Consider the following 115,343-nt stretch of genomic DNA (forward strand, 5'->3'; position numbering starts at 1 on the left):
TCACTCATTTATTTTTCCTCCAATTGTAACCTTTAATCCACCGTAATCAGATCCCTGCAATGTGAAAATTGCCTTATCTCCGTACGCCAGCTTTAATCTGGCAAAAATATTCAAAAGTCCCATTCCATCAATCTGCGCCTCGGGAATATTTTTCTCGGGGAGGAAATCCGCCAGTTTCTGTTCCAACTCCATTATCTGCAATTCGTCCATTCCAGGGCCATTATCCTCTACTTCGATTTTCCAGGTATTTTCCGTGATGCTTCCCTGTATGTCAATGATCCCCTGGGAATAATTTTCTGATGCATACTTAATACTGTTTTCTACCAAGGGCTGGAGCACAAGTCTTGGAACTGCCACCGTATCCATTTCCTCCGGTATTTCAATTTCCCAGTAAAGTCTGTCTTCATAGCGGACTTTCATCAGATTTAAGTATTGAATCGTGTAATCTTTTTCATCTTTTATAGTAACCATGTTCATATCTGAATTCGACACATAGCGAAGCATTTTGGATAAATCTGTACTTATTTCTACAATCTGTTTGCTGCCTGCTTCTTTTCCCATTATCTTAATGATAGATAGTATATTATATAAGAAATGGGGATTCATCTGCGCCTGCATAGCAAGCAGTTTTGCCTGAACCTCATGAGCACGTATAGATACTATTGTATTCAGAGATTCCTGCAGTTTCTTGCACATCTTTACAAATACCTGATTCAGCTCCGATAATTCTAAAATATCTGTTTCAATCTCCGCCGGTTCATATGCGGCGATTTCTTCCAACTGCAGCTCCCTCATAAGTCCATTAAATTCCATTAGGGGACTGGACAGCTGTTTCGCCATCATATGAGTAATGAATCCCGTAATACCTATAACCACAATCCCAATAAGTAAAATTATATTCCTCAGATTTCGAACCGGTGCAAGAAATATATCCTTTTCACGAATAGCCAGAATTGTCCAATTATACTTTTTTGCATAAGCACTCACCAATACTTCATCCTTCTTCGTAAGCGGATTATTTAAAGTGTGAGATATCTTATCTGCCGTACTTTTCTTCATCTGCTCTATATAATAATTACCTGCACTCTCTGACTCACTTTCATGGTAAATCAACTCGTCCCGTTCATTATACACCACAACCTGACCACCACTATCCCCCATATCATCAAGCGCAGATACATATCTTCCAATAATCCTCTCAAGCTCCTGAAATGCAATCTGGGTCTCCATAATCGCCGTAGGAGTCATTACATTTTCTTCACATATGGCCCGGCACATGGAGATTACCTTAGTTTTCTGACTGCCCCAAACCGTCTCATATGGTCTGGTTAGAAATAATTTACCATTTAGTTCTAGTATTTCTTCCCTGTAAGGAATTGCCTCCACTTCTTCAGGTGACAATTTTCTGATAGATGGGTTATAACCCACGCCGGCAAAATTACCATTAAAATTCAAAAAGTTTAGCTGATAATTCCGGTAGTCATCCGGACCGCACACCAGATTGCTATAATCATTAAACTGACGCTGCAGCTCCACACTCTGTGCAGTAAACTTCTCTTCATCAGTAAAAATCAGATTTTTTATAATTTTTGAAAATAGTATTCTCTTTTGCAGGTTATTTGCCTTCTCCAGATCCTGTTCAACTTCGGTTGCTATGGCATTTGCAGTCTGATACAAGGATTCCTCTGCTTTTTTCATAAGTGTATTCTTATTAAAATAATATATCGTGAACAAAAATGTTAAAATCGTTACAGCACTGAGTATTAGGTATGAAAAAAAAAGTTTCTTTTGTATTGATTTTTTTCCGGGTTTTTTCCGCACAGATTTTTCCTCCTATTTCCTCCTGCCTAAGATGAATGATAATTCATAAACACCGGTATTCACTGGGCGTTATCCCTGTCTGCGCTTTAAAAACCCTGCTGAAATACCGGCAATCGTTATATCCGCACAATTCACACACCTCTTCCAGAACCATCTCCGGGTGCTCTCGTAGCATCTGTTTTGACAGAGTGATTTTCTTTTCCGTGATATACTTATTCATGGATACACCGGACATTTTTTTAAACAAACGGGACAGATAAGTGTAATTATATCCAAACACATCGGCTACCTGCTCCAGACCTTCCAGGGTCAGGAAATTACTGTCCACATATTCCAGTACCCTCGTCTCTACCTTCTTTTCATAGAGCTCCTCTACATATCTTCCTATTTTTTGAAAGCATCCCATAAGACTTTCGATCAGTTCATCTTCCGTTGCTGAGAGACCGATGCACCGCTGCTGCCTTATCTGTATATCTTCCTGAAATGCTGCCTCGCAGTCCTGACCGGATAGTTCCAGCAGCTTCAGAACGTATAAGCTTACCTTTTCTATGTTCTCCTGGGTCGATCTGTTTTGAATCATATATTTTAAAACTATCTGAATCTCGTCGGTAAAGTTCTTCAAATCGGTATGCAGAAAATAATTTTTGATATAGCTGCTTAATTTCATTTTAACGATATCCAGAATTCCCTGGTCATCCTCTTTTTCTTTTTCTACAAATAGAATCTGTGACTGCCCAATCACTAATTTTTGCTGCATTAAATGGCGTAACCGCTTGGTCAGGTTCCATACATCTTCATATTGCACAAGCTGTTCTGACAGGCAGATATGTATTGCAAGCCCTGTTCTTAGTTCTAATAAAGACATTAATCGTTTTGCCAGATTCTCTGTTTCTCCGTCCTCTTCTTCTCTGATCTGGATTCCGATTATCTTCTGATTAACAACCTGTTCGTCTGCCAGATACCAGTTCTGTCCGTCTCTGCAAAGCTCTTCCGCTAATTTTCTCCAGGGAATTTCCTGTATAATCCTGCTGTAGTACTCTGTGAGTACAACATCCTCAATATCGTAAAACAGATTTCCGATACATACGGAAAAAATTGCATACCGGACTCTGGCTGTCTGCTGAAACATATAGGCATCCGAATAGAGAACCTGCCGCTCCTGTTTCGTTTTCGAATAAGCCAGACTCTTCTTTATATCAAACAGCACATCTAATAGTTTTTCATCCTCAAGAGGTTTAAGAATATAATTAAAAATACCATATTTGATAGCCTTCTGGGCATAGGAAAAATCTGAGTATCCCGAGATAATGACCACGATCATGCCCGGATAAGTATTTTTAACAATTCTGGATAATTCCAGCCCGTCCATCACCGGCATAGAGATATCCGTAAATACTACCTGGGGCTGGTGTTCTTCAATTAGTGCCAGCGCCCGCTTCCCATTTTCCGCCAGGGCTGCCACGGTAATGGATGGGTCCAGATATTCTATTTTGTGCTTTATATAAGTCCCTATCTTAAGTTCATCCTCTACAACAATCGCTTTGATACTTCCCTTTTCATCTGCCTTCATAAAACCTTCCCTCCAATTACAATTCCTTCCTGATTTATCTCGTAGACTACTTCTTCCCGATAGAAAAGCTGAAGCCTTACATATACATTTACTAGTCCCATACCGTCTATCTTAGTGGAAAGGCTGTTAACTCCATCCATGCTTTCTTCACACTTTTTGAGGATTTCTTCCACCTTGCTGTCTGAAAAACCGGCGCCATTATCAGAGACCTTTATGCTCCAGCATCTTCCATCCTGCAATTCTCCTGCGATTTTAATATGAGGCTTGCTGCGGTTGCAGTATTTAAATGAATTTTCTACCAGGGGCTGGATGATCAGTTTGGGAACCCGGATATTCATCATCTCCAGCGGAATATCGCTATCAACCTGTGCATTTGGAAAACGTTCCTTCATAATATCCACATATCTGTTCACATGCTTCATCTCTTCAAACAGGCGTACACCTTCACTCTCTTCTGCCGATATATAGCGAAACATCTGTGTCAGATTCAAACACATTCTTGCAATATCCTGATTCTTCGTTTCCTCTGCCATAGATCCCATGGTGGTAAGAGTATTTACCAGAAAATGCGGCTGCATCTGCGCCTGCAATGCAAGAAGCTTTGAGTGTATTTCAAAATCCTTTAACGTTATAATGTGATGCATGGATTCTTCTAATTTTTCATTCAATTCTCCTATCGAGTTGGAAAGATAATCCAGTTCCAGAATATCCGTATCCACCCGCTGATACCGGATTCCCTGCGCCAGATCCACCTTTCTCAGCTCGTGGCAGACTTCATGAATCGGTTTGGAAATCTCTCTGGAGACACGATAGCTTACCGCAATCATAAGTGCCGTAATAATCAGAAAAAATATAATAGTAATCCCCAAAAATGTTAGTAATTTATTATAATAACTAAGTATTGATATGGTGTAGAGTACATAAATGTCAGAATTGAAAATCTTATAGACATAGGTGTAATAGCCATTTTTTCGAAAGCTTCCTGGCTTCCAGTCATTTTCTTCCAGAAATTTTTTGCTGTCTAATTCCGTCTCAGAAAATATCGTGTCCCCTGCGTCATTGAGAATATGGATCTGCAGCCCCGCTTCATTTTTGCTGGATGAAAGCCTGCGCATATCTTCTGTAAATTCATCTGCATCCATCTGTACTTCTAAAATCGCAGATCCATTATAAAAAAAGCTGCTGCCTCCAAAACTTCTGGACAATGTTATTTTTGAATTGTCTTTATCAGTAACGGATCTGTTTCCCATAGCCTCCAAAAGATATTCATTTTTTTCCAGATATTTTATGACCGCACTTCCATCCTTTACAAGATTCTGATATGTATCAGGTGCCTTTTTTGGGAGACGTTCAATAAAGTATTCATTCCCCATCCAGATATAGTAATTCTGATCCGTAATAATTCCAACATGGTATTTTTTTTGGATCATTTTATAAGCTTCCAGATAAAGATTGGAGAATAAATCTACCGTGTTGCGGCCTTCTTCATAGTATTCCGGCAGCCTGCCCAGAGCTGTCTCACGAAACATACTGGATTTTATAAGCTCCATGGAAAAATCATTCATATCCTGAAAATAATTTTCTATATTCTGATTGATACTCAGAGTAAGCTGCTTCTGAGTTTCCGTAATATTAGAATTAATTACATTTCCGGCATACAAAACCGTACTGCACAGTATCACAAAAATACATATTATAATCCAGAAAATATACGTTCGGAATAATTTTTTTACTATCGGTTCTTTTTCCATTCTGATACGATTCAAGGCCTGTGCAAAATACTTTGCATAGACCTTCCTCCTATTCTTTTCTGATATTGCAATCATATATTTATGACCGTTTCTATTATTCTATCATTTAGTTACGATTACTACAAGCATCACTCTTATTAATTTTGGGGGTGATATGTAAATATATAACTTTAAAATGCACTCTATATTCTTTCAGCTATTTTCTTCCGGTATTCGTCCATTTCTATAGTTTTTCCGGTTACTCTGGACTCTTCTGCTGCAAGAGCCACCAAATGACTTTCCACTGATACTTCCGCCCCTGACAAGGAATAAGCCCCATCTGTCTGCACCGTTTTCAGAAATCCCTCCATAAACTTATCATCGCTTCCGCTGTGTCCGGAGTTACCGGTCTTGACGGTAGTCTTAACAGAATTTCCGGTGAGAAAGTCCAGTACCTCAATGGTATTCTCTTCCATATCTCCAAGAATCTGTCCACGGGTTCCCATAATGTTCATTACACGGCTTCCTTTTCCTGTAAATGCACACATGGTAAAACTGGCTGTCACTCCATCTTCATATTCCAGATTGACCACCTGATGATCAACTACATCATTGTCACAGTCATATACACATCTTCCATAAGGACCTTCCTTAAGTGCAAGGCTGACTGCTTCATTGGTACCTTCCAGTGCTACTACCTTCCGTATGGTTTCCGAATACCATTCCTCCTGCTCCAGATATATTTTCACTGCATCGTATGGACATTGGCTTCTTGCTTTGCATCCTCCCATACAATACCTGGCCGCTCCTTTTGGGGCATTTTCCTTTTTGAAGTGGGTCAGTGCTCCGAAAGAAGAAACTTTCCGGCATTTTTTGCCGGTGAGCCATGCGAGAATGTCCATATCATGACAGGATTTCTGCAGTATCATAGGGCTGCTGCTTTTGGAATTTCTCCAATTCCCCCGGACAAAGCTGTGTGCCTGGTGCCAGTAACCTACACATTCCAGATGCTGGATATTGATAATATCTCCGATTACCTGGCTGTCTATAATATTTTTCAATGCACTGTAAAAAGGAGAATAGCGCAGAACATGACAGACAGTCAGAGTTTTTTTATACTGTTTTGCATACTCGCCCATTGCCACACATTCTTCCGGATTGGGGGACATAGGCTTTTCACACATCACATGGTATCCCTGGCGCAGCGATTCTCTGACTGGTTCCAGATGAAACCGGTCCTGGGTGCACACCATGGCACAATCTGCTATTTTCCCAAGTGCCAGCAGATCCCTCCAGTCTGTGAATGCCCTGTCCGGGCTGATCCCATGTGTCTGAATGCACTCTGTCCGCCTTTCTTCCAGTGGTTCCGCAACTGCCACCACTTTGAATTCTTCCGGATGCTTCTTAGCATATTCCCCGTAAACGAAAGCGCCTCTTTGTCCTGCTCCAATCAAAATTGCTGTTATCATTGTTACACTTCCTCCTAACCCTTCACTGCTCCGGCCACCATGCCTGAGATAATAAATTTTTGACCAACCAGATAAACCACCATGACTGGTAATATTGCAAACAATATGGTCACACTTACCAAATTCCAATTGGCTGTATACGTTCCATAGAAATTATATACCTGCTGGACAATGACTGCTTTGTCCGGATCCGGTAATACATAGAGCGGAACGGTAAAGTCGTTCCAGGTGTTCAGAAAGTTAATCATGAACACGGTTACAGCTGCCGGTTTCAGCAGTGGAAAAATGACCTGAAAGAACACCCGAAAAGCCCCTGCACCATCTATGACCGCTGCTTCATCCAATTCTTTTGGTATCCCGGATACAAATCCATAAAACAGGAAAATACTCATTGGTAGAATCAAAGCTATGAATAATATAATAACACCTGCTAAACTATTATATAAGTGCAATACCCGCAGCACCTTCACAATTGTTACCATGCTGACGGGAAACATTAATCCCATGGCAAAATATACATAAAGAATTTTATTCCATTTGGTTCTGCTCCTGCTTAATACAAAAGCACACAGAGAAGAAAATAAAACAGATACGGTTACGGAGGTGATACTGATAATAAAACTATTACAATAGGACCGCGGAATGTTTCCGGTCACCCACACTTCTTTGAAGTTTTCCCAATGAAGCTTTGCAGGAAGCGTTAATTCCATATTAATTGATTCTGGTTTTGTTTTAAATGCGTTAAAGATTACAATCAGGAATGGAACGATGACAATCAGTGCCAGTACCCAGAAGAATATTTCCTTTGCGATCAATAACATATTTGCTTTCTTCTTAGTATTCATTTGTTCCCTCCTAATCATCACTGCCGTCCTTAATCCTCAGGACCGCAATTCCAAAAATTGCTGTTATAATAAATACAATAACCCCATATGCTGCCGACATTCCATATAATCCTTTTCCAAACTCTTTGAATACCAATGTATTGATAAGTTCTGTGGATCCCGCAGGTCCACCGCCTGTCAGTACAAAGATAATATCAAAGGCTTTTAATCCCTGAGATAAGTTCAGCAACAGATTAATGATAAAAGATGGCATAATCCTTGGAATGGTGATATAAAGCATCTTCTGTAATCCATTGGCACCATCTACGGCAGCCGCTTCATAGTAACTTTTATCAATCAGCTGAAGTCCTGCAAGGTAAATTACCATGTTAAATCCGACCTGTCTCCAGATTTCTACAAACATCGTGGTACCAAGCGCCGTCTCCTTTGTAGTAAGCCAGGCCCTGCTTAAGTTGTCCAGCCCGATGGCACTCAGTAATTGATTGGCAAATCCTGCTTTCATAAATATAGATCCGAAAATCAAACCAATAATTAAGGGTGACAACATTGCCGGCAGAAAGAATACTGCTCTTAATACATTTTTTGTCTTCATTCCTTCATTAAATGCAAGTGCTAAAGCAAATCCAATTACATTTTTAAATATGGTCGTCACTGCCGCAAACAGTACAGTCCTGCCGATTACTGACAGCAGTTCCGGATTCTGGAAAATTTTCTGGAAATTTTTAAAACCGATGAATCTTGCAGTTTCTCCACTGATTTTTAATGCATTCCAATCCGTTAGTGAAAAGTAAAAATTCAGTACCACTGGAACCATGAAGAGCAGGGTGTAAACCACAACTGCAGGAACCGTGAAATAACTCTTATAAATTTTTTTATTATACACTGTTGATTCCTCTCTTTTTGTTTTCCTGATTTTTTAAGAATGGAGTGAAATTTTTCAATTTCACTCCATCATTATGTCCCTACTGAGCAGCTTCGCTGGCTGCCACTTCAAACATCTCCGCACGATAATTGTCACAGTTTTCAATAAACTGGTCTACCGTACATGTGCCTTCCGCAAACCCCTGTATGTACTGGTAAACATTGCTGTCAAAATATAATACATCTTTGATGAACATAACTTCCGGTGTCTTTTTGCTGCGTTCCAGCATATCTGTGGTAGCAGTTGTTGTGCTTACACTGTCAACATTTTTGAATGCAGCAGTTACCAGGTCTGTACGTGCTGCATAATACGCTTCCAGGTTTTCTTTTTCAGCCAGGAAATTCAGGAGCATTTTGCACTCTTCAATATTGTCACTGTTTTTATTGATAAATTTGGATACACCGCCGCCATTGGATACACCGGTCTGGTTATCCAGTAATGGAACCGGGAACATTCCCCATTCGTCTGTGCTGCCGTTTGCCGCAAGTTCTGCCGCATAAGCGGAATAAGTAAACATCATTGCTGTTTCACGGTTCTGTAGAGATGGATAACTTCCGAAGAAATCCTCTGACTGTCCATCATTGGTATAGTATTTAGGCTCCCCGCCGTCTTTTGCGGAAATTAACTGTTCAATCTGCTCCAGACCTTTTTTGAAGCATGCTATGTCTGCAAATTTATTGTCAGCGCTTTCGTTCAGGTAAGCCGGAAAATCTGGTTTTTCTTCATACATTGCCGGTGTCAGACCATATACCCAGCTCTGTGCATGCCATACACCATTGATACTTTCATAGAGCGGCATCACTCCCTTTTCCTTAATCTGATCACAAAGAGCCATAAAGCCATCCCATGTAGTAGGAACTTCCCATTTATTTTCTTCGAACAGGGTCTTGTTATATAAAATACCTTCATAATCTACGCCCCATGTACTAAATCCAATCACTTTATCCGAATAACTGTTAGCGGTTTTTGCCCAGTCTTCCATGTCTGCTGTCCAGGATTCTCCGGAAAGATCTACCGCTACATCCTGTATTCCCGCTGATACCATACTGGAACCTGCCGCATACATAAACATGTCCACTGCATTACTTCCTCCTGACAGTGAAGTGCCAAGCAGGGTATCATAACCGTTGTCCGGAGTCACAAGAACCTTTACTTCGATTCCTGTTTTATCCTGGAATTTTTTATACAGTTCTCTGTCAATATCCTTTACCCAGTTCTGGGATGCCATCAGGGTAATGGATTTTCCGGTGCTTTCAGCTGTCCCTTCGCTGCCTGCTTCACTGCCTGCATCCGCAGCCGCGGTATCTGATTCTGTATTTCCAGCCGTGCTTCCTTCGGTTTTTTCCGTGGATGCCTCTGCTGTTTCTTTTCCTGTTTCTCCTTTTGTTGCTACAGTTTCTCCGGAACCCCCGCATCCTGCCAGTAGGCCGACGCTCATACAGCTTGCTGCTAACAGTGCTGTTATTTTTCTTGTTCTTGCTTTCATAATTATATTTCCTCCTTCACCTTTTCGTGTTGTTTTGTTATGTCTTTATTCTATCAGCCAACCCGTGTTTAAGGAATACACAGACTTGACATGTATGGGTGGATTTTTTTTACATAGGCTCAGCGAGAAACCGTTTTTCTGCCCACCGCTGTATTCACAACATACAACGCAGAACAAGCTAGTACAGCATTGCGCAATGCTGTACTAGCTTGTTCTGCTGGATTTTATTTAATTTCTACGCTGCTCTTCTGTCCTCTGTTCTTAAATATTTTCTTATACTCTTTCACTTTTGAATTCGGAACATTAATCTTTGCCTTTGAAGAAATTCCCTTCAGTGACTTGCTGTATGCATTCTTCAGTACCTTTGATTTAACGGTAATAGATGTCAGTCTGCTGTCTCCATAGAATGCCTGTTGTCCAATCGCAGTCACATTTGCACCGATGGTAATCTGCTCCAGCTTCTTGTAACCCTTAAAGGATTTCTGCCCTATCTTGGTTACCTTGCATTTCACTCCTTTTAACGTTACCGTTGATGGAACAGTTACTTTCTTTACATTTCTGTTGGAAGCCCCGGCTGCTAATACAGTTGCTTTACCCGGTGTTGGGTTGGTCACTTTATACCGGAGTCCTTTATAAGTAAGTATCTGGCCTTTTTTCAGTGCAGGTGCTGCCGGTTTGGGAGGCTCTTCCGGTTTCACCGGTTTCAGTTCCAGTCCGGTTGCTGCTGCCATCAGCCCGGATGCCGCCTGATTAATCTGTTCCTGGGTTGCTTGTGCATTGTTTAATACAGCTCCCGCCCGGGCAACGGCATCTTTCAGTGCATTGGCACTGGCCTGGGTGTATTTCCCTGTGTCCAGTCCCGCATAGGCACTATAGAGCACTTTTAGAGTCGCTTTATCCGTTGTGATCTCTGGTGTTTCCGGCTCTATTGTTAATTCTGCTGCTGCTTTTGCCAGTGCTGCTGCCGCTTCATCCACTGCTGTCTGGTCTGCATCTGGGTTATTCAGTACTTCCTCTGCATGATGAAGTGCTGCAAGGAAAGCCTCTGCACTTTCTGTAGTATACTTTCCGGTATCCAGTCCGGCATATCCCTGGTAAAGTACATTCAGAATAGAGAAGTCTGTCTTAACTTCTGGTTCCGCAGGTTCTTCCGGTAAAACTTTCAATGCTGCGGCCGCAGCCAGAAGATCCGCTATGGAACTGTCCACTTCCTCCTGAGCTGCATTTTCTTTTTCAATGATCAGCTGTAATGCTTCCAGTGTGTCCGCAAATGCTGCCGCGCTTTCTTCTGTGTATCCAGACAGATCAAGTTTCCCATAAGCGCTGTACAATGCTTTTGCCAGTGATTTATCTGTTATCGGTTCCGGCTCTGTTTCTATCCTCTCCAGTCCCGCCATCGCTACCAGCAGCCGGGACTTTGCATCTGCGGCTTCTGACTTAGTGGGATTTTCTTTTTGAAGGACAGCGTATGCAATACCCATTGCTTCATTTAGGGCAGCTGCACTGTCTTCTGTATAGATATCCATATTCATCTGTAATACTGCGTCATATAATGACTGCAGCTGTATCAGGTCTGCCGGGATTTCATCCCCGCCTCTGATTGCATCCTTCACTGCCACAAGCTGCTGGTATTGATCAGGATCCAGATGTCCAAATATATTTACTTTGGTATCAAATCCCATGGCATAATCATTTCCCATTCCATTCTTGATTGCATTTATCATGAATTCTTCGGTACGTGAAGTGCCGCTGCAGCCCCAGCCTGCCGACCAGTTATCCCGGTTTCCAATCGGACCAAACATGAAATTCTGACAGTCTGTGCTGTCTTTTGCCCAGCGTCCTTTTACCGGAAACGTATCCAACCCCTGTGACTCTCCTGCCGTGTAATCCTGGTAAGGATTACTCTTGTTAAATGCCCAGCCAACATCCAGTCCCTGGTTAAAGGTAACAATGCTGTATGGATTGCCTGCTTTTGCAGCATTTGCCAAAGTAGAAAGATTGTACTCCAGGCTCATGTCCATCTGACTCTGAAGAATTCCCCATGGATAGCAGCCATCGAACCACCAGCCGGATATCTTCTCCCCATAATGAAGGGACCACCATTCAACCATTTCAGAAAGCACTTTCCTGGATCTCTGATTTGGAATACCATCTGTTCCCGGAGTATAGTCAAATACTTTTTTCGTTACCAGGTAATCAGAAAAATATCCATAGCCGTTTGGTGTACCTGTTTCATCCCAGCTGGCACTGTGAGGAGGATTAGAAGGCAGATACAGAATTAAATTAATATCATACTTCTCCAATGCATCCGCAATACGCATCGGAAGGTCATTCTCCATAGAAACTGTTTTTGGATTAGCCTCACCTTCGCCAAGCAGGCCTGCTTCACGCATATACTGATCGTATACCAGGTTTGGAGCACAGTAGCTGCCCGAGTTCTGCCCTACGGTAAGAATCACGAATTTCGCTCCGGTGTCGTGAATCTCTTTTGCATATGCCTCGGCATCAAACTGCCCTACAAACTCATCCCATGTCATGCTGTTCCTATCCCATTTTTCTTCCGGGCTGGAATAAACATGAGGAAGGTTAAAGTAATTGGATAAAAAGTGATGGGACACGCCATAACCCGATTCATACATCCAGTCTGTGAGAGGATTGCCTTTTGTTGCCTGAACCGGTGCTTCGGCTGGCTCACTCATCCTGGGCTCTCCCACATTGCCATAGCAGTCTGCAGGCGTAACCTCACATTTCAGATATTTTCCTACATACTGATCCAGAAGGATCACAGTACGTGTACGGATTCCTTCTATGGGTACATATTCACCGTCAATTGTATCGGATGCATACCACTGATATTTTGTATCTCCTTCCGAATCACCGTCCGGATCATTAAATTCATAATTCACCTCAAGCATTCCTTTTACATGGGGTTCATTTCCCAGTTTTGTGGAAAGGTTGATTACACCACCTGTTACTGCCTCTGGAACCTGATTATCCCCCGCCGGAGCTACGGTCAGTTGTTCGGTCAACATATCATCCTGGTAAGTAATACTTATGGAAAATATCTTATCTCCCTGTGTATGATTTTCTAATTCATCAAAAGTAAGTGTTACCTGCTGGGTATCATGGTCATAATCACAACTTTTCAGACTGTTCGGCAGATACTTGTCCCCTTCTTTAAATTCCACGGTGAAATCTGAAATATCCGGTGCCGACTGGGGTTCTTTATCCAGCTTTAACACCAGTCTTCCATTGCTGACTTCTTCCACAATAAAACCATTTCGGCATGCTTCATAAATTTCTGTTATCTCTTCCTGATCCAACGCAGTATCATACAGACGGAGATCATCCATTAATCCGCGATATGCGTGCTGTGTATACGGTGTTCCGGATTTATCGCAGTCTCTTCCCACATACATATTTTTACTGTTTTCGGCAAATGCCTCTTCCGACAGGCCCCCCTGTGACTGTGCCAAAGCACCATTAATATAAATGTTTACTTCCGGTCCTGAGCGAATCACTGCTATATGATTCCATCTTCCCGCAGGTGCATCCCCAGGACTGGTGATAGCCTGATAATCTGTATTGCCGCTTCCCTTCTTAAAAGACACCTCATGGATAACCGTACCGTTTTTTAACATTACTCCCAGCTGGTCATCTATAACACTGCTGTAACTGCGGGATACAAAAGCCTGCCCGTCTGCAGCCCCCGGGTCCTGTTTGATCCATCCCATCAGCGTGTAATCCTTTTCCGGCTGAAAACTGGTTCCTAAATCGATATAGGTATCCCCATCCAGACGCAGTGCATTTTCCCCTTCCTTCCCCTTTTCCAGCTTCGGATTTCCGGTAACCGCAACTGCCTCTCCATTAGCAAGGTTTGTCAGGCTGCTTCCATTCAGTACTTCCATATCAAACTGAATTAATGGTGTCTTCGGCACGGGATCTGCCTCTTTCGCATTGGCATATTCCACCGGCAGTGCCGAAAATGTCATTGCAGCTGCAAGGGTAAGTGCCATTATCTTTTTCGTATCTTTTTGTTTCATGATGTGCCTCCTTTTTCTCTCTGCTGCAATACCCTCCTCCCGGCTGCGGTTAAACCGTTTTCTGCCGGGAAAAGGGCATTGTTTCTGATTATGATGCTGCTGATACTGATTTTACTTAATTACTACGCTGCTCTTCTGTCCTCTGTTCTTAAATATTTTCTTATACTCTTTCACTTTTGAATTCGGGACATTAATCTTTGCTTTTGAAGAAATTCCCTTCAGTGACTTGCTGTATGCATTCTTCAGTACCTTTGATTTAACGGTAATAGATGTCAGTCTGCTGTCTCCATAGAATGCCTGTTGTCCAATCGCAGTCACATTTGCACCAATGGTAATCTGTTCCAGCTTCTTGTAACCCTTAAAGGATTTCTGCCCTATCTTGGTTACCTTGCATTTTACTCCTTTTAACGTTACCGTTGATGGAACAGTTACTTTCTTTACATTCCTGTTAGAAGCCCCGGCTACTAATACAGTTGCTTTGCCCGGTGTTGGGTTGGTCACTTTATACCGGATTCCTTTATAAGTAAGTATCTGGCCTTTTTTCAGTGCAGGTGCTGCCGGTTTGGGAGGCTCTTCCGGTTTCACCGGTTTCAGTTCCAGTCCGGTTGCTGCTGCCATCAGCCCGGATGCCGCCTGATTAATCTGTTCCTGGGTTGCTTGTGCATTGTTTAATACAGCTCCCGCCCGGGCAACGGCATCTTTCAGTGCATTGGCACTGGCCTGGGTGTATTTCGCTGTGTCCAGTCCCGCATAGGCACTATAGAGCACTTTTAAAGTCGCTTTATCTGTTGTGATCTCTGGTGTCTCCGGCTCTATTGTTAATTCTGCTGCTGCTTTTGCCAGTGCTGCTGCCGCTTCATCCACTGCTGTCTGGTCTGCATCTGGGTTATTCAGTACTACCTCTGCATGATGAAGTGCTGCAAGGAAAGCATCTGCACTTTCTTTTGTGTACTTTCCGGTATCCAGTCCGGCATATGCATAGTAAAGAACGTTCAGCATCGAGAAGTCTGTCTCGATTTCCGGTACCTCCGGATCTTCCGTCTGTACCTTAAGTGCTGTTGCTGCGGACAGAAGATCTGCTATAACTGCATCTACTTCTTCCTGCGCTGCGTCTTCTTTGTCAATCATTATCTGTAATGCCTCCAGTGCATCTGTGAATTCAGCTGCACTGTCATCTGTGTAACCGGACAGATCCAGTTCTTTGTATGCATTGTATAAAGCTTTCGCCAGTGATTTATCCGTTTCCGGTTCCGGCTCCGTTTCCACTTTATCCAGTCCTGCCAACGCTACCAGCAATCCGGATTCAGCCTCGGCTGCTTCTGCCTTTGTTGCATTTTCTTTTTTCAGAACTTCGGCTGCTCTATTCATTGCTTCTTTCAATGCTGCTGCACTTTCTTCTGTATAGATACTCGTATCCAGTTGTTCAATTGCATTGTATAAGGACTGTAACTGCGTCAGATCCGCCAATATACTTTCCAGCTGTGCAATTGCATCCTGAAGCTTTCCAATCTGTTCATCTACTGCGTCCTGATCCGCATATTCATTTTCATAAACCGCTTTTGCTTCTGCAATAGCAGCTTCCAGTACGGCAAAACTCACTTCTGTATAAGCATCCGGAATATAAGCTTCTGCTGTTTCCAGCACCTGCTGTAACTGGGTCTTATCCACAATCTTGTCCTCATCAGCATAGGTGCGCAGTGCATCTATTGTGATATTTCCGCCTTTATTTTCCAGTCGTATTGTATGCTCCCCATAAGACAGATCCGTTTTGCTGAATACACACATCTGGTTTGCCCGTTTAAAATATCTTTCATTTGGGATCAGGGTATTGACATCATTCTGTGCCTCTCCGTCTATGGTAATGCCCAGAAGACAGCCATCGGTATTAACCGTTGTAATAATATCAATTCCGGTTCCGGTAAAGGTATATTCTGCCGAATCACCTGTTAGATTTCCATAGTGGATGTCTCTGTTATACTCTGTAACGCCATCCGGATCACCGCCCCTGCCGCTGTAATAAGTAAAGCTTCCGTTATACACAATTGCTTCGTTATCATCATTTATAACAGCATCCGGCTCAAGACCTTCAACGGTTACGTGAATAACCTTTGTGATACTGCTGTCCTTTGGATGCGTTATTATAATATCCGTGTTCCCTTTTCCCACTCCGTTGATCTGCAGGCCATCCGCTTTACTCCAGTTTGCTGCTGCTATTTCTTCGTTTTGGGACTCAACGGTTAAATCGGCCAGGTTTGTATCCAGATCAGTGGTAACTTTTACAAATTCTCTGTCTCCCGCAACTTTCAGATTCACGTCATCAGCTGATACCTTGATCTCCGGTCTGGCTGCAGCCTTTGAGCCGTAAACCTCAAGCTCGGATACATTAACATATCCGGAATAGCTTCCGCTAAGTCCATAGAATCCGCTGTTTATCAGGCGTACATATCGTCCCGTTACCGGTTTATCAAGAATCAAATCATTGCCTAATTCAAAGCTATAGAAAGTCTGATCGGTACCTGCCCCATACCCCATACTGTTATCCGAATCGGTATTGAGGACTGTTGTTGTATTTTCAGGTGCAAAATCTTTGTCTGTGGATATCTGAATTACCACATCCCGATATCTTCTCAATTCTTCATTATTATAATTGCGGAAGAACTGTGTAAGGGAAACCGTATCAATGTCATACAAAGCCTCCAGATCAATCTGGTATTTCAGACCATCCGATGTACCATTGGAACGTGCCGTCCAGGGAGTATCCTTACTTGCATAATCCAATACTTTACCATCATTCAGCCTTTTTGGATCTGTCATTCCGTCACTGTTCAGTGTCTTATTCAGCGCAAGGTTTTCCCTCTCTGATTTCCGGAACGGAATTGCCTCTGCTGAAGCATTTATATCATCCTGTCCAAGCGCTGTACTATAGAAAGCAAATTCATCCACCAGGCCGTTGTACTGGAGTTCTCTGACCTTTTCATCATTTTCCTTCGCACCTATCATTAAGGATTTTCCTGTGTCAACACCTTGCTGGGAGACCTCTCCCATTTTATTTCCATTCAAGTAGAGGGTAAAGGTATCTTTGCTGCGGGTAATTGCAAAATGGTTCCATGCCTGACGGGATTCTCCGCCTGTTACCTGTTCCATTGCAAATTCATCTGCGGACTTCAGAGTTTGCGTCTGTGCGCCGTCTGAAACTTCCAGAACCAGTTTTCTCTGTTGAAGTGAAAGCACCATATTTCCGCCCTGATCTGACAGCAGTACCTGTTTTGGAGTTCCTCTGACATGGGTAAAATCATCTTCGGTATCCGTAACCTCATTGTCTAAAAATAACTGGGGCTTAAACCATCCCTGTACGCTAAACGTATCCAGCCCTGCAATGGGAGAATCCGGAATGGAGATATAGTTCTGATTTTTTTCATACATATAGGCACCACGTCCGAAAGGTGTAGCTATACGCATATACTGTCCATTTATGAACCCGGCATTATAACCCTGCACCGCATTGGAAATAACATCTCCCTTAGCCTCGTCCATATGGTAGAGTGCCGTTAACGACTTATTGCTGTCTTTTAGAGTTAAACCATTCATCGCTTCCTGCATACGTTTCATCAAATCAACAATCTCCGCCGGCATTATGCTTACCGGATCCATTTTGTCAATCTCCTGAATGATATCTCCAAGCGGTTTGTAGCTCTCCTCCGTGTAAAGGCGCTCATCCAATGACTTAGCTGAGTCCGCAGCTGCACTGAACGCAACGAATCCCGACTGCTCCAAAAGTGTTACGTCTGACTGTTGCAGAGATACATTATATAATGATATTTCGCTGATATCGCCGCTGAAATAGTTCACGCGGTCACCGCCTGCATTATTCCTCATGGCACCGGCCAGTAAAGCATTCTGGGTGTCATTTACACCAATGTCAGCTGTCTTCGTGTCCACAGCTTCCCCATTTAAATAAAGCGTAAACGTTTGTCCGTCTCTTACAACCACCGCCAGATTCCATTTTCCGGGGAGAACATTTCCGCCGCTGAGTGCAACTTCTTTACTGTCTGCATCACTGGCATGGAAGCTCAGGCTTCCCGTCTCCGCCGTAAGTGTCAGATCGTCTGCCGGAATTCCTTCCTGCCCCTGGCTCAGTAAAATCTGTTTTTTCTCTGAATCAGTCTTAAACCAAAGGCTCATAGAGTACTGGTCCATCCCCTTTAGCAGTCCGCTTCCCAGATTACCATAAGAAGTTTTTTCTTCTTTCAGTCTTGCTGCGGAGCCGTAGGTCTGCTCCAGTGTTTCCATATTATTGGCTTTTCCGGTATAATTGCCGAACGCATCCGTAATCAGCCCTTCACCTGCTTTTTCAAATCCAAACTTGGCAATGTAGCCGTAGATAATTTTCTGTTTGTGTACTTCCATCTGGTTCTTTGCCGCAGAAGCATCACAGACATTTTCTATCTTTATGGTGTACGGCTGCAGCATGGAAAGTGTATCTGTCGTCAGCGTAACCTTCGCTTCCTCAACCCGGGCCTCCTTCACACTGATGCCATCGGAGACACTGTAATTTCCGATATTTTCTGCGGTCTTAGTATCTACTGCCTCATTAAATAGAACTTCAATGACCGTATCACTTCTCGCTTCCACTTTTGTAACCTGGGGTGCATTGTTATCTGCTTTTGTATCTACGGAAACCGGATCACTTAAGCTGCCTTCTACACCTTTTGCGACTGCCTTTACCGTATAAACATAGTTCTTCTGCTCCGCCAGGGAAGTGTCTTCGTATGTATTTTCCATAGTCTGTGCGATCAGCTCGTCGTCCCTGTATACCATATAGCTGTCAACCGTAACTGTCGGCTTTTCAATTTCAATACCGTTTTCGATCATCTTAAAGGCAACATCTTTATCCCAGTCAAGCACTACCGAATTTTCGGTTGCCTCCTGAGCGGTCAGTCCGGTCACCTTTCCAACCTCCAGGCTGACTTTTGGCGCTTCCTCAGAATTATAAATACTATAATAAGTAAAACTCATAGGAGGCAAAGTCACTTCCAGCTGTGCATTTCCGTTAGAGTCAATGGACAATACTTTCTCCTGAACTCCTTCACGCATAAAGACTGCCTGCCCATAATCACCAGCCAGGGCATCCGGCTGTCTGTAATTCGGTTCAGACTGGGGAAGCCAGCTGTAGTTCGGCGGATAAGCGCCATATCTGTGGACATTTTTACCCATAGAATTTTTCAGCGGCACCGGCGGATAATTCAGTTCTTTTGCAAGCCCGGTATAATACATCGGTACACTGATTACTTCGGTTTTCTTCTCATCGGTCTGGTTATATACCCATAAGAGCCCCTTTTCCCCATCATTCATTGCATTGACATGGTATAAAGTATCCATTTTAACGCCACGCTGCCGGTTGGTACCTGCAGCATCATAGGCTGCCTGGGAAATATGAACCATATCGGAGTTTACAATCCCACGGTAACGTTTGTAAAATTCTACCCACTTGTTCAGAATATCCTGTGTTCCATCGTCAAATAATGCCGGTCCCCGGAAATCAGAATTGACTCCGTTCCCTATATTCTGGGCGATCACCCAGTTATAGTCCTCCTTCTTCTCTTTGAAAGGCTGGAACGCTGCGTCCCCGCCGCCGCCGTGATATTCTGCAAACGGTACATGAGACCAGCTCATGGACATTGTTCTGCCATAGGAAGCATTATGCATAAGCTGACGGCCATACAGCAGCTGCTCCTGTCTCGGCTGGCTCCAGGCTGCCTCTTCATATCCGATACCGCATTTGTTGGCGCCGTTTAAGTAATACCATGCAGGCACTTTTACAAATACACCCATATCACGGAATTCTGCACACATCATGCGGACTCCGTTTTCCCACTGCTTAACCTGGGAATCAAAGACACCGTTGTGGAATTTGTATTTTGATGCTTTTCCAGTATCTGCATCTAACGGATTCGCCGGATCCGTTTCCTTATCCTTGTTCACGTGCTGTTCCCCGCAGTTACAGTAGTTTCCAGGATAGGTACCGTCAATCTCCACACAGTCCAACCCCGTATACTGTACAAAATTTTTAAAATTATCCCAATAATCATCAAAGGCTGCGGATGCCAGACACATGGAGGCACCCCACTGTCCTTCTGCGTTTGTACCATACTCCTTATTCTGGCTGTACTGTCCTCTCGTGTACTGTGCCTGGTAGATTCCGATTGCAATTCCCTTGCTATGAGCATAATCCACCAGCTCTTTGTACTTATCCAGAGTTGCCTGATCCCGGGCAAGCATCTGTTTGGATTCATCCGGAGCACTGTAAGACTGTATGATCATTTCAAATTCAGCTTCTGCTGCATGATCAATGACTTCCTTTGTCAATCTCCCTGTATTATGGTGGGTCAGCGGGTTATCTGTGATCCACGGAAACAGTGTGCGGTAAATACCAAGACGTTCCCGCATTTTCAATTCAAACCAGTAGGTGCTGTGTACGAATTCATAGGTATCAAACCCGATCATGGATTCTCCCTTTGCCAGTTCGTAAGCCGGCCCGACTTCATAACAGCTGTGGGTGATATCCTGAAGTCCCAGAAATGGGCTTCCCTCTTTTTCCAGGTCACATTTGCAGGGAAGCGGGCGGTTAATGGGAAGTGTGCTCTGATCTCCGCAGGTGTATGTGGTTTCCATAGCCAGCAGATCATCCATATTTTGATTTCCATTGATTACTTCCGGTGCCAGCCGCCCAATCATAATCTGGCTGTCTCCTTCATTTACGATCTCCACACGCTTTTTCATTGCGGGGATATTGTCGTACATTTCGTAGATAATTTTTATTTTTATTCCCTGATAGGATTCCGGAAATGAGTCTGGTGCTGAAAAATTAAACTCCAGGTGTTTTCCTTTCGGCGGCCACTCCTTCGCCGCCGGATCTCCGAAGATTTCGCTAGAAGTCCATTCAAAGGGCTTTTCACAGCTTTCGCTGATTGTATATCCGTCAAACACAAAGGTGTTGTTATTTTGGGTTCCTCCTACATAGTAGTAATCCGGATCCACTTTGATACAGCTGTCCGGTATCTCTATCGTATTGTCCGCAGATGCAATTGAATCCCTATGTATTTTGATTCCTTCATCACTGTATACCTCCCGGTAAGGTTTATCATATAATCCGAGATAAATTTCCGGCATTACTGTTTCCCCATCCATCATCTCTTTATCGATATACAGATTTTTGTAGCTGTCTGTGTAAAATTCAGTTCCGCCTTCCCCGGGAAGCTGAAAGCGGCGTTCAACAATGCTGTTTCCAATTGTAATGCTACCACTATCCTCCGTCACTGTAACCGGCAGAGATTCATCCGTTTCCAGCCAATGGCGCTTTCCATTGACTGCATTTTCAAGCCCTTCTACCACTTCTCCTTTCTCATTAACATAAGGTGATGCAATCCAGGGTTCCTCTGCAGCCCCCTGTGTCACGGCTCCCTCCTCTGCATTGGGCCCGGAAGCAGCTGCCAGTGTGTCGATGTCCGGCACCAGGGTACAGATTAATGAGCTTGCCAGCGTCAATGCGAGCCAGCGTTTCAAACCATAAATCTTTTTCTTCATCCTTGTTCCTCCTTCTATAAGTTTCCATTTTTTAAGACTGATCTCTCAGGGTACTTCATACTTCTGATTCCGGAAACTTTATATAATCACATTATAGCAATCATTTGCTTCAAACTGTGAGGAGGTATTTTACTTGTTTAGGGGGATTTTTTTTACCGGGGGAATTTAAAATGCCAGGCTTCGAAAAGCCTGGCACACCATAGTTTTTATTTTTCCAAATATCTGATTTCAAACTGCTCTATAGATACCGGCTTCCCAATCAGGTACCCCTGTATATAATCGCAGCCAATTGATTTTATAAAGTGAAATTGTTCTTCCGTCTCCACACCCTCAGCACAGCAGCTGATGCCAAGATCATGCCCCATATCAACGATGTGTTTCATTAAAGTTTCGCATTTCTCTGTCTCTCCGTACCTTTGAACAATGCCTTTGTCTATCTTCAGAAGATTAAAATTTGCCATGAGCAAAAATTCATAAGAAGAATACTCGACCCCAAAATCATCTAAAGCAATACGAAATCCCCGATTACTAAGTTCATCCAGTAATCGTGCCATCAGCTTCTTATTCAAAGTTTCCTGGGTTTCCGTCACTTCCACCTCCAGTTGCCCCGGCCTTAAGCTATATCGTTCAAAGATATCCTGGAATTGTTTTAAAAAATGATGATCGAACAGGGTGATTCTGGAAAAGTTGATTGCTAATTTCATGTCTGATAAGTGCGCAGCCTTCCACTTAGTCAGCAGCCTGCACACTTCTTCCATCACAAAAAAGTCTATATTTGAGATTAATCCTTCACTTTCCAGCATTGGTATGAATTTAGCAGGGGAAGAGATCGTGCCATCCTTTTCCCGATAACGTACCAGGACTTCCGCACTGTCTATTTTCCCCGTTTGTACATTAAGCTTCGGCTGGAGATAAATCAGATATTCGTTATTCAGGATAGACTCCAACAGCCCCCGAAGTAAAGGGATCTTTGTAACTGAGATATCTTTTGTTTCCTTATAATAATCCTGTTTGTTAATATACATCAGCCGATCCGCTTTATTCACCAAATCAATCAGGTCGGCCTCCACATCACTCCAGGTTGTTCCTATAGCTATTGAACTGTGTCCATCTTCCGTCAGGCTTTCTGTCAAACCGGTTAATTGTTTTCGGAATTCATCATAAGACATGGATTGCGTAACAATTAAAAATTCATCCCCGCTAAGCCGAAAGCAACGCTCCTTTGGAAAAAATTCTTTCATCTTCTCTGCGATATGGTTAATCAGCATATTCCCGCAAAGATGTCCTTTTAAGTCATTCAGCTTTTTCAATCCGTTGATATCCATGAATGCCACACCTACCGGAGCGGGATGGCTTTCTAAAAAATCATCACAATATGTCATATAGCTATTTCGATTCTCCAGTCCCGTCATAGAATCCTGATAGCTCATTTTAACCAATTTCTTTTTCAGTGAATTTTTTGAAATCTCATTTTCAAGAAAATAGCTGAGTTCCTTCAGATAGTAAAAGTTTTCCTTGTGTATCTTCGGATCATCGATTCCTAAAAAGCCTTTCATCTCCCCCTTTACATAGAGGGGTATCGCCATAAGGCTATTGATTCCCTGCTCTTTTAATATCTCAAATTCCAGGTGGCGTTCATCTCCCAGTTCATCAACATTTTCTATGTTAATGTAATCTTTTAATTCAAACTGCTCCATCCAGAAAGTAATCGCCTCAAGGGGAACGTTCTGCAGCATATTAATCTGGGGCTCAACCCCTTCTGCACAAATCTCATAAGTATTGCTTACCACTCCCATTGATTCATCTATCTCAATAATGTATACCCTGTCCGACTGATAATAATCCTGTACAATTTCGAGAACGTATTCAATGGCATCTTCCAGATACTCGGAGGAAGTCAGACATTGGATACAATCCACGATACTTTTTTCCGCAGTAATATGATGTTCCATATCCTGCCGGGTATGGAGTAATGCTGCATTCGATTCAATTCGGAATGAAACAAGATATGCCTCCTTTCCAAACCATTTCGTGGAAGATGCATGTATTTTTGAATGTATACTGTCCTCTGCCATTTTACCTTCCCACACCCGGTCCTCAAGGAGCGGGCAGAACCCACAGGGTTCCTTTTTATCAAATAATACACTGTAACAGCATTCTCCCTGCCGGATACCCTGTCGAAACTCCTTTGCCTTTGAGTTTAAAAATAGGAGTGCAAAAGTATTCTTCTCTACGATATAAATGCAGGAGGACTGGGAATCGAGTATGGTACGCATCTGTAATTCCATTTCTGCATTCCGCTCCATTACCCTTTTTTTCTGCAGAAAGGTCGTCAGCATTTGGGAAACCATAGACAGTACATCAACTTCCTCCCGGGTCCACAGACGTAAACCTGTGCATTCATCAAACCCTACAAATCCGGCAAATTCCTTTTCTTTCCAGAATGCACATTGCAGCGTAGAATAAATACCCTGCTTTTCCAGCAGCTCCCTTTGTGTGGTGGGCAGCAAATGGGTGTCCCTGCAGTAGAAAATAGAATTATCGTCAAACATTGTCTTGTAATCTCCAGCCTCGCTGGCATCTATATTTTGAAGATTCTGCATTTCCGGATTAATTCCTTTATTGCACCATTCATAAGTATTCGAATGATATTTTCCATCCTCTGTAGATTCAAAAATATAGGCGCGGCTCACATCAAATCGCCTTCCAACAATCTCCAGGGTCAGATTAATTGCCTGTTCTGTATCCTCCGTTCTATAGAGTATTTTAAAGATATCAGATAAAACATTACTTTGCTGCCCTGATGACTTTATCTCAGAATCGATAGCAGTGACAAGGTTTGAATAACCTGCTTCCTCAATCTGATATGAGTGCTGATAGTCGTACATCACATATTGGTTCTTACCCTGGATTTTTGCCTGATATAATGCCTGATCAGCATGGCGGTATAATGTTTTGAACTCATTCCCATCTTCCGGGTATACAGCAATTCCAATACTGCAGGTAATCTGAACCGCCATCTTCTCATTTTTAAACAGATGGCTGAACCCTTGCAGTAATTCTTCCGTCTTTTTACTGGCAGCTTCCCTTGATGCGATATCTTTCATAAATATGATGAACTCATCTCCGCCGACTCTCCCTACGATATCGCTTTTTCTCATGCGGTTCTTCATCGAGGCTGCCAGCTCTGAGAGAACTACATCACCAAGCATATGTCCTTTCGTATCATTTATCTGTTTGAAATTATCGGTGTCTATCATCAACAGCGCACAAGAATTAGCCGGTTTTCCCTGCAAATGCCGTTTGATCCTCTCTTCCGTCTCTTCCCGGTTATAAAGCCCGGTCAGTACATCTCGTTCTGCCCTGGCGCGCAGCTGCTCTATTACCTGCATTTCCTCATTAATGCAGAACATCATCCCTACCGCCTTGGCAGGTTTTTCATCACTGTCATATTGTGTGATCGCATGAATCCGATACCAGATGTACTCATTTTTCTCGTTCCGGATACGAAATTCTGAAGTTGAATATAATTTCCCCTGCTTTACACTTTCGCGTAGATTCATCAATACCTTTTTATCATCGGGATGAATATAATGTGATGACACCAGATGACTGCTTATTTCACGGATTATATGTGCACTGTTTTGAAAATCACTGGAATATGCCATGGTATCCGTGACTACGTCCCACTCAAAAATCATGACTTCTGACTGTTCTGAAGCCACGTCTAAATCCTTAAGGAAAGGACCGACTCCACACTTGGTGTGAAGGAATCCTTTCGCTTCCTCTTGATCCATGATCCTCTCTGTGATCATTCCAAGTATGATCTCTTCCCCGCTTACATCTTTGATACTCTGTCCGAAATACTGTACCCACAGATAGGTTCTATCTTTACAGACCATACGGCAGCAGCAGACAATTCTATCTTTATTCTGATTTGATTCTTTAATGTTCAGCAGTAATTTTTGCCTGTCATCAGCATGAATGATGTTAACCAGCCCACTGCCAAAGCATTCTTCCAAATCCGCAACTTTATATCCGAATAGTCTGAGAAATCCCTTATTCACTTCTTTAATGGAAAGATACTCATCCTTCCTGCATTTTACAATACCAACCCGAAAATCATCTGTGATATTCTGAGATTTCATACTACTTTCTTCCATTGTTCTAATCATCTTTTGCCTCCGTAGATATAATTTATCTTATTATGTATACAAGAAAACCGCCTTTATCATATTATATCTAATTATCTGAAATAGTACAACCCCTGTATCGTCTGTGTTCTGCGTCAGAAAGCAAAGTAACACCATCTGCTGCCCTCATAGTCGTGAAAAGCTCCAGGAAGGTTAGAAACTGCCAGTTCTGCGGTAAGCCCTACATCTACAAAGCGTCATTCATCACCTAAACCCCAATACAACAGAAAAAGCATCCATGAACAAAAGCTGTTCATGGATGCTGGATAAATATAATAACAAGGCTATCAATTTCTTTCAATTATGGCACCTTATGGCACCGAAGCTCAGATTGTCTCAATGATGAGACCAGAACTCATAAACTCCCCCCGGAACATGGCAGACACCGTTTTGAACGTGGACATCCGGCTGGCTGCAGGTATAAACCATGTTGTCATATATTTGGGGTAGATGGATCACAGCATGTGTATTAACCGGAACCGTAACTGCCATATAACAGGTTTCTGCTCTTTTTTCACAACGAACCTGTATCTTTCCTGTTATTGCATGATATTCACAGTTTAACCATTTTAGATCTTTCACAAGCTGGGGCGCAATACGAATGCTGCCAAAACCATCTTTTGATGTAATGCCTGCCACTTCACTGTAAAACCATTCCACAATCTGTCCCATCATGTCGTGGTTCCTGCTTCTGGCATCATCCCGCCAGAATTCCGGCAGTGTTGTTTCTCCCTGTTGGATAAACCTGTAGTAACTGGGATGCTCCTCCTGCATTATCATATCCTGTATCAGATCATTCCTTCCAAGGCCGGCAAGAGTTCTGAATATAAAGCGCAGTCCGATTTCTCCTGAACAAAATCTGCCTTTCCCGGTAACCTGCAGTAAGCTTTTCTCCACCGGGGTTCTCTTATCTTCAGGCACCATGCCAAAATACAATGGGATTGCCTGATTTGCCTGAGTTATCTTTTTATCTTTGCAATCAAAAGCATCGTAGAACCATTGGTCACTGGCTTCATCGTATTTCAAAAGCGCTTTATTATAAGCATCCCTCACTTCGGAAGCTTTCATCTGATATTCCACTCCCGCTTCCCTGTCTCCGTTAATAAAGGAAAATTCGGAAAGCAGGCAGAGATCTTTAAATAAAAATGCTGTCTCCAGATTCTCCCGGCATTCTCCTTTGTTCTGCTGGATTCCCCAGTCCCCCAGTCCGTGACGTATAAAATGTTCACTGCCGGAATGATGATAAATAGAAGGATAATCCTGATATTTCTGATACTGGTAATCAACATATTTTTTAGCTGCCGCATAGTTTTCTCTGATCACTCTGCTATTTCCATAAAATTGATTCTGGATATCCGCCGCTAACAGAATACTGCTGCCCCAGGGAATAATATCCCAGAAGCTGCCTTCCCCGCAGTCCGTAATAAATTTCGCATATCTTGGCGCTATGGATGGAATAAGCCCGGCTGAGTATTCATGAGGAAAACAGCCGGTGTCCCGATCTCTCTCCCCATCCTCATATTGTGCCGCTCTCATGTCAGCGGAAATTTTTTCCCACAGGGTATCCACGTTTTTGAGATACATGATCGAAGGACCCATCAGATGGTTTGGTTCCAGCCACCCAAGTTTTTCTATGGAGGGGCAGTCTGTATGTATATGGTTCAGATTGCTTTCCACTGCCCTTTTTACCAGATCATGTATTTGTTCATACCGTCTGTCAGAGCAGGAAAAAAATCCCGTATCTTCAGCCGCTGACGTTACAAAATAACCTTTTACATCAATGATGCAGGGCAGAACGTCATTATCATGTTCTCTTGTTACCCCCTCAACCATAATCCATCTTCCGGCTGCATACGAAAACTTCGGACGCCAGATCTCTGTTTCTCCACCGCCGGACAGGATATAATTGCACCAGGTTTCTGTTGTTTTCTCACACTTTCCTTCTGCATTTATCTTCTCAACAGGCGTGATCTTTATTTTCTGACCTTTCTTTCCCTTTACATGAATTTCAAACTGACCGGACATATTCTGACCAAGATCAAATACATAACAATTTTTTCCCTGTTCTGTAATCTTCCGTGTTTCATAAATTTTTTTAACTATTACCGGGGGATATAACATTGGGGTGAGGTGTCCTCCTGGAAGATCTTCCTCCTTCATTTCCACTGATTTCTCTTTCCCAGTCCGATGATACAATTCACTGTATCCGCTCCATTTCCCCGCATCATAATCCTCTGAGCCATAAACATTTGCAAGCAATGCTGGACTTGGTGCTGTCCACCAGTTTCCATCTGAACATACATTCTTCTGACTTCCATCTGCAAAATAGATTGTCATCTGCACCATACAGGTAAGATATTTACCATATGGCTGATAGCGATGATTCAGGGTATAAAAATGTCTGTCTTCTGAGGTATCGGCAATATACCAGCCATTTCCCACCTCTATAGAAATGTTGTTTTCTCCGGAACATAAATGCTCTGTAACATCATAAGTCTGATAATGTACCTGCTTATGAAAATCTGTCCACGAGCCGTTCAGAACAGAACTGCCTGCCTTTTTTTCATTTATGACTGCTTCATACTGCCCCAAACCACAGACCGATAAGTAAGCCGCACTGACCTCCTTTCCCACATCGAACCTCGTCCCTGTGAAAAAAGGTTTCTTAGTCATATTAGATATCCATTTCCCGCGCCAGTCAGACTGACCACAGATTCCGCTTATAAAATACGCCGGGTCACTTTTTTCCTTATAACCAGTGTTATCTGTGATTTCAATAATGATTTGGTACTTTTTATGGGTATGCAGCGGGAAATCTGCCTCCAATCCATTTTGCCGGCTGCTATATACTGTTCCTGAATCATATACCTTTTTTGTACCTTCGCTGATTATCATACGATATGCCTTCTGCTCATACCCCGCATCTTTCTGGCTATATTCCCACTTTATTACAGGCATTCTTTCTATTCCTGCCTGAACTGCACAATTTTGCAGCTTCACCTGTACCGCCTTCATTTTTCTATCCTTTCGTATCACTTATTCTTAATGCAATTCAACCCTTTACTGCACCGGCCGTCATACCCGCTACGATATACTTCTGCGCAATCAGGTAAACAATCAAAATAGGGATTGCAGTAAGTACCATATCAGCAAACACATAATTCCAATTACTAAAATATTTTCCATAAAAATTATAAATTGTAAGTGGCATGGTATATTTTGACGGACTGTTTAAAAAATACAGCGGAAGCTGAAAATCATTCCACACATTCATTGCAAAAATAACACTGCTCGTGGCAATCACCGGTTTGAGCAATGGCATAATAATGGTGAAAAATAAACGCCAGATTCCACAGCCGTCTACATTTGCCGCCTCATCGATCTCTTTTGGTATTCCCGATATAAAACTGGTAAATAAAAATGTATTAAAAGGCAGATTAATTGACACGTATATGAGAATTATTCCTATAAAAGAACCTGATAAATGCAGAACATTCAGCATAAGATAAGTGGTTATAATCTGCATGGGGGCAATCATACCCAGAAAAAAATAATTATAGAGATTTTCTCCCCCTTTTGTCTTTTTTCTTGCAATTACAAAGGCTGCCATTGCTGCACAGCAAACACCGATTACAGTTGCACTTCCTGTAATAACCACACTGTTAAAAAATGATCCCAGAATTTTTCCTGTTTCAATTACAAATGCAAAGTTTTCAAAGTGCCACTCACTGGGCAGACTAATGGTAAACTGTGCTGCCTCCACCTGGTTCTTTACACTTCCGAAGAACATGATCAGAAGTGGAATTATAATGATCAGGCTAATTATGATTATCATAATTTCTAATATGGCTAATTTAAATTTTCCTTTTCTCTTTACCATTATGCTTCGATCTCCTTACTTCTTAAAAATTTGTTCAGCCCTATGGTGCACACGCAGACAATCACAGTTAATATCAGACTCATTGCACTTGATTTGCCCAGAAATCCCGCAGAATAGTTTTTGTAGACATATGTTGCCAGAACCTGCGTTGCAAATCCCGGTCCTCCATTTGTCAGAACATAGACATTGTCAAAAACTTTCAATCCGGCAATCAGACTGGATGTAATTACAACGGTAAAGGATGGAATCAGCAAGGGCAGCGTTACCCTGAAAAACTGCTTAAATCCGGTTGCTCCATCTATGGCTGCTGCTTCATAGTAGTCCGTCGGTATCCCCTGTAAACCTGCAATAAATATCATCATTGCAAATCCTGTGCCTTTCCAGATATCGGTCCAGATCACACACCACATAGCCGTTGCTTCATTTCCAAGCCATACAATATCGCCGCCATATCCAAAAAATCTCAGAATCTGATCAAACATACCATCGGCTTTAAAAAACGAAGTAAAGATAAGTCCCACTACCACACCGCTTAGTATACTTGGTATATAGAAAACGCTTCTTAACACGCTCCTTGTTTTAAGCGGCTTCACCAGCGCAACTGCCAAGAGCACAGCAAATATTACTTTTACAACTGTCGTGACAACTGCAAATAAAAAAGTATTTTTGATTGCCAGGAAGAAATACTTATCGTTAAAAATCTTTAAAAAATTATCGATACCATTAAAAGTAAAATTATATAAATCCCGGATGCTCCAATTGGTAAAGGCCGTAAACACCCCCAGTATAACCGGCACTGCAAACATCAAGGTATAGATTGCAATAGCCGGAAGAGCCAGCTTGAAACTGTAAATATCCATGGCTGCTTTCTTTTTTCTCTTCATTTTCATCCTCTTTTCCTGAAATCTCCTTAAATTTCCTGTTTTCCGGTATTAAAAAAAGTCCCTGATAGAAACAGAGACTTTTCTTATTGTAATCAACTATTGAAAAGCTTCTACACCTACATTTTTACCATATTCCTGCATTCCGCTGTCAAACTGTTCAATTGCTTCATCGATATCTCCGCCCTGGGCTACCTGGGTATATACCGGGAAGAATACATCGTTGTTTAAAGAACCGAATTTTCCGATCATATCAGCAATCTGCGGCAATACTTTATTAGAATCAAAATAATCTGCATAGACTTCTTTTAAGACAGAATTGATATTTACACTTTCCACATCTTTATAAGGAGAATTAAGCGGATTGGCACTCAGATAAATCTCCAGATATTCCGGTTGGGACAAGGTATTCAGCACCTCTAATGCAGTATCAATATTTTTGCTGTCTTTTGGAATTGCTTCACCAAATACATATTTAGAGGTCAAAAATTTATCTACATCATTGTAAGGAAGGGGAAACATCCCAATCTGGGCATCCGGCCATTTGGTCATGATGTCAGTAACTGCATATTCACCGGAGATAATCATTGCTGCCTCTTTATGCGCAACTTTTTCTTTGGAATCTTCAAAAGTTCCCACTGTATAATCTGTATTGGTATATCCATTGGTAAACCAATCCTGATAGCTTTGCAGCGCTTCTTTAAATTCCGGGATACCGGCAAATGACTGTTCATTGTTATATAACTTATCATAGGTTTCAGATGCTTTGTCATTCAGCGCATTTGCAAGAAAAATCATAGGTGCAATTTGAATAGTCCAGTTGTCATTGCCGGATATGTAGATCGGAGTCTGACCATTCGCCTTCAGCGTTTCACATACCTTTAAAAACTCATCATAAGTCTTCGGTACCTCAAGATTATTCTCTTTAAATATTTCCTTATTATAAATCACACCCATGACACCTGAAAATCCGGTTATGGGCATACCATAGATATGGCCATCTGTATAAGTGATCTCTGATTTATCAAATGCCAGCCGTTCTACCCAGGGCTGATCATCCATTGTGATAAAGTTTTTTTCGGCATCATAAATGTAGTAGTTTTCCGGAATGTTAAGCTGCATAATATCCGGTACTTCGCCCGATGCCAGCTTTGTCTGAGTTAAATTTGTCCCCTGGGAATCAGGCGTTACCTGAAATTCTATCTCAATTCCTTTCTCTTCTTTCATCTTCTCAGCAATTTTAGTAAATGCGGATTCGATATAAGTTGACTGTCCTACCATATAGGTAACTTTTCGCATCTCCCCGTCTTTAGCCGGCGAACTGTTACCCTCCCCAGCTTCCTTACCACTTTCTGCATTAGAAGAAGTACTGCTTTCCCCGGCGGTATTTTTTCCTTCACCGCCTGAAACACCGCATCCGGTAAGTCCGGTTATCATTGCTGCCGCCAAAATAATACTCAATCCTTTTTTAACTGCTCTGTTCTTCATCGTATTTCCTCCCTGAATTATAATTTCTCAAGTTCGTTTGTCCCTTGACTTAGTATTATTATAGCTGAAGCACCTTCTAAACGAAATGTAATATCCGAAACACCGGATGGAAAATAATAAACAGTTTCAGACCATCACCGTTATTTGTAATCGGAAGGCCACATATTTTCTTCTTTATAAAACACCTTTGAAAAATAATAGGGATCATTATAGCCCACTGCATCAGCAATATCTTTAATTAAGCGGTCCGGATTTTCCCGAATCAGGCTCTTGGCCTTATTGATACGCAGTTTGATCAGGTAATTTCCAGGAGTCATACGGAACTGGTTCTTAAAGATCTTGCTCAGATACGAAGACACAAAGCCGAATTCACGGGACAATATTTCATTTGTTACACTTTTCTCGAAATTCTCTTCCAGATAACTCTTTATCTTTAAAGCGAGGGGATGAACCGTCTGCGTCACATCCGGCAGCGTCAAAGATGTTCTGAGCATCTCCGTGATTTCCAGGTACAAATTCTCATAGCTCTCTGCATTAGACAGCATGAATTCAAAGTCAATATTCGTCATTTGCGCCAACGGAAACTTTTCACAATAATATGCCAGTATAATATTCAGATATTTCAAAATCCGCTTCTGGCTGAGGTTGTTCTGATCGCAGAATTCTAACAGTTCCTTCAAACTGGTGTTTATTCCCTTGGAATCATTTGCAGAAATCTTTTTGTATATCTTCTGCACAATAGCATTGATTTCATTATCCTTATAAACCACAACCTGACGCCTCTAAGAAGATCATTGCTGACTTTCCAAAAATAAATCTGCTGTATAAGGTAACCTTTAATTCATTATACATAGGTCCCACAGATGTAATATCTATTGTCCGCCTGTGGGTCATCAAAGTAACCGGAAGAATTGTCTGCTCCTTAAGACGGTTATAGACATTCTTCATTATCATATTTTGCAGTGCCGGATCCGCCGCTTCCAGAATTAAAATACGCTCAACGCTGCTGTTTCCATTAAAAACCCAGCTGGTAGCCTCTGTACAGTCCATTTGAACCAAATCCCGTTCCAGGTCTATCTCATTCCACACCTTAACTCCCGGCAGCATACTGTCGTCCGGTGACATCGGATAAGCTCCAATACAAATCAGTGCCAACATGCAGTCTCCGTCTATGATATCCTGACGCCCCTTATTTTCCAGCGTGCTCTTAATCAGATTATTCTTTGATTCCTGTTCTTTCTGCAAAGATATAATCCGTACCCTGTTCAGAATATCCGTGAGCATCTGCTTGGATATGGGTTTCAATAAATAGTCCAGTACCTGATAAGAAATAGCCTGCCGGGCATAATTGAAATCTTCAAATCCTGACAGTATAATGGTACATGGTTCGTATTGCCGGTCTTTCAATATCTGCAAAAATTCAAATCCATCCATAATGGGCATCTTAATATCAGTAAATACAACCTCCGGTAAATGCTTTTCATACAGATCTACAGCTTCCCTGCCATTTTCTGCTATGCCGGCCACCTCAAAATCCATGCCGCTATTTATAATCAGCTTTGCTAAAGCTTTCGCAATAAGCGGCTCATCCTCTGCGATTAATACCTTGATCAATTTAGATCCCCTCCAATTCTGATAACCAATCCACCCATATCATGATTTTGAATTCTGTAATAAACTTTCGGGTCAAGCATTTGAAACCTGACCATTGTATTCACAAGTCCCAGTCCTCCAATAGACAAACGTGACAGTTCAACCGGATTCTGGACCATCTGACTAATTCTGTCCTCAATCGCTGCGATCTCTTCCCTGGTCATCCCGCACCCATTGTCTTCGATCTCCACATACCATCCGCTCTCAGTGGCTGCCCCGCGAATTTTTATTTTCCAGGGAAATGGATTATTTGCAAATCCATGTTTAAAACAATTTTCCGCCAGCGGCTGTATGCTGATTTTAGGCACAAGAACATCTTCCAGCTGACCATCTGTCTCAATTTCATACTCCACTTTTCCATCATAACGCTCCCGCATCAGGCAGAGATAATCTTCCACATATTTAATCTCCCTGGGCAGCTTCGCCATACGTTCCTCATAAGAGGAGGAATATCTGAGCATAGTTGATAATTTTTCACACAATACCGGAATCCTCTCATTGTCATCCTCGATCCCAACCGCACTGATTATGGCAAGTGTATTATAGAGAAAGTGAGGATTCATCTGTGCCTGAAGTGCCAGAAAATTAGATTTAATTTCATTTTCGATAGAACTGTTCAGGCGCTCAAACATCGCACGAAATGCCTTATTAATATTCTCTACTTCATCTATCTGGCTTTCATTATCAATCTGCAGGAACAAATTATTCAGACTTACCTCATTTACCGATTTATTTAGCAATTTCAAGGGCATCAAAAGTTTCTTAATTACAACAAATAGAAAAATTACATTTGCAGCCGTCAAAAGCACAATAAATCCCCACATAAACTTCGTAAATAAGCCCAGGGAACTCAGCAGACTCTTTTCCGACTGCATCACCACTGCCCGCCACCCAAAGTTTTCTCCTGTATTCCAGGTGATCAACTGCTGTTCCTTTCCCTCTGCCTCTTTTTGTTTCTCACTGATTCCCGCCGTCTCCAGACTCAGATTCTTCAGTAGCTGCAGCTTTGTATCCGCTTTCGTCCCACTGGAATATATCAGTGCACCTTCACTGTCCAACAGGAACAGATTCATACTGCTGTTCTCCAATGCGAAAATCTTCTGTAATTCTTTTTTTGGTCTTTGTACTTCGATCAGTCCATAATTACGGCCATTTGTTGTACTTTTTAAGTTTCGGTATACAGAAACCGTCTCCTCTTCACTGTTTCTCCAGTAATCATCATGAATGGAAACCAGCCGCTTACTGTGTTTCGTCTGATCAATTTTTTCAATTATGCTATTTACCGGAATCTGTTTCAGACTCTCTTTCACCTTGTTATTATCTTCATTCAAGACTCCGTAGCTTAAATAATCCATATTATCATTATAAACGCAGATCTTCTCCACCACATCACCTGGTCCGTTTATCTTCATTAACACGGACTGCAGTTTTGCCTTTAAAACAGGGTTGGCATCAAAATAGTTATTCTGTGCATTTTTATCCGTATTCTGAAAGCTCTCAAGGATAATTGAGTTTCCCATAACCTGCAGTGCGATCTTGTCCATATTATCCAGAAAAGTATCTACCTGATCTGTGATCTGTCTGGTAACCTCTTTCTGGTTATCTATGGCATTTTCCCGCGTACTTTTTCTGACATACTGATATAAGACTACGATCATGACAGAGATCACAATAAGAATTGCCAGATACGTATAAATCACCGTTTTTTCCAATTTATTTTTTAGCACGTTTGAATTCCTCTTTCGTTGGTATATTGTACAAAAGCATAAGACCCGTTACTCGTCAGAGCATATATTTAGCAGTCTCACATTGCGACCAAAAAAGATGAAGAACAAATAAGCTCTTCATCTAATCATTTTCATTCAGCTGATATATCTTATTCCTCCCAATCTCTTTGATTGATTTGCAAATTCATATATGAATCCTGCTTTCCTGAAGAAAATTATAACATACAATACATATTGATACAAAAGGAAATCTTTATCTACAATGACATTATTTCTTTTGCTCACTTATTCGTTTATCATATTTGATAATCGATTTACTTTATGATATATTAATATAAGGATAGAAATTTCTTATTTTCTTTCTTAAATAATTAAAAGAGAGGTATGATTTATGTCTTCGACAATTCATGATGTTGCGACGTTAGCTGGCTTATCACTCGGCACAGTTTCTAAATATATTAATGGCGTTCCCGTTAAAGAGGCGAACCGGGTTCGCATAGAAAATGCAATAAAACAATTAAACTACCGTCCTAATAACATAGCTAAGGGCCTTAGAACCAGCAAATCTTTTGCCGTAGCTGTTCTATGTCCAATGCTCTCCAGCATTTATTGTGCAACAATTATCGCTTCTATTGAAAAATATCTCCTTCCCAGAGGTTATTGTGTAATTGTAAGTGAATGCCACGATGATGCTGATATGGAACTTAAAAAAACGGCCTTTCTCTTAGACCGCATGGTGGATGGCATAATACTGCTTCCATTCTCCACAGATGGTAAGCAAATTGATATGATTCAGCAAGATAAAATTCCACTTGTGTTAATTGACCAGCTCATACCAACTCATCCAACAGACTGCGTTGTATTAGATAACGAATTGTCTACGTTTAAACCTGTGGAAACTTTGATTAAAATGGGGCATACAGAAATTGCTATACTTACCGGTGATCCACATTTATATACAGCAATGGGACGTATTAACGGATATAAGAATGCAATGAATAAATATCATCTCCCGATTCATGACTACTATATCAAAAATGGACATTATACTATGTCAGGCGGCTATGAAGCCATCATGGATCTGTATCAGGGAAGCCATCTCCCATCAGCAATATTAATCAGTAACTATGATATGACTATCGGAGGATTTCTTGCCATCAATTATCTGAAATTAAAAGTCCCGGATGATGTATCTATTATTGGATATGACAATCTTCCTATCTCCCAGGTTGTTACACCTCCGTTATCCCTCATTGAACAACCTATGGATAAAATGGGCTATCACGCTGCCAAACTTCTATATGCCCGTATGAAAGGTGATTATACGGATTATCCTAAGGTACTTGTGCACAATGCAACATTTACCGTTAAAGAAAGTGTGAAAAATTTAAATGGGAACGTTGTCAGGTAATTCACTTAATTATGGCAACGCCCCATTGTAAATATAAAACGAAAAAGCAGATTCCGAAGAACCCGCCATTTAAAACATAACATATAGAGTATTATTTTCTCGTTATCGTGTATCTTGCTCCTTTTTTTGTAGGAAATTCGATTATACAGGAGGAAATATAAGTAACCTGAAGCTCATCTTCTGCTTCTGTCTCTGCCTTAATTGGTTCCCGATATCTGACCCTTGCCTTTTCTCCCAGATTAGAAACAATAAATGCTTCTGCTAAGTTTCCTTCTTTCCATCTTATCGAAACCTCAAATCCTCCTTCTGCCAATATTCCTTCCATGCTGCCCTCTGTCCAGTTTTTTGGTAAAGCGGGCAATAATTCAATTTCATCCAGATAACTCTGAACAAACATTGCAGCAACTCCGGCTGCGCTTCCTAAATTACCGTCGATTTGAAACACTTCTCTTTCTCCATCATTCTCTCCCAAAGGAGGATGCAAATCAAATAAATTATCATACGTTGATTTTTGTAATAAACATTTCAGATAGTAAAAAGCATGCTCTCCATCCTGAAGTCTGGCAAATAAATTAATGAGCCATGCACAGCTCCACCCAATATGTCCACCACCGGATTTTAATCTTCGCTCAATTAATTTTTGACATGCAATTACCAGCTCTTTGTTATCCCTTTTATTAATTACCCTACCCGGATGGAATCCCACCAGCGGCGAAAAGTGGCGATGACCAGAATCCTTTTCCTGGAATTCCGATATCCATTCCAGAAGCTGTCCATCTTTTCCTGTTTTGTATTCCGGAAGTTTTGCCAATTTAGTTTTTATTTCGTCATAAAAACTATCCCGTTCGCCTAAAACTTCGTATGTCTTTAATAAATTCATAAATAGTTCTTTCATTAATGAAATATCCATTGTAGTTGAATTGCTTACCGCACACTCTGTTCCATTTTTATCATAAAATGTGTTTTCCGGAGAAGTGGACGGCGCCGTATGTAAGTATCCATCACGCCCTTCTATTAACCAGTCTGCACAAAACCGGGCTGCACCAAGCATAACCGGCCATAGCTCATGTCTAAGAAAGTCTGTATCCTTTGTGAATCGGTAGTAATCATAAATCTGATTGGTCAGCCATACACCGCCCATTGGCCAGAACGCATATTTTGCCAGCCCGCCTACAGGGGAAGTTTGTCTCCAGATATCTATATTGTGATTCGCCAGCCACCCCTTGCAGTGAAGCTGGGATTTAGCGGATTTCTGGCCTTCTATGCTCAATTCTTTCACCATTTTCATCAGTGGTTCATGGCATTCAAGCAGATTACATGGCCCAATCATCCAGTAATTCATCTGCGTATTGATATTTATTGTCCAGTTACAGCTCCATACCGGCCGCACACTATCGCTCCATATCCCCTGCAGATTAGCAGGCTGTGAGCCTGTTCTGGAACTTGCTATCATCAGATATCTGGAATAATGAAAGTACAGGCAAAATAACCCGTTGTCTTCCTCACCACTTTTCAGCCGCTCTAACCTTTCTGATGTTGACAGCTCATCTCTGCTTTCATTGAGTGTAAAATACATTTTATGAAACAATTTCTGATAATCCACAGTATGCCTGTCCAAGAGCTGTTGATAAGTGTACTGACGTAACCCGAATAATTGTTTTGCACAATCTTTCTGCAGTACCTCTTCCCTTTGTTCTATTTTCTCAAAATAACTTTTATATCCACAGGCTGCGGCAAGAAGCATTGTTATTTCTGTGGCTCCTTTTATTTTGATCTTACCGTCTTTTATATAAGACGAGCCGCCCCCGGTACAAATTTCCATCCGACAGATTGCTTTCATACCCGGTTTATCTTCATCATAACGGATTGGCTGGTCACATTCTATATAATTTGGTACCACATGTGATGGTGCCTGCTCTGATAAAATCATCGTATTCGCATCTGGAACTGTAACCTGATGTTGTAACGGACTGTCCAGCCATAGAGTCATATCTATCCTGGAAACCGGATCCACTTTTATTTTAATCATAATTACATTATCTTCGTAAGATGCCAGAACCTGGTTTGTGACGTTTGCATTATTTATTTTGTAGGAAACGGTGTGTACTGCTCTTTCAAGATCCAAACACCTTTTATAATCGGTAATGCAATCGCTGTTTGTATGATCCAATTCATAATGCAGTAATCCTAATGGCATATAGGACTCATTATAATCACCCAGTAAGCTGCTTTCTGTCAGCTCTTCTGCCTCTTTATACTGTTCATTTAGCGTAAGGGTCTGTATCTTACGAATTGTTTCTTCCGGAATTTCCCTTTCATCGCCGCGCTTACAGCCAGACCAGAAAGTATCCAGATTCAGTAAGATTTTTTCCCGGGGTATCCCGCCAAACACCATTGCTCCCAGGCGTCCATTTCCTATGGGTAAAGCTTCACTAAACGAGCGGGCAGGACTTTTATACCATAATTCTGTATTCATTGGAACTATCTCCTATTCTTTTACTGCGCCGGAAGTAACTCCATTTACAATATATTTTTGTGCAAATATAAAAAGTATAATTGTTGGAACAGATATTAAAACCAGCGCCGCATTATAGCGCCCCAGATTTTGGGCAGACATACCATATGCACCCTTAAAAGCATTTACAGCCACCGTAGTTGTATACTTATTGTCCTGTGTCAGGAACATCAGAGGGAACAGAAAATCCTGGAATGACCACATAATCTGAAGAACAGCCAGATTAATTACCGCAGGCTTAGCCAATGGAAAATATATGGCAAAAAAAGTTTTCTTAATTGAAGCCCCATCTACATTAGCTGATTCCATTAATTCTCCCGGCAATCCATCAAAAAAATTCTTCATCATCAGAACACCAAATGGTATGGTAATCAACGTCTCTGACAAAAATACTGCTACGTGCGAATTATATAAATGAGCTGTTTTATATATGTAAAATAAAGGAATAATCAAAATGGGACCTGAAATTGCCAGGCACATAATAACCATGTTAAAAATCAATTTACTGCCGGTAAAATTAATTTTAGAAAATGCAAAACCTGAAAGAGAACAAATAAATACCAGTAAAACGCTTGCACAAACCGCATTGATGATAGAATTTACAAAATATTTGTAGAATGAAACCCCGTTGACCTTATTGGTAAGTACATAAATATAATTTTGAAAACCATTTACCTTCATCGAATCTTTTAGTAAAGAATAAATTGGAACAGCCCATATAAGTACCATAACAATTAAAAACACTACCATTACCGCTTTATTTCCTTTTGAAATAGAAAATAAATCTTGTTCCAATTCTGTTTGTTTTTTCTTTTTCTTACCCATAACCCACTACTCCTTTCCACTGGTTAATTTCAACTGTATAAATGATATCAGAAAAGCAAGTAAAAGCACCACTAATGCAGCGGCACAAACCATTCCGATATTGGATCCTGCCGATCGGGAGGCTCGATAGATATAGGTACCTATAATCTCTGTAATACCGCCTGGTCCACCGTCTGTCATCAGGAAAACTCTTTCCATTTCACGAAAACCTGATAATAGCATAGATAAGATAATCGTCTTGTGTGTATTCTTAAGCATTGGATAGATTACCATAAACAACTGATGTCTCATCTTTGCACCATCCACTGTTGCCGCTTCTAATACACTGGTACTTATCGTAGTCAGGTCCGCTGTATAATACATAATCGGAATCCCGATCAAAAATATAGACATTGTACATACGGAGAACATCGCAAGAGTAGGATCTGCCAGCCAGCGCTGGGCAAGGCTGTCTAATCCAATGATTCGTAAGATCTGATTCACCATTCCATTTTTATATTCCAGAATAGAACTGAAAACCGCTGCCATTAAAGCAATCGGGAGCATCGACGGAATAAAAAAAAGTGCATGGAAAAATCTTTTTCCCCTGATTCTAAAGTTTAGAATAATTGCAATAAAAAATCCGATTGTTAAACCACATAATATATTGGCTGCTGCTAAAATAAATGTATTGATTAATGCTCTTCCAAAAGAGGCATCTTTTAGAAGGATCTTAAAATTCTCCAGTCCTACAAACTCTGGGTTTTTAAAGGAAATCGTTACATTGTATAAGCAATTTTTAAATAAGAAATAAAAACTATACCCCAACAGTCCCACAAATATGATAATGAGTGGTAATAAAAATAAAAAACCGGCCATATTATTTCTTTTATTTATACCGCTGCTGTTCTTCTTTTTTGCGATTTCTTTCATGATTTCTATCTGCCTCCATATCTATAAAAGCCGGCGGACCATTACGCCTGCCGGCTTAATTTCTTTTATAGACCACCAGTTACTACACTAGAGCGTGTTTTAAAATTGCTTTCTGGCAGCTGTGCGTCACAGTTTGTGGGAGATTTGTCCCGGATGAAGGGCACATAGCGGGCTACGTAACCTGAATTCGGGGCAAATATGCCGCAAAGTGGGGCGTGCAGATGGCAGGAATGAATTTTCAAACACGCTCTAGTACTTTCCACTCGTCCATTCTGTCTGTAGTGATTTCACAACATCTTCCGCCGTTTTTGTTCCATTAATTACACTCTGCACTTCAGCACCTTCGATATCCGAATATCCGGAAACGTTGTTTCTGTCTGCCGTAGCATTTCCAATTAAATCACAAACGGTTTCCCATCCTGCTTTTTCTTCCTGGCTTGTGAAAAGTGAATCATCTGTCTTACATTCTTTCTTGCCGGAAGGTCCCAGCAACTGGTTGCTCAATATATCCGCACCTTCGCCAACTGTCATGAAAGCAACGAACTTAGCCGCTGCATCCTTTTTAGCAGAGTCCTCAACGATTCCGATACAGCAATCAAGATACCCTCTGACTGTTGCTTTTCCTCCAGCTTCAACTACCGGAAGTGCCATTGCACCAACGTTGCTAAGCCCGATTCCATTTTGTTCTCTGAGCTTTGGAGATAAAAGAGGGGATTCCCAGGATCCCATGAAGTATACCAGTGCATCTCCATTAGAAAACTCTTCTGATGCGCTTGCATAATCTAAATCCATAATATCCTGTGTAAAGATTCCCTCATCAAAAAATTTCTTAAGTCCGTTCAATGCACTGATATATTCCGGACTGTCTATCTCTGCACCATTATATCTCCACTGATTGTATGTATCTCCCTGTTGCCCAAGAACGGTCAGCATCATTTCATCACATATCCATGCTTCTTTACCTGCAAATACACCAGCATACTTTTCCGGATATTTTTCATGAAGCTTTTCGGCTACTGCCTTATATTCTTCCAGCGTAGCAGGAACTTCACAGCCAATTTCCTTTAACAGATCTGCATTGTAGTATCCTATCATAGAACCGCTGTTTACCAATACCAGCATTTTAGTTTGTTCATTTGTTAATGAATTTGCCTGCTTTAAAGCTGACTCTGAATAATTGTTTTTCCAGTCTGCTCCGGCAGCCGTTTCCATTAACGGCTCCAGATCAGCCAGATAATCCTGTACCTGTTCTGCAAACGCAGAAGGCTGTACCCCGATAACATCAATTTCCTCTCCTGTGCTTAGTGCCAGGGGCACCTTCTCCTGAAATGCCTTACTCTCCATAACGGTCATATTTACCTTTATACCGGGATTAGCTGCTTCAAATGCACTGATCGCTTCAGCTGCCTGATCATTACTTGGAAACCATGTCCAATACTCCAGGGTTACCTCTTCACCATCCGCTGCCGCAGCCTGGGTTGAATCTGCGTCTGCCGCCTGAGTTTCTGATTGTTTTGCGTCATCTTTTGCGTCTGTTGTGGTTTTCTGGGAATCTGAGGAACCACATCCGCTTAATAATCCTATTGTTAATGCTGCTGCCGCTAAATAACCCATTGCTCTTTTTTGTTTCATATTCTTCCTCCTTGAATTAAACGTGTACGTTGAATGAATCATTTGTGAACCGTTTCATTTTTTTTAAAATATATAATGCAGTCTCTCACTGCATATCATAAACCTCAAATGTGAACCGTTTCATTTTTGTTGCTAAAATATAAGGAGTATCAATGACTCCTGACTTACTGCACTGCTTTTCATTCAACATCTTGTTCTTTATGTTAATTACTATATCATGATATTTTTAATTCGTCAACTACTTTTTTGTTTATTTTGTATGTTTTTATCATGTTTTCTGCTAACACCTAGGCATAATAACTCATTGTATAGTAATCAGAGCTTCCGCTGAAATAAATTTCTTTCAGCGGAAACTGTGATTTTAGCTATCAAATTAGCACTAAATACTATTTTTTGCTATTTAATCTTCACCGACTTCACTTTACTATAGGACCCATAAATTTTTTCGTTCTTTACAGAACGGCAGCTTCGGATTTTAACATAATACTTTCTGCCTTTTTTCAGCTTTTTGATCTTCTTGATCGTGGTACTGTTTTTTGAAATAGTTACATTTTTCTTTCCCTTTTTAAATTTGCCGTCTAATGCATAAGTAATCTGATATCCGCTTGCCTTTGTATCTTTTTTCCATCTTACCGTAAGCATTGAATTTCCAGATGCCTGCAGAGAAGTAACTGCTGCTTTTTTCGGTTTAACCCGAATTGTTACAGCTGTATTTGTTTCCTTATAATTGAATGTCTCCTTTGCAGTAATGCGTATCACTGTTTTTCCACAGCCTCTGATTGTTACTTTTCCCTTTTGATTAACATCGGCTACCCGCTTATTGGAGGATCTATAGCTTAGAGCTCCGTTTCCTTTTGTCCTCCTGGCAGACATGGAAAATTTTCCATTGCCAAATGTCTTATTAAAGACCGGGGGAACCTTGATTATCTGAGGTGCCTTTTTAATCTGAAAGTTCTTTATAATACTTCCGCTGTAGTTACCCTTGAAAGTAATAATTATTCTGCCTGTACCAAAATTTTTATTATCTGCATACTGCACTGTATAATCTTTACCTAAAACATATCCCTTTACGGTAAGGTTTTTCTGTTCTATTGCCTGACCGGTATATTCCGCATCAGCCACTCCCTGGATATCAGCTGCCATTACCTTTTTCGCCTCTACGTTTACAGGCAGTATTTGTCTTACCGACTTTTTGTCTGCATCCCATCCGGTTATCGATTCCCAGTCATGATTACCGGTATTTTGCGGTGTATAATATGCCGCATATCCTTTATTCGAAACTTCCGGTGTAATAAGGGGATTTTCCCAACTCCATCCTTCCTGAAGTCCGATTTTGCCTAATTTCTGTTCTGCGTCATAGATTACATTTATCTGATTTGGTATCTCAAAATCAGGCTTTTCCTTATTACCTTCTATGACACCTGTTCCTTTCAGGGTACCACCAATTGCCTTTCCATAATTTTGAACATTACCATTGTTAATAAATGTTCCTGTATTTTCTGCTTCTCCTTTGATTGTAAAGATACCATTATTTATAATTGTTCCCTCATTGTAAAGGGTTACGCCTTCTGCGATTGATACCGATACTTTTTCGCCGACCTGGAAATTAATGTTTGTACCAAATAGGATAGTCTCCTCAATAGAAAATTCCTCAACTCCATTGCACAGTCTTAAAGTCACCTGTCCTGGAAACTGCTCCGCCCAGACAAGAGCGTCGCCCAGACTTCTAAAATCTTCTGATACTCCATTTTCATTCACAGCGGTAAGCTGTATTTTTTCAAAATGGGCAATAAATTCCTTATCCTGAGTTACGCTGACTTCAAATTCAGGTTCTGCACTTACGATTTCACCTTCACATGTCCAGTTGGTAAACCAATACCCCTCCAGAGGAACTGCTTTTATGAGCACGATAGAATCTTTTTCATATATGCCCCCACCGCTGACATGTCCCATGGTCTCATCTTCAGAACTGACACTTAAATTAAATTTTTCAATCGGCTCCTGCCCTTTTGGAATAAAATGAGCAATATATCCGCCTTCTCCATCCACAGTAAAGGCATAGTCTGATTCTTCACTTACAATGATTCCGTCTTTTACCCAGTGGGAAAACAGATATCCTTCCAGTGGATCTGCGCTTATGGTAATCATCGTTCCTGATTCAAAAGTTCCTCCCCCTCGAACTGTTCCCATGGCTTCATCATTAGACGATACCTTTATCTCGTATAATGCTTTTTCAAACATAGCCATATATTCTGCATCTTCAGTAACGGTAATCTCATAATCTGATTCTGTACTTACAACTTCACCATTTTTACTCCAATTCACAAACTGGAATCCTTCCAGTGCCCTGGCACTTAAGGTGATGGTTTCTCCCTGTTCATACTGACCGTCTCCGCTGACTGTTCCCATTGCACCATCATTTGGAGAAACGCCAATCTTGTATAATGGAGCTTCTTTTGAGCGGTCAATGACAACCAGTGCATCCAGTGGAACACGATATTGGCCGGCAGTCGGAGTAGGCACAATATCAATCGTATGGGTTCCTGTCTCTAATCCGTCTATTGCATAGAATACATAATGATACATATTTGCCGTTCCATTCTTGTTGGAAACACTATAATTTCCCCGATAAATATGATCAATATAAATATCTGCCGATCCGCCTGAACCAGTGCCGGATTCCGTGATTACCTGAATGCCGCTCCCCTGGAATTCATAGCTTGCATAACTTGTTGAATCCGCAATGGAAGCATTCCATTTATGCTCTGTCATGCCATAGCGGCTGTACTTGGAACCAGCTTTCCATTCAGACCAGGTATTTGCTGAAACATTTGGAGAATATACAATCCCTTCATCAAAATCATCTGTCAGACTAACTGTTTCTCTATCTGCTATGCGTATTGTTTTTGTTAGGATATCGAGTTCTTTATCTTTTGGCTCAGCTGTAATTGTAATTGTTCCTTTTGCATCGGAGCTTAAACTCAGTATTGCATTTTCTGTAATATTCGTAGCGGAGCCATTTTCTTGTGGAACCTGATCTTTGCACCCGGCATCATACTTTTCACCCACATCTCCTGAAACGGACCATTCATACTCCGATACGTCTGCACCCGGAATGTGAAAAGCAGCCTGGGCATATGGATAGAGATAGTCCAGTATACCATTGATGGGCCGGATCTCCCTTTCTTCACTGTCGCCTGTTTTCTCTGCAAAATATGCTGTGTAAGTTTTCTGCGCATTCTCGGTACCTACCACTGTAAGGATATCTTTTGTTCTTGGAATTATGGAACTTTCTCCGGTGAGCTCATCTAAAACTGACCAATATAAAAATTGATAGCCCTCATTCGGAACAGCTGTGAAACTGGCTGTTTCGCCACCATTTACCTGTGCCGGTCCCTCTGCAGCTCCACCGTCTTGAGGCTCTGCCTTTAATGTAATGCTTTCCGGCTGTCCCACTGGCTCATCGTCAGATTTATTTGTAATGATAAAACCATCCAGAGATAATCGATATTGATTTTTGGCTGCTGCCGGCATTACATCGATTGTGTGCTGTTTCTCTTCAAGTCCTTCTATTGCGAAAAGCACATAGTGATACATATTTGCCGTCCCATTCTTAGTAGTGACATCGTATTTTCCATAATAAATATTATCTATGAATATATCAGCAGCTCCGCCTAGATTTGTTCCTGACTCAGCAATTACCTGTATTCCTGTTCCACTAAACTCCATATGTGCATAACTGTTTTCATCAGATACCGCACTGTTCCACTTATGTTCTGTATTCCCGTATCGATTGTAAACAGTACCACCTTTCCATCCTGCCCAGGTTGTTGCAGAAACAGATGGTGCATATTCTATTTTACTGTCATAATCATCTGCCAGCTTTACCTTTTCAGATTTTTCTACACGGATATCCTTAGTCAGAACCTCCAGACCTGCGTCATCCGCTATCGGCGTTGCCGTTACTGTAACAATTCCTTCGGCATCGGAGCTTAAGCTTAAAATTCCAGTATCGGTAATATTGGTAGGCATTCCGGCTGCTCTGGGATCCAGATTGAGGCCGCCTGCATCCTGGGCTAATCCTATATCTCCGGTTACAGACCAATTATATGCATTTGCATCTCCGTTTTTTACCATCAGGGCAACCTGTGCATATGGGTATAAGTAATCAAAATTTCCATTAACAGATTGGATCTCCTTTTCACCATTGCCTTCCTGCAATGGTATGAAATTAGCAATATATGTTTTTTCCCCATCCGGAGTTCCTGTTACTTTTATTTCACTCTTACCTCGCAGAATATCTGATGTTTTGTTATTTTTCTCATCCGTAACAGTCCAATACGCAAATTGATAACCTTCATTTGCAAATGCTGTAATAGTTGCTGTTTTTCCTGCCAGGATTTCTTTCGGACCTGTTACCTTCCCCGAATCTTCCGGTAACGCTTTTAAATTAATTTTTTCATTTTCCCTTTGACCAATAACCTTATAGAATGCTTTAATTTCATTGTCGTATTTGCCCACATGTCCTTTAACAACAATCAAATCTCCTGCCTTATATTTATCAGCACTCACCAGGTAATCGGATTTTTCCCACCACAGGAATGAGAACGGGTCTTTGAAAGATTTTTGATCACCACAGTCATATACCATTGATTCATATGTCATTCTGGGAAGATCAATTTTCTCGCCCAGTGCAATCTCAATCGGTTGATTCTCAGACCCAATATGATAGGCACTCAGCTTCTGGGGTACCGGTTTCACTTTTACATCTGCCTTTGCAGTCAAAGCAGTATCCTTTACCTTTCCATAAACCATTTCTTTTCCATAATTCCAGTCATACATTGGTGCAATGGCATTTGCAAAACTGTCTTTATTCATTTCATCCCAAATGACATCAACCATATCTTTGGAGCCATCACTGTAAACCGCCGTAATTTTTTCAGGCAGCCGGGGAACTGTTTTTCGATCAGTTGTAACATATGTGGTTTCCAATGCCACAATTTTTTTACTTTCTTTTACATTTTGAATCGTTACTTCTAATGATGCGCAAGTAGACGAGCCATCGTTTGCCTCAGCCAAAACCGTAACGGTACCTTTCCTTAGGGGTATAAATTGTCCCTCATTTGTAATAGCCGCTATCGTATTATCTGACACAGACCAGGTAATATGGCTGTTTACAGCATCACCATTCACTTCTGCTGTAAATACCGCTTCACTGTCTCCCTCGCTAACCGTATCTGGTCCGTTTATACGAATGGCATTTACCGGTCCTGTCGTCAGCTTATCTTCATGAAGCACACTGACCCAGGCGTTATCAAAATATGCACTGGTTCCATTGCTCAGCGAAAAACCAGCCTGTCCTTCAGAAAAAGATGCATCCATTGCTTCTAATACAGGTACATCATCGAATGACAGCTTCATAAATTCATCGATAACCGTTAGATTAAAGGCATACCAGGTCTGATCCTCCATCGTTACTGTAACGGTATCTCCAAATCCTTCCCAGTTTCCTTTCACTTTTTTCATAAACTGCAATGCTGAAGATGTTCCATTTCTTTTGATTGACAGCTTATACATATTGTTGTCATCAACTGCTCTAAATATAATACCTGCCTCATTATTATTTCCCGAATCAAATTTAACAAGCGTATTGTAAAGATAATCCGACCATTCCTTTTCTCCGGAATAAGAATAGTTTTCAGTATTTTCTTCAGCCTTTCCATAATATATGCCGTTATCTCCATTTGCCCATATATCAGGATTATTTATAACTTTCCAGGTTCCTCCGTTATTTATCCACTTATCTGCATACCGAAAATTTGTATCTGCCTGTCTTTCCGGGAAAAGAACTGCCCCCTCCCCCTTCCAGTCAGCTGCTGATTCGTCCGTTTCAAAATCACAAATATAATCCTTTTCTTTATCTGATATATCCTTTATCACCACATTGTCAATATAAATAAAATCATTCAGTGCACCTGTTCCCTGCTCTTTCATTGCTGCACCTATCTGACTGCCTGTTTCCTTCCCTGCATTATGCTCTGTTCTTAAGCCATAGTATCCTTCTTTTACGGAAAGCCCGGAATAACTGAGAACAGCATCTCCATATTCTTCTGCATTCCGTTTTTTCAGATATACCTTAACATCTGCTCCATTTACATCGATTTTTATTGTATACCATGTATTCTTATCCAATGCCGGATTCGCAGATGCCTTGCAGGAGGTTCCATCCAGTATTGCAACAGACTGATTATTTGTCCCTGCATTGGTAGGCGACAGGCATAGGGGATTTACCGTAACATAATACCCAAGCTTGCGTATCATATCGGCGCGGAAAGCAAAGCTGACAGGTGTACCCGCTGCAGTGTTAAAATCTGCTTCATATGTGCCGTCTGTATATGTATTTTTCGTCATATACATGGGTATATCACTCCAAAACGGTGCCACATACGGCAAGATCTTCATCACTCCATTTTCCTTCTTTCCAGTCTTGTTATAGGTCTGATACCCATTGGCAGCAACTGGATTTGCTTCATATATATCTTCTTTTGTTACCGTCCAATGCTCAGAATCTATAAAATAATCCTGGTCTTCCTCTTTTGTCCCATAAGTAAAGTCCTGTAAATAGGAATCCGTAAGCATTTGATTATATGCCTTAATGTATCTGAGATTTAACGCCGCACCACCAGTTTTTTCAATTCTGATTGAATGATATGTATTGCTCAAACCTGTTTTACAAAATACAGCCCCTGCCTCTGCCTGCTCTGCAGTTATAGAACCCCATAAAACTTCATCAATATAAATATCTCCGCTGACAGCCTGCCCGTCTCCCATACATGTAATAGACGTTCCAAAGAATTTTGCTGTTGTGCTGCTGCCTTCTTCCTTTATATACTCGCTGCTTACCCGGGTCCACCTATCGGGGGCTGGGTTCAGAATGATATTCACAGGTCCATTATGACGGACTGTAATTGTATATTCTTTACTGGCCTGATTCCAGGATTCTTCATAGTTATAATGATTCCTGTCATATCCCGCAATAACCATTTGGGGCTTCTCATCTAAATTGGTGTGAATCACCATCTTTGTCTCTCTTAATTCCAGGTCAGAAGGATTGATACAATATTTAAATTCATTATAGTAATCCAAAATATCCAGGACCCTCTTTCCCCCGTCATTGGCAACCAGATCACCATCTGCCCCCCGGTTGGTTCTGTAGTTATTCAGGTCAATTACCAGTTCATCCCCATTATCCGTAAGTGTCGCTGCTGAATGCGTTGACAAATCCAGGAAATCAATTTTTCTATAGCTTCCTCCTTCATTTAAAGGAATATAAGCACTTTGCACCCTGTCCTCATTTACATTGTTGTTGTATACCTGCCAGCTGTTTTGATTTTTATTAACTGTTGCATCTCCTGTATTAACAGCAGCATACTTTTCGTTAAAGAAATCAATTTTATCCTGTACGCTTTTAAAATTCTGATTATAATACTGATAATCTATAATTGTCATTCCGGAATCTTTCAATGCCTGTAAAGTTGTCGCCGGCGTGTGGATCGGAATCTGAGGGATGATACCGTATCGTCCGCTTGTCCGAAAAAAATATCTCAGGTTTCGGTTCCCCGTGCTGTTATAAATATCAATGCCTCCATCATATAATCCCTCAAAAAATGTAGTGGATTCACCGTCCTGACCTACATTCAGCATGCCGGATCCAGCATAATTCCCCCTGCTCCCACAGGTTGCCAGGATACCTGTCTGTGTGCTGTCTTCATAAAAACCGACTTTAGACTTTAAAATACATTCTTCTTTTGTGGGAATCTGAACCGTATTAATGATTGTACGCATTGCCGGTACCATTGCATTCCAGAACAATGGAGAATACATACTGTTTACAGTCGGTATATCCATCTGATTTTCATACTGAAAAACTGTGGCACCATTTAAAGCATTTTCAATCATGTTCGTGGCATATGCGGATTCCGGGAATGCTCTTGTCCCATAATCTGAATAATTGGTGGCAAAGGTTTTCTCACCCCCTGTGGTTGCTCCCTGATACCAGTTGTATGCATCCACATAAGTGCCAAATCCTGCTGACATATCTGCAAGCCACATGCCATATGCCTCCGAAAAATTATAATCATAATTACAATGCACATTCTTAGGCGTGTAGATAAAGTAATCATGATACTGCCTCAAGATATCCCCTTTCGTTTTATCTGCAACGACTGCATTATAAAATTGGTTTATCGTCTCTTGATTTGCATGTATATGATACCCCCCATACTGTGCCGCCAGTTTTACCAGACCCGGAACTGCTGCTGTAACATCTGCATCCGTCTGTTCTGAACTTGTTGTCCCAATAAAGTTATCGTAACTCTGATACAATGATTCTATCCATCCAAAAGTATCTGCCTGACTCCCTGCCATAGCCTGGCTTCTGTTACCGCCATAGATCAGCATCATGGGAATTCCCAGAGACTGTCCCTGCTCCAGGTTATCCTCAACCCATTTTCTTGCATCTTCTGTTGTATTCCACTTATTATATACAGATCCAAAATGCAGTGTCAGTACACAATAAGACCTGATATCTTCGGGTATGGTTTCCCACATCTGCTTAATATCCTGCCCTCTGTAATTAATATCCCTTAAAAAATCAGAATCATTTTCCGTATTATGCCCCATTACCATAGTAAATGTAAGAACCGGATGTTCATTATCTATTATTCTGCGAAAGCCATTCTGGGCAAAGTCCGTATTCATTTTGGAAATCCTGGCTGTCTTCTGTCCGGCGGCCTCCGCAATGAAGCTCTGTCCTCCCGCAATACCTATAAACATAAATACTATCATTAAAAAAGCAATAAATCGTTTTCCATTCTTTTTCATGTTTACACCCCAGATATCTCCACAGTAATCTGTGGTATATCTTTCCTTTCTCCTAAACTTAAAAGTCCCTGATCCCAATATAATCCTATTTTTTTAAGACCCTACCCTCCTTTAATGATAAATGTGAACCGTTTCATTTTTTGACTAAAATAAAAAGGTATTTAGTAAGATAGTAAAAATGAACCGTTTCATTTTTCTTAATATATCATACATTCTTATTATCGTCAATATTTTTTTGTAATTTTTGTATATTAATTTTTGAATAAATACTTATTTATAATTAATTTTGTACACACATTTTCATGTATTGGGTTTTTATAACATGATATGTCCGTCATTATTTTGCAAAAGTAACATATTGTGTCTTTTGATTATTTATTAGAATGGAGCTGTTTGAAGCTATTTTTTAACTTCTGAAGATTTTGCAGGAAAGTCTGAATATGGGGGCTGTAAAATAAGCCCCATTTAATCCTCTGCAAGGCTGTTGAAGATCGGAAGCTTCCACTTCACATCATTATGGGTCATCCCATCCGACCTGTAAATTTTATACCCACAAAACAATTTTCTTAACATCTCTTCATTTATTCCATATTCATTGCAATGAGTAACCGCCAATGACTTTTTAACCGGGAATCCTTTACTGTCATTTTCTATCCGCTCTTTCAAATCAACCAGATCCAATGTCCCGTAACGTATGGTATCCTGGTATGAATTTGGTATATTTGTTAAGTCTGTAATCTGGGAATTAATCTCCTTTTTTGCACACTCTGTATCAAACCTGCCTGCTCCATGCCTTGTCATATACGTTCTCGTTACATAACATACCTCCACATCAGCATTTCTTTTTGCGATAATATCCATAGGATTTTTGATACCTGTACTGCTGGGTGTTAAATGCGGGGCATATTCCAGATTATTCTGATCCAGCAATAACCCTTGCGCCCCCTCAAAGATCACATAATCATAAAGATCCAGGATGCTGTCACCGGCAGATGAAATACTCTTCTTCATCTTCAGAAAATCATCTATAAAATTCTCAATAATACATTCTTTGTATTCCAGAATTTTATTCCATTTATCTGGAACAGTATCCACTCCTAATTGTTTTAATCTTACCGGAAAATATTCTGAGACGATACGGTTTAAAATACTTCCCAATTGCTGCCGTGATAAATTGGAAAACCCGGATATGGTGCTCTCTATCCTGTACTCTTCATTTCTCACTTTCGTTTCAAATATGCCCACGCCACAGCTTCCATGCTTTGATTTTCCTCTGTATTCTTCTGCAATCTGATTTATCATCATATCAAACGGTGTTGTAATAAGCGCCTGATCGTGAACAAAAATTTGGGGTTCGATATTTTTACTTTTTAGTTCCGCCAGTTCTTTGTTATAAGTAATTGGATTTACTATAAACCGTGCGGATAAATAAGTATCTGCCCCGCACACAGCCCCGGAACCGAAATGATGAAAGACATGTCTTAACCCGGATGGAGAAACGACTGTATGGCCTTTCTGGGAGCCGCCATTATGGCAGATTACAAGACACGATTGATTCTTATCTTTTGCTTCTTTTGCAAAATAGTCTGTCATAAGGCCTTTACCCTCGTCTCCAAAATTTGCTCCTACAACTATTTTTACAGTTTTCATACAATCATCTCTCCTATCCTCTTAAAATTCAATCAGATCATTATTATCATTTATAACAGCCAGACCGCTGATTGCCCGGCTTACAACTAGCGCCGTTTCATCCTCCCAGGAATCTTCCACTTCTTTTACATCTTTTCCTGCCGCTATTTCCAAAATAGAAACAATAATTTCCGGTATTTTGGAGCAGTCAGATACGGCAATTGCTCTCTGCCCTAAGAGATTCGTCCATTTCGTTGCAACATCATCCCTGCCTATTCTCATGCCGGAACCCTCTTCAATCATCAGGTGATAGATTTCGTACTGCCTGGAAACTTCAGTTAGTAATTCATCTGCCGTTAAATCAGCCTGAATATCATCACCTGTAAATTTTTTAATAGCATTCTTTGATATGATATTTAAGAATGGTTCATCCCCCATTGTAAATAAAAAACCTTTCCTTCCATGTTTTTCATATGAATCAATTTTTGTATGTCTTGCAGCGAAATACCAGGGTAGTGTGTAAGATTCTCCATTGTTACCCCCGCCGCCTCTTTCAAAATAAATATTATTTAACTGTTCTGCAATCCGGATATCGGATTCGAACTGGGTTACCTGTAATGGATGACGATCACACTCCACATCCCCAAATGCCATGACCATTACCTGAGGGTCTTTAACTGGTTCTCTATCATAAATTTCATTAATCAGCGTATGTAGTTTTTTCGAAATAATTTCCAAAACACTGCTCATAGATCCCGTTACATCAAGACCTAAAATAATTGGTGTAGAATCAGGGTGTTCTTCTGAATCACAGGATTCTCTATAGGTTATGCCAACAGGTTCAAATTCTTTTTTAACAGAGATTGATTTATACATGTCACTTGCCGACGAGTCTGCCGTGTATCCTCTGCTTGCTGTATATCTAATCCAATCTTTACTTGTAAATGTTCCACATCCCATATCCATTCTCCTTTTCTTTCCATTAATTTTTAATTTCCATATGAATAAATTTTCTTCTGCCATATGAATCATTCAATGCCCGGTCCCATTTCACAAATTCTTCGTAAGGGTCTCTGCCGGAACCGCCAGTCAAAAAATGTATAAACGGCTCCGGCACCGATAAATCCATAGAAAGTTTTCTGCAGTTTACTTCTCCAAACAATTGCCTGCCCATCAGTTTTACCGATTCTAAATCCGTCAATGATGAAGATTTCTTATCTTCTTTCGCCGCAACAGGCATGATGGAAAAAATATCTCTGGATGTTCCGATCATCTTTTCGTTCTCACCTGTCGTATACCACCACCCCCCAAGCAATAAAATAGAATGATTATCCGGTGAGATAAAACAGTTATTGATATTGATACCATTGTGAACAAGCTTATTGTATTTGAGGAAACATGTTAAGCTGCACAATCTGCTTATGATCCAGGCAACATGCCTGTCGTCTAATTTTCCTCCAAAATACGCAAGGACACTTTTAAGAGAAATAACGTGATCTGGCTTTTCCAACAGAATTACATATTCTCCGCCTTTTGTCTGAAAGGCATCCAGAATTCGGGGAAGAAACCTGCTTAAATCTGCTTTCATATGCTCATCCTGAAATTTCAGTCCGGAGATTCTCATTACAGCATTTTCAAAATATTTTTTCTTGTCTGAACCTAATACATATGCAATCCTGGTTTTAGTTTCATATCTTGTGCCCAGTTCAAAATCAAATGCTGCGTCATAATTTAATGCAATCTTTTCGTTATCATCCCGCCTGCTTACCAGAATATAATTGGATTTCTCCCAGGCTCCGGCCTCGGAGAGTTTCAATGCCTCACGATACAATTCTGTAATCCTGGAATATACTTCTGCTGCTCCTGGTGTACAATTGATATCCGGATGCCAGACTTTGACCAATTCTTTATATCTTGCCTTTATCATATCAATTCCATAAGGGAACAAATCACCGGTTTTGGATATTGATAAAATCTGTTCTGCTTTCAAAGTCCTCACCTCATCTTGGTTTCTTACATCTTGATACTCACCTAATGGTTTCCCACGCATCTTTTATCCCTTAAAATCTTCCGCCCTTCTATAGATTTTACTGGGTCTATGGGCACCCACCTTTTTCATTTTACCGGTATCTTCTACTATATCCTGAATACTTTTCCGGAAATTTGCTTTGAATAAATTTTTGCCCAATAAAATCTCGTAGATTTTTTGTAATTCGGGCAATGTAAATTCTTCGGGCAGAAAATGAAAAGCAATTGTCGTGTATTCTGTTTTATTTTGAATGCGTTCTCTCCCGTATGCAATCATCTCTTTATGATCAAATGCCAGTTTATACTGTTCGGAAAGAATTTCCGTTACATCCATAAACAGAACTTCCGTTACCCGCTTACCGATGCTCTCCGCAAGCAGCTCTCTGGGAATCAGAGCCAAATATGAGACAGAAATTACCCGGTTTCTTGGGTCTCGTCTGCAGTCATCCCCCCATGTATATAATTGTTCCAGATAGATATTCTCCGTAATCCCTGTCTCCTCCTCAAGACATCTCCTGGCAGCGTGAGACAGCGTCTCGTCCTCGGCTACCGCAACTCCCGGCAGCGCCAGAGCCCCTTTGAACGGCTCCTCATTTCTTCGAACCATTAATACTTTCAGCTTGTCATCTTCAATTGTCATAATTAAAAAATCCACAGCAACTGCAATTTTTTCATGTCTGAATGCATCCATATTTAAACTAAATCCTTTCTTTGAAATAGTTAGTAGCTTTTTTATACTTTTATATTAGTATAATTTTACTACTAAGTCAAGTCTTATTTGAAAATATATTAAATCATGGTGCCCACAGCAGTCCGAGAACAATTGGTGAACACGCTATTGCTACATCGAACAATTTATCTTAAATTTGGGTTTCGCTGATTAAGACGCTTTGTAAATGATAGGTAGTGTACAGAAAGATGGGTGTGGAAAACTGGTATGGGCTCCGTCAGCTGGCCGCAGAACTGGTATTTTCTAACCTTTCCGTACACTACCTATATCTACAAAGCGTCATTAATCACCTAACCCCCAACACAATAGAAAAAGCATCCATGAACAAAAGCTGTTCATGGATGCTGGTTTCTCCCGGCATTCCCCCTTATTCTGTTGGGTTCCCCAGTCCCCCAGTCCGTGACGTATAAAATGTTCACTGCCGGAATGATGATAAATAGAAGGATAATCCTGCTGCTGCCCCACGGAATAATATCCCAGAAGCTGCCTTCCCCGCAGTGATTTTTCCCTTTCATCTTATACTCTTAATTTCCAATTCAGTATTACCTGCATCTTTTACAATAATCGTCCTTTCTTCCCCTGGAAGCATATTAAAATAATTGTCGCTGCATTTATAGTTTCCAGCTATATACACACCGCACACATACCCTCCTGCCCTTAGCACAAGCTTTTTATCATTTCCCACTACTTCTTCTTCCATAACCTCTACAGGACTCTTTGCATACTTCAGCCGGCTGTTGGGGCAGGTGTATAACATTGCATGATCAATGCCGTCATCATATACATACAGCATATATGATCCGCATTCTAAGTCATAGTCACCTATTTTTTCTTTTAATACCTGCATCCTTGCCCCGGCGGGAACTTCAAATACCATTTCTCTGGTGTCACTGATTTTCCCATCAAATGATACATAACCAAATTTCACTTTGCAGCGCAGTTTTTCCTTTGTATCGTTGATTCCCCGGATAAGAATACAGTCATCTGTCTGCCTGATGATAAATTTCTTATGGGCAAATGCCCTTTTCACCCCGTAATAAGAAATCTTTCTCCTCAAATAGTAATCTATAACTGTCCATCCAACTTCTCCCCAGGCGTCATTATACATCCAGAAAAGCGCTCCACCGCAGTCTTCCTGAAAACGGAATGACTCCAGGGAATATTCATAGACATCTCCCTGTACAAGCCCGCCATACAGAATAAATTCGCTCTCTGTAAGCTCATGATTCTCAGGCAGATAGTTTTGTACAATGGCTTTCTCCAAGGTATCTTTCATTGTCACGTTTGTATGGGATTTCCACAGCTTTCCATTTCTATCCAGGTCTCCGTCTCCCAGATATTCCCTGATACTCTCTAAGCAGCATGGTCCGAGAACACCATATTCACTTACGAACTTTGTTTTGACAGCATCATAACTCTTCAAATCCAAAGCTTCCCGGATATCATTACTTACAAATCCATGGCCCCACAGATGTGCATCTCCACAGTCTAAATCATTTGCATTCTTCCCGCCATATGGAGAGCTGTTCCAATAGGGTATGTAGGGACAATTCATCCAAACCACTTCCTTAGAAAGGACATTTGGAATCCAAAGTCCATATTGATTTTGATAAGACGGTTTTATGCCCCATCTGTCCAGGAATTCGGGATTGGAAAAAATCCAGTGGTTCTCATTCGTGCCGCAAAAAAGTGCAATGCAGGAATGTGTCCGCAGCCGCTTTGCCTGATAGGCATATTCAGAACGTATTTCATTTTCAAACCACGCCTGCTGTTCCGGATATGCACCGCATGCCAGCATAAAGTCCTGCCATACCAATATTCCTTTCTCGTCACAGAGATCATAGAACAGCTCCCTTTCGTATAAGCCGCCACCCCAAATGCGGATCATATTGAAATTAGCCTCAACTGCCTCCTCCAGCAATGTACGGTATTTTTCCGCTTTAACCCTTGCATATATAAAATCATTTGGTATCCAGTTCGCTCCCTTACAAAATATCTCCTGTCCGTTCACGATAAATTTAAAATTTCTGGTCCCATCCTCTAAAACCGGCGTATCTATACTGATTTTTCTGATACCATAGTTAAAAACTGGCCAGCTTTCATTCGTATCTGCGCATCGTGCCGTTATTTCCACCTGGTAAAGGGGCTGTTCTCCATAACCGGCAGGCCACCAAAGCTCTGCTTCCTGGATTTCCAATTCCTGATTAATATAATTTGTGCCGGATGTGAGCAGGATATCGGGAATCGTTTTGCATGCAGCAATTTTGCCGTCCTTTCGAATTACAATTTCCAGATCACAATCAACCGTATCCACGATATTTAAGTTTTCTGCATTAACCATCACGTTTAATAATGCCAGCTTCCCATTCCCGTCCTTCTTAATCTCTTTTGTCTCAATTCCAACTTCGCGGATCGCAATCTTATTATAAGCTCTGACAAAGGCTTGTCCGGTAATGCCAACGGAAACCAGCCGCGGTCCCCAGTCCCAGCCAATGTTATACTGCGGCCGCCTTACCATTGTCCTTCTGTGGTCACCCCTGTCACTGTCATTAAAGTCGCTTTCAGCGGTAACGGCACAATCTATTACTGCCAGATCCTTTATGGATATGTTTTCAAGCCCACTGGTGAGCCGGATCGACAGTTTATTATCCCCAGTTACTAAAAATCTTTTTATTTCACAAATAAACGGATAATGTACATTTTGATGAGATCCAATATATTGATCATTTAAAAATATATCGCTGTTCGTATCCAGTCCTTCCAGCACTAACTCTATGACTTCGTTTTCCATGCCGATGTCAGCGGATGAAAAATGCTTTTGAAACCACCAGGAGCGTTCTTCCATCCATTTGGATTCATAACTGTTATCTCCTTCTAAGGGTTCCTTAATGACACCGGCATCTATCAGGGGCATGCGGACATCCACCGGTAAATCACACTTATACCACCCCTCATTTATTTTATTTATATCGGCAAGATATTGCCTGTCCCAACTAAGAGGAGCTTCATGAAGCACCCATGATTTATTTAATCTTGTAATATTCATCTCTTTCACCTAACCTTTCACCGCTCCGGCAACCATGCCTTTTATAATATGTTTTGAAAAAATGAAATAAGCTGCCATTGCAGGCAAAATTGCTAATAACATTGAAGTCATCATTCTTGGATAGTTTGTAGTAAACTGCCCTTTAAATAATGCTATTCCCACAGGAAGCGTCATATATTTTTCTGAATTCGTAAGGATCAGGGCAAAGGTAAATTCATTCCACGATCCAAAAAACTGAATAATTCCTACGGTCACAAGTATTGGTTTACACATGAACAGGACAATTGAGAAAATGGTTCTTTCCCTGGAACATCCATCTATGGCTGCTGCTTCTTCTACCTCTACCGGTATGGTCCTGACATAGCTTTCCACCAGAAACACAGCCAGGGGAAGCCCCATTGCGGTATATGGAAGTACTAATGTAAACCAATGGTCTGTCAGATGTAACTTCGTAAACATTACATACATTGGGACCATGATTGCATGCACGGGAACCAGCATTCCCAGTAAAAAAAATGTATAGGTAGATTTTCGTCCCGGAAAATTATACCGGGATAACAGGTATCCAATCATAAATCCAAACAGCAGTATAAAAAACAAGGCAAGCAGACTATAGCGCAAACTATTCCATACCCATACCAGAAATTTACTGTTAGTCAGAATCTCCTGATAGTAGGAAAAATTGATTTGTGTTGGCAGCGCAACGGGATTCTGATAAAATTCCGATTTTGTTTTAAAGGAAGAGTAGACCAGCCAAACCAAAGGATAAATACAGGAAAGGGAAAATATGATTAAGAGAAAATTGGGAATGATATGTACTACCTTTAATTTATTTTTTTTCATCTTCATTTTTCCCTCCTGCCAGCCTGTTAAGCGGAACCTGTGTGCCCAAAATAAATATCAGGCTTACAATCAGGATCACAATGGACATTGCGCTGCCATATCCCATTTTATAGGACATAAATGATGTATTATATGCATACATTGCCATAACGCTGCTGGAGTATCCCGGACCGCCGGATGTCATCGCATATATAATATCGAATGCCTTCATATTTCCGGCAATACAAAGGGTAATACAAACTATAAGCGTATTCTTTATAAGGGGAACCGTGATATATAATGCCTTTTTCCAACCGACTGCACCATCTATCTCAGCCATTTCAAGTACCTGGGGATCGATGGATGACATACCGGAGAGCATTATCACCATATAGTATCCAATAAATTGCCATATGATTGGAATAGCAACCAGCAGCATGATGATCTTCGGATTATTGAGCCAGGGCTGCACTTTACTTTCCAATCCCACCATTTTAAGAACGGCATTGAGCAGCCCGTACTCATAGTTATAAATCAGGTTCCAGATAAATCCAACAATAACTGCCGAAAGCACCGATGGAAAATAGCACATTGTCCGGTGAAACCCCTTAAATTTTACATGCCTGCTGCCCAGAAATGTTGCAAATATAAATGCCAGCCCAATCTGGAAAATCAAACATACTGCCACCAGGTAAATATTATTCAGCAGGGATTTGATAAAGATCTTATCCTGAAGAACATCCACAAAGTTTTTAATCCCTATAAAGGTCTTATTTACACCCCCATTCCAGTCAAAAAATCCATAATATAAAGCCAGTAAAATGGGAACAAACAGTATAACTGCATACCATAATACTCCTGGAAGTAAATACAAATATATTTTATGTTTATCTAATTTTAAGCCATGACTCATTCTTCCACCACCATTCATCTTTTCACTATTAAGCAGGGTAAACAGTTTTTCTGCATTTAGAAACTATTTCTTAATATTGTCCTGATCCACCTGTATCTCCTGTGCAAGTTCCTCCGGTTTCTTTGTTCCGTTTAGCAGTTCCTGCAATCCTGAATTCATTGTCTCAATAACTGCTGCATTCATTTGCAAATCATAAATCGGAACAATATTCTTATCCTTTGTCAGTGCCACAAAGTCCTTCACCAGCTGAGACTGTCCGGACATGCCTGAATCATCCACATTCATCGGTGTTACAAGGCCATATTCTTTCATAGCATATTCTGCCATTTCAAACCCATTTAGATAAATAATATAATCCATTGCCATTTTCAGTTTATCACCCGTTAGCTTTTTATTGACGCACCAAAACCATCCGCAGCCCCCGGTCACATCCTGTTGTTCGGAACCATCCAGGTTCGGCAGCATGGCAACTTTTGTATTTTTTAACACCTCTTCATCATAGGACGCTATATTTCCCAGTCCCCATGAGGCATTAATGACAGCAGACACTTTTTTCTGCCCATACAGCTCAAATCCCTGTGCATCATTAATGGTATTAAAATCTTCGTTGAAGAGTTTATTCTCCGCCATTTTCTGGAAGTGCGCCAGTGCATCCACAAATGCCTGGTCTGTAAATTTGGCTTTTCCATCATTCTTAATAATACTTTCGGTCCATTCACTTCCGGTATATAAATCACCTACCCCTGAAAAGATATAGGATTCTGCCGGCCATTTGTCCTGATTCCCCATACCGAACATAGGAATTCCTTTTTCCAGAAATTTCTCAGAGGCTTTATAGATGTCATCCCAATTATCCGGAAACGTATCATACCCGATTGATTTCCATAACTCTTCATTGTATAAAACGACTGAGGAAAGTGCCAGCTGCCCCGTCATTCCATATATCTTACCGTCCCTTGTTGCCGCGTCAAAAACACCCGGCTTATAATCGCCTTTGTATTCATATTGATCCAGATACTCATTCACTGGTGCCAATAAATCATTGTCTATGAAGTTATCCATCCAGGAACCTTTCACCATGAATATATCCGGCAGTTCGTTCACTGCTGCCTGAGCCTGGATCTTGGTAGAATAATCATCATGAGACATTACCTGGCTGACCACTTTAATATCCGGATGCTCCTTCTGCCATGCTTCCGACATAGTCAGATGGGCATCTCCCTGATTATTCGTAGCCCGGTCTTCTTCTGTAAAATTGTGCATTACCGTAAGCTCAATTCCTTTGCTGCTATCTGAATCCTCACCGCTATTTCCTCCGCAGGCACACAAACTGAATGACATCGCTGCTGCTAAAACTACTGCTGTTATTCTCTTTTTCATATTCCTTTCCTCCTTCGACCACAAAAGTATTGGTTTTTGACATCCCAATCGTTCTTTACTGACTGGTGCCTGTCTGTTTACAATACTATTCTACAACTATCCTCAATCTTCTAAAACCTGTATTTTCATTGGGAATATCCTTATAATTTGCAATCTTTACCCTTAATCTGATTTGACTGGCATATGATATCCTTAAATATTGCTAAATATCCTCAATTTTTGTCATATCAAACTAATTTGCATGAAAGTTATATATTGTATAGATATTAATCTGATTTTTTTCTGTATCTTGTTTTTATTTTATAGAAATAATGGTATAATTCATAATTAGAAAACTTATCTCAGGGGGATAAAATATGAAACTGCAATTTAAAAGACCGATTACCATGCGCAGGCAGATACTTGTACTTTTTGTTTTACTGATGCTGATACCATTCATACTCTTAGTGTTAATTGCAGATATTATTTTTACTACCCATGCACAAAATGACCTTAAAACTATATATAACAGCAATGTGACGGAGATGGCCAACAGTCTTGATACCCTGTTCACAAATGCAACTGACCTGACACTTTTTCCTTTAACTGAAGATTCAATGCGCACTTATCTAACAATACCAAGTTCAAACCCCGATTTTTTAAGGAAGAAACAAAAAAGCTCAAATATCCGAAATTTAATACCTTATGGTTATCGGGAAGGGATTTTAAGTATTGGACTTTACCGGGAAGACGGAGACTATATAATTACAGACAATACGGTCAAATACACAGAAACTGATTATGAGAATGTCAGAAAACATGATTTGCTTCCTTTCTGGTATTTTCCAGCGGACGAACAATCTATCTTTTTACTTCGGCATTTCAGAAACCCAACAAATTTTTCCGAGTATGCAGGATACATAAAGCTCCGGCTGAGTTTATCCTATGTAACGTCAAAAATGAGTAATCATCTGCAGAATGAAGAGACCTCCTATTTTTTAATCACACCTAACAACGCTCTTCTTATTGAAGTTAATACCGGTCAGTCTGACACACTCTATCAAAAGTTCTCTTTTACATATGAAGAGCTAAAACAAAAGGCCGAGTCTGGTCAGCCAAGTACGATACAGAATAATTGTATCATCTCACAGCATCTGCTCTCAAACGGGCTGATACTGTACAGTATTGCAGCTCCCCATATAATCTCCGAAGTGAGGCACGCATTCTGGCCAAGCATGCTAATGGCTTCCACTGCCGTAATGCTATTATCGTTTATGCTGTCATTTTACTTCTCCAAAAAGATTACGATACCCCTGGAGACACTTGGTGAAAAAATGACGAATCTGACAACAGGGAATTTTTCCAGCCGGGCTGATATTGAAGGCTGTCAGGAAATCTCCATGCTGACAGATCGTTTTAATAATATGGCGGGACAGTTGGAAATTCTATACAATAAAGTTTATCTGGGGGAATTAAAGCTAAAACAATCACAGCTGGATGTACTGGAAACACAGATAAATCCCCACTTTCTTTATAACACCCTGGACACCATATATTGGATGGCTAAACTGGGGGAAACAGAAAAAGTAAGCTTAATGGTATCCAATTTATCACAGATGATGCAGATGACGCTCTCGGCAAAAACAAAAGATAAAGTTACTTTGTTTGATGAACTGAAACACCTCACCTGCTACATCGTGATCCAGGATATACGGCATAATGGCAAGATTCTGTTTGATGTAAAATGCAATGATGATATAAAGGGTTTCCAGGTTTTAAGCTTTCTCCTGCAGCCCCTTGTGGAAAATGCGCTTCATCATGGTTTATCCAGCTATTCAAACGGCATTATCCATGTACATATATACCGGTCAGATAATGATCTTATTTACGAGGTTGCCAATAACGGAACCCCCATAAATCCCGATGAAATCACTACTCTTCTGAATTCCGGAAAACCCGCCCTGAAAGGGTTTGCCCTAAAGAATATCATAGAGAGGCTGCAGCTTAGGTACGGCGAACCCTATTCACTTACTTACTTTTTAGATGGGGATTTTAGCGTGTTCCGGATAAATCAACCAATTGAAGGAGATGAAAATGATGACAAAAATACTGATTGTTGATGATGAGGATTTTATCCGTAAAGGAATGATATATACCATTCCCTGGGAAGATAACGGATTTACTGTATTCGAGGCAGCAAACGGTCAGGAAGCCTTTGAAGTCTCCCTGCAGCAGCGTCCGGACATTGTTTTAGCAGATATTCAGATGCCTGTTATGAATGGACTTGAACTGGCGGAAAAGTTACATTCTGTTCTGCCTAACACCAAAATTATCATTTTGACTGCCTTTGGCAGCGAAGAAAATTTATTAAAAGCAATCAACTTTAAAGTAAGCGCCTTTCTGATTAAAAGCGCATGCAGTGAAAAAATATTGGAAACGGTCATCAGAATCCGGGATGAAACCGCGGCTTACAATGATCAAACGGAAAAACTGAATCATATACAGCAGATCTATACAGAAAACCAGCCGCTGTTAAAATCAAGCCTGCTGCTACGATTTATCCGCAAACAGATCTCATACCCACATTTTTGCAGAAAATATGCCGATTTAGGGGGCGATACAGACATGCCTTCTCTGAGCGTTGGTTTGATGAAGGTAAATTTTGATGATGAAAATTACATCCTTGGGCAATTACTATTTTATTTTGCTGACTTTAACCCTATCTGCTTTTTTGATGACCAAAAAAATGTCATACTGATCCTGAATACAGCAAAAAAGGAACTTACCCCTCAAATGTTTGAACAGATACTACCCAGCATTCAGCCAATATTATTCGGAAATTTCATAACGATCATGAATTCCATTACGTCCTTTACATTTTTACCCATGGCATATGAAATATTAAATCAGACACTGGATAATTGCTTCTGGAGCAAGTCTGCATACCGGATTATCGAACCTACCAGGGAAATTGCAATAAACGACCCGAATATACCATATAATCATGAATCGCAGATCATCCGCAGTATTATTAACCGCGACCAGCACCAATTTATGGCGTCCCTATCCTCTTACTATCATTATATGGAACAAAATATGGTACTAAGAAGCGTTTTTCTGGAATCCGTCATGCACATTCTGGTGGTAATTTCCTCTATTCAGAATACGGACCTGGAATTTGATAAAATGAAGGAATTCATATGGGCACTGGAGACACCACAGGAAATTATCGAACAGCTTCGCACCCTCGCATTTCCGGAACCATCCAGAAATTGTACCAAAGCAGTATCGGATGCCATCTCTTACATGAAAAAACACTTTACAGAAGACCTGCATCTGGAAGAAGTTGCAAATGCAGTATTTTTATCACCGGGATATCTTTGCCGCATCTTCAAGCGGGAGACCACCCACTCATTTACAGAGTACCTGCATATCCTGCGGATCGAAAAAGCAAAAGAACTGATTGAGAAAACAGATTATAAATATTATGAAATTGCAGAAAAAGTGGGCTATAAGAATTACAAATATTTTTCGGCTTATTTCAATAAAATTGCAGGGTGCAGCGCAAAAAATTATTATATGGAGCATATTAAAAGAAGCGGTGACAATTCTTAAAGCGATTATTCCGCCCAATAAATTCAGGGTGCTGCCCACCCTGGTACGAAACCCAGTGCGGCAGCACCCTTCTGACTGTGTTGCAACTGCAAACGATCTATGCAATGGATATCTTCCGGAATCGTACCATCGGGTTTGAGACTAAATTACCACGCTGTACCCTCTCATACCTTAATTTAATAAAGAAACGATATTTGAGGCGATACTAGACAAGCCGGCTTCTCTTCCGTCTCATAGATTCCATATTTTTTCTCTGTATATGGTATTGCATTGCCCTTCCATACCACACCTTCCTCAAGCAAATTTGTCACTTCTACTTCTTTCATAACCTGATCGGGGAAATCTGCTTTCTTATCATTCACCCACACTTGAAAGGTATCACACACATCCCCCAGCTTTAGAATATATCTCTGTCCAGCTCATTCCACGGCCGAAGCTCTTTAATTGCAATTGGTTCTCCCCATTTTTGGAATCCGCTTCGTAAGAAAGATCCTTCCCCATCCTCATTTGGACAAAACTTTTCCAACTCCAACCTATCGAAGATGATCGTTCCCAGTGTGTGCTCTGTCGCCTTTTCATCTGCATAAGCATTTGCATTTTGCAATCCATTTTCTACCCTTTCATCTACCTTATTCTTCCAAGCCACCATTCTGAATGACTCTCTGATACCAGTAAAAAGAATCTTTCGGTATTCTTTCCAATGTTCTGTAATCAACATAGATCAGACCAAACCGCGGGTCACAGCCCTCTGCCCACTCAAAGTTATCCATAATAGACCATGCCGTATAGCCAATTACCGGTATCCCGTCTTTCATCACTTGGTGTAATGCACTCAGATACTGGTACATATAATCAATCCGCTGTGGATCATGGACCTTTCCATCTCTCATTACAAAATCTAGATTGGACATACCATTTTCTGTGATGAGAATCGGAAGGTTATAACGTTCATGGAGGAACTTCGGTGACCAGTAGAGCACTTTGGGTGTGATTGCCCACCCCATTTGTGTACGTGGCATACCAGGCCATCCCAAATCCGGCGCTTCTGTATCTGCATTGTAGTTGTTTGCAAAATACACATTATAACCAAAGTAATCCAATGGCTGGCTAATAAATTTCAATTCCTCCTCGGAAAGGATCTCATCTAGATATTTGGGTGCCTTTCCAAGTACCATCGGATCCGCCCACCAATTTGCAGCCATAGAAAATCCCTTTTCAATATCAAACATCTCACTTCTTGCTTTTTCGATTCCGGCTTCCGTTTCATCATAAGCCACAAAGTTTCTCGCATTCAACGCAAATCCAATCTGTGGGTCTGCCAGTTTAGAGCGTTCTCTAATCAGTTGCACACCATGACCATGGCAAAGCAATACATTTTTGCTAATTTGCGCCAAATCACGGAATTTCTGCTCTTCGCTCATACGATTGATCTTAAACGGCGCTTGTCGTCCTTCAAAGTAACCAAATCCAATGAAACATGCAGGTTCATTAAAAGTCATCCAGTATCGCACTTTATCGGAAAGTGCATCAATAACAACCTTCGCATATTCTGTAAATTCATTTATAATCTGTGAGTTCTCCCACCCACCTTCGTTGTAGGCCCACATTGGCAAATCCCAGTGATATAGTGTACAAAACGGCTCAATCCCTGCCTGTACCAACTCATCTGCTAGATTTCGGTAGAATTGAAGCCCTTTTTCATTTATCACTCCACGCTCGGGCATTACACGCGGCCAGCTAACTGAAAAGCGATAACTTTTCAGTCCCAACTCTTTCATCAAGGCTACATCCTCTTTATAACAATGATAATGATCGCAGGTCACATCTCCATTTACATTTCGCTTGATATGTCCCTTACTTGTCGCATCCCATATACTGTCTGTTTTGCCATCCTCACTTCTTGCACCTTCCACCTGGAAAGACGCGCTTGCTGCTCCCCATAAAAAATTCTCTGGAAATTTTTTCATTTTATCCTCCTAACGGTTCTGAAATTTACTTTTTCTGGCATAAATAAACTTTGCCACACAACCCCACATGATTCTGCGGCTGCCAGTTCTCCGACTTGTTCTTCGGGAAAATCTGTCGTTCCAAAGTAGTTGCCACTTCAATCGCAATCCGATTCTCTCCCTGATGCAGGAAATTCCCAATCTCATAGCGATAAGGCGGCACAATCTGAATTCCGCAGTCTTTTCCATTAACAAACACTTGCACTGTTTCCCCTGCATCTGTTATCTCCAAAATCGTATTCGACTCCACTTCTGTTCCCAGATTTACATCCTGCTCATACCGCAGCACTCCGGCAAAATCAGGCAGTTCTCTTTCGGCAAAATCAGGCAGTGAAACCTGACTGCTATGTCCAAATGCCGGATAGTCAATGCTCTTGCAGACATTTCGTTTCCAATTGGTTTCAATTTTTATTTTCCGTACGATATGATAGATGCTTTTTTCCTTCAAATTTCCAGGCATTTCCCGATCAAATACAATTATCCAGCTCTTTCCAGGCTCAATTCGAACTTTGATTTCTAATCCGGTTTCCGCTTCGCGATCTTCCAGTGCTTCCCTTAGCTCCGTGCAGGCTTTGACATCTAACAATTCCAGGCGGTTTTCCCACGCATCATATCGATAACATATTTCTGGCGTTCCTCTAAGCCGGATATTTCCTTCATAGATTTCTGTACCTTCATTCACCAAGTAGAGAATTTCAGGTTCTCCGTAATACTGATAACTACGGATAAATTTCTCCGCCGGGCTAAGTTGTATCTGAGGCATCTTTCTCTTTCTCATGTAATTGGCAAGTTTTGTAAGCTTCACACTCATCGCATTTTCTCTTATTTCTTCCAATAATACATCTTCTTTGCCTGATTCTATCTGGCTGCAGATTCCCTTTGGATAAGAATTTACAAAAACACATGGAAATCCCTGTTCCCCCAACTTCACAATCGCATCTGCTGTCTCCTTTGTAATATAGTCCGTTTCCGGGATAATAAATATTTTGTACTCCTGTGTATGTACTTTCAAACCATTGTCCAAGCTCACTTGGTAACAACTGTCTGTAAATATATCTGATGGTACAAAGTCAAACCCGATCTGCGCTTCTGTCAGAACTCGTGCGGGTTCCTGTATATACATACATGTCATACCGCTCCATTCCGCGTCTCCGTGATACAGAATCGCAGCCTCACTCTCATGTCTGCCTCCACTGATCAGATTGCAGATTCGGTTCATATACTTCATCAATTCTCCAAAATGCCGATACTGAGGGTTATGCCCATGCGCATAAAAATGTGGCGGACAGTCAGGATCTGGAAATGCCTTTGGTGAAAAAGCATGAGGCACATAATGATTAACACCGCGCACCATAAAATGATCTGCAAGATATGCTTCCAGACGCACACCCTCTTTCCAACCATAATTCCCGAAAATCTCACACATAGAACGATTTTTCTTTCTTGCATCAATCGCAGCCGCACTGGATGCCAGGCGCCCCAGTGCAAAATGATAAAATACACCATCTCTCTTAGTCCCAAGATGGGATACATACAGAGTATCTTCTCCCTGTGGCAGTACCTGTCCGCCAATATCATCAATTCCCGACATATCTTGCCCTGCAAGGCCTCTGAAAAAATGCCCCAAGCTGGATCCACACCGCGCATGCTGGTTATTATCCTCAATCAAGTGTCCAATATACTTCACACCATGTTCCCGGCACCAGTCCCCTATCTGCATGGAAAAGTCCTCTTCCACACGCCGTGTCACCAAATCCATAAATCCATATCGCACCTTTGCTGTCATGTTTTCATCAAATTTTCTGTCCCAGAGAAGCGGCAGCAATTTCAGATAATCTGCCCCCCAGTGCTTCTCCAAATCCTTCTGCAGCTGTATGCTCCACGGTTGGTCATCCTGCTCATAGATCTTTTGATCCATCAAATAAAGATGTCCGTTTCCAATCTCCGGCTCATCAGAGAAAAATCCTGCAATTGTTTTCCCGAAGTCATCCTTATAATGTGCATAATGAGGTTCATATACTGTCTCAATCAATGTACGGCATGCCTCTTTATCCAGCATATTCATATAGTTCCGGTGCGCTCCTCTGTTTCTTGTCAGTTGGCAAGAATAAATTTGCCAATCTCCCTCGGAAGGCGTAAAGACAATTTTCCCTTCGTTTTCCTTCAGCATCACGAGATCTTTTTCACCCGATCCATTCTTTTTTACAGCAACGGCGCCCAGCCACTGATCATCAGAAAATGTTTCAAATGACATGTCAAAATAATTTTCAATCCATGTAGCTTCAAACGGCGCTACGCTTTTATATTCTGTCGCCTCCCATGTCCGTTCACATCCCGCTGCTACTTCTCCCAACACCTTATATGTCAGAAACCATCTTCTGCAGGAATCCGGCTTTTCTTCTACCTTTCCATTACAATAGCCTGTCGGAAAATGACTGTCATCCAAAATCCATACTTTCATCTTCCGCCTTCTTGCTTCATCTAGAATGATATCCATATCATGCCACCATCTAGCTCCAACAAAATCAGGATGGGGGCGGCTTTCAATACAAACAGCTCGGATATTCGCATTATAGATCACCTGCATATACTCACGCAGTATTGATTCTGTTTCCCCATGCTGCCAAAAAAACGGAAAAATGTAATTATCCATTTCGTTATTCAATAGTCTTTCTATTTTTGAATTCATCTGCGTCTCCTCTTTTTGCTTTGCTGGCTGTACTGTATTCCATTTAATCATCCTGTGCATACTTTTGCCGATACTCACTGGGCTTCATACCTTCCGTTCGTTCAAATATCTGATTAAAATGATTCACATCACTATATCCCACCAGCCTGCATACTTCGTAGATGTGCAGCTCTGTTTCTGCCAGCAGCTTCTTCGCCCGATCCACACGATAATCCATCAAATATCTCTGATAAGTCACACCAGTCTTTTTCTTAAACAACTGACTGAAATAATATGGATTGATATAAAACTTCTTTGAAATATCATTCAAGGTAATGTTCTGATTATAATTCTTCCGGATATATTCTTTTACCTCTACAATCAAATCCTTTTTCTTCGGCACACTATCTTTGAGCATCACTTCATTCATAATGCTCACCATATTCATAATCCAGTTTTCCAACTGTTCCATAGTCTTAAACTTTTCAATACTTTTCAACGTGAACAGGTTTTTTCCAAAGTACTCATTCAACTGCAGCTGTGCCGTCGGGATATTATGCAGTCCAAGCAGTACAATATTCAGACTCAATTTTTGCAGTTCAGGAAGTGAAAGATTGTTTTCTGAAAGAACCCTATTGAAAATTCCTTTTACCGCAATATGAAATCCATCCTGATCAAACCGATCAATTCGTTCTTTCAGTTGCTCTGTCTCTTTCTCTGTAAGCAAATCTGTCCGGTTATCCATATCATACAGTTCCTCAAACAGAATCGCTGCACTACTCCCCTTCAGGATTCGGTAATTCAATGCCACACGGGCTTCTTCATATGCTTTCGGAAGCTTTGTATAATCCTCGTAAGAACTTCCTATTCCAACACTGATATGGTATCGATCTTGTTCTTCTTTCATAGCATACTGTCGGATAAGATTCTTCTTTTCTTCTATATCCATACTCTTTGCACCTATGACAACTGCCATCTGTGCATTTCCCGTCTTTACTCCATAGAAAAACATCCCACTTGAAGAAGTCAGCCCTTCTTCTATACTGAAATCACTCAGAGCTTCATCCCATTCAATCACCATACAGGTATACTGTCCATATTCTTCCGATATACCCATCTGATTCAGGTATTCTCCGACTTTATATTGACTGTCTGTTCCACCTGTCAGGAAATCCCGCAGAGCATAATCTCTCATATCATCATTTAGCTTACTAAGCGAATCCTCTGTCTTTCTTCGCTCTGAGATTTCTTTACATACTTTACTCAGCATGTTGCTCAGTTCTTCTTCATCCACCGGTTTTGTAATAAAATCCCTTACACCAAGTTCAATCGCCTTCTTGGCATAGCTGAACTCTGCATAACCACTTAACACCATGAACTCTGCCGGAAAATTGACTTCCCGCAATGCCCGAATCATTTCCAATCCATCCATAACCGGCATTTTGATATCCGTCAATATAATATCCGGCTGTTCCTCCGTTGCCTTCTCATAACCTTCCCTACCATCATGTGCCAATAGAACCGGTGTACATTCCGGATTGTATTTTTCTACTAAATAGGCAATTCCTCTTGCCTTTTCTTTCTCGTCCTCTACAATCAACACTTTATATGCCATAACTCAACCTCTTCATCTAGTCCATATATGGTACTCGAATCTCAACAACCGTTCCCTGTTCATTGCTTGATACAATTCGCAATTCTCCGTCGCTTCCATAACGCAGGCGGAGTCTCTCAGCAATATTGCGAAGTCCGATTCGATGTGAATCACTCTCTTCTACACCCTTTTCTTTCTGTATTTCCACATCTTGGGACACGTAAAGTCCCTGTCGCACCGCTTCCAATCTCTCCGGACTCATTCCCTTCCCGTCATCCTGAATGGTAAAGACCATTTTCTTCTCTTCTGTCAATTGGCCCGTAATCCATATTTCAATGGGTATACCACTTTCGTTACTTCCATATTTAAAGCAATTCTCCACAACTGGCTGAAACAAAATTGCCATGAACTTCGCATGATAAATTTGTGGATCTATACTCTCTTTTAGTGTAATTACATTATCAAACCGAATATTCTGTAGTTGGATATAAGATCGAATATTTTCCAGTTCATCACGAACTTTATAATTTTTCTTATCGCTGTCCAGAACTGTTCGAAACATCTTTGCCAGCAACTTTACCATATCCGCCACTGTATCGTCTCCATTCAAAATCGCTTTGATACGAATCGATTCCAGTGTATTAAACAGAAAATGGGGATTAATCTGGGTACAAAGTGCCAAATACTGCGCATTTTTTTGACGAATTCCTGCCTGGTACACCTCTTCAATTAGTTTCTCCATTTTGCCAACCATATGGTTGTAGCTTTTTACAAGACTTCCAATCTCATCATTTCCTGCCGAATCCATAATAAGCTCATAATTCCCGCCTTCTAGACATTCCATACTACTTTGCAGTTTCTTGATCAGACGAAGCATCCTTTTACTAAATAGGATAGAAACTGAAATAATAACCACTATTAAAATTATAACGAGAAGAAGGGTCACCCTTTGAATAAAACTGACCCGCAGTAACATTTTGCTCCGAGGAATAACTGTATTAATCTTCATTCCTAACTGTTCCGTTGTATCTTCTATCACGAGATAATTGCTTGGATCCTTCTGATACATCAGAAGCTCTTCTTCATTAATCTCACTATAATTCACCCGCCCGCTGGACAGATCCGAATCATAAATCAGACCACCTCTGGCATCTGTAATATTGATTTTTATATTATATTGATTGCGTTCTAACAAAAAAGCATCACTCAGCTTTAGAATGCTCGCAGGTGGCAAATCAATCAGAATTAAACCTGCATATCTACCATTGCTACCATAAACTTTCCGTCCAAAGGTAACTATAATCTGATCCTTATTTTTATCGTAATAAGAACAATCATGCAGTGGCGTCAAAAACAAGGTGTCTAAATTCTGCTGCTGATCTAAAAACCACTTCTGTTGAATCAGTTCTTCATAATTTAAAGTCTTTCCGTTCCGATCATATTGATAGTACTCCCCGGCTTCGTTCATAATTGTAATCGATTGGATCTCACTTTCCATAGTCATTAGTTTCATGACCATTTGACGATAATACAATTTATTTTCAACCTGCTGGGATATTGGAATATCGGTAGCTAAATTATCCAACAGTCTGTCATTTACCAACAATGACTTTGTAGATAAATCATAATCGCTTACAAATTGATTCATATCTGAAGCAATCTGCGAACTAAATATAGCTGTTGTCTCCTCCATTTCTGCTTCTAAACTAGCCGCTGAAATGCGATAAAGCACAAAACTGCTGATAAGCAACGGTATTACACTAACTATTGAAAACACAAGTATCAATTTTAAAGCCATATTCAGGTTATGCCATATCTTTTTCATTACCATCACACCGAAACGTAAGTTTCCCCTTCTGTCTTATTCCAAAGAGAATTCCAGCATATCAAAAGTCCCTCACCTGCACATCCTCTTATTTTAACAGATACTTTATGCCTTTCTCCTTCCGTTTCTTATATTATGAAAACAGGAGCCCTGAGGAATATATCCCCCGGACTCCTGCAGCTTAAGATTCCCTCTTATTAATCTCCGGCAAGTTTCTGTCAAAATCTATATCCGTTCTTATTTAGTTTTATTAGCATACCACTCTCTAGCCAGTTCTGTCACTTCTTTTCCGCCCGATGCATACCATTTTTCAACAAACTCATCGAACTTATCAATTGGATATTCTCCTGCAATGATCTTGGTTGCGTACTCAACATATAATGTCCTGTTTCCGATATCGGGAAAATCAGAGTAAATAGAATCCGGCATACCATCACCTGCAAAGCTCTTCACATACTCCTGGTTTTTCTGAACATTCTCAACTGCCTGAGAAACTGCCCATTCCCTGTCTTCTGTTAACTGTGTGGACAATACATTTACCTGGAAGTCAATGGTTGCAATGCTGTTGTATGGCGCAAGTACCAGGTTCTGTTGAGTAGACGGATCATCCGGAAGTCGAACTGCCTTTCCATCTATCACTTCACTGTGCATACCTTCTACACCGTTGTAAAATTCCATCCACATGTCCTGATTTCCATATGCATCCAGTACCTTCATAATCTTATCTATTTTTTCTTCATCCTCTGTGTTGGCTACTACAAATCCGCCGCCATTCATCTGACGATGCGTATAGTAACCTTCATATCCTGGTGCGGAAATTGCTGGTAGGATAGCGATTTGTGGTTTTACACCTGTTCCAGTATAAATATTCTCGGCATAGTTGTAGCACTCCTGTGGAAGATGTTCCCACACCCCTACAACCCCTGAGTTAATCTTTCCATCCCATGCGGACTTGTCATTCAACAGCGTCTCTGGATCAAGCAGACCCTCTGCATACAATTCTGACATCCATTCCAGGCAATCTTTCATATTTTGAGTTACTGCGGAATATGTAAGTTCTCCGTCATAAATATCCCACTGCGGATATCCTTCCCACATTGCAATTCCATACTGTCCAAACATCTGCCCCATCCATCTTACTTCTGCACGTCCGCCAGTCGCAATCTCATCTGCAACACCGTTTCCATTCGGATCGTCATTTTTAAAAGCACGTAGTACTTCAACAAATTCCTCCTGTGTTGTCGGCATTTTGAGTCCCAGACTATCCAGCCAGTCCTGACGAATCATACCACCGTTTCTTCCATAATTCAGAACCTGTGGAATCACATAAATACGATTCTCACCCGTTGGGTCATTGGCCTTTACAGCATCCCACATTTCTTCCGGAATGCTTTCCCACAAATGGGGAGCTTTCTCCTGTAATAAATCTGTCAAATCCAAAAGTGCGCCGCTCTCAATCAACTCTGATTCAATACCATTCCACGGACTGAATACATCCGGCATATCACCTGCTGCAATTCTTAAGTTTAACTGTTCCAGGTAAGTCTCACCGCCATTCCACTCTACATATGGCTGTACGATACCGACACCCATCATCTCTTTGTATAGATTGTACAATTCACTTCCTGCTTCCACTGGTAGATATCCGGTATTAGTACCCCAAACCTCAATGTCTTCATCTGACGCCACTTCCTTACTATCTGACACTGCTTCCTTGCTATCTGACACTGCTTCCTTGCTATCTGACACTGCTTCCTTGCCATCTGACACTGCTTCCTCACCACCTGATGCTGTTTGTCCATCTTTTTTTTCTGATGATCCGCAACCTGACAGCATGGATAATACCATCGCTGATGCTACCATTACACTTAATAGTCTTTTCACGAATTTACTTTTCATACCTCTCCACCTCATTCTTTTTATTTTATTTTATCAGTTTTTTTTATTTTTTAAATATGGGGATTTTAGAAATCGCTATGTGCTTTTTTAGATTTTTACTACATTACACTGGCAATTCTATCAATCACGAGGAAATATCATATGCACCTCGTCAGTGCACACAAGGATTATATCACAGCAGAGATTAATATGTAGACCGTGATATAGAAAATTTATCAGCCTTTTACTGAACCAAGCATTGCACCTTTAGCAAAGTATTTCTGAATCCATGGATAACCGATCAAAATCGGAAGTATTGCAAATACAACTGCTACCGCACTCAATGTTGCTGGTGTATAATTCGCTGTCTGCGCCATTGTAATCGCGCGTAGTTCACTACCACCGTCTACGATAGAGCGGATCTTCATCTGTAGCGGAAAGAGATCCATATTCTGAATGAACATCATCGGATGTTCATACTGATTCCACATAGTAACACCGTAGAATAAGCCAACCGTTGCTAACACTGCTTTGGATGCCGGCAGTACAATCTGGAACAAGATTCGGAACCTTCCGCATCCATCGATCATCGCAGCTTCTTCCAATTCTTTCGGAAACTGCTTAAAGAATGTCCGAACAATAATCAGATTATATGCCGTCATAATATGCGGTAATATTAAAACCCAATAGCTGTTAAACAATCCGTATGAACGAAGCGTCAGGAAGTATGGCACCTTCGGTGCTGAAAATACCATTGTGAACACAACAAGCAGCATAATATATTTTGAAGTCTTAAACTCCGCCTTTGACAGGGGATATGCCATCAGCACATTTAGTATCAGAGCAAAAATCACACCAATTGCAGTCGATGAAACTGAGATTAAAAACGGTTTCCAAATTCCACCCTTGCCCAGAAGATAATTCCATGAGTCAAACGTGAATTCTACCGGCAACAGATTGATGAGATTCATCTGTGACGCAGTCTTTGAACTTAGGGAGATCGCAAGTTCCGAAATAAGTGGAATGGCTGTAATAACTGCAAACAAAACCAATATTATTGTAATTAAAATCCCGAAAACCCTGTCTTTTGCAGACTCCCGCACAAGTGATGCTTTTTTACGAACTTTCATTACCACAGCCCTCCATCCTCTGAGACCTTATTTGCAATCTTGTTAAACGTAACTACCATAAATAATCCAACTACCGACTGAAACAGACCAACGGCCGTTGCAAAACTATACTGTGCCTGTTGGATTCCAACACGAAATACATATGTATCAAAGATATCTGCAACTGCATATGTCATCGGCGTATACAGATTGTAAACCTGGTCGAAACCAAGTGTAAGGAAACTTCCAATGTTCAAAAGAAGCAATGTCAACACCGTTGGAATCAAAAGCGGGAATGTGATATAACGTATTTTCTGAAATCTGGACGCTCCGTCAATTGCCGCCGATTCATACAGACTTGGGTCAATACCGCTAATTGCTGCCAGATATACAACTGTCCCCCAGCCAGATTCTTTCCATATCGTGGAAATCACATAAATCGGTCGGAACCAGCTTTCTTTCTGCATAACCAATAGCGTATCCATTCCAAAGAATTCTCTTACATTATTGAATAGTCCACCAACACCAAAAATATCAAATACGAGACCTCCAACAACAACCCATGATACAAAATATGGGATACAAATAATTGTTTGGATTCCTTTCTTAATCTTTGCATTCCGAAGTTCGTTCAGCATCAGTGCCAGAATAACTGGAATAGGAAATGTCAAACATATTTTCAGTAAACCCAGTACAATTGTATTCCGAAGTATCTTGTAAAAATCCGGGTAAACAAATAATTTTTTGAAATTTTCCAACCCGCACCATGCGCTTTCCCAGATCCCTTTATAAGCCGAGTAATCCTTGAATGCAATAACACTCCCCATCATCGGAATATATTTAAACATAATCAGATAAATAATTCCTGGAAGCATCATCACGTAATACGGCCAATACTTTTTAAAATGACTTCGCGATCCGGAAGACTTTGCGGCAACATTTCTTGTTTTTACTGCAACCATAACACCCTCATACCTTCTTTCTTTTTGATGATTTAATTTTAGCATTTTTCTATTTTTTTGAAATATGGATATTATAGGTCTTGGCATGGTATTTTTTAGATTCTATGACCGTGTGGTGTGGATGGTAAAGAATTTGAAATATTGTCGGGAAGTAACATAGGCTAAAGCCGGGGCAAAATAGCTCATGTGAGTTATACTGCCTCGGCTTTAGCCTATGTTATTTTGAAAGTGGCTGAGGAGTTTAGTCCGCCATATCCTCTACGTTTCTCCTAAGTCCATCATACTCTGCATAACCGTAACATTTCGGCTCCCCATCCTCATCCATATCTTTTGCAAGATGTACTTGAAATCTACTGTCCGGTAAAAATGTAATCCTTAATTTCATCTGCCCCGTATGTTCTCCTGTTACTTGAAGATTGCTCCAAATGACCGTCTCTTCAGGCACAAACATGTTGGCCGGCGCTTTTACCCGAATCCACCCATCATAAAAGGTCTTTCCGTCCTCACTGTAGTGGTCATATCTGGTTTCTACTGTATCACCCGCTATATAAGAGTTTACCACTATGCCACATACACCTTCTATTTTTACGGGATAGGATGGCTCTGTCTGCATTCTGGCATATTCCATTGGAAGTGCATAAGGAATCTCTTCTTTTCCCGGAGTCACTCCCCACATTTTTGGCTTTGACGGCTGCACATCCAAAAGCTTGCATTTGCGCAGTCTGCTTTTTACTTTCCCCTCTACCAACCGGGTACTTTCGTTCCACATTGCTTTTGTACTGTCCGGATGCCAGCTCATAGGAGAATAATACACCCATTTTCCTTCCGGATCGCTTAAATTTATCCCTTCGTGAGCTCTTCCCTCACTCATAGAACGCTGGACATCAATCAGTACCGGACCAATATTACCGGCTTTTTCATAACGGACACCTGAAATCGCATACTGATACAACATATTCAAATATTTTCTTCGTGTGATATTATCCTTATGAAGTGGCACAACCCCCAGTACCCCACAGTCCGTCTTCGGTGAAAACCTAGGCGACATACAGACAGCATAATGCTCATTAGGAGAAAAGATAGCCGTTTCTTCATAGCCAAGTGTCTCTGTAATCTGAGCAACCTCTTCTGTATCCAGCATCTGCAGCGTACTTTCCGTAATGCAGGTTCCCCCACCAGCCAGCGTAATACCTCTTCCTCCCCTTACAAACTGTTTAACTTCCCCTCCTCTGCTTACCTTGGTACGGAAAAATCCCTCATTTTCCAAATCTGGTTCAACTTCGTTCACAGTACTGATGATACACATATCTTCCATTGCATAATGGGATTCCTTTCTCACTAGGCTTCCGAGAAAATTAAAAACTCCGTTCCCTGTTAGGGACGAGAAGCATATATGCTCATTGTCAGGCGCAATCAACGGTTCGGACCATCTCATAAATAACCCTGGGATTTCGTAGATCTCTTCTGGAAATACCACTTCCACTAACTCAGACGAGGTACATCGATCCAGATCTGGTGTGCATTCTAACACATAGTCCCCTAGCAAGATCCGTTTATTATCGGAATAACACATCCAGCGTATTCCGTTAGCTCCCTTTTTCATTGGGATTACTCCATCAAACAGTTCACAGAGTTCCCGACCATCCTCTGTTATTGTAAACACCCGATACCAATTTTCATTTTTTTCAGGTTCTCTCACAGATACTAATATACGCCCTGAAAAAGTATAGGTTCCGTTTACATTTGTATCAATTCCATCTGGCAGCGGAATGTCTGTGATTTCTATGCGACCATATTCTGTATTTTCGATTAACATAATTCCTTCCTTTCTACTTTGCAGCCTCTACTTTCTGCACATCTTAAATGCCTGTTAAAAAGTCACATATTTGTTCATAAACTCCGCACTCATCTGAAATGATTTTATCGGCGATTTATCCACCCAGTTTTTATGGCTCTCCAGAATCACCGCGTCCACGCCGGCTTTCTTCGCTTGTTCCACCATCACCGTAAGATTCATGTTCCCATATCCCAACTCCATGCTATCTGACTTAAGAATCGAGCTAGTCCTTCCACTCACACGGCTTCCCCGGTCATTGATGTGGTACAGCTTCATCCGTTCACCTAGCTGCTCCATTAATGGCAGCACATCTACACCTGCTTCAGCTGGCCAGTAGGAATCAAATTCAAAATTGACATACTCCGGATTCGTCTTCTCCAGAATCAAGTCATAGGCCGTTTTGCCCGATTCTACCTTGCGAAATTCACAGTTGTGATTATGGTATAACAGGGAAATACCTCCTTCTGCAAAAACCTTTCCTACATGGTTCAGTTTCTCGATCAAATCCAGTACCGCCGCTTTATCTGAATAGTCAAACTGGTGCATCCCAGTCACAACAATATATTTGGTATCAAAGGCCTTTGCTTCGGCGATAATATCCTCCGGTGCCCGCATGCAGCTTCCCAGGTCTTCATGTACACTGACCACCTTTAAATCAGACTCGGCTATCAGCTTTTCCCAATCCAATTTGCCGGTCTTCCCCATCGGCATTCTGGCCAGTGTGGTCAGGAGCCGGACTATCATGGGCATTTTTTTAATCATAAAGCCATTCAATTCGATTCCGTCATATCCGGCATCTTTCATCAGCTGCATGGTCTCTTTTGCCTTCTCTTCGCTTCCCATGACTGTGCCGAGCTGAATCATCTGAACTGCTTTTACCGTTTTTTTCAATTCCATTTTTTCGCTTCCTCTATTGTTTCGGAATCTGCTGCAATGCTGCATTCAAAGCCATTACCTGCTCCTGACTCACGACGTCTCCGACCTGCTTTAACATACTCTCCAAAGTCATAGCTCCCATCATTTTTATCAGGTTTGGGTTATCCTTTACACTTTCAGCCACATCACCCCGGCCGGCAGATGTCTGTGCCATCATCGCTCCCATGATTGCTCCTGTCTGGGGATGGCTCTGCAATGTTGCCAGCGTATCTTTTATTGAAAAATATCCCTCTTTGAAATCATTTTTGTCGAACCAGTTGACAAGGTCTCCGGCTGTTCCGAACCGATAATCCTGATTCGGTTTTTCTACCTTGCGAATCGACATTGCATCAGTACATTGTCCCGCCAGAGCTTGCACGGTATGATTGCCACTGATGGGCACTGCAAAGCAAAATACCCGATTCCCCTTTTGTGTCTCAATCGGCTCACCATCTACATATAAGGTCACTTCAGGCTGATTGGAATAGACCTTTACTTCGGTTACTCCCTCTGCCCGATCCACATATCGGCTGCCACACAAATGGACAAATGCTTCCTCGCTCCAATATGCCTTATACAGATAGAACGCATCCTTTTTCAACCTTCGATCCATGGTAACCAGCCCTTTTTGATTCTGACCGTTCTTACCACCCTCGTCCCTTCCGTCTGCCGCAAAGTCAAACATGTTCCAGACATGGGTCGCCCAGAGATACGGACGCTCCTCTATCATCCTGATGATATGCTCATGATAAATACACTGATAATCTTCGGTATAATCACCGCGCTCCGGATCTGATGAATGAAATGCCGGATTGGCATCTGCACCATATTCAGAAAATCCGATACATCGTTTGGGGTAAGTCGCATGATACTCATCAAAGAAGCTGTTGTTTTGTTCCAGCTCGCCCAGATACCAGCCAAAGTATAGATTATAACTGGCAATATCAGGAATTTCTAATAGCGGACTGTCCGTCTCCAGCATAAATACATGGGCCATCGTGGTCGGCCGGGTCGCGTCCAGACTATGGCACAGATCATTTAATAACCGGTGGTTTTCCATCAAATCATCGCTTACGCCTCCACTTGCAGAAATTTCATTCGATAATCCCCAGCAGACAATCGATGGGTGATTATAATTTTGCACCACCAACTCTCGCATCTGGCTTAAGGTATTTTCCCTGCCGTTTGGCATATGCTGGGTGATGTATGGAATCTCTGTCCAGAGAATCATACCGTAAGCATCGCACAGATCGTAAAAATACTGACTATGCTGATAATGCGCCAGGCGGATGGTATTTGCACCGATTTCCCGGATGATTTCCAGATCCTCTACCTGCATTTCTTTCGACAGGACATTTCCCGTGCCCAGACGGTCCTGATGACGTGAAACACCACGCAGCGGGTAGCTACGACCATTTAAAAAGAATCCTTCCTGTGGGTCAAATTTGATGGTGCGACAACCAAATTTAGTAGTAATGCTGTCACCGTCTTCATCATTCTGACAAATTTCCGCTTTAATGGTGTACAGATATGGATCATCGATGCCATCCCATAGATGTACATTTTCAATGGTAAATACCGCTTCTGCGTGTCCGTCTATGATTTGGGCTTCCTGTATCAAGTCACCGATTACAAAAGTAACTGTCTCTGCCACACCTTCTACCCAGGCTTCGGCGGTTACTTTTGCATCCTTTCCAACCACCTCCGGCGTGGCCTTGATGCCCGATCCGCCGGCATAGCCAAGAGCAAAATGTGCTTTTGGTACAATCAACAGATTCACTTCCCGGTAAAGACCACCATAAAAGGTGAAGTCGGCTTTTTGCGGATATACCCGGTCATTTTCCGAATTATCCACCGAAACTGTCAACTGGTTCTCTTCCTGCAGATATTCAGTCAGATTTACCCTAAAGGTAGAGTATCCGCCTTCGTGAGTTATCCTTTTTTCTCCATTCAAATAGAATTCAGCCGTCATCGCGGCACCGCAGAATTCCAGCCAGATCTCCTTCTCCTTCTTTAATTCTGCCAAAGACTGTCCATCTGCCACTTCGGTTATGTCCAGTTTTCTCCTATACCAGCAGAGTCCACGATAATAATCATTACCACCGTCCTGCCCGTCTAAGGCATTCCATGTGTGGGGGAGGGTTACTGCTTCGCCTGTAGTCTCCCATGCTGCAGAGGCACTGGCAGCTGTTTTTACAAACTGCCAGCCGTTATCCAATAAAATCGTATTCCGCATAATTTTTCCTTTCCTTTAAAAATGATGAACACCTGCTGTCACGAACTCATGTCTGCCATCCGGTAAACATACTTCTGCCTTTGCATTGGCTGGAACCGTGATTTCATAAAAAAACTGATCCTGCTCATATTTCCATGAGCTGACAATTTCCCCCATCGAAGACTGATAAACCGCTTTTGCATATCCCAGTAGCTTATGTGGTTGTGGAGCTATCTTTATTCTTTCATTTTCCACCTGAATACCGCACACGCCGGCAAACAGCCACCCGCAAACAGCACCGTAGGAATAATGATTCAGCGATGCACTAACTTCACCTTTTTCATTGATGCCATCCCAGGTTTCCCAAATGGAAGTAGCACCTTTTTTCACTTCATACAACCAGCCCGGCATCGTATCCTGTAGTAGTAAACGATAAGCCGTTTCCTGATAGCCATACTCCGCTAATACACTACACAGCGACGGTGTCGATAGGAAACCGGTATTTAGGTGATATCCATTTTCTATGATTTTTCCATTTAATTCTGCTGCAGCCGCTTTGACTTCTTCCTTGCTCAGCAAATCAAACGCGATGGCGCGTACATACTCTGCCTGGCGATCCGAATGGATCTTTCCGTTATCAGTCGCTACAAAATGAAATGCCTTTGCAGCATTCTCTGCGGCATCCCGGTAATGTGCGGCATCTTCGCTTCGCCCAAGGACCTCGGCAATTTCTGCCAGCATTCTGCCGGAACGGGCAAAATATGCTGTAGCCACTTTATATTGCGGCTTTGACATAGCTGCCATCGCTGAGACACCCGGCTCGCACCACTCGCCAAAGTCAACACCCGAGTCGATGGTATACATTGCATAGGGATTTTCTTTTCCAATCGGGTTATGCTCATTTATCTGCTTTGCGCGGTTCTCTAAAAATCCATACCATCCCTGCATCATTTCATAATTTTCTTCCAAAATGCGAACATCATTAAACCGTTTATATATGGTATATGGCACAATTATGCCTGCATCACCCCAGCCAACCGAAGAGGCTAACATTCCTGCGTATTGACTTGTTTGGTTATTTGGCGGTGCGATAATCGAAAGCTTTCCATCATCATACTGATTCAAGCGACACTCGCTCAGCCATTTTCGTACGACCGGATAACAATCAGCAAAAAAGAGTCCGGTTTCAATAAAGATTCCCATGTCCCCTGTCCACGCTGCACGCTCTCTGGTTGGACAATCGGTTGGCATGTCGCAAAAATTGGATTTCATACTCCAGATGCTGTTGCTCACCAGCTGATTCACGTCTTCATTGGAGCACTCGAAGCTCCCCGTTTGCTCCATATTGGAATATACGGCAATGGAAGTAAAGGTTGCTGTGGATAAATCTATATCGGTTTCTATTTTCGCGTAGCGGAACCCCCAAATAGTAAACTTAGATTTGTAATGGTTTCGGCCATTTCTACAGATCAATTCCACACGCTGCTTTATTTCTCCTTCTTTATGTCGTTTACGGTCCTGAAAATTCTCAATTGTAAAATTCCCATTTTCATCCAGCGATTCACCATGGGTCATGGTGAGAGACTGTCCTTCCTTCGCATTCACGGTAAATTCCACATAACCTGCCAGGTTCTGTCCGTAATCAATCACTGTTTCACCGTTCGGCGTAATCATTATCTTTCCGGCAAAACGTTCCTGTTCCACGATAGGTACTGAGTTTGAACCTTTGAAATGGGTGATCTCGAAATCTTCCACCTTCACTTCATGCCAACTTGTCAATCTCTCCTTACGGGCATCATATATTTCACCTTGCTGCATATCGTTTTCGCGAATTGGTCCATCCTGGGTTGCCTGCCATTTTTCATCTGAAATGCAAACTGGCACACCATCAACTTCCAGCTGAAAGAACAGCGCAATATCTTCACCAAAGAGATTTCTCTCTCCATCCACACCGGAGCAGCTGCGATACCATCCATCCCCTAAGATCACCTGGACATTATTCTTTCCTTCTTTCACCAGCTCAGTTACATCGTAAGTTTGATAGGTCAGTTTCTTATTATAGGTATCGCTTCCCGGTGCAAGCACAAAGTCTCCCACCCTCAGACCGTTTATATATGCTTCATACAGCCCGTGGCAGGTGATGTACAGTCGCGCCTGACTTCCAAGCGGTGCCTTAAAAGTTGTCTGCAAATAGCTGGCCGGCTTATGTACACTTGGATCACAAACCAATTCCGGATTTATCCACTTTGCCACAAACTGCGTAGCATCCAAAATACCCGCTTCAAAAAAAGCTTCCTCACTCCATTCTCCAACCGTATCCGCTTCATCCCAAAGACGGACTTTCCAGCTTACCCGTTGCTTACTTTCCAGTACTTCGCCAAAGGTCACCTGCATTTTATTTGTCGATACTTTCCCGCTATTCCAGACGATGCGCCCATCTGATACCGCTTCTATTTTATATGCGGTCTGAGTAATTCCATCTTGGCAAATCCATGATAAAGACGGCTGCTTGATGTCTATTCCAAGTGGATTCACCAGGCGTTCTGTCTTGAGTTTAATTGCTTTCATTTGAATTTATACCTCCCCGTACCTTATTCTGCTTCCGCCTGTGCTTTCTTCTCCTGAATATTTTGCTGCACCTCTACCATCTTCTCTTTGGATAATGGTGAGAATTTAAGTGCAACCAAGGTACAGATCCATCCAAGAATTGGCAGACCATAGTTCAATATTAACGTCATTATAAAGATCGCAGGTGTTCTCTCATCGGTTGGCTGTGGCATTACTGCTGTATAACCAATTACTGCCACACTTCCGGTAGCAATCATTGCACCCAGGGAGGAAACCAGCTTATCGACAAAACTATAAACACCTGTCATAGTGCCCGGCATATATTTACCGGAACGATCCAGTTCATAATCGATGATATCAGCCAGCATGGCGCCGGTTGCCGTCGTCACACACATTTTACAGCCATTTGTAGACAATGTCAGGACAAAGAAAACTATCATCAGTGGCATCACCTTTCCGACCGTCCAGGAAGATGTCACTCCAAAAAATACTATCAAAATAGCGGTGGTAATAATGCACAGGCGTGTCCACGTAATAATTGACTCTTTATTTCCATGTTTTCCGGCATAGCGTCCACCGTAAATGGCAAATATAATGGAAGGAAGCATGGCTACCATAGTGACAATGGTTGATAGCTGCATATTACCGATAATGATTCCATATAACATGGTCGTGACAACAGCCTGCCCAGCCGTCTGCATGGCTAGTTTATCTGATGTTGCAGCAAAAATATAAGTCTGAAGGGCGCGGTTGGTCTTAAGGATGGTAATCATATCTTTGATCTTTACCCCTTCCTGACTGCTCTTAGTACTGATTCCCTTAAAGTTTTCTGCTTTATCTGCCGGTGAGACACCTATGCAGGCCAAAAGCTCCAGTATAAAGGAAACGGTTACTGCAAAGGTACAAGCTGCAGCTAACATCGGGGCTGTAAATTGATTTCCATACTTAGGTAAGATTCCAACTGTAATCCCCATTGATATACACATGGGGATGAAGTAGTTGTAAATAGTTGACCACACTCCTACTAACGGTCTTTGTTTCGGATCATTGGTCAGCACCGGTCCGATGACCTGACCAGCCATATTATTTATTGTGTAGCCAATAATGTACAGCATGTACACTAGAATAAAGGTAACTACGCCATGCCCTTTGTCGCTGAACCAATTGAACATCATGAAAACTGCCAGAGTCTCAATCAGCCAGCCCCCAAACATAAAAAGACGAAGCTTTCCAAACCGTGTGTTCGTTTTATCAATCAATAATGCAATAAGCGGATCAGTAATGCCATCAAAAATACGGGTGCCGGTGATAATCATTCCAACCAATGCGGTTGCAACGCCATATCCCACGTTTCCAACATAGCTTGCATAACCGATTAGCATATAGAAACACATGGCTGCCCCACTGTTGAGCTGCGATAAGGCAATCTGCCATGTTTTTGCCCGACGGTACTGTACACCATCGATTTCACTTTGTGTGTTTTTCTCTTTCCTGCTCATTTTTGTCCCCCCTTTTCTTTTACTTTTATCGTTCCATTAAGCTTCCAAGCACCTGAAGGCTTTCCTTGGGATAACGTGTCTGAGTGCTACGGTCAACACCGATTAGGCCAAATTTCATACCATAGCCTTTCTGCCATTCAAAATTGTCTAAGAGTGACCAGTACATATATCCTTTCACCCGAATCCCATCGTCTATACAAGCTTGGATTCCTTCCGTCACTTCTCGGATAAACTGGCAACGTCTGCTATCATCTGCCGTTGCGATTCCATTTTCGGTAATAATCAAATCACCTTTAAATTCATCTGCTATCTTACGAGTTACGTTTACAATCGCGAACGGATAATCCTCATATCCCATCTGTGTCCGCAAACATTCATCTTTTGCCTGGGCACCACCGTTTTCATCAAAACGCTTTCTGGTATAACACTGTATGCCCAGATAATCATCATCCTTAATGTATGGCAGGTAGTGCTTAAATTCCTCATCCCATTCTTTTTCAGCAAATGCCTCGCCACCGGGATAAGGCTGCATATCATGTAACGATAAGGTCAAGCCAATTTTCAGATGCGGACACGCTTCCTTCATTGCATCCCTTGCTGCTTCATGGGCTTTCATTACTAATAGGTCACCCTCTGGTGTACACAGAGATACAAAGGTATGAACATCCATGGGATTCTGTAGGCCAAAGGCCTGCGCACTCTCCATCATACTAAGCATCATGTTTTCTTTATTCATATTGATACCAACTTGCACATCACTCTCTTGGGCTGCACTCTTTTTATCACCGATTTCTTTATCTGCATCTGTCTGTTGTCCTCCCATTCGCAGCACCATTTCTTTCATTAATGCCGCCAACTGGAGACGCATATTTGCCTCGTTGATCGTGCAGACATATTCCATTTTATCACCCAGTTCATTGGCTAAACGCTTGCAATATGCAGCAAACTTCTCCACCACTTCCGGGTTTTCCCATCCGCCCTGACTGATTAGCCATTTAGGTGACGAAAAATGATGCATGGTAACGATTGGTCGCACATGATTTGCATAGCAACAGTCCAACACATTACGATAATGCTGTACTTCTGCCTCATCCCACGTATCCGGTTCTGGTTGGATCCTCGCCCATTCAATTGAAAAACGGTAGGTATTAAGTCCCGCCTCTGCCATCAGATGAATATCTTCTTTATACCGATGATAATGATCCACTGAATCCAGGGACGGCTCATTAAACATAGAATGTGATATCTGTTCCTGTACCCAATAATCGCTGTGTATGTTGTTTCCCTCCACCTGATGTGCTGCTGTCGCAGCTCCAAGCATAAAATCTTTTGAAAACATCATTTGCTTCTCCTCTCTACTCTAACCAAATTTGCTCTTACATGTTGCTTTTCTCTATAATCTGATTATATATACTATTTCATTTCTTTGTTTTCAAAATTTTGCTTTTTTGTTTGATATTTGTCTATAATTCTTTATCAACCATTTTTTGAACAAATTCGCGAATTTTTAACTGTTTTTTTTCAGATTGTATTATATACTAGAATGTAAGCATACGATAAGAGATTAGGAGCGAAGGATATGAATTTAAAATCAAATATAGATATAGCAAAGTTTTTATTGGAAATTCAGAAATGCCAAGGTGAAGTGTATTATGAAACATCAGATGGAGACAGACTTAATCTTAGTTCTACTTTGAGCCAATATATCTTCTGTACTGTTGCCAGCCATTCCTATGATTGGAGTCAGGGAACGATTTGTTGTATGAGCGAAGAGGATATTCCCAAACTCTCCCCCTATTTAGAAGAGAGCAGAGCGTAGCAGTTCAAAGTCCGCATGTTTATATGATAGAAAGGGGAATGTGTAATGAGTATCATAGAAAATCTAAAATTATTTCAAGAACTGATTTGTTGTAGCCATAATATATACTACTGGACCTATGCTGCCGATTTGACATTGCTTCATACGAGCTGTCCCAAAGAGTTTGCCGCAGGTAATAATTATTCCTTACTAAGTCAGTCAGCTTATCTGCTTAACTATGCCAAGACCGGTCATTATCCGCTCATATTAGATACCTTTTTGAATTTTCTGTGGATTGCCGACTTTGAATGGGATGGCAACAGCTTGACTCATGTCCATGTCATTGGCCCAATTTTTACCGGAAAGAATTCTTACCAGCAGGTAAAAGAAAGTCTTAACCGGCACGATTTGTCCGTCCATATCCGGATGGATGTACTAAGGCAGCTGGAAGAGGTTCCAATCGTACCGCTCAATCTCCTCTACCAGTATGCAATTATGCTTCACTACTGTATCACTGGAGAAAAAATTGCCATTGATCAACTACAGCATATTACATCAACAGATAATTCTAAGAATACGGACAACTTATCCTCCAAATCAGATGAACACTGGGGTATCTGGGCATCAGAGCAGACATTTATTCAGATGATTCGGGATGGAAATCTCCATTATAAAGAAGCTTTAAATGCATCCCGCACCTTAAGCAGCGGTGTTAAATTTGATTCAGGAGGCCCCCTGCGCAATGCTAAGAATAATGCGATTGTCCTTTTGACACTTTGTTCTCGTGCAGCCATCGAAGGAGGCCTATCTCCTGCTGTTTCCTATACTATGCAAGATTATTATACCCAAAGAATTGAAGACTCCGGTTCTATTCCGGAAGCCTCGGTTCTTGTTGAAAACATCATGGAGGAATATGTTCAAAAAGTTCGACAGGTACGAACCAATGCCAATATTTCCAGAGCTGTCCTAAGTTGCTGCGATTATATCACCATGCATATCACTGAAAAGCTAACAACTCAGTTTCTGGCATCCCGTGCGGGATATACCGAATACTATTTTTCCCGTAAATTCAAACAGGAAATGGGAAGTAGCATTAGTAAGTATATCCATCAGGAACGGATAAAGAAGGCTAAGATTTTACTTAGCACGACAAATATGAGTATTATTGATATCAGTAATGAGCTCGGGTTTAGTTCGCGGAGCTTTTTTTCTGATACTTTTCAGAAGGTGACAGGAGAAACACCTGCGGGATATCGACGAAAAAATATGAAAATATAGAAAGAATTCTAATCGTATTATCTGCAGTTTATTAACAATATTTTTCACACAACTGACTACAAGACCTCAATAATATACGCAACAGAAGCACCTCAACATGTGAGATGCTTCTACGCAGACAGAAACCTTTTATCTAAATCAGGCAGCCATCGCGTCTGCCACATCTATCCAATAAAAAGCTCCCTTAAATACTGTCCTTCTCTTCTATCCTGCAGAAGGCTCATGAATTCTTTTACTTTATCCATGTTGATTTTCTCCTCTTTTGACTTCAGATGCACATATAATGCGCCAATCAGATTGGAATCATTGAAGAATTTACAGGCTGTGACTTCCGGAATCGGTACCTCATGAGGATAAACTCCGTTTAATTTTTTTAGTTCTTCCTTTATCATTTGCAAAAACAACGGCTGCGCACTGATCCCACCGCCGATAGCTATGCGTTCCGGGTCAAAGATAAACTGGCAGTTTGTAATCTGAACTGCCAGCGTATTAACAAAACTGCGGATACAGCAAAGCGTTTCTTCATCGCCGCAGTTTGCCATTGAGAATATTTTTTCTCCATCCAGTTCTGCTATTGGAATGCCTTTCTTTGATGAAACCAGATGTATCAATGCTGGAATACCGTTTGTCATAGCCAGCGTCTTATCCTGATTAAACGCATCTTCTCCATCTGTTAATATATAGCTGAATTCCCCTGCCATAAAATGCTTCCCTCTTAAGACCTTGCGGTTGCAGATCACGGCACCGCCCACCGCAGTGCCGCATATGACTGCAATGGCATTTTTACAGTCAGACAGGCTTCCTCTCCACACCTCAGCCAATGCTGCACACTTTGCATCATTTTCAACAGTTACCGGTACATGACAACGGTTCTCCAATATTTCCACTATGTTAATATTGGAAATGCAGAAAATAGATCCACCGTTGTACATAAATCCTGTTTCACTGTCAATAATGCCTGCTGCACTTAATGCGATGCCTTCTATCTGATCTTGATTTTGTTCATAAATCCATTCCAGCATTTGTATAAAATCTTCGAAAGACTCCTGCCTGGTGGCAACTTTATTCTTATTGTAAAAATTACACTCTTCGTCCATGACCGCATATTTTGTATAGGTACCGCCTACGTCAATGGCCAAATATTTCATATATCTGCCTCCTCACTGCCGTCCTTTAATGACGCTCCGTTGCTGGCTATCACATCCCGGTACCAGTAGAAGCTTTTCTTTTTATACCGCTCTAATGTACCACTGCCGTCATCATTCCTGTCCACGTAAATGAATCCATACCGTTTCTTCAATTCAGCGGTGGATGCACTGACCAGATCGATGCACCCCCAAGTGGTATATCCCATGACTTCTACACCATCCTCAATTGCTTCCTTCACCTGCAGCAGATGATCTCTTAAGTAAGCAATCCGGTAATCGTCAAATACAGTAAGATTCCCTTCCTCATCCTCTTCTAAACGGTCCACTGCACCCAGTCCGTTTTCCACAATAAACAAGGGCTTCTGGTATTTATCCCAGAACTGATTTAATACATAGCGCAGCCCTCCTGGATCAATCTGCCAGCCCCATTCACTGGCTTTAAGGGCAGGATTTGGAACTCCTCCAAAGAGGTTTCCCTCTCCGCTGATATCTTTGCGCTGATCTGCCGTGGCACAAACACTGGCATAATAGCTGAAAGAAATAAAATCCACTGTATTTTTCAGAATCTCTGCATCCCCTTTATTAAATGCAATCTGAATGCCATGTTCCCTTAGGTAACGCTTCATATATCCCGGATATTCACCCCTGACATGAACATCTGTAAACATGGCATGTTTATGCTCCTCCTCCATCGCCCGAATGACGTCCCCGGGATCTGGTGTCAGAGGGTACACCGGCATACTGAGGATCATGCATCCAATCTGAAAATCCGGGTTAATTTCATGACCGATTTTCGTTGCAAGGGCACTGGCAACTAATTCATGATGGATTGCCTGGTATAACTGGGACTCAGTCAGCACTTCCTTCGGTGTATTAATTGCACCGCTCATAAACGGAGAATTTAAGATAGAATTAATTTCATTAAATGTCAGCCAGTATTTTACTTTCTCTCTATAGCGTTTGAAAATCGTCCTGACATACCGCTCATAGAATCCGATCATCCTGCGATCCAGCCATCCGTTCCAGGTTTCCGCCAAATAAAGTGGCGTCTCATAATGGGAAATCGTAACCAGTGGTTCCATTCCATATTTCCTGCACTCGTCAAACAGGTCATCATAAAACTGAAGTCCTGCCTCATTTGGTGTTTCTTCATCTCCACGTGGGAAAATCCTGCTCCATGCTATCGAAGTGCGGAATACTTTAAATCCCATTTCCGCAAATAATTTAATATCTTCCTTATATCGGTGATAAAAATCTATGCCCACAAGTTTCATGTTGTCCTCTGAAGGCTTTTCTGTCCTGGGGCCTTTGATGCCGTGTGGCATCACATCCTGAATAGAAAGACCTTTGCCATCCTCCTGATAGGCACCTTCACACTGGTTGGCGGCAACTGCTCCGCCCCACAAAAAGTTTTTCGGAAACATTTTCACATGTTCTTTGCTGTAAATAATATTTCCGGCTTTCCCATCTGTCCTTTCGAACCGTTCATTACATGATTTTGCAATATATGCATGCATCCCCATAAATGAAAATGGAATATCGTCTGCCTTCCCCTGCAAAATATCCTCACAGACCTCAATTACATTTCCAATGATATCAACCGATACTTCCATCACATGGTGAGACAAAAAAACATGTTCATACTTTCCATCCAGGCGCAGCTGAATACGTTTTAATGTATCCCGGTATTCTTCCAATGGGCTTGTATCCTGGTCAAAAAGAAAGGTGGAATTATTACAGGAATCTCCTAAAATCAATATTTTCAGTTCCGGTAGCAAAAACACCATGCTTCCCTGTGTATGTCCCGGCAATTCGTATGCCTCAATATGAAGCCCTCCCAAATCAAATTCCATACCATCAATCAAAGGCTGAAATTCCATGAAAGGAACTGATTCTACATAATTGAGATTCGCCGTCTTTTCAAAAACTGTTCCCAGATTCGCCTGCAGATAACCCCTGCGTTCTTTCACATGACACTGCCTCCGGTAAATTGGGATATCCTTAACATTCATATACACATTCTTGAATTCAGGTGCTCCCATGGCATGATCAATATGTCCGTGTGTCAATAAAACCATAATCGGCTTCGCTGTAATATTTTCAACAAAATGCCTCAGATCCCCCACACCAAGACATGTGTCTATTAAAACTGTCTTTTCTGTTCCTTCCGCCAGATACATAATCTCCCCTGTCAGGCTATGTATGGCAGTAATATGTGCATTTATTTTCTCTGCTTTATAAAATTCCATTCTAATCACTACTCCTCATACAGCTTTGTTAATTCCTTCGTAAGACTTTCAATCTCCTCCATGGAGAATCCTAAGAAGAACATTCCCTTTAACGTTTCCAGACTTTCATGCAGAAATTCCTCATCTCCGGAACCCAGGAAGTGCTGAAGCAGCGGTGAAATGCGGTCTATAATTTCCAGGGCGGCATCATCCTGCATCATGTCTTTAAACAGCGTCTTCCTGGTATACCTGCTTCGCAAATTCTCCATTGGCTGATAACAAAACTGATGAACTCCAGCGTTAAGTTCACCAATTGCCTTTTCGGGATACGATGGCAGACAGACTATTGCCGAACAGCCAAACGGAATCTCAATCAGCACCCGGATCTGTCCATCTTTCTGAATTTTCCACTCACTGCGGTATCGCCCAAAAGCAGAATCATAAGACGCTTTCATATATTTTAGTTTCTGATTGACCAGCGGCGTAATCTCTGCCTTTTTAAATCCGGGTTCCAGTGCCTTAATTCCCGCCACATCCCGGTACAAAAATTCTACTATGGCCCCAAAAGAATAATGATTCAGCGAATTCATTAAAGTGCCGCTTATCTCACCATTATCCAGTACCGAATTCCATCGTTCCCATATGGTAGTTGCGCCTAAATTAATGCAGTGCATCCATCCTGGAAATCCTTCCTGAAGCAGGAAATAAAATGCTTCATCCTCCATTCCATTTTCAGCCAGAACCCTGCACATCACCGGTGCACCGGCAAAACCTCCTTTTAGTTTATAACAATCTTTATAAAGCCGCGTTCTCAGACCTTCTATTATTCTCTGCTTATCTTTATAGATACCAAAATAAAGTGAAACGATATATCCTGTCTGGGTATCTATACACAGCCTGCCTGTTTCCGAAAAATACTCCTTCAAAACCGCATTGTAAACACGTTCATGCAAATCTCTGTAATATATCTCTTCATCCTGCTTTCCAAGAGCTTTTGCCGCATCAGCCGTTTTTTTCAGAGATTCGGCATAGTAGCATGAACCAATAAAATATTCATCCGTACCGCCTTTCATGCTCTGTGAAGTTCTGCCATCCAGAGCCAGCCAGTCGCCCAACTGATTGCCAAAATCGAACAGATATTTCTGCCCTCTCAGCCGGTCTTCTTTGGTAATCTTATCCACCCAGTCCTTCATCATAGGATAATACTGTTCCAGCGCTTCAACATCCCCGTAATGTTCATATAATACCATAGGGAGAAAGGTGGCAATATCTCCCCAGACGCTGCTGAAAATCGGACCATTTGGGTCAAATACTGGGATCACTCCCGGAAGAATTCCATCATATTTTTTCTGTTCTGTCCGCAAATCATGAAGGAATTTATGATAAAATGCTGCAGTATCCATATTGTAACTGGCGGTTCCTGAGAAGACCTGGGCATCTCCAGTCCAGCCCAGACGTTCATCTCTCTGGGGACAGTCTGTTGGAAAATCAATGGAATTAGACTTTTGCCCCCATAATGTGTTCGAAAAAAGCTGGTTCACACCCTCATGCCCGGTTACAATATGCCCGGTTGTGCTCATTTTAGAATACAGCGCCTTTCCGGCAAAATCCTCTTTTTTTACCTCTGTGGTCCAGCCGCTTACCCGGACATAACGAAATCCAAAAAAAGTAAACTGCGGTCTTACCCATTCATCCCGCCCATCCGTTGTATAGACGAGCCGGGATTTTGCTTTGCGGTAATTTTCATTATAAAAATTGCCATTCTGGAGAATTTCCCCAAAATCCAGAATAACTCTGGTTCCTGCGGGAAGCTGAGAATGAAATATAACATATCCTGCAAAATTCTGTCCAAAATCCAATACGGTCTCCCCTGCAGGCGTATGAATGATCTCTTTTACAGGCATTTCTTCCTGCTCTGTTACCGGGACGCTGTAACGTTCCACAAGTTGTCCTTCTATTTCTCCCAAAGCAGGTTTTTTCAAGGCATTTTCTTTTTCTTCCCATAGAAGATGATTGATTATCTCTCCGTCATAAATATCGCTGTCCTCAATGTCTGAACCTTTATACAACCATGTTTCATCAGAAGAAATCACTTGTTCCGTGCCATCTTCGTAGGTCAGATGGATTTCAGCAATCATCTGAAATTCACTTCCGTAATTCTGATCCATATAGGCAAGCCCGAATTTTCCTTTATACCAGCCATTGCCCAGCATAACTTCGATTCTGTTGTTTTTATGTATTTCACCTGTGATATCATAGGTCTGGTACTGGCATTCCGTATGATAGTCACTGAAATATGGTGTCAATACCTCATCTCCTATTTTCTTTCCATTGAGCTTTGCCTGATACACGCCAAGTCCTGAAATATAGAGACCTGCTTTTACTGCTTTTTTTGTGGTCTGGAATTCTTTTATAAATACCGGATGAAATCGGTCACCACACTGGGGTTTCAGCCATTGTGCTTTCCATGGCTCTTTCATTTTACCTGTCTCAAAAAATGCAGTTTCCGTACTTACCGCTTTTTCACCATTATCCCCCATAGCCTGAACACGGATATAGTACCTGCTTCGGGGTGCAGCCTTCATATCCAGCCTTTCCCCGGCGGAATTCAGCTCCTTTCCTTCTTTTACATACACAATGTGCTGAAATTCCCAGTCACTGCTTACTTCTATTTTTATTTTTTCAACAGCTTTTGCCTGTGTATCTGTAATAATCCAGGCACAACGAATCGTATGAAATGAAAATCCTATGGGATTCACCATCCCATTAATCTTTAATCTGTCTATTTTCATAAAATTTCACCTTTGGTTCTTATTCTTTTTCCCGGGTTTCAAGTTCCATTATAATAGATGGCATTTCATCATCCAGCCGATAGAACAACATCAGTATAAAAGCTAAAATAACGCATCCCACAGGAATCCAGTTATAACATATACTGATTGCAGTCAGTGCAGTGTCAGGCTGGGTTTCCAGCAAAGCATTGAAACCGCCGGCAGATAAAACCCATCCCATTACAGCCTGTCCAAGACCAAGTCCCAGCTTCTGTGCCGTGCTAATACCTGCATTACCCATACCAACGGCACGGATCCCTGTTTTCCACTGTCCATAATCAATTGTATCAGAAATCATTCCAAATGCCATGCCGCCGGCAGCCCCCAGTCCAAGACCCTTGACTGCATTGAAAAAGATTAACAGCGGTATATTCGTACCGCTCAGCCCGGTTCCAGCAAATCCAACCATAAGAAACAGCAATCCAAACTGATATATCTTGTGTTTGCCGAATCTCTTCATGAAAAATGGAGTAATGAACATGATTCCAAATTGTGCAACAGAAATCGCATTATTAATCGCTGTATAATAACCTGCATCCCCCAATACATATTGAGCATAATAAATCGCAGCAACTACATACATGACAATTACAAAGAAAATCAGGAACATACAAATAGTAAGAATAACCCAATATTTATTTTTAAAAAGGGATTTTACCGCACCTGCCGGATTGGATGCATCTGTGGTTCCTTTCCCTTTTTTCCCGGTTTCATGAATCCGCTCTTTGGTTCCCATAACAGTAATAACGCTGGCTGCAGCCACAATTATTCCCACAACAATGAATGCCATTGTCCACCCCTTCTGGGAATACATATCGCCTCCGCCAAATGCAGTAAGAAGCTTAATAAAAAAGGTATTCATGGCAATATTGGCAAGTGTTGAAAAGATCTGATTGATATTTCCTAAAAGTCCACGCTCATAACGGTTTCTGGTCATAAGATAATTCATGGAATTATATGGAACTGCCATTGCGGTGTAAAATACAGCATTAACAATATTATACATGATAAAAACATAAACACATTTCACTAAACCCGTCATGGAAGCCGGAATAGAAAATAACAGGATTGTGGACAATACCAGCGGAAGGCACATTCGCAGCAGCCAGACCCTGGCCTTGCCCATTTTTGATTGTGTACGGTCAACAATATTACCCATAACTAAATCGCTGATGCCGTCAAATATTTTGGAGACCGCTACAATTGTACCGGCTACTCCGGCATCCATAAAAGAAACATTCGTAAAATATACCATTAGAAACGATCCGAGAATACCATTAATCAATCCCATACCAAACATGCCTGAGCCATAACCAAGCCGTTCTGCCCAGCCTAGCGCTGCCTCTGGATCATCGTGCTTTGTTGCAAAATTTAACATATCTTCTCTCCTTTACTTTCATACTAAATCTGTGCTAATTACGCGCGTTTTTAACATTCTTGTTTGATGTCATAATAATATCAGGTAAGAAGATATTGTTATATCGTTTTTTTGTCCTTTTTGTCTTTATTTTGCTGTAATCTGAGTTGTGTTTAGCTTAAATCCGACGAATGAATCTCTGCAGAAGAAGGTACAAAAACAGCAGGAGATATAATTTTACATCTCCTGCTGCATCTCCTGATCAGACTGCTCTCTCATGCATATGGAAGAACTTTTGTCAGTTTTAATATGGAATATGGATGGAACGGTGAATTAAAATTTTACAACCTTTTTAATTCCTTTGTCTTTCAATAACTTTTTATACGTTCTTAACTTAGAAGACGGTACCTTTATTACCGCATTGCTTCTACTCTGATCGAATGCCTTTTTACCTACCTCATGCAGTCTGGCAGAATAAATCTTAACATTTTTCAGTTTCTTTTCCGTTCCATAGAATGCATAGTTTCCTATTTTCGCTACGTCTCTTCCTATCTTTACACTGCTCAGCATTTTACAGTTCTGGAATGCACGCGGGCCAATCGAAGCAACATTGCTGCCTATACTTACACTAGAAAGTTTTTTAAAGTTCCTGAAAGAACTGCTTCTGATATAAACAACTTTAAATGTATAATCTTTATATTTGACAGTTGACGGAATGCTTACTTTTTTAACTGACTTTGATACCGCTCCTATAACACTCACTGTTCTTTCTTTTTCCGTAGATTTCTGCACTTTGTATTTCAGTCCCTTATAGCTAAAAGCAGTGCCGGATTTCGGAAGGGATACCGGATTCGCGGCAGGTGCCGCTTTTTCCAGCTGCGCTATTCCTGTCTTGAGGCTTTGTGCCGCTGCCTGTATCGCTGCTGCGGAGACATTGTTATCCCCATATATTCTTTGTGCATTGGCTAATGTATCCTGATACTTTTTCCAGGAAACTGCTGTATAAGCATCTGCTTTTAACAGTTTTGAGCAGGAAATGATACTTTCCAGAATTGCCTTTTCCATAAGTATCTCATTCTGATCAAAAGATTGTTCCGGGTCAACAGTCCCTCTCTTCTCAAGAGCCATGATCGCTTCCTTCAATTCACTCTGTACCCTTTCCAGCTCCTGTGCGGCTGGCATGATACGCTCCAATAATTTCTCTGCATTTTTCAGGACTTCTGCCATCCTGGCATAGCTTTTTTCCGTATAATCTGCCTGGGATAAAGTTTTTGCAAATGTAACGGTTCCTTCCAGTTCACTCTTCGCTTCCACATCTACATGCTCCATGCATATGCTTCTGACGCGTTCCCCGGTCAGACTGACATTGTAAAAATTCAGTTCATCCATCATTCCCTTAAACTGCCTTACAGGCTCACCTCCGGCAGCATTGCGGTAACCGCCCAGCCACATGGTATACTCATTTCCTGACTGATCGATACCTGCACTTTCTTCCGATGCTTCCTGTTTCCCATTTACATACAGTACAAAAGTGTCTCCTTCCCTGACAAGGGTTATATGATTCCATTCTCCTTCCTTAATAAGACCCGGATCCGTTTTAAGTTCTGCCTTTACTTCCTGTTCATTTCCTCCCTTACCATTATTGATTTCAAAGAATACGCTTCCTTCCCTGATACCAAGATTCCACATCCATGCCGGGAATGTATCTCGCTGTTGTCCCAGCAATGTCTGTTCTTTCTGTATATCCTCCGGGTTCATCCAGAAAGAAATCCCGAACTCTGTAAAATGATCTACTACTCTACCAAGATTTACATAATTCTGCGCTCCGTCAAAGGAAAGTGCCGATCCCTGAATGCCATTTACCCGGATTGAATTTCCATAGATGGTTCCATTTTTACCATTAATGCGATCCAGAATTTCATCTCCGTCTGTCTCATTAAAATCAAATGCTCTCAGATTTCCGAATACAATTGACCGGGCACTGCCTTCAGCAATCACATTTCCGGATAGATCTTTTATGCCGCAGGCTTCCACTTCAATTTCTGTAAATGCCTTCATTTCTTTTTTCAGAGTCAGCGTTACTTGCTTGCCGTCTGCATCCAGTGCGGCGGATAAAACTTCATTTCCAGAAACACGGTAGCTGCCCGTATTTTCCGCCGTTTCTCTGTCTAATTTCTCGTTAAAACGAAGTTGGATTACATTTTTGTCCACTGCTTTTGCTTCTGTTAATTCAGGCGCCTCTTTGTCCTCTTCTGTACTGATGGCCACTTTTGCGCCAGTTCCGGACACCGTATTATGCACGGGTATGATTTCATATTCGTAGCTGTTATTCGCTTCCATTGTCTTATCGGTAAATGCATTGGTAAATGCCTTTCCAAGATAATTGCCATTGCGGTAAACAGCATATTCTTTTACATTTCTGCCATCTGCGGTAACAGGATCCCAGCTCAGAGTGATCTGGCTGCTCTCCATAGATGCTTCTGCATTTTGGGGAACCGGTATTGCCGCGGAAGTTCCCGGCGCATCCTCGGGATCATATACTGTAAACCATGCATAGGTTCCCGGTTCCATAGTTAATTCAATTTCAATGTTTCCATTGCTGTCAATGGTATATTCCTGCGGATTCATATCACCAAAACATAATACTGCTTTTTTATCCGTAGGAACTCCCTCCGGTGTATTAATTTCCGGTATCGGCGGATCATACCAATCCCCCAGACCGGGGTATACCCTCATGTCATCACGGTAATGGGACCCTTCCACAGGTGCCGGTGCCGCTTTTAAATCCGTAAGGCCGGTATAATAAAGCGGTACTTTCACTTTCTGCGTAACTTTTTCTCCGGTCTGGTTGAAAAATGCGCCCAGCCCTTTTTGCTTTGTATCCACAGATGCATGAATAAATCCATCAATATCTAATGTTTTATCACTTGTACGGCTGTTTGATCCTTCCGGGATATCATATACCGGTGGTTTTATATGAATCACATCACCATTCAAAATATCATTGTATTTATTATAGAATTCACCCCAAGTCTTCATAACATTTTCCGAGGGTGCCCCTTGATACAGCCCATTTGCACCGCGGTAAGAGCCGCCTACGCCAAACATCATATTCAGTGCAATAATGTAATCATAATCGTTGATTCTTTCATCATATGGCCAGAAAACGGAATCGTCTCCTCCGGTATAGGCTGAAAATGGAACCAGCGTCCATCCCATGGACGGCATTTTACCAAAAGTGCCATAATAAGCGATCTCTCGTCCATAGATCAGCTGGTGGGCTCTTGGAATTGCAAAAGCCGCCTCTTCATATCCCATTACACCCATACTTGCACCATTCATATAATGCCAGTCCGGGGAATTGATATATACATTCATTTCTCTTAAATCTTTGTAGAAATCCCTGACTGCTGTCTCCCACTGTTTCGCAATGGAATCCTGTTCCCCATCATGTCCGATGTGTTCCGGTTTCTTATTGTTACAAACCCAGCTTGGGTAGGTACCATCGATTTCAATACAATCCATGCCTGTTTCTTTATAAAATTTCAATGCGTTTTGGAGACTTGTCTCTGCTGCAGCAGAGGTCATACAGCGCATATTCCCCCAGCATCCGTTATAGCTTTCGTGGGCGCCCTGATCCCCTCGGGATACTACCATGGTATAGGAGCCGATCAAAATATCTTTTTCATGAGCATAATCGCAGATGCGTTTATACTTCTCAATATTTCCTGCCGAAACATCCTCTACATTGACTCCGGAACCAAAGGAAAGAAGTACCATGTTGAATCCCGACGCTTTTGCCTGATCAATACCTTCTTTAATTTTTTTATCGTCCGAACTGATCAAATGATAAATTGTAGGATTATCCGTTGTCTGTGGAAAAAGCACCCGGTACATTTTCTTTACCGCAAGCTGCTGCCATTCATAATAGCTGCTGCTTTGAAATAGTTCATATGTACGAAAACCTGTGAAAGTCTCACCCGGCTGCAAGGTATATGCGGGACCAAATTCTTCTATTTTCTGACCCAGATCCGGTTCATACGAATACTGGCTGATAAGCTGTCCAAATGTCCCATTGTCTTTCCACTGCACAGACTGGTGTCTTCCATTATTCCTGTCGTGATTTGGATTTCCGCCATTATAGCTGGTTTCCATATACAGTGCATCCTTTTTTGGTATCTGTATGGGCAGTATTTCAGACCTCAGATGCTGAACAACTATTTTCTCTCCGCCCTCGTTCACAACTTTTACATACTTGGATATTACGGGTATTTCATCGTAAATTTCATACCGCACCTGAAGTTTCACACCTCTGTATTTTTCTTCAACCGAATCTTTTGCCCCATAGTTAACTATCAAAGCCTTTCCCTTTGCGGGCCAGGGTGTATCCTTCATAGTCGGATCCGCCATACGCGGGTCATATTCCCAGTGGAAAATCTCTTCCGTATTCTCTTCGGTTGTATAGTTCAGGTATTCAAAATCCGAATCTTCTCCGCCTATCCGGTATCGTACTTCTCCATCGTCCCCATCTGTATAGTGGTCATTAAGCACAATTTCCATATCTGCCCCAAGGCTGCCCTTCTCCAGTAAATCCAGTCCTGTGTACAGATTATTATAACCGGTTGTCATGAAATTTTTGGATACATCAAATGTCCTCTCCACAATCCCATTGCTCAAAGTAACCGTATCATCCTTTTGTACAATCGTAGAAGGAATCTTAACTTCACCGTTGAGCCAATCACCCAGAGTGCTTTCGGCGCTGTTTCCTTCCAGTTCTATGCCAACGCTAAAGGTAAAGATCTTTAATTCTCTGTTGGTTATTCCCTGAAGATTCTCCAATGCCCCGGCAGGAATGGTAAGAGAATACACATGTCCCGAAGCCAGAGGCTCCGCCGCTGTTATTTCCAGGGTCTCTGCACCTTCAACTTTTTCATCACAATCCAGCACTTCACAAGCAGCCGGAACCTCTGTACCAGTTGTTTCATCTTTGAAAATAATGGCTTCCGTACTCAGTTGAACCGCCATATTATAAGTAACAGCTATCTTTCCCTGTTTACTAATGGTACTGCCATCGGATGGTGATACCCCTTTGATCTCCGGCGGCAGATTCTGAAGGATTCCTTCGGTTGATTTTTGAATCTGCTGTTCTGTCAATGCAACATTGAAAATCCTTACATCATCCATTCTGCCTTTAAAAGCATGACCGTTAAAAATAGCAGATCCGTCCGCATTCCATCCTGAACCGATCAGCAGGTCATTGGGATTTAATGCCTGGTCTATCTGCATCGCTACCGCTTCCGATGCTATCAGCTCTCCATTCAGATACATTTTATAAGTATTTTTATCACAGGTAACAGCCAGATGGCTCCAGTTATCAAATGCCAGACGATAGTCTTCACCCGCTGCTATCCAGGTTCCTCCTGCAGTTCCTTTATTCTCAAATTCAATATTTCCGTTGTTTCTAACGCAAAAATAAAAGGCATTCTGTGGAACCGTGGTGCGGTCCCGCCCAAAAATTTTATTCAGGCTGTTTCCGCCGCTGGGATCAATATTTACCCATGCTTCAAATGTATACTCATCGTGGATATCAGGATTACCGATATTGATATAGGTATTATTTCCGTTAAACTCCAGAGACTTTCCATAAATACCAAAATCATCCACTCTATAGTTACCATTTACTGCGTATTCTTTCTGATCAGTTTCGTTGATCACGACCTTTTTCCCTGCATTCTCCTCGGTTCCGTCCACGACCTCATCCATTGTGAACTGGAATAAGGATTCGGGCAGTTCTATCTCTTCATCCGGGTTCCCATCCGCTGCCAGATCTTTCATCTTGGCATCATTTACAGCCGTATCAATGTAGTTTGAAATTCCGTCGAATTCAAGTGCTTCTCCATGGCTGCCAACAGGGTCCGTCAGGGATTCGTTATTCCCGGCTTCAGGTTCTGCTGTTTCTTTCTGTACCGTGTTTTCCGTGATTAACTCAGCTGCGCTTACCGGTACGGCCCCCATTACCATACTTGCTGATACAGCCAGTGCAAGACTCTTTTTCATCCATTTTTGTATCATTTTTTTCCCTCCTGCATTATAATTTTACTAATATGCTTTTCTCCTTTATCTGACTAACATTATTTCTTTATTTCCACACTACCTGGCAAGCCTTTCCCCCTGAATAATTTCTTATAAGAAGAAACCTTATTTTTAGGCACGCGTATAACTGTCTTCCTATTAATTTTCTTAAATGCGCTGGTACCTACGGAATTTAATTTTTTAGTCTTGATCTGGATATCTATTAAATTTTTATCTCCATAGAAAGCATATTTGCCTATTTTCGTAACCCGCTCGCCAATTGTAACTTTTTTAAGATTTGTATTATTCTGGAATGCATAATTTCCTATAGAATTTACATATTTGCCAATAGTTACCTTGGACAGCTTTTTGTAGTTTTTAAATGCTTTTGCAGAGATTTCCGTTACACGGAATGTATAGCCATTCACCTTGACAGAGGAAGGGATACTCACTTTTGTCATGGTATTCTTCGTACCTGACACTACCGCAACTGTACCGTCTTTTGCTGCAGATTTTGTCACCTTGTATCTCAGGCTTCCAATCTTATGTACAGAGCCTGCCTTTGGAAGTTTCACAGCCGGCGTTGCGGGAGGCGTAACTGGCTTTAGCTGTAAACCATTTGCTGCCAGTCTTAGTTTTTGAGACATTGCCATCATCTCTGCCTTATCTGCGGATGGTTTTGCTGCAAGTGCTGAACCTTGTGCAATCGTATCATTGAAAGCTTTCCAGCTTGCATCCGTATAATTGCCCTGGCCTTTGCCCAGAACCGTATTCAGTACAGACAGGATGGACTGAAATTCTATTTTGGCTTCCACAAAGGAAGTATCTGCTTTCACCGTTAAGTTCCGGAATGCATTCTTCGCCCGGTTTACTGCTCCAATGACTTCCGATGAGACTGCATCCTGCTTATCCGACATCTGAACAGCATTGTTCACTGCATTGATATATGCTTTCCAGCTGCTGTCCGTATAGATGCCCTGGCCTTTTTCCATCATGGCTTTTCCCACTAATATCTCTTTTTCAAGAGCTATCTTCGCCGTTTCCAGATCAACAGACTCCTGAGTAATCAATCCCCGGACTGCCTTTTCGATTGCTGCAGCCATTGCATCTACATCTGCCTGCCGGTCAATCGTCAGATCCCTGACAACAGCGTTAACCGCGTCTGTTACTGGAGCTGCACTTTCCCGGGTATAAATGGTGAGATCCTGCGGAACCTGACTCAGTGCCGCATCCACATTCGTGTAATCAGCCGGTTCTTCTCCTGCATACTCAATGGTATAAACTGCGTTTTCGGTACTTTCAAATTCAATTGTCTTTTCCCCCGTATTTACTGTAGAACCTTTTTTATAATCAATTTCCTGTCCTGACTGGTCGGTTACTCTTACAACAGAATTTTCCCAGGGATTCACCAATTTGACCGGTTCCCCTTTTTCACTGGTGATTTCAATGTAATCCACCTGTCCGCCTGTCATGCTGGAAGACAGTAAGAATGCTCCTCTTTCCCGCAGTCTGGTAAAGCTTGCATCCGCTCCAGTCCAATTCGGGAATACCTTAATAATATCATTGTCACTCTGTAATAACATGGTGTTAATAAATTCAATTGCTCCCGCTTTTTCGATTCCGTGGTAGCCATCCTGTATCACGAAGTTCTCACACATGGAACTGTCAAGAAGCTGCTTGAATTTCGATATAATGTATTGAGGATCCACACCGCATCTTACCGCATGCAGATATACTTTCGGTGTTTCGTTGATTTGAGACCATATATTTTTGTTTGCAAGCTCTTTTAATTCAATACTGTTTCTTGCCGCTTCCCGTAGTTCCGGATCGGTATCATATCCCAGCTGCTGTCCCGGAGCTATAAACTCAAGCCCGACATTTGCCTCATGAGCCCTGAATTTGGCTCCTACCTCACTTAACGGAACATACGGTTTGTCATAAGTAAAATTCGCATCACTCTGAGGCACAAAATCCTGGATCGGGTAATCCGCAAAGTTTTCATACATGTCCTTCCAGACCGCCAGTTTCTCTGCCGGAGGGAATATATTTCCATCCTCTGTTCCATCGATCAGGCATTCTAAGATATTCTTTACCGTACCGATTGCAGTTCCGGAATTCATGTCAAAGGTGTTCTCATGTGCTCCTGTCCAGATATTATAACGGTATTTACCATCTCCAAGATCTTCTTTTTCACACCATTTTTCATAAAAATTAGCATTTGCCAGCAGATACGGATAAATTTCCTTTAAATAATCACCATCTTTCGTATAATTGTAATATTGTGTCAGACCCATTGCTGCAAATCCCGCATTGTATACCTGCATCAGATATCCGCCTGCTTCGCCGCCCCATGCATAAGATCCCCATGGTCCCAGTGCAACCGGGTACAGAATACCGTCATCAATTCCATCCACCAGTTCAGGTCTTCCGTCAAATTTACCAATATTAAAGGCCGTTCCATTTTCGCCCGGCTGATTTCCTCCATAGATATAATTATAGTATACATTAGCGATGTCTGTCTTTGCTCTCTGGCTGCCGTTTTCCATGAAATCTAAAAGCGGGTCCTTCAGCGATTTGGAAAATTCCCCGCGGTTGCTGGAATGCATACCATAAAACGGTGCAATAAAGTTATAATTCATATGGAAATCCCCGTTCCACATAGCACCGTCCGTTGTGGTCCAGATACCATAGAGACCGGGCGGAAGACTGTCTTCCCTGCTGGTACACGCCATATAGTATAAAGAACCATAATAATATCTGTGCAGTTGTTCATCTCCGATGTTAATATAAGATTTCAGCCAGTAATCTTTCCACCACTGATCATTGCTTTCTTTTAAGGATACCAGATCCTGGGCATTCTGATACTGTGCCAGAATATCGGATGCCTCATTTTGCGGCTCCATACCCTGTAAATTACCTGTGAAATCATAATTTTGGCCGCCGCCTCCCACAGATGTTACAACCTGCACGGTCTGTCCCGGTTCAATGGTAAACTTAAGTACTGCTTCGGAATCTTTATTTTTCTCAGCTGCTGCTTTAGTGCCCAGAACTTTTGATTTTAATACAACTTCAGAAGTCCAGGATTTTTCATTCTGATTTTCAACCAGATTAACCGTTTTCTTCGACGCCCAAACCATGTCGCCGTCAACCCCGGAATCAAGTGGGAAATCCTCAAGATCTGCTCTGGTCCAGACTGCACTTTCCAGATTAAGCGGTTCCTCTCCGGTGGATGTTATTTCTGTTACCATTACATTATCCGTAGCAGAGATCCAGGATGAACAGGTAATAGGTATCCCTGATATTTCCATATTTGTATCCAGTCTGCCATCTGTGATATCCAGTGTTTCTTTAAAATCATACACAATATCGCCAGTGATCAGATTTTTGTTGGCCTCATCATAAAACCGCATTTCTGCAATCCGGGCGGTACTGTCTCTTCCAGGATTAGCCTTTGAAATAAAGACTTTTACGTACTGCGCCTCTATTGCCTCATCCAGAATAAACTCCGTTGCATTTTCCAAATTTTCCGTTACGGTCTGAACTGTTTCATAATTTTCACCATCCTTACTCACCTGGACTTCAAAATCAGAGGTATTCATTTCCGTCTGGGCATTATTATAGGATCCCTGATGGTAAAGAACATATTTTTTTAGCCTGTTCACTTCCCCAAAATCGACCTGGAACCAATGGCTTTTTTTATCATCCGCATGTTCGTTGCCATTACATGCCCAGGTATCCTTGTCCTGTTCCATTTTATCATCTATGATTCCTTCCAGATCATAGATATACGCAGGGTCTGCATCACTGATATATCCACAACCGGTTACCTTTGCTGCTGCATTGGTACTTTCCAGCAATTCCATTTCCAGAATTCTGGCTGTGTTATCTCTGTCTGCGTTGGGTTTTGCAATATCTACTTTGATATATTGTATTTCTTTTGCCTGGTCAAACTGAAAGCTCGTTTTTTGCTGATCATTATCCGTAACGGTTTGTACAGTTTCATAATTAATTCCGTCTGAACTAACGGATACTTCAAAGTCTGATGTATACATTAATGGATTCATATGGTGATAAATTTCATATCCACGGATGGATTTTACCTGATTTAAATTAATCTCAAACCAATGTGCGTCCGGCTCATGATCGGTTCCCTTACATGCCCAGCTGTCTTTATCCTTATCCATCTTACCGTCAATAATGCCATCCAGATCATAAACATATTCCGGATTCGCATCATCGATAAACCCGCATCCTGTTACGGTAGGTTTTATCTCCGGTTCCTCTTCCTCCTGCATCTCCCGTATAGTCAGGCCCCCGACGGACAGGGGGGATACCCTGCCTGCATCTGCAGAGCCTATGTTATCCGTGTTCATATTTCCACAGTTCCAAAAATCTTGTTTTGATATTAAATAGGACTTTTCTTTTGAATTACCGGAAGAGTTAACACCGACATCTCCATTTCCCATCAATGCAGTCTCTATCATTCTCTGCGCCACAGCACCTTTATAGGTGGCATCATTCCACACAGGAGTATAATTCTTCAATGTCTCACGCAGCGTTTCCCATTGAGCGTCGTTGCCAACGGAACTTCCTTCATTTGCAGCTGCACTGACCGGCATCATATTCATAAACACCGATGTAATCAGCAAAGCAGATAATCCTCTTGCCATAAACCTTCTTTTCATTCTCTTATTTCCTCCTTTTGTAAAATACTGCAAATTCATTCATCTGTCCCCATAGCCAATAATCATCCTTTGACAGCTCCTGCCGTAGTTCCGCTGACAATATATTTCTGTCCAAATATATAGAGAATCATAATCGGTGCAACAGATAACAGAATATCTGCAAAAATCATATTCCATTCATTAAAATGCTGTCCGAAGAAATTATATATTGAATTAATCATTCCCAGCTTTTTTGTATCGTTTAAAAGATACAGCGGGGTAATAAAATCATTCCATGCCCCTAAAAAGTTAAGCACCAGCCCGGTGATGGTAACCGGATTCAAAAGGGGCAGAATCACCTTAAAAAACAGACTGAGAGGTCCAGCTCCATCAATAACTGCCGCCTCATCCAGCTCTCTTGGTATCCCTCCAATAAAACTGTCAAAGAGAAAGATCAGAAACGGAATGCCTAATGCTGCATTCACCAGGATAATTCCCATATATGTATTCTGAATATGCAGTGCCTTCAATACAAATATAGTGGCGACATAGTTTACTGGTGCAATCAGTCCCAGAAAAAAATAATTGTATAGGCCCTTATTCATTTTATTTCTGTCTCTGCTAATAGAAAAAGCAGCCATTGCCGAAACAATCAGGCAGATCACTACGGATACTCCTGATATAAGCATACTGTTTCCAAATGCTCTCACCAGGCTTCCTGCTTCAATTACGTCTATATAATTCCTCCATTGGATTACCTGGGGGAATGCAAAGTTCAATTCTCCGGCTTCACTTGAGGTTTTCAGGGAATTTATTACAATGAAATATAACGGCAGAAGGACGGTAAGGCTGCCTATGGCGGCAGTTATAAGTCTTAATATTTTTCCAGTCAACTGTTTTTTCTTCATTTTATTCCTCCTCCCCAACTAAAGCTTTTTTCATAACCATTGAAATAATGAAGGTTACCAGAAATACAATGACAGAAAGTGCATTAGCCATACCATAACGCCCACTGCCAAATTCCTTGAACACCTGTGTATTGATTACTTCTGAATAGGTTCCCGGACCGCCGCCTGTCAATGAATAAATAATGTCAAATACTTTCAGCCCGTGAATTGTATTCAGTACCATAACCATCGTCAGCGAGGATCTTAAGAACGGCAGCGTTACATAGAAAAACTGTTTCCATTTACCCGCTCCGTCAATTCCGGCAGCCTCATAATACTCTTTCGGAATCATTTGGAGACCTGCAAGCAAGATCATCATATTCCATCCTGCCATTCTCCAAATCTCAACAACCATGGTACTTCCCAGAGCTGTATGCGGATTGGCAAGCCATCCTTTTACCAAGCTCTCAAGCCCCAGAAGACGAAGAATGTTATTCAGCGGCCCATCCATTCCCAGAATTGAAGTAAATGCAATACCGATAATCAAAGGCGCCAGTGTATACGGGAGAAAATACAGGCCTCTGAATAAATTTTTGCTTCTCAGTCCTGTATTCAGGAGAAGCGCCAGACCAAGCCCAAGCAGAGTTTTACCTATAACCGTTACTACGGTAAACGAAAGCGTATGCTCCACACTCTTCAGATATGGGCCGCCGTGGGACAGGAAAATATCTTTATAATTCTGTAGCCCTATAAAAGAAATTTTAGACCAGGACGTATTCCAGTCTGTTAACGAAATGCCGATTCCGGCCACCACAGGTATCATAAACATAACTGTATACAATACAATTGCCGGAACTGAAAATAATGGACTGTATATCTTTTTTTTGTTCATAATATTTTACCTTTTCTCTATTTCATCTTAATATTTAAGAGGTAATGATTTTGCTTATCCATTACCTCTTTTCCATAAACTTTCTCTATTTTTCAAATAATGGTTCTCTCATGGCATCAATGCCTTCCAGCACTTCCATAGCTGTTCCGCCAAGATACATATTTTGAACCTGAATACCAATCTCTGTGCTGTTCCAGTTGGTTACACCGGTTTCAAAGTTCTGTCCCACTCCTGTTCCATTTGAAACAACGGTCTTATAACCATTGGATACATTCCCTTCAATATTCGTAAATGAACACTGTCCCAGATCCTGTCTGGCTGCATAATAAGTTTCCAGATTATCCTTTCTTGTCAGGAAATTAAAATAATCTTTCGCTGCATCGATCACCTTAGAATCTTTGTTGATACTGCGCCCTACACCACCTGAAGACTGGGCAAATACCGTATTGTCATTTAACGGAACCTGGAACATTTCCCATTTGTCTGCATTAGTAGACGGATCTTTTGCCATAATCTCATTCTGGAAAGTAGTATATACCAGTATCATGGCATATTCTCCCGTAATCATTTTATCCACACTGCTCTCCCAGGTGTTGGACATGAATTCTTCTCCAAAATAACCAGCTTCTTCAATTTGCTTCATCTGTTCCAGACCTTTTAAAAGTCCTTCCTGTTCTGCAAACTTTGCAGTGTCCTGATTGAGGGATTCCCGAAGTCCCGGCTTGCTTTCTTCCGCCTGAGCCGAAAGAGTATCCAGCCATGTTGCCTGGTGCCACTGAGCCGCTCCCGGTTCATAGATCGGTGTAATACCTAAATTTTTAATTGCCTCACAGGCTTCCATAAAACTGTCAAAGGTCTTAGGTACTTCTTTGATACCCGCTTTTTCAAAAATATCCGGGTTATAAAGCATCGCCCATCCGTCAGCACTCCAGGTAAGGCACTGCACTATTTTTCCGTCATAAGTGGTTCCTTCTTTTGCCCAGTCGCGATAGCGTGATACCCATTCTTCTCCGGACAGATCCAATGCATGTTCTGACGGCTGATATTCCTGTATTCCGGCTCCTGACTGGGTGAGATAAATATCCGGTCCTTCACCCACAGCAAATTTAGAATTCAGTACATTGGTATACTGGTCATCAGGGCTTGCCTGCCACTGGATTGTATTGCCGGACTCTTCCTCATATTTTGCAGCAAGTTCCTTATCAATATCTTTGATCCAGTTGGATGATGCAGCTACCGTAATCGTAACCCCTTCTTTCGCTTCATCGCTCTTTGCTGTTTCCGCAGATCCCGTTTCCGTATCACTCGCCGTGGTATCTCCCGTTGTTTCCTGAACCGCTTCCGTTCCTTTCGATTCAGTAACTGCCGTTTTGCTTTCCCCGCTTCCGCCGCATCCTGCAAGTGCTGCTGCTGATATCGTTGCTGCCAGTGTAACCCCCAAAACCTTTCTCAATTTCATGCTATTCATTTTGCTTCCTCCTTTTTGTTTAACATGTTTATACTATAGCACCCGGAATTGTATTTGTATTTACACATTTTCTACTTCACATTGTGGACTTTTCCTACTTCTTCCTTTCCTGCCTGTTTTTAGCAAATAATCACTTGTAATTCCTTAAAATAACGGATATGATTAAGAAAATAAGAACTTTTTGGGGGGAAGATATGAAAAAGTCTATTCAATCCAATCTTTTTTTGAGCTATTCAAAACTAATTGTTATCCTTATTCTTATTTTAGTGACTTTCTTCTATGCTTACATATCTAATTCACTAAAGGAGAATGCTTCTAACGCGCTGGTGGACAAATGCGACAACCTGACTACCCAGATTGATACCCAGTTAGAAAGGCTCAATAACTATTCCAAACGTATTGCTGTATCCAAACCAATCAAATCACTGTTAAAGCAAGACATGTATAGTTTTACACGTGAAAGTGCCCAGAAAAAGTTAGACTTTTCAGATATGGTATTTAGTGCTTTGGACTATAGAATCGATAATATATCCATTAATATTTTTGATTTTGACGGACACTATATCAATATGTCAAAATCCAGTACGTTTAAAACGATCCCCCCCGAAAAAGTAAAAAACCTGACCTGGATCTCCGATGTTATGGATGCAAAAGGCAATAAAATCCTGCTTGAGCCTCACCCGGATGACTGGGGTTTTGAGAATGAACCGGTTATTTCACTTTGCCGCTCCTTCAGTGAAAAAAATACCCTTCCCCATAATACGATACTGGAATTACAGCAGCCCTTCTCTGTGATTCAAAAGATCATTGATAAGACGCTGTCCAATAAAACAGAATCTTATAACCTTTACATATTGGACGAGAACGGCCATATTGTTTATGCATATGAAAAAACCGGTCATAATAACCATAACGGGAGTATCAGCGAATATTGGAAATCGATTACAGTCCGTGAATCTGCCAACGGTCTTCTCCAGGGAAATACTGCCGAAGCAGGCAATACTTACTGTGCTTACCGGACTTCAGCCCAGTTTGGCTGGACGTTCCTTGTGGAAACCTCCAGGGATGTACTGTTAAAACCCATTAACCAGTTCCGCAATATTATCTTTTTAACACTTGTTGCAATCCTTCTGACTACGCTTCTGATATCCTATCAGATATCCAGAAGTCTGGTAATACCGCTGCGAAAGCTGCAGGAAATCACAACCCGGCTGGATCTGAAGACGATATCTAAAGACACCGTTCCGGATTACAGCAGCCAGTATGATGAACTAAACCAGCTGTACCATTCCTTCCAGTCCATGAACAAGAAGCTGGAGGATTCCCTGGATGAAGTAGTATCCCTGCGTTCCCATGAGATTCAGGCAAAAATGCTTGCCCTTCAGTCCCAGATGAATCCCCATTTTCTCTATAACACACTGTCAACCATCAGTATACTGGCGGAAGAAGACTGTACGAAAGAAATTATCGATGTCTGTGACGATCTTTCCTCCATTCTCCGCTATATTTCTTCCAGCAGTATGCAAAAAGTAATCTTAATCCAGGAAATTGACCAGAGCATTGCCTACATGAACCTGATGAAAATAAAATTTGAGGATCGGCTTATCTTCCACATAGATATTGATGATTCCATGTACCACATAAGAATTCCAAAACTAATCATCCAGCCCCTTCTTGAAAACTGTATCAAGTACGCAATCCATGTAATCCCCCCCTGGGTGATACATATTGAAGGAACAACTAAAGAAAATACCTGGTATATCAAAGTAACCGATAACGGATCCGGTTTTAATCCTGAAAAATTAGAGGCACTTGAAAACACGCTTGCGTCCATTATTCCTGAAAAATCCCTGCCGGAACTGGAAATTGATGGTATGGGGCTGATTAACCTCTATATACGGCTTAAGCTGGCTTACCGTGAAAATGCTGTTTTCAAAATAAAAAATCTGCCTGGCGGCGGAACGGAAGTTACTATTGGTGGAATTATAAGCGAGGATAAAAATTATGGAGATAAATAGACCTGTCCGCATCATTGTTGCGGAAGACGAATCTTTGATTTTAAAAAACATCATTAAAAAAATTGAAAATATTTCCCCAGATTTTCAGGTGGTTGGAAGTGCCTACAACGGATTGGATGCCCTTCACCTTCTGGAATCAACTAAAGCACAGATATTATTTACCGATATAAAAATGCCAATGATGGATGGGCTGGAATTAATCCGGCGCATACGGGAAAAAAATACATCCCTTCAAATTGCCATCATCAGCGGTTATGATGACTTTGAATATGCCAGGAGTGCAATCCGGTACGACGTTGCAGATTATCTGTTAAAGCCGGTGAAAGAAGCGAATCTGGAAAGTATTCTGCGAAAAATGCAGGACACAATAAAGCAAAAGGAGAATTCAATTGAGCGCAGCATCCTCTCTTCCGCCCTTGCGGGGCAAGCCTCGGATGCGCTTATGCCTTCTTCCTTTTCCGGCAGACACTTTATGCTGTTCCTGATCTGTTTTGGTAATTTAAAAAACCATATTCCCGGGCTGACGGTTCAAGCAGACGATGACTCTTTATTTTCGGAGGATACTATGCTGAAAGCGCTCAATACTTGTTTTTCTAAACAGGAAAGCTGGTGGCTGATTGACGAACGTGAAATGAACCAGAAATTCTTAATAGTTGCTGCCAGTCAGAATAATGAAAAAGAAATCTTGCAAAATGCCAAAACTCTGCTGGGGATTCTGGAAAAAATATATGCACCTGTATCAATCGCTGTCTGTGAACACTATATTGCATATCAGGATATTGAAACTTCATCAAGGATGCTGCGAAACCGTATGTACCATGGCTTGATTATCGGTTTCTCCCAAGTCATTACTCCGGAATCCACCGTCGGTCATACCAAGCTTGATATTTCCGATATAAATAAATTATCCGCATCTGCGAAATCTGAGAATTTTGTATCTTTTTCACAATTTATGGAGGCTCTGTTCAGTCAGTGGCAAAATTTAAAATGTCCCCAGTATATGATTGAAAGTCATCTGCTGCAAATTCTCCGTTTAACGGAAAATGACTTCGAAACAACAAATGAAGAAAATAATATGCACGAAAAAAGGTTATATGACTGCATCCAAAATGCAGCCGCCATTAATTCATTATTTTCTGAGGTCTTAAACATATTCCAGGAGATCTTCCGTACACAATCAAGAAAATGCTCGGATGCATCTTCTATCATAAATGAACTTGAGCTATTTATGAAGAAAAATTATGCATCCCCTATTAACATAGAGGACATGGCAAGGAAGTTTAATTTCAACGCCTCTTATCTGACCCGGATTTTCAAAAAGCATACCGGAGAATCCCCCGTGAAATACCTCCTGCGGCTGCGTATAGACGAAGCAAAAAAACTGCTTCTGGAACATTCCGATTTATCCGTGAAGCAAATAAGTACTTTGGTCGGTTATGAGGACCAGCACTATTTCAGCCGGTTTTTTAAGGAATTAACCGGTGTATCTCCTTCCGATTACCGAAATAAGAATCTTTGAATAAAACAATTGCTGCGGTCTATATTAACACTGGCCGCATACCCATGACTCATAAGCTGCCACACTGTCCTTCAGACGTTTCAGGCCATCTGTCACTTGCTGCCTTGGACATGCCAGATTCATACGCAGGAACCCCTTTCCGTTCCGGTAATCATTTCCGTCCGAGAGATATAAACCACTGTGGGAGCGAATAAAGCGGCAAAGTTCCGATGAGTCACCAATGACGGACCGGCAGTCAATCCAAAGCAGATACGTTGCCCTGCCGGAAACCGCTGATACTCCTCTGATTTCTTTTTCCATGTACGCTTCTGCATACCTCCTGTTCTCCCACAGATACTCTCTTAAGGCATCCAGCCAGTTTCCGCCGCAGCCAAATGCCGCAGCCGGTGCCATGGCAGCAAATACATTTGGCTCTGCCACTTCATCGGTATTCAGACCTCTGACCACTTTATTCCTCAGATTATCATCCGGTACAATCACAGCAGCCGTCTGAAT

General features: G+C 41.5%; 64 protein-coding genes and 3 pseudogenes (2 of these 67 only partly in view). 8 read left to right on the forward strand and 59 right to left on the reverse strand.

Annotated elements, in window-relative coordinates:
• Window positions 1-8 carry the 5' end (the start) of a response regulator gene (locus CD03_RS0101500; RefSeq protein WP_027292115.1) on the reverse strand. It extends 1,534 nt beyond the left edge of the window, so 8 of the gene's 1,542 nt are visible here — the first part of the coding sequence; it begins with the start codon at window positions 6-8; its stop codon lies beyond the left edge, outside the window.
• A complete protein-coding gene (locus CD03_RS0101505; RefSeq protein WP_141728650.1) occupies window positions 1-1,698 on the reverse strand; it encodes a sensor histidine kinase in 1,698 nt (565 codons plus the stop codon). The genes CD03_RS0101500 and CD03_RS0101505 overlap by 8 nt, the downstream gene beginning before the upstream one ends.
• Before the next feature lie 166 nt (window positions 1,699-1,864).
• A complete protein-coding gene (locus CD03_RS0101510) occupies window positions 1,865-3,391 on the reverse strand; it encodes a response regulator transcription factor (RefSeq protein WP_027292117.1) in 1,527 nt (508 codons plus the stop codon).
• Window positions 3,388-5,217 (reverse strand): sensor histidine kinase, encoded by a 1,830-nt coding sequence (locus CD03_RS0101515; RefSeq protein WP_081820072.1) that lies wholly within the window; start codon window positions 5,215-5,217, stop codon window positions 3,388-3,390. The genes CD03_RS0101510 and CD03_RS0101515 overlap by 4 nt, the downstream gene beginning before the upstream one ends.
• Window positions 5,218-5,324: 107 nt before the next feature.
• Window positions 5,325-6,590, reverse strand: coding sequence for a Gfo/Idh/MocA family protein (locus CD03_RS0101520; protein WP_027292119.1), 1,266 nt, complete (start codon window positions 6,588-6,590; stop codon window positions 5,325-5,327).
• Between the two features lie 14 nt (window positions 6,591-6,604).
• Complete coding sequence (locus tag CD03_RS0101525; protein ID WP_027292120.1) at window positions 6,605-7,435, reverse strand: carbohydrate ABC transporter permease; 831 nt, start codon at window positions 7,433-7,435, stop codon at window positions 6,605-6,607.
• A 10-nt stretch (window positions 7,436-7,445) separates the two neighbouring features.
• A complete protein-coding gene (locus CD03_RS0101530) occupies window positions 7,446-8,318 on the reverse strand; it encodes a carbohydrate ABC transporter permease (RefSeq protein WP_027292121.1) in 873 nt (290 codons plus the stop codon).
• 79 nt (window positions 8,319-8,397) lie between these two features.
• Entirely contained in the window at window positions 8,398-9,843 is a 1,446-nt protein-coding gene (locus CD03_RS0101535) for an ABC transporter substrate-binding protein (RefSeq protein ID WP_027292122.1), read from the reverse strand.
• 224 nt (window positions 9,844-10,067) lie between these two features.
• Window positions 10,068-13,886 (reverse strand): LamG-like jellyroll fold domain-containing protein, encoded by a 3,819-nt coding sequence (locus tag CD03_RS35615; protein ID WP_052377611.1) that lies wholly within the window; start codon window positions 13,884-13,886, stop codon window positions 10,068-10,070.
• 111 nt (window positions 13,887-13,997) lie between these two features.
• A complete protein-coding gene (locus CD03_RS0101545; protein WP_027292123.1) occupies window positions 13,998-21,470 on the reverse strand; it encodes a LamG-like jellyroll fold domain-containing protein in 7,473 nt (2,490 codons plus the stop codon).
• 206 nt (window positions 21,471-21,676) lie between these two features.
• On the reverse strand, window positions 21,677-25,645 hold the full coding sequence (locus CD03_RS31975) for a diguanylate cyclase domain-containing protein (protein WP_044288838.1): 3,969 nt from the start codon (window positions 25,643-25,645) through the stop codon (window positions 21,677-21,679).
• A gap of 354 nt (window positions 25,646-25,999) precedes the next feature.
• Window positions 26,000-28,678, reverse strand: a complete 2,679-nt coding sequence (locus tag CD03_RS0101555) for a family 78 glycoside hydrolase catalytic domain (RefSeq protein WP_027292124.1) — start codon at window positions 28,676-28,678, stop codon at window positions 26,000-26,002.
• Window positions 28,679-28,715: 37 nt separating this feature from the next.
• Window positions 28,716-29,543, reverse strand: a complete 828-nt coding sequence (locus tag CD03_RS0101560; protein WP_027292125.1) for a carbohydrate ABC transporter permease — start codon at window positions 29,541-29,543, stop codon at window positions 28,716-28,718.
• Window positions 29,543-30,427, reverse strand: coding sequence for a carbohydrate ABC transporter permease (locus tag CD03_RS0101565; RefSeq protein WP_027292126.1), 885 nt, complete (start codon window positions 30,425-30,427; stop codon window positions 29,543-29,545). The genes CD03_RS0101560 and CD03_RS0101565 overlap by 1 nt, the downstream gene beginning before the upstream one ends.
• Before the next feature lie 96 nt (window positions 30,428-30,523).
• A complete protein-coding gene (locus tag CD03_RS35620; protein WP_027292127.1) occupies window positions 30,524-31,912 on the reverse strand; it encodes an ABC transporter substrate-binding protein in 1,389 nt (462 codons plus the stop codon).
• 140 nt (window positions 31,913-32,052) lie between these two features.
• Window positions 32,053-32,682 carry a helix-turn-helix domain-containing protein gene (locus CD03_RS35625; protein ID WP_027292128.1) on the reverse strand — a complete coding sequence of 210 codons (630 nt, stop codon included), beginning with the start codon at window positions 32,680-32,682 and terminating at the stop codon, window positions 32,053-32,055.
• Entirely contained in the window at window positions 32,672-33,526 is an 855-nt protein-coding gene (locus tag CD03_RS35630) for a response regulator (protein ID WP_052377612.1), read from the reverse strand. Before CD03_RS35630 ends, CD03_RS35625 begins: the two co-directional genes overlap by 11 nt.
• Window positions 33,523-35,292, reverse strand: a complete 1,770-nt coding sequence (locus CD03_RS0101585) for a sensor histidine kinase (RefSeq protein ID WP_027292129.1) — start codon at window positions 35,290-35,292, stop codon at window positions 33,523-33,525. Before CD03_RS0101585 ends, CD03_RS35630 begins: the two co-directional genes overlap by 4 nt.
• Before the next feature lie 391 nt (window positions 35,293-35,683).
• Between CD03_RS0101585 and CD03_RS0101590 the strand changes: the two genes are divergently transcribed.
• Window positions 35,684-36,703, forward strand: coding sequence for a LacI family DNA-binding transcriptional regulator (locus tag CD03_RS0101590; protein ID WP_027292130.1), 1,020 nt, complete (start codon window positions 35,684-35,686; stop codon window positions 36,701-36,703).
• A 91-nt stretch (window positions 36,704-36,794) separates the two neighbouring features.
• Here CD03_RS0101590 and CD03_RS0101595 read toward each other — a convergent pair whose 3' ends face one another.
• From CD03_RS0101595 to CD03_RS39750, 4 genes and pseudogenes are all read right to left on the reverse strand, one after another.
• The gene (locus tag CD03_RS0101595) at window positions 36,795-39,179 is read right to left on the reverse strand and encodes a glycoside hydrolase family 95 protein (RefSeq protein ID WP_027292131.1); all 2,385 of its coding nucleotides are present in this window, start codon (window positions 39,177-39,179) and stop codon (window positions 36,795-36,797) included.
• 12 nt (window positions 39,180-39,191) lie between these two features.
• Window positions 39,192-40,043, reverse strand: a complete 852-nt coding sequence (locus tag CD03_RS0101600) for a carbohydrate ABC transporter permease (RefSeq protein ID WP_027292132.1) — start codon at window positions 40,041-40,043, stop codon at window positions 39,192-39,194.
• A gap of 6 nt (window positions 40,044-40,049) precedes the next feature.
• Window positions 40,050-40,955, reverse strand: coding sequence for a carbohydrate ABC transporter permease (locus tag CD03_RS0101605; protein WP_052377613.1), 906 nt, complete (start codon window positions 40,953-40,955; stop codon window positions 40,050-40,052).
• A 65-nt stretch (window positions 40,956-41,020) separates the two neighbouring features.
• Window positions 41,021-41,137: pseudogene (locus CD03_RS39750) on the reverse strand (DUF6783 domain-containing protein); the annotation flags it as partial.
• Between CD03_RS39750 and CD03_RS39755 the strand changes: the two are divergent.
• A pseudogene (locus CD03_RS39755) lies at window positions 41,114-41,275 on the forward strand (DUF6783 domain-containing protein); the annotation flags it as partial. The pseudogenes CD03_RS39750 and CD03_RS39755 sit on opposite strands and share 24 nt — an antisense overlap.
• Here the strand turns inward: CD03_RS39755 and CD03_RS0101610 are convergent.
• The 11 genes from CD03_RS0101610 to CD03_RS0101660 all read right to left on the reverse strand — a co-directional run bounded on the left by CD03_RS0101610 (window position 41,205) and on the right by CD03_RS0101660 (window position 62,018).
• On the reverse strand, window positions 41,205-42,587 hold the full coding sequence (locus CD03_RS0101610; RefSeq protein WP_027292134.1) for an ABC transporter substrate-binding protein: 1,383 nt from the start codon (window positions 42,585-42,587) through the stop codon (window positions 41,205-41,207). The pseudogene CD03_RS39755 and the gene CD03_RS0101610 overlap by 71 nt on opposite strands.
• Window positions 42,588-42,983: 396 nt before the next feature.
• Entirely contained in the window at window positions 42,984-51,434 is an 8,451-nt protein-coding gene (locus CD03_RS0101615) for an InlB B-repeat-containing protein (RefSeq protein ID WP_197041610.1), read from the reverse strand.
• A gap of 501 nt (window positions 51,435-51,935) precedes the next feature.
• The gene (locus CD03_RS31995; RefSeq protein ID WP_052377614.1) at window positions 51,936-53,120 is read right to left on the reverse strand and encodes an adenylosuccinate synthetase; all 1,185 of its coding nucleotides are present in this window, start codon (window positions 53,118-53,120) and stop codon (window positions 51,936-51,938) included.
• 21 nt (window positions 53,121-53,141) lie between these two features.
• On the reverse strand, window positions 53,142-54,059 hold the full coding sequence (locus CD03_RS0101625) for a hypothetical protein (protein ID WP_027292136.1): 918 nt from the start codon (window positions 54,057-54,059) through the stop codon (window positions 53,142-53,144).
• 22 nt (window positions 54,060-54,081) lie between these two features.
• Window positions 54,082-55,089: a J domain-containing protein gene (locus CD03_RS0101630; protein WP_138003187.1), complete on the reverse strand. Its 1,008-nt coding sequence runs from the start codon at window positions 55,087-55,089 to the stop codon at window positions 54,082-54,084.
• Between the two features lie 63 nt (window positions 55,090-55,152).
• Window positions 55,153-55,818 (reverse strand): NUDIX hydrolase, encoded by a 666-nt coding sequence (locus CD03_RS0101635; protein WP_027292138.1) that lies wholly within the window; start codon window positions 55,816-55,818, stop codon window positions 55,153-55,155.
• Between the two features lie 374 nt (window positions 55,819-56,192).
• Entirely contained in the window at window positions 56,193-56,372 is a 180-nt protein-coding gene (locus tag CD03_RS0101640) for a hypothetical protein (RefSeq protein ID WP_027292139.1), read from the reverse strand.
• A complete protein-coding gene (locus CD03_RS0101645) occupies window positions 56,369-58,903 on the reverse strand; it encodes a glycoside hydrolase family 2 protein (protein WP_027292140.1) in 2,535 nt (844 codons plus the stop codon). Before CD03_RS0101645 ends, CD03_RS0101640 begins: the two co-directional genes overlap by 4 nt.
• A gap of 9 nt (window positions 58,904-58,912) precedes the next feature.
• Window positions 58,913-59,752: a carbohydrate ABC transporter permease gene (locus CD03_RS0101650; protein ID WP_027292141.1), complete on the reverse strand. Its 840-nt coding sequence runs from the start codon at window positions 59,750-59,752 to the stop codon at window positions 58,913-58,915.
• The gene (locus CD03_RS0101655) at window positions 59,733-60,656 is read right to left on the reverse strand and encodes a carbohydrate ABC transporter permease (RefSeq protein WP_242849014.1); all 924 of its coding nucleotides are present in this window, start codon (window positions 60,654-60,656) and stop codon (window positions 59,733-59,735) included. Before CD03_RS0101655 ends, CD03_RS0101650 begins: the two co-directional genes overlap by 20 nt.
• A 45-nt stretch (window positions 60,657-60,701) precedes the next feature.
• Window positions 60,702-62,018: an ABC transporter substrate-binding protein gene (locus CD03_RS0101660; RefSeq protein WP_027292143.1), complete on the reverse strand. Its 1,317-nt coding sequence runs from the start codon at window positions 62,016-62,018 to the stop codon at window positions 60,702-60,704.
• 356 nt (window positions 62,019-62,374) lie between these two features.
• Here CD03_RS0101660 and CD03_RS0101665 point away from each other — a divergent pair, with 356 nt between their 5' ends.
• Both CD03_RS0101665 and CD03_RS0101670 read left to right on the forward strand, forming a co-directional pair.
• A complete protein-coding gene (locus tag CD03_RS0101665; RefSeq protein WP_027292144.1) occupies window positions 62,375-64,117 on the forward strand; it encodes a sensor histidine kinase in 1,743 nt (580 codons plus the stop codon).
• Window positions 64,092-65,612, forward strand: a complete 1,521-nt coding sequence (locus CD03_RS0101670; protein WP_197041611.1) for a response regulator transcription factor — start codon at window positions 64,092-64,094, stop codon at window positions 65,610-65,612. Before CD03_RS0101665 ends, CD03_RS0101670 begins: the two co-directional genes overlap by 26 nt.
• 176 nt (window positions 65,613-65,788) lie before the next feature.
• On the opposite strand, the gene CD03_RS0101675 is transcribed toward CD03_RS0101670, so the two are convergent.
• From CD03_RS0101675 to CD03_RS0101745, 15 genes are all read right to left on the reverse strand, one after another.
• Entirely contained in the window at window positions 65,789-65,974 is a 186-nt protein-coding gene (locus CD03_RS0101675; protein ID WP_156042724.1) for a hypothetical protein, read from the reverse strand.
• Between the two features lie 35 nt (window positions 65,975-66,009).
• Complete coding sequence (locus CD03_RS0101680) at window positions 66,010-66,261, reverse strand: hypothetical protein (RefSeq protein ID WP_027292147.1); 252 nt, start codon at window positions 66,259-66,261, stop codon at window positions 66,010-66,012.
• Window positions 66,242-67,579, reverse strand: coding sequence for a glycoside hydrolase family 1 protein (locus CD03_RS0101685; protein WP_027292148.1), 1,338 nt, complete (start codon window positions 67,577-67,579; stop codon window positions 66,242-66,244). The genes CD03_RS0101680 and CD03_RS0101685 overlap by 20 nt, the downstream gene beginning before the upstream one ends.
• Window positions 67,580-67,604: 25 nt before the next feature.
• On the reverse strand, window positions 67,605-70,307 hold the full coding sequence (locus tag CD03_RS32000; RefSeq protein WP_081820154.1) for a glycosyl hydrolase: 2,703 nt from the start codon (window positions 70,305-70,307) through the stop codon (window positions 67,605-67,607).
• Window positions 70,308-70,350: 43 nt separating this feature from the next.
• A complete protein-coding gene (locus CD03_RS0101695) occupies window positions 70,351-71,901 on the reverse strand; it encodes a response regulator (RefSeq protein WP_027292149.1) in 1,551 nt (516 codons plus the stop codon).
• A gap of 16 nt (window positions 71,902-71,917) precedes the next feature.
• Window positions 71,918-73,705 (reverse strand): sensor histidine kinase, encoded by a 1,788-nt coding sequence (locus tag CD03_RS0101700; protein WP_160295786.1) that lies wholly within the window; start codon window positions 73,703-73,705, stop codon window positions 71,918-71,920.
• A 237-nt stretch (window positions 73,706-73,942) separates the two neighbouring features.
• A complete protein-coding gene (locus CD03_RS0101705; protein WP_027292151.1) occupies window positions 73,943-75,604 on the reverse strand; it encodes an extracellular solute-binding protein in 1,662 nt (553 codons plus the stop codon).
• A 215-nt stretch (window positions 75,605-75,819) separates the two neighbouring features.
• The gene (locus tag CD03_RS0101710; protein WP_044288842.1) at window positions 75,820-76,713 is read right to left on the reverse strand and encodes a carbohydrate ABC transporter permease; all 894 of its coding nucleotides are present in this window, start codon (window positions 76,711-76,713) and stop codon (window positions 75,820-75,822) included.
• Window positions 76,713-77,654, reverse strand: coding sequence for an ABC transporter permease (locus CD03_RS32005; protein WP_044288843.1), 942 nt, complete (start codon window positions 77,652-77,654; stop codon window positions 76,713-76,715). The genes CD03_RS0101710 and CD03_RS32005 overlap by 1 nt, the downstream gene beginning before the upstream one ends.
• Before the next feature lie 241 nt (window positions 77,655-77,895).
• On the reverse strand, window positions 77,896-79,470 hold the full coding sequence (locus tag CD03_RS0101720) for a hypothetical protein (RefSeq protein WP_052377616.1): 1,575 nt from the start codon (window positions 79,468-79,470) through the stop codon (window positions 77,896-77,898).
• Window positions 79,471-79,524: 54 nt separating this feature from the next.
• Window positions 79,525-80,388, reverse strand: a complete 864-nt coding sequence (locus CD03_RS0101725; RefSeq protein WP_044288844.1) for a sugar phosphate isomerase/epimerase family protein — start codon at window positions 80,386-80,388, stop codon at window positions 79,525-79,527.
• A 13-nt stretch (window positions 80,389-80,401) separates the two neighbouring features.
• On the reverse strand, window positions 80,402-82,642 hold the full coding sequence (locus CD03_RS0101730) for a glycoside hydrolase family 2 protein (protein WP_027292155.1): 2,241 nt from the start codon (window positions 82,640-82,642) through the stop codon (window positions 80,402-80,404).
• A 15-nt stretch (window positions 82,643-82,657) separates the two neighbouring features.
• Window positions 82,658-85,189, reverse strand: a complete 2,532-nt coding sequence (locus CD03_RS0101735) for a family 78 glycoside hydrolase catalytic domain (protein ID WP_027292156.1) — start codon at window positions 85,187-85,189, stop codon at window positions 82,658-82,660.
• A gap of 23 nt (window positions 85,190-85,212) precedes the next feature.
• Window positions 85,213-86,688 carry an MFS transporter gene (locus CD03_RS0101740; protein WP_027292157.1) on the reverse strand — a complete coding sequence of 492 codons (1,476 nt, stop codon included), beginning with the start codon at window positions 86,686-86,688 and terminating at the stop codon, window positions 85,213-85,215.
• A 25-nt stretch (window positions 86,689-86,713) separates the two neighbouring features.
• Window positions 86,714-88,030: a glycoside hydrolase family 1 protein gene (locus CD03_RS0101745; RefSeq protein ID WP_330377100.1), complete on the reverse strand. Its 1,317-nt coding sequence runs from the start codon at window positions 88,028-88,030 to the stop codon at window positions 86,714-86,716.
• Between the two features lie 237 nt (window positions 88,031-88,267).
• Between CD03_RS0101745 and CD03_RS32010 the strand changes: the two genes are divergently transcribed.
• Together CD03_RS32010 and CD03_RS0101755 are read left to right on the forward strand one after the other, a co-directional pair.
• Entirely contained in the window at window positions 88,268-88,507 is a 240-nt protein-coding gene (locus CD03_RS32010; RefSeq protein ID WP_044288845.1) for a hypothetical protein, read from the forward strand.
• Between the two features lie 45 nt (window positions 88,508-88,552).
• Entirely contained in the window at window positions 88,553-89,764 is a 1,212-nt protein-coding gene (locus tag CD03_RS0101755; RefSeq protein WP_027292159.1) for a helix-turn-helix domain-containing protein, read from the forward strand.
• A 164-nt stretch (window positions 89,765-89,928) separates the two neighbouring features.
• Here the strand turns inward: CD03_RS0101755 and CD03_RS32015 are convergent, their stop codons facing one another.
• The 10 genes and pseudogenes from CD03_RS32015 to CD03_RS0101800 form a co-directional block, all read right to left on the reverse strand.
• On the reverse strand, window positions 89,929-90,912 hold the full coding sequence (locus tag CD03_RS32015) for an ROK family protein (protein ID WP_052377617.1): 984 nt from the start codon (window positions 90,910-90,912) through the stop codon (window positions 89,929-89,931).
• On the reverse strand, window positions 90,909-92,336 hold the full coding sequence (locus CD03_RS39290; RefSeq protein WP_027292160.1) for a glycoside hydrolase family 1 protein: 1,428 nt from the start codon (window positions 92,334-92,336) through the stop codon (window positions 90,909-90,911). The genes CD03_RS32015 and CD03_RS39290 overlap by 4 nt, the downstream gene beginning before the upstream one ends.
• Before the next feature lie 252 nt (window positions 92,337-92,588).
• Window positions 92,589-93,161 (reverse strand): annotated as a pseudogene (locus CD03_RS39295) (MBL fold metallo-hydrolase); the annotation flags it as partial.
• An 8-nt stretch (window positions 93,162-93,169) separates the two neighbouring features.
• Complete coding sequence (locus CD03_RS0101770; RefSeq protein ID WP_027292161.1) at window positions 93,170-95,932, reverse strand: alpha-L-rhamnosidase; 2,763 nt, start codon at window positions 95,930-95,932, stop codon at window positions 93,170-93,172.
• Between the two features lie 19 nt (window positions 95,933-95,951).
• Entirely contained in the window at window positions 95,952-97,349 is a 1,398-nt protein-coding gene (locus CD03_RS32020; protein WP_044288846.1) for an MFS transporter, read from the reverse strand.
• 312 nt (window positions 97,350-97,661) lie between these two features.
• Complete coding sequence (locus tag CD03_RS0101780) at window positions 97,662-103,400, reverse strand: LamG-like jellyroll fold domain-containing protein (protein WP_027292162.1); 5,739 nt, start codon at window positions 103,398-103,400, stop codon at window positions 97,662-97,664.
• A gap of 59 nt (window positions 103,401-103,459) precedes the next feature.
• The gene (locus CD03_RS0101785) at window positions 103,460-108,085 is read right to left on the reverse strand and encodes a discoidin domain-containing protein (protein WP_197041612.1); all 4,626 of its coding nucleotides are present in this window, start codon (window positions 108,083-108,085) and stop codon (window positions 103,460-103,462) included.
• Between the two features lie 62 nt (window positions 108,086-108,147).
• Window positions 108,148-108,972, reverse strand: a complete 825-nt coding sequence (locus CD03_RS0101790; RefSeq protein WP_027292164.1) for a carbohydrate ABC transporter permease — start codon at window positions 108,970-108,972, stop codon at window positions 108,148-108,150.
• 1 nt (window position 108,973) lies between these two features.
• Entirely contained in the window at window positions 108,974-109,843 is an 870-nt protein-coding gene (locus CD03_RS0101795) for a carbohydrate ABC transporter permease (protein WP_027292165.1), read from the reverse strand.
• An 85-nt stretch (window positions 109,844-109,928) separates the two neighbouring features.
• Window positions 109,929-111,311, reverse strand: coding sequence for an ABC transporter substrate-binding protein (locus CD03_RS0101800; protein ID WP_027292166.1), 1,383 nt, complete (start codon window positions 111,309-111,311; stop codon window positions 109,929-109,931).
• Between the two features lie 194 nt (window positions 111,312-111,505).
• On the opposite strand from CD03_RS0101800, the gene CD03_RS0101805 reads away from it, so the two are divergent.
• Window positions 111,506-113,329, forward strand: coding sequence for a cache domain-containing sensor histidine kinase (locus CD03_RS0101805; protein WP_027292167.1), 1,824 nt, complete (start codon window positions 111,506-111,508; stop codon window positions 113,327-113,329).
• Window positions 113,316-114,848, forward strand: coding sequence for a helix-turn-helix domain-containing protein (locus tag CD03_RS0101810; protein WP_027292168.1), 1,533 nt, complete (start codon window positions 113,316-113,318; stop codon window positions 114,846-114,848). The genes CD03_RS0101805 and CD03_RS0101810 overlap by 14 nt, the downstream gene beginning before the upstream one ends.
• A gap of 24 nt (window positions 114,849-114,872) precedes the next feature.
• Here CD03_RS0101810 and CD03_RS0101815 read toward each other — a convergent pair whose 3' ends face one another.
• A protein-coding gene (locus CD03_RS0101815) for a MalY/PatB family protein (RefSeq protein ID WP_027292169.1) crosses the window boundary here: on the reverse strand, window positions 114,873-115,343 show its end. The gene runs 708 nt beyond the window's last position; the window shows 471 of its 1,179 coding nt (coding positions 709-1,179); its start codon lies beyond the right edge, outside the window; the stop codon is at window positions 114,873-114,875.

The organism is Robinsoniella sp. KNHs210, assembly GCF_000686105.1.
GTDB lineage: Bacteria > Bacillota > Clostridia > Lachnospirales > Lachnospiraceae > Robinsoniella > Robinsoniella peoriensis.

What these genes read in the sequence shown, in the direction of transcription:
- CD03_RS0101810 (WP_027292168.1), top strand. Translation starts at nt 113,316, where the DNA reads ATGGAGATAAATAGACCTGTCCGCATCATTGTTGCGGAAGACGAATCT.
- CD03_RS0101720 (WP_052377616.1), bottom strand. Translation starts at nt 79,470, where the DNA reads ATGTTAATCGAAAATACAGAATATGGTCGCATAGAAATCACAGACATT.
- CD03_RS0101705 (WP_027292151.1), bottom strand. Translation starts at nt 75,604, where the DNA reads ATGAAAAGTAAATTCGTGAAAAGACTATTAAGTGTAATGGTAGCATCA.
- CD03_RS0101590 (WP_027292130.1), top strand. Translation starts at nt 35,684, where the DNA reads ATGTCTTCGACAATTCATGATGTTGCGACGTTAGCTGGCTTATCACTC.
- CD03_RS32010 (WP_044288845.1), top strand. Translation starts at nt 88,268, where the DNA reads ATGAATTTAAAATCAAATATAGATATAGCAAAGTTTTTATTGGAAATT.
- CD03_RS0101780 (WP_027292162.1), bottom strand. Translation starts at nt 103,400, where the DNA reads ATGATACAAAAATGGATGAAAAAGAGTCTTGCACTGGCTGTATCAGCA.
- CD03_RS32015 (WP_052377617.1), bottom strand. Translation starts at nt 90,912, where the DNA reads ATGAAATATTTGGCCATTGACGTAGGCGGTACCTATACAAAATATGCG.
- CD03_RS0101515 (WP_081820072.1), bottom strand. Translation starts at nt 5,217, where the DNA reads ATGATTGCAATATCAGAAAAGAATAGGAGGAAGGTCTATGCAAAGTAT.
- CD03_RS0101635 (WP_027292138.1), bottom strand. Translation starts at nt 55,818, where the DNA reads ATGGATGCATTCAGACATGAAAAAATTGCAGTTGCTGTGGATTTTTTA.
- CD03_RS0101610 (WP_027292134.1), bottom strand. Translation starts at nt 42,587, where the DNA reads ATGAAACAAAAAAGAGCAATGGGTTATTTAGCGGCAGCAGCATTAACA.
- CD03_RS0101745 (WP_330377100.1), bottom strand. Translation starts at nt 88,030, where the DNA reads ATGATGTTTTCAAAAGATTTTATGCTTGGAGCTGCGACAGCAGCACAT.
- CD03_RS0101795 (WP_027292165.1), bottom strand. Translation starts at nt 109,843, where the DNA reads ATGAACAAAAAAAAGATATACAGTCCATTATTTTCAGTTCCGGCAATT.
- CD03_RS0101770 (WP_027292161.1), bottom strand. Translation starts at nt 95,932, where the DNA reads ATGAAAATAGACAGATTAAAGATTAATGGGATGGTGAATCCCATAGGA.
- CD03_RS0101785 (WP_197041612.1), bottom strand. Translation starts at nt 108,085, where the DNA reads ATGAAAAGAAGGTTTATGGCAAGAGGATTATCTGCTTTGCTGATTACA.
- CD03_RS0101790 (WP_027292164.1), bottom strand. Translation starts at nt 108,972, where the DNA reads ATGAAGAAAAAACAGTTGACTGGAAAAATATTAAGACTTATAACTGCC.
- CD03_RS39290 (WP_027292160.1), bottom strand. Translation starts at nt 92,336, where the DNA reads ATGTTTCCGAAAAACTTTTTGTGGGGCGGAGCAGTTGCCGCCAACCAG.
- CD03_RS0101505 (WP_141728650.1), bottom strand. Translation starts at nt 1,698, where the DNA reads ATGAAAAAAGCAGAGGAATCCTTGTATCAGACTGCAAATGCCATAGCA.
- CD03_RS0101710 (WP_044288842.1), bottom strand. Translation starts at nt 76,713, where the DNA reads ATGAAAGTTCGTAAAAAAGCATCACTTGTGCGGGAGTCTGCAAAAGAC.
- CD03_RS0101625 (WP_027292136.1), bottom strand. Translation starts at nt 54,059, where the DNA reads ATGGGATGTGGAACATTTACAAGTAAAGATTGGATTAGATATACAGCA.
- CD03_RS0101755 (WP_027292159.1), top strand. Translation starts at nt 88,553, where the DNA reads ATGAGTATCATAGAAAATCTAAAATTATTTCAAGAACTGATTTGTTGT.
- CD03_RS0101700 (WP_160295786.1), bottom strand. Translation starts at nt 73,705, where the DNA reads ATGAAAAAGATATGGCATAACCTGAATATGGCTTTAAAATTGATACTT.
- CD03_RS32005 (WP_044288843.1), bottom strand. Translation starts at nt 77,654, where the DNA reads ATGGTTGCAGTAAAAACAAGAAATGTTGCCGCAAAGTCTTCCGGATCG.
- CD03_RS0101800 (WP_027292166.1), bottom strand. Translation starts at nt 111,311, where the DNA reads ATGAATAGCATGAAATTGAGAAAGGTTTTGGGGGTTACACTGGCAGCA.
- CD03_RS0101685 (WP_027292148.1), bottom strand. Translation starts at nt 67,579, where the DNA reads ATGAAAAAATTTCCAGAGAATTTTTTATGGGGAGCAGCAAGCGCGTCT.
- CD03_RS0101600 (WP_027292132.1), bottom strand. Translation starts at nt 40,043, where the DNA reads ATGGGTAAGAAAAAGAAAAAACAAACAGAATTGGAACAAGATTTATTT.
- CD03_RS31975 (WP_044288838.1), bottom strand. Translation starts at nt 25,645, where the DNA reads ATGATTAGAACAATGGAAGAAAGTAGTATGAAATCTCAGAATATCACA.
- CD03_RS0101510 (WP_027292117.1), bottom strand. Translation starts at nt 3,391, where the DNA reads ATGAAGGCAGATGAAAAGGGAAGTATCAAAGCGATTGTTGTAGAGGAT.
- CD03_RS0101725 (WP_044288844.1), bottom strand. Translation starts at nt 80,388, where the DNA reads ATGGAATTGAAAAAAACGGTAAAAGCAGTTCAGATGATTCAGCTCGGC.
- CD03_RS0101545 (WP_027292123.1), bottom strand. Translation starts at nt 21,470, where the DNA reads ATGAAGAAAAAGATTTATGGTTTGAAACGCTGGCTCGCATTGACGCTG.
- CD03_RS0101535 (WP_027292122.1), bottom strand. Translation starts at nt 9,843, where the DNA reads ATGAAAGCAAGAACAAGAAAAATAACAGCACTGTTAGCAGCAAGCTGT.
- CD03_RS0101805 (WP_027292167.1), top strand. Translation starts at nt 111,506, where the DNA reads ATGAAAAAGTCTATTCAATCCAATCTTTTTTTGAGCTATTCAAAACTA.
- CD03_RS0101605 (WP_052377613.1), bottom strand. Translation starts at nt 40,955, where the DNA reads ATGAAAGAAATCGCAAAAAAGAAGAACAGCAGCGGTATAAATAAAAGA.
- CD03_RS0101555 (WP_027292124.1), bottom strand. Translation starts at nt 28,678, where the DNA reads ATGAAGGCGGTACAGGTGAAGCTGCAAAATTGTGCAGTTCAGGCAGGA.
- CD03_RS0101665 (WP_027292144.1), top strand. Translation starts at nt 62,375, where the DNA reads ATGAAACTGCAATTTAAAAGACCGATTACCATGCGCAGGCAGATACTT.
- CD03_RS0101695 (WP_027292149.1), bottom strand. Translation starts at nt 71,901, where the DNA reads ATGGCATATAAAGTGTTGATTGTAGAGGACGAGAAAGAAAAGGCAAGA.
- CD03_RS35620 (WP_027292127.1), bottom strand. Translation starts at nt 31,912, where the DNA reads ATGAAGAACAGAGCAGTTAAAAAAGGATTGAGTATTATTTTGGCGGCA.
- CD03_RS32020 (WP_044288846.1), bottom strand. Translation starts at nt 97,349, where the DNA reads ATGTTAAATTTTGCAACAAAGCACGATGATCCAGAGGCAGCGCTAGGC.
- CD03_RS0101615 (WP_197041610.1), bottom strand. Translation starts at nt 51,434, where the DNA reads ATGATAGTATTTATGTTTATAGGTATTGCGGGAGGACAGAGCTTCATT.
- CD03_RS0101655 (WP_242849014.1), bottom strand. Translation starts at nt 60,656, where the DNA reads ATGAATGGTGGTGGAAGAATGAGTCATGGCTTAAAATTAGATAAACAT.
- CD03_RS0101525 (WP_027292120.1), bottom strand. Translation starts at nt 7,435, where the DNA reads ATGAATACTAAGAAGAAAGCAAATATGTTATTGATCGCAAAGGAAATA.
- CD03_RS0101670 (WP_197041611.1), top strand. Translation starts at nt 64,092, where the DNA reads ATGATGACAAAAATACTGATTGTTGATGATGAGGATTTTATCCGTAAA.
- CD03_RS0101730 (WP_027292155.1), bottom strand. Translation starts at nt 82,642, where the DNA reads ATGCGGAATACGATTTTATTGGATAACGGCTGGCAGTTTGTAAAAACA.
- CD03_RS0101660 (WP_027292143.1), bottom strand. Translation starts at nt 62,018, where the DNA reads ATGAAAAAGAGAATAACAGCAGTAGTTTTAGCAGCAGCGATGTCATTC.
- CD03_RS0101520 (WP_027292119.1), bottom strand. Translation starts at nt 6,590, where the DNA reads ATGATAACAGCAATTTTGATTGGAGCAGGACAAAGAGGCGCTTTCGTT.
- CD03_RS0101645 (WP_027292140.1), bottom strand. Translation starts at nt 58,903, where the DNA reads ATGAATATTACAAGATTAAATAAATCATGGGTGCTTCATGAAGCTCCT.
- CD03_RS0101650 (WP_027292141.1), bottom strand. Translation starts at nt 59,752, where the DNA reads ATGAAGATGAAAAAAAATAAATTAAAGGTAGTACATATCATTCCCAAT.
- CD03_RS0101560 (WP_027292125.1), bottom strand. Translation starts at nt 29,543, where the DNA reads ATGGTAAAGAGAAAAGGAAAATTTAAATTAGCCATATTAGAAATTATG.
- CD03_RS0101595 (WP_027292131.1), bottom strand. Translation starts at nt 39,179, where the DNA reads ATGAATACAGAATTATGGTATAAAAGTCCTGCCCGCTCGTTTAGTGAA.
- CD03_RS0101565 (WP_027292126.1), bottom strand. Translation starts at nt 30,427, where the DNA reads ATGAAGAGAAAAAAGAAAGCAGCCATGGATATTTACAGTTTCAAGCTG.
- CD03_RS35615 (WP_052377611.1), bottom strand. Translation starts at nt 13,886, where the DNA reads ATGAAACAAAAAGATACGAAAAAGATAATGGCACTTACCCTTGCAGCT.
- CD03_RS0101735 (WP_027292156.1), bottom strand. Translation starts at nt 85,189, where the DNA reads ATGAAAGCAATTAAACTCAAGACAGAACGCCTGGTGAATCCACTTGGA.
- CD03_RS0101640 (WP_027292139.1), bottom strand. Translation starts at nt 56,372, where the DNA reads ATGAAAGGGAAAAATCACTGCGGGGAAGGCAGCTTCTGGGATATTATT.
- CD03_RS32000 (WP_081820154.1), bottom strand. Translation starts at nt 70,307, where the DNA reads ATGAATTCAAAAATAGAAAGACTATTGAATAACGAAATGGATAATTAC.
- CD03_RS31995 (WP_052377614.1), bottom strand. Translation starts at nt 53,120, where the DNA reads ATGAAAACTGTAAAAATAGTTGTAGGAGCAAATTTTGGAGACGAGGGT.
- CD03_RS0101680 (WP_027292147.1), bottom strand. Translation starts at nt 66,261, where the DNA reads ATGGTGGCTTGGAAGAATAAGGTAGATGAAAGGGTAGAAAATGGATTG.
- CD03_RS0101740 (WP_027292157.1), bottom strand. Translation starts at nt 86,688, where the DNA reads ATGAGCAGGAAAGAGAAAAACACACAAAGTGAAATCGATGGTGTACAG.